88 protein-coding genes and 1 tRNA gene are annotated in these 95642 nt (G+C 65.7%); 26 read left to right on the forward strand and 63 right to left on the reverse strand.

Features of this window, described 5'->3' with window-relative positions:
* The 3 genes from BMX78_RS17090 to BMX78_RS17100 form a co-directional block, all read left to right on the forward strand.
* On the forward strand, positions 1 to 438 hold a 438-nt coding region (locus BMX78_RS17090), incomplete at its 5' end, for a lipoyl synthase (RefSeq protein ID WP_502686306.1).
* A 101-nt stretch (positions 439 to 539) separates the two neighbouring features.
* Positions 540 to 1292, forward strand: a complete 753-nt coding sequence (locus tag BMX78_RS17095; RefSeq protein ID WP_091421905.1) for a DUF4191 domain-containing protein — start codon at positions 540 to 542, stop codon at positions 1290 to 1292.
* A 78-nt stretch (positions 1293 to 1370) separates the two neighbouring features.
* Positions 1371 to 1808 carry a DUF3817 domain-containing protein gene (locus BMX78_RS17100; protein WP_502686307.1) on the forward strand — a complete coding sequence of 146 codons (438 nt, stop codon included), beginning with the start codon at positions 1371 to 1373 and terminating at the stop codon, positions 1806 to 1808.
* 12 nt (positions 1809 to 1820) lie between these two features.
* Here the strand turns inward: BMX78_RS17100 and BMX78_RS17105 are convergent, their stop codons facing one another.
* Positions 1821 to 2258, reverse strand: a complete 438-nt coding sequence (locus BMX78_RS17105) for an RDD family protein (RefSeq protein WP_091421906.1) — start codon at positions 2256 to 2258, stop codon at positions 1821 to 1823.
* 278 nt (positions 2259 to 2536) lie between these two features.
* Here BMX78_RS17105 and glnA (BMX78_RS17110) point away from each other — a divergent pair, with 278 nt between their 5' ends.
* Positions 2537 to 3961, forward strand: coding sequence for a type I glutamate--ammonia ligase (glnA, locus tag BMX78_RS17110; protein ID WP_050055503.1), 1425 nt, complete (start codon positions 2537 to 2539; stop codon positions 3959 to 3961).
* 152 nt (positions 3962 to 4113) lie between these two features.
* Here the strand turns inward: glnA (BMX78_RS17110) and BMX78_RS17115 are convergent, their stop codons facing one another.
* From BMX78_RS17115 to glnA (BMX78_RS17135), 5 genes are all read right to left on the reverse strand, one after another.
* A complete protein-coding gene (locus BMX78_RS17115; RefSeq protein ID WP_139205015.1) occupies positions 4114 to 4563 on the reverse strand; it encodes a hypothetical protein in 450 nt (149 codons plus the stop codon).
* A gap of 491 nt (positions 4564 to 5054) precedes the next feature.
* Positions 5055 to 5600 (reverse strand): GNAT family N-acetyltransferase, encoded by a 546-nt coding sequence (locus BMX78_RS17120; protein ID WP_170850861.1) that lies wholly within the window; start codon positions 5598 to 5600, stop codon positions 5055 to 5057.
* A complete protein-coding gene (locus BMX78_RS17125; RefSeq protein ID WP_091421912.1) occupies positions 5594 to 6034 on the reverse strand; it encodes a VOC family protein in 441 nt (146 codons plus the stop codon). The genes BMX78_RS17120 and BMX78_RS17125 overlap by 7 nt, the downstream gene beginning before the upstream one ends.
* 61 nt (positions 6035 to 6095) lie before the next feature.
* Complete coding sequence (locus tag BMX78_RS17130) at positions 6096 to 9107, reverse strand: bifunctional [glutamine synthetase] adenylyltransferase/[glutamine synthetase]-adenylyl-L-tyrosine phosphorylase (RefSeq protein ID WP_091421913.1); 3012 nt, start codon at positions 9105 to 9107, stop codon at positions 6096 to 6098.
* Positions 9108 to 9116: 9 nt separating this feature from the next.
* Positions 9117 to 10457, reverse strand: coding sequence for a type I glutamate--ammonia ligase (gene glnA / locus BMX78_RS17135; RefSeq protein WP_091421917.1), 1341 nt, complete (start codon positions 10455 to 10457; stop codon positions 9117 to 9119).
* Positions 10458 to 10724: 267 nt separating this feature from the next.
* On the opposite strand from glnA (BMX78_RS17135), the gene panB reads away from it, so the two are divergent.
* The gene (gene panB / locus BMX78_RS17140; RefSeq protein ID WP_091421919.1) at positions 10725 to 11621 is read left to right on the forward strand and encodes a 3-methyl-2-oxobutanoate hydroxymethyltransferase; all 897 of its coding nucleotides are present in this window, start codon (positions 10725 to 10727) and stop codon (positions 11619 to 11621) included.
* 165 nt (positions 11622 to 11786) lie between these two features.
* On the opposite strand, the gene BMX78_RS22840 is transcribed toward panB, so the two are convergent.
* The gene (locus tag BMX78_RS22840; RefSeq protein WP_139205017.1) at positions 11787 to 11954 is read right to left on the reverse strand and encodes an SPOR domain-containing protein; all 168 of its coding nucleotides are present in this window, start codon (positions 11952 to 11954) and stop codon (positions 11787 to 11789) included.
* Between the two features lie 121 nt (positions 11955 to 12075).
* On the opposite strand from BMX78_RS22840, the gene map reads away from it, so the two are divergent.
* Both map and ppgK read left to right on the forward strand, forming a co-directional pair.
* The gene (map, locus tag BMX78_RS17145) at positions 12076 to 12954 is read left to right on the forward strand and encodes a type I methionyl aminopeptidase (RefSeq protein WP_091421921.1); all 879 of its coding nucleotides are present in this window, start codon (positions 12076 to 12078) and stop codon (positions 12952 to 12954) included.
* A 150-nt stretch (positions 12955 to 13104) separates the two neighbouring features.
* A complete protein-coding gene (ppgK, locus tag BMX78_RS17150) occupies positions 13105 to 13908 on the forward strand; it encodes a polyphosphate--glucose phosphotransferase (RefSeq protein ID WP_091421923.1) in 804 nt (267 codons plus the stop codon).
* A gap of 130 nt (positions 13909 to 14038) precedes the next feature.
* Here the strand turns inward: ppgK and nrdR are convergent, their stop codons facing one another.
* The 3 genes from nrdR to BMX78_RS17165 all read right to left on the reverse strand — a co-directional run bounded on the left by nrdR (position 14039) and on the right by BMX78_RS17165 (position 16612).
* On the reverse strand, positions 14039 to 14545 hold the full coding sequence (nrdR, locus tag BMX78_RS17155; protein WP_091421926.1) for a transcriptional regulator NrdR: 507 nt from the start codon (positions 14543 to 14545) through the stop codon (positions 14039 to 14041).
* A 128-nt stretch (positions 14546 to 14673) separates the two neighbouring features.
* Positions 14674 to 16071 (reverse strand): histidinol dehydrogenase, encoded by a 1398-nt coding sequence (gene hisD, locus BMX78_RS17160; RefSeq protein WP_091421930.1) that lies wholly within the window; start codon positions 16069 to 16071, stop codon positions 14674 to 14676.
* Positions 16072 to 16075: 4 nt separating this feature from the next.
* Positions 16076 to 16612 (reverse strand): hypothetical protein, encoded by a 537-nt coding sequence (locus BMX78_RS17165; protein WP_091421933.1) that lies wholly within the window; start codon positions 16610 to 16612, stop codon positions 16076 to 16078.
* Between the two features lie 129 nt (positions 16613 to 16741).
* Between BMX78_RS17165 and BMX78_RS17170 the strand changes: the two genes are divergently transcribed.
* Complete coding sequence (locus BMX78_RS17170; protein WP_091421936.1) at positions 16742 to 17242, forward strand: flavin reductase family protein; 501 nt, start codon at positions 16742 to 16744, stop codon at positions 17240 to 17242.
* A gap of 75 nt (positions 17243 to 17317) precedes the next feature.
* Here BMX78_RS17170 and dnaE read toward each other — a convergent pair whose 3' ends face one another.
* From dnaE to dinB, 23 genes are all read right to left on the reverse strand, one after another.
* On the reverse strand, positions 17318 to 20875 hold the full coding sequence (gene dnaE, locus BMX78_RS17175; protein ID WP_091421939.1) for a DNA polymerase III subunit alpha: 3558 nt from the start codon (positions 20873 to 20875) through the stop codon (positions 17318 to 17320).
* A 35-nt stretch (positions 20876 to 20910) separates the two neighbouring features.
* Positions 20911 to 21837, reverse strand: coding sequence for an RluA family pseudouridine synthase (locus tag BMX78_RS17180; protein ID WP_091421941.1), 927 nt, complete (start codon positions 21835 to 21837; stop codon positions 20911 to 20913).
* Complete coding sequence (gene lspA, locus BMX78_RS17185; RefSeq protein ID WP_091421944.1) at positions 21830 to 22399, reverse strand: signal peptidase II; 570 nt, start codon at positions 22397 to 22399, stop codon at positions 21830 to 21832. Before lspA ends, BMX78_RS17180 begins: the two co-directional genes overlap by 8 nt.
* Before the next feature lie 91 nt (positions 22400 to 22490).
* Positions 22491 to 23180 (reverse strand): DivIVA domain-containing protein, encoded by a 690-nt coding sequence (locus BMX78_RS17190; protein WP_091421945.1) that lies wholly within the window; start codon positions 23178 to 23180, stop codon positions 22491 to 22493.
* A 177-nt stretch (positions 23181 to 23357) separates the two neighbouring features.
* Entirely contained in the window at positions 23358 to 23645 is a 288-nt protein-coding gene (locus BMX78_RS17195; RefSeq protein WP_091421948.1) for a YggT family protein, read from the reverse strand.
* A 122-nt stretch (positions 23646 to 23767) separates the two neighbouring features.
* A complete protein-coding gene (locus BMX78_RS17200; RefSeq protein ID WP_091421951.1) occupies positions 23768 to 24298 on the reverse strand; it encodes a cell division protein SepF in 531 nt (176 codons plus the stop codon).
* 89 nt (positions 24299 to 24387) lie between these two features.
* Positions 24388 to 25125 carry a YggS family pyridoxal phosphate-dependent enzyme gene (locus tag BMX78_RS17205; protein WP_091421953.1) on the reverse strand — a complete coding sequence of 246 codons (738 nt, stop codon included), beginning with the start codon at positions 25123 to 25125 and terminating at the stop codon, positions 24388 to 24390.
* A complete protein-coding gene (locus BMX78_RS17210) occupies positions 25118 to 25807 on the reverse strand; it encodes a purine nucleoside phosphorylase YfiH/LACC1 family protein (RefSeq protein ID WP_091421955.1) in 690 nt (229 codons plus the stop codon). Before BMX78_RS17210 ends, BMX78_RS17205 begins: the two co-directional genes overlap by 8 nt.
* 8 nt (positions 25808 to 25815) lie before the next feature.
* Entirely contained in the window at positions 25816 to 27054 is a 1239-nt protein-coding gene (ftsZ, locus tag BMX78_RS17215; RefSeq protein WP_091421958.1) for a cell division protein FtsZ, read from the reverse strand.
* Positions 27055 to 27238: 184 nt separating this feature from the next.
* Positions 27239 to 28258, reverse strand: coding sequence for a cell division protein FtsQ/DivIB (locus BMX78_RS17220; protein ID WP_091421960.1), 1020 nt, complete (start codon positions 28256 to 28258; stop codon positions 27239 to 27241).
* Positions 28251 to 29624: a UDP-N-acetylmuramate--L-alanine ligase gene (gene murC, locus BMX78_RS17225; protein ID WP_091421963.1), complete on the reverse strand. Its 1374-nt coding sequence runs from the start codon at positions 29622 to 29624 to the stop codon at positions 28251 to 28253. The genes BMX78_RS17220 and murC overlap by 8 nt, the downstream gene beginning before the upstream one ends.
* Positions 29621 to 30721 (reverse strand): undecaprenyldiphospho-muramoylpentapeptide beta-N-acetylglucosaminyltransferase, encoded by a 1101-nt coding sequence (gene murG, locus BMX78_RS17230; RefSeq protein WP_091421966.1) that lies wholly within the window; start codon positions 30719 to 30721, stop codon positions 29621 to 29623. The genes murC and murG overlap by 4 nt, the downstream gene beginning before the upstream one ends.
* A gap of 6 nt (positions 30722 to 30727) precedes the next feature.
* Positions 30728 to 32071: a putative lipid II flippase FtsW gene (ftsW, locus tag BMX78_RS17235; RefSeq protein WP_091421968.1), complete on the reverse strand. Its 1344-nt coding sequence runs from the start codon at positions 32069 to 32071 to the stop codon at positions 30728 to 30730.
* A 2-nt stretch (positions 32072 to 32073) separates the two neighbouring features.
* Positions 32074 to 33645 (reverse strand): UDP-N-acetylmuramoyl-L-alanine--D-glutamate ligase, encoded by a 1572-nt coding sequence (murD, locus tag BMX78_RS17240; protein ID WP_170850857.1) that lies wholly within the window; start codon positions 33643 to 33645, stop codon positions 32074 to 32076.
* A complete protein-coding gene (mraY, locus tag BMX78_RS17245; RefSeq protein ID WP_091421972.1) occupies positions 33627 to 34736 on the reverse strand; it encodes a phospho-N-acetylmuramoyl-pentapeptide-transferase in 1110 nt (369 codons plus the stop codon). Before mraY ends, murD begins: the two co-directional genes overlap by 19 nt.
* Positions 34733 to 36199, reverse strand: a complete 1467-nt coding sequence (locus tag BMX78_RS17250) for a UDP-N-acetylmuramoyl-tripeptide--D-alanyl-D-alanine ligase (RefSeq protein WP_091421974.1) — start codon at positions 36197 to 36199, stop codon at positions 34733 to 34735. The genes mraY and BMX78_RS17250 overlap by 4 nt, the downstream gene beginning before the upstream one ends.
* A 6-nt stretch (positions 36200 to 36205) precedes the next feature.
* On the reverse strand, positions 36206 to 37834 hold the full coding sequence (locus BMX78_RS17255) for a UDP-N-acetylmuramoyl-L-alanyl-D-glutamate--2,6-diaminopimelate ligase (RefSeq protein WP_286139098.1): 1629 nt from the start codon (positions 37832 to 37834) through the stop codon (positions 36206 to 36208).
* Positions 37835 to 37901: 67 nt separating this feature from the next.
* Positions 37902 to 39704: a peptidoglycan D,D-transpeptidase FtsI family protein gene (locus tag BMX78_RS17260; RefSeq protein WP_091421979.1), complete on the reverse strand. Its 1803-nt coding sequence runs from the start codon at positions 39702 to 39704 to the stop codon at positions 37902 to 37904.
* Between the two features lie 48 nt (positions 39705 to 39752).
* A complete protein-coding gene (gene ftsL / locus BMX78_RS17265) occupies positions 39753 to 40478 on the reverse strand; it encodes a cell division protein FtsL (protein WP_091421982.1) in 726 nt (241 codons plus the stop codon).
* Positions 40475 to 41467: a 16S rRNA (cytosine(1402)-N(4))-methyltransferase RsmH gene (gene rsmH / locus BMX78_RS17270; protein WP_091422085.1), complete on the reverse strand. Its 993-nt coding sequence runs from the start codon at positions 41465 to 41467 to the stop codon at positions 40475 to 40477. Before rsmH ends, ftsL begins: the two co-directional genes overlap by 4 nt.
* A 166-nt stretch (positions 41468 to 41633) precedes the next feature.
* Positions 41634 to 42062, reverse strand: a complete 429-nt coding sequence (gene mraZ / locus BMX78_RS17275) for a division/cell wall cluster transcriptional repressor MraZ (RefSeq protein ID WP_018763545.1) — start codon at positions 42060 to 42062, stop codon at positions 41634 to 41636.
* Positions 42063 to 42442: 380 nt separating this feature from the next.
* A complete protein-coding gene (locus BMX78_RS17280) occupies positions 42443 to 42817 on the reverse strand; it encodes an SCO2097 family morphological protein (protein ID WP_091422088.1) in 375 nt (124 codons plus the stop codon).
* A 311-nt stretch (positions 42818 to 43128) separates the two neighbouring features.
* Entirely contained in the window at positions 43129 to 44352 is a 1224-nt protein-coding gene (gene dinB / locus BMX78_RS17285) for a DNA polymerase IV (RefSeq protein WP_255470698.1), read from the reverse strand.
* 74 nt (positions 44353 to 44426) lie between these two features.
* Between dinB and BMX78_RS17290 the strand changes: the two genes are divergently transcribed.
* Together BMX78_RS17290 and BMX78_RS17295 are read left to right on the forward strand one after the other, a co-directional pair.
* Positions 44427 to 44954, forward strand: coding sequence for a hypothetical protein (locus BMX78_RS17290; RefSeq protein ID WP_091421985.1), 528 nt, complete (start codon positions 44427 to 44429; stop codon positions 44952 to 44954).
* Positions 44951 to 46045: a polyprenyl synthetase family protein gene (locus tag BMX78_RS17295; RefSeq protein ID WP_091421986.1), complete on the forward strand. Its 1095-nt coding sequence runs from the start codon at positions 44951 to 44953 to the stop codon at positions 46043 to 46045. Before BMX78_RS17290 ends, BMX78_RS17295 begins: the two co-directional genes overlap by 4 nt.
* Positions 46046 to 46067: 22 nt before the next feature.
* Here the strand turns inward: BMX78_RS17295 and BMX78_RS17300 are convergent, their stop codons facing one another.
* Positions 46068 to 46421: an Rv2175c family DNA-binding protein gene (locus BMX78_RS17300; protein ID WP_170850858.1), complete on the reverse strand. Its 354-nt coding sequence runs from the start codon at positions 46419 to 46421 to the stop codon at positions 46068 to 46070.
* A gap of 241 nt (positions 46422 to 46662) precedes the next feature.
* Between BMX78_RS17300 and BMX78_RS17305 the strand changes: the two genes are divergently transcribed.
* Together BMX78_RS17305 and pknB are read left to right on the forward strand one after the other, a co-directional pair.
* Complete coding sequence (locus BMX78_RS17305; protein WP_091421991.1) at positions 46663 to 48045, forward strand: lytic transglycosylase domain-containing protein; 1383 nt, start codon at positions 46663 to 46665, stop codon at positions 48043 to 48045.
* A 122-nt stretch (positions 48046 to 48167) separates the two neighbouring features.
* Positions 48168 to 50225: a Stk1 family PASTA domain-containing Ser/Thr kinase gene (pknB, locus tag BMX78_RS17310; RefSeq protein WP_091421994.1), complete on the forward strand. Its 2058-nt coding sequence runs from the start codon at positions 48168 to 48170 to the stop codon at positions 50223 to 50225.
* A gap of 33 nt (positions 50226 to 50258) precedes the next feature.
* Here pknB and BMX78_RS17315 read toward each other — a convergent pair whose 3' ends face one another.
* Together BMX78_RS17315 and BMX78_RS17320 are read right to left on the reverse strand one after the other, a co-directional pair.
* Entirely contained in the window at positions 50259 to 51650 is a 1392-nt protein-coding gene (locus BMX78_RS17315; RefSeq protein ID WP_170850859.1) for a class II 3-deoxy-7-phosphoheptulonate synthase, read from the reverse strand.
* Between the two features lie 131 nt (positions 51651 to 51781).
* The gene (locus tag BMX78_RS17320; protein WP_286139101.1) at positions 51782 to 52612 is read right to left on the reverse strand and encodes a lysophospholipid acyltransferase family protein; all 831 of its coding nucleotides are present in this window, start codon (positions 52610 to 52612) and stop codon (positions 51782 to 51784) included.
* 111 nt (positions 52613 to 52723) lie between these two features.
* On the opposite strand from BMX78_RS17320, the gene BMX78_RS17325 reads away from it, so the two are divergent.
* From BMX78_RS17325 to BMX78_RS17335, 3 genes are read left to right on the forward strand one after another with little or no spacing between them, the layout of a single operon-like run.
* A complete protein-coding gene (locus tag BMX78_RS17325; RefSeq protein ID WP_091422003.1) occupies positions 52724 to 53512 on the forward strand; it encodes an alpha/beta hydrolase in 789 nt (262 codons plus the stop codon).
* Positions 53509 to 54324 (forward strand): alpha/beta hydrolase, encoded by an 816-nt coding sequence (locus BMX78_RS17330; RefSeq protein WP_091422005.1) that lies wholly within the window; start codon positions 53509 to 53511, stop codon positions 54322 to 54324. The genes BMX78_RS17325 and BMX78_RS17330 overlap by 4 nt, the downstream gene beginning before the upstream one ends.
* Positions 54311 to 54874, forward strand: a complete 564-nt coding sequence (locus BMX78_RS17335) for a hypothetical protein (protein WP_091422008.1) — start codon at positions 54311 to 54313, stop codon at positions 54872 to 54874. The genes BMX78_RS17330 and BMX78_RS17335 overlap by 14 nt, the downstream gene beginning before the upstream one ends.
* 19 nt (positions 54875 to 54893) lie before the next feature.
* Here BMX78_RS17335 and BMX78_RS17340 read toward each other — a convergent pair whose 3' ends face one another.
* Complete coding sequence (locus BMX78_RS17340; protein ID WP_091422011.1) at positions 54894 to 55985, reverse strand: ROK family glucokinase; 1092 nt, start codon at positions 55983 to 55985, stop codon at positions 54894 to 54896.
* Positions 55986 to 56178: 193 nt separating this feature from the next.
* On the opposite strand from BMX78_RS17340, the gene BMX78_RS17345 reads away from it, so the two are divergent.
* On the forward strand, positions 56179 to 57987 hold the full coding sequence (locus BMX78_RS17345) for an AMP-dependent synthetase/ligase (RefSeq protein ID WP_091422014.1): 1809 nt from the start codon (positions 56179 to 56181) through the stop codon (positions 57985 to 57987).
* 79 nt (positions 57988 to 58066) lie between these two features.
* Here the strand turns inward: BMX78_RS17345 and BMX78_RS17350 are convergent, their stop codons facing one another.
* Positions 58067 to 61462: a pyruvate carboxylase gene (locus tag BMX78_RS17350; protein WP_091422016.1), complete on the reverse strand. Its 3396-nt coding sequence runs from the start codon at positions 61460 to 61462 to the stop codon at positions 58067 to 58069.
* Positions 61463 to 61764: 302 nt separating this feature from the next.
* On the opposite strand from BMX78_RS17350, the gene BMX78_RS17355 reads away from it, so the two are divergent.
* Positions 61765 to 62583: a ParA family protein gene (locus BMX78_RS17355; protein ID WP_091422019.1), complete on the forward strand. Its 819-nt coding sequence runs from the start codon at positions 61765 to 61767 to the stop codon at positions 62581 to 62583.
* Positions 62584 to 62643: 60 nt separating this feature from the next.
* On the opposite strand, the gene BMX78_RS17360 is transcribed toward BMX78_RS17355, so the two are convergent.
* The 5 genes from BMX78_RS17360 to gcvH all read right to left on the reverse strand — a co-directional run bounded on the left by BMX78_RS17360 (position 62644) and on the right by gcvH (position 65738).
* The gene (locus tag BMX78_RS17360) at positions 62644 to 63237 is read right to left on the reverse strand and encodes a MerR family transcriptional regulator (RefSeq protein WP_091422021.1); all 594 of its coding nucleotides are present in this window, start codon (positions 63235 to 63237) and stop codon (positions 62644 to 62646) included.
* A 236-nt stretch (positions 63238 to 63473) separates the two neighbouring features.
* Positions 63474 to 63977: a bifunctional nuclease family protein gene (locus BMX78_RS17365; RefSeq protein WP_050055549.1), complete on the reverse strand. Its 504-nt coding sequence runs from the start codon at positions 63975 to 63977 to the stop codon at positions 63474 to 63476.
* Positions 63977 to 64693, reverse strand: a complete 717-nt coding sequence (gene ftsR / locus BMX78_RS17370; protein ID WP_091422023.1) for a transcriptional regulator FtsR — start codon at positions 64691 to 64693, stop codon at positions 63977 to 63979. Before ftsR ends, BMX78_RS17365 begins: the two co-directional genes overlap by 1 nt.
* Before the next feature lie 23 nt (positions 64694 to 64716).
* Positions 64717 to 65193, reverse strand: a complete 477-nt coding sequence (locus tag BMX78_RS17375; protein ID WP_091422025.1) for an FHA domain-containing protein — start codon at positions 65191 to 65193, stop codon at positions 64717 to 64719.
* Between the two features lie 158 nt (positions 65194 to 65351).
* The gene (gene gcvH, locus BMX78_RS17380; protein ID WP_091422027.1) at positions 65352 to 65738 is read right to left on the reverse strand and encodes a glycine cleavage system protein GcvH; all 387 of its coding nucleotides are present in this window, start codon (positions 65736 to 65738) and stop codon (positions 65352 to 65354) included.
* 163 nt (positions 65739 to 65901) lie between these two features.
* On the opposite strand from gcvH, the gene BMX78_RS17385 reads away from it, so the two are divergent.
* Positions 65902 to 66771: an Fpg/Nei family DNA glycosylase gene (locus BMX78_RS17385; RefSeq protein ID WP_091422029.1), complete on the forward strand. Its 870-nt coding sequence runs from the start codon at positions 65902 to 65904 to the stop codon at positions 66769 to 66771.
* A gap of 167 nt (positions 66772 to 66938) precedes the next feature.
* Here BMX78_RS17385 and BMX78_RS17390 read toward each other — a convergent pair.
* The 10 genes from BMX78_RS17390 to BMX78_RS17435 all read right to left on the reverse strand — a co-directional run bounded on the left by BMX78_RS17390 (position 66939) and on the right by BMX78_RS17435 (position 76564).
* Positions 66939 to 67015, reverse strand: a tRNA-Pro gene (locus BMX78_RS17390).
* Positions 67016 to 67163: 148 nt separating this feature from the next.
* Positions 67164 to 68714: a ribosome biogenesis GTPase Der gene (der, locus tag BMX78_RS17395; RefSeq protein WP_091422031.1), complete on the reverse strand. Its 1551-nt coding sequence runs from the start codon at positions 68712 to 68714 to the stop codon at positions 67164 to 67166.
* 10 nt (positions 68715 to 68724) lie between these two features.
* Positions 68725 to 69405: a lysophospholipid acyltransferase family protein gene (locus tag BMX78_RS17400; protein ID WP_170850863.1), complete on the reverse strand. Its 681-nt coding sequence runs from the start codon at positions 69403 to 69405 to the stop codon at positions 68725 to 68727.
* Positions 69406 to 69463: 58 nt separating this feature from the next.
* On the reverse strand, positions 69464 to 70177 hold the full coding sequence (gene cmk, locus BMX78_RS17405) for a (d)CMP kinase (RefSeq protein WP_091422034.1): 714 nt from the start codon (positions 70175 to 70177) through the stop codon (positions 69464 to 69466).
* Positions 70177 to 71286, reverse strand: coding sequence for a prephenate dehydrogenase (locus BMX78_RS17410; protein WP_091422036.1), 1110 nt, complete (start codon positions 71284 to 71286; stop codon positions 70177 to 70179). The genes cmk and BMX78_RS17410 overlap by 1 nt, the downstream gene beginning before the upstream one ends.
* 2 nt (positions 71287 to 71288) lie before the next feature.
* A complete protein-coding gene (locus tag BMX78_RS17415; RefSeq protein ID WP_091422039.1) occupies positions 71289 to 72497 on the reverse strand; it encodes a pseudouridine synthase in 1209 nt (402 codons plus the stop codon).
* 113 nt (positions 72498 to 72610) lie between these two features.
* Positions 72611 to 73273, reverse strand: coding sequence for an SMC-Scp complex subunit ScpB (gene scpB, locus BMX78_RS17420; RefSeq protein WP_091422043.1), 663 nt, complete (start codon positions 73271 to 73273; stop codon positions 72611 to 72613).
* A complete protein-coding gene (locus tag BMX78_RS17425) occupies positions 73270 to 74082 on the reverse strand; it encodes a segregation and condensation protein A (protein ID WP_091422045.1) in 813 nt (270 codons plus the stop codon). The genes scpB and BMX78_RS17425 overlap by 4 nt, the downstream gene beginning before the upstream one ends.
* A 7-nt stretch (positions 74083 to 74089) precedes the next feature.
* Entirely contained in the window at positions 74090 to 74989 is a 900-nt protein-coding gene (locus tag BMX78_RS17430; RefSeq protein WP_091422093.1) for a ParA family protein, read from the reverse strand.
* A gap of 228 nt (positions 74990 to 75217) precedes the next feature.
* Positions 75218 to 76564 carry a cation:dicarboxylate symporter family transporter gene (locus BMX78_RS17435; RefSeq protein WP_091422047.1) on the reverse strand — a complete coding sequence of 449 codons (1347 nt, stop codon included), beginning with the start codon at positions 76562 to 76564 and terminating at the stop codon, positions 75218 to 75220.
* 171 nt (positions 76565 to 76735) lie between these two features.
* Between BMX78_RS17435 and BMX78_RS17440 the strand changes: the two genes are divergently transcribed.
* The 6 genes from BMX78_RS17440 (at position 76736) to BMX78_RS17465 (ending at position 83550) form a co-directional block, all read left to right on the forward strand.
* On the forward strand, positions 76736 to 78370 hold the full coding sequence (locus tag BMX78_RS17440) for a sensor histidine kinase (RefSeq protein WP_091422050.1): 1635 nt from the start codon (positions 76736 to 76738) through the stop codon (positions 78368 to 78370).
* On the forward strand, positions 78367 to 79080 hold the full coding sequence (locus tag BMX78_RS17445; RefSeq protein WP_091422053.1) for a response regulator: 714 nt from the start codon (positions 78367 to 78369) through the stop codon (positions 79078 to 79080). Before BMX78_RS17440 ends, BMX78_RS17445 begins: the two co-directional genes overlap by 4 nt.
* Before the next feature lie 197 nt (positions 79081 to 79277).
* Positions 79278 to 79919 carry a GntR family transcriptional regulator gene (locus BMX78_RS17450; RefSeq protein WP_091422056.1) on the forward strand — a complete coding sequence of 214 codons (642 nt, stop codon included), beginning with the start codon at positions 79278 to 79280 and terminating at the stop codon, positions 79917 to 79919.
* Positions 79920 to 79929: 10 nt separating this feature from the next.
* Entirely contained in the window at positions 79930 to 81450 is a 1521-nt protein-coding gene (locus tag BMX78_RS17455; protein WP_091422058.1) for an MmgE/PrpD family protein, read from the forward strand.
* Positions 81451 to 82353 (forward strand): methylisocitrate lyase, encoded by a 903-nt coding sequence (prpB, locus tag BMX78_RS17460; protein ID WP_091422061.1) that lies wholly within the window; start codon positions 81451 to 81453, stop codon positions 82351 to 82353. It begins immediately after the preceding gene.
* A 57-nt stretch (positions 82354 to 82410) separates the two neighbouring features.
* Positions 82411 to 83550: a bifunctional 2-methylcitrate synthase/citrate synthase gene (locus BMX78_RS17465; RefSeq protein ID WP_091422064.1), complete on the forward strand. Its 1140-nt coding sequence runs from the start codon at positions 82411 to 82413 to the stop codon at positions 83548 to 83550.
* A 118-nt stretch (positions 83551 to 83668) separates the two neighbouring features.
* Here the strand turns inward: BMX78_RS17465 and BMX78_RS17470 are convergent, their stop codons facing one another.
* Positions 83669 to 84151 carry an 8-oxo-dGTP diphosphatase gene (locus tag BMX78_RS17470; RefSeq protein WP_091422066.1) on the reverse strand — a complete coding sequence of 161 codons (483 nt, stop codon included), beginning with the start codon at positions 84149 to 84151 and terminating at the stop codon, positions 83669 to 83671.
* 76 nt (positions 84152 to 84227) lie between these two features.
* Between BMX78_RS17470 and BMX78_RS17475 the strand changes: the two genes are divergently transcribed.
* The gene (locus BMX78_RS17475) at positions 84228 to 84917 is read left to right on the forward strand and encodes a hypothetical protein (RefSeq protein WP_286139105.1); all 690 of its coding nucleotides are present in this window, start codon (positions 84228 to 84230) and stop codon (positions 84915 to 84917) included.
* Between the two features lie 47 nt (positions 84918 to 84964).
* On the opposite strand, the gene xerD is transcribed toward BMX78_RS17475, so the two are convergent.
* From xerD to BMX78_RS17520, 9 genes are all read right to left on the reverse strand, one after another.
* Positions 84965 to 85969, reverse strand: coding sequence for a site-specific tyrosine recombinase XerD (gene xerD, locus BMX78_RS17480; RefSeq protein WP_170850860.1), 1005 nt, complete (start codon positions 85967 to 85969; stop codon positions 84965 to 84967).
* Complete coding sequence (locus tag BMX78_RS17485; RefSeq protein WP_091422069.1) at positions 85969 to 86628, reverse strand: NUDIX domain-containing protein; 660 nt, start codon at positions 86626 to 86628, stop codon at positions 85969 to 85971. Before BMX78_RS17485 ends, xerD begins: the two co-directional genes overlap by 1 nt.
* A gap of 26 nt (positions 86629 to 86654) precedes the next feature.
* Entirely contained in the window at positions 86655 to 88424 is a 1770-nt protein-coding gene (gene pyrG / locus BMX78_RS17490; RefSeq protein ID WP_091422072.1) for a CTP synthase, read from the reverse strand.
* A 114-nt stretch (positions 88425 to 88538) separates the two neighbouring features.
* Entirely contained in the window at positions 88539 to 90278 is a 1740-nt protein-coding gene (gene recN, locus BMX78_RS17495) for a DNA repair protein RecN (protein WP_091422073.1), read from the reverse strand.
* A gap of 3 nt (positions 90279 to 90281) precedes the next feature.
* Positions 90282 to 91307 (reverse strand): NAD kinase, encoded by a 1026-nt coding sequence (locus BMX78_RS17500; RefSeq protein ID WP_091422076.1) that lies wholly within the window; start codon positions 91305 to 91307, stop codon positions 90282 to 90284.
* 13 nt (positions 91308 to 91320) lie between these two features.
* The gene (locus tag BMX78_RS17505; protein WP_091422079.1) at positions 91321 to 92136 is read right to left on the reverse strand and encodes a TlyA family RNA methyltransferase; all 816 of its coding nucleotides are present in this window, start codon (positions 92134 to 92136) and stop codon (positions 91321 to 91323) included.
* Entirely contained in the window at positions 92136 to 92420 is a 285-nt protein-coding gene (locus BMX78_RS17510; RefSeq protein WP_211482589.1) for a hypothetical protein, read from the reverse strand. The genes BMX78_RS17505 and BMX78_RS17510 overlap by 1 nt, the downstream gene beginning before the upstream one ends.
* A gap of 9 nt (positions 92421 to 92429) precedes the next feature.
* Entirely contained in the window at positions 92430 to 93419 is a 990-nt protein-coding gene (locus tag BMX78_RS17515; protein ID WP_091422081.1) for an HAD-IIA family hydrolase, read from the reverse strand.
* 5 nt (positions 93420 to 93424) lie between these two features.
* Positions 93425 to 94348 carry a tetratricopeptide repeat protein gene (locus tag BMX78_RS17520; protein ID WP_286139106.1) on the reverse strand — a complete coding sequence of 308 codons (924 nt, stop codon included), beginning with the start codon at positions 94346 to 94348 and terminating at the stop codon, positions 93425 to 93427.
* Here BMX78_RS17520 and BMX78_RS22845 point away from each other — a divergent pair.
* Entirely contained in the window at positions 94301 to 95542 is a 1242-nt protein-coding gene (locus tag BMX78_RS22845) for a hypothetical protein (protein ID WP_286139107.1), read from the forward strand. The genes BMX78_RS17520 and BMX78_RS22845 overlap by 48 nt on opposite strands.
* Positions 95543 to 95642: the final 100 nt, after the last annotated feature.

Below are 95642 nucleotides of genomic sequence, written 5' to 3' on the forward strand. Positions count from 1 at the left end.
TTCCGGTACGAGCGGTCCCTGGATGTGATCACGCAGGGCCGGAACCTGGGTATGGTGACCAAGTCCAACCTGATCCTGGGCATGGGCGAAACCCGCGAAGAGATCTCCGAAGCCCTGCGGGACCTGCATGAGGCCGGGTGCGACCTGATCACCATCACCCAGTACCTGCGCCCGTCCGAGCGGCACCTGCCGGTAGACCGGTGGGTCAAGCCCCAGGAGTTCGTGGACCTCCAGGACGAGGCCACCGAGATCGGCTTCCTCGGCGTGATGTCCGGCCCCCTGGTGCGCTCCTCCTACCGCGCCGGCCGGCTCTGGGCCACTGCCATGCGCAAGAAAGGCCGGGACATCCCCGCCGAACTCGCCCACATCGCCGAGGGCATCCAGGACTCCGGAACCACCCGCCAGGAAGCCAGCTCACTGCTCGCCGCGCATTCCTGACACCAACCATCCCAGACGCCAAAAGACAACACCCCGAAGGGCCGGCACCGGAGAACTCCGGTGCCGGCCCTTCGGCTTTGGTCACGTAGAATTGAGGCACTATGGCGAAATCCCCTGATTCCAGCAACCCCACTCCTGCGGGCTCGAGCGCAGTCAAGCGCGGCCTCTTCTCCCGCAAGCCGAAAGAAGCGAAGGTCAAGAAGCCCAGCCGGCTCAAGCAGATCGGCGAAGTTTTCAACATGACCCGCCGCCACGACCCCATGGTCCCGTGGCTGATGCTGCTGGTGTTCCTCGGTGTTGTGGCCGTCAGCTTCCTGGTGGGCTTCTGGCTGGAAAACTGGATTACCGGCCTCATCATCGGCATCCCGCTGGGCCTGCTCGGTGCCACGCTGATCCTGTCGCGCCGAGCCGAGCGCGCTGCCTTCGCCCAGATCGAAAACCAGCCGGGCGCCTCCGGCGCCGCACTGGGAACGCTCCGCCGCGGCTGGATCACCGAGGACCAGCCCGTTGCCGTCAATCCCCGCACGCAAGACGCCGTGTTCCGCGCCATTGGACGCCCCGGCGTCGTGCTGGTCAGTGAAGGGCCCAGCCACCGCGTGAAGCCGCTGCTGGACGCAGAACGCAAGCGCCTTGCCCGGATCCTGCCCAACGTCACCGTCCACGTCATTGAAAGCGGACGCGGCGAGGGCCAGGTGCCCATCAGCCAGGTGGCAAAGAAAATGGGCAAAATGAAGAACGAACTGACCAAGCTCGAAGTCAATGCGGTCTCCAAGCGGATCGCTTCGCTGGGCACCCGGCTCCCCATTCCCAAGGGCATCGACCCCTACAAGGCCCGCCCCAACCGCGGACGTTAGGCCAAAAGCCCCGGTACCGGCTACCTGCCGGTACCGGGGCTTTTTAGTGCACCAATACTGCCAGGAGGACAGGACAGCGTGAACCACAGCAATCTGAAAGAGGACCAGGCGGACGTCCAGGTCAACGAGGCCCACGTCAACGAGGAACAGGCAACCCAGGGCGACGCCGTACCGCCCGTCAAATCCTTGGCGCTGCGCGCCTTCCGGATCTTCGCCATCGCTGAAGCGTTCAGCTGGGCCGCGCTCCTGATCGGCATGTACTTCAAATGGATTGCCGGCACCACGGAAATCGGCGTGCAGGTGGCCGGCCCCATCCACGGAGCCCTGTTCGTTGGCTACGGGATCACGGCGCTGGCGCTCTGGCGGCTGCAGCGGTGGCCGTTCATAGTGGCGTTGTTTGCCGGGATCTCGGCTGTTTTCCCCTTCGCCACCCTCTGGTTCGAGCGCTGGGCAGGCAGGCGGGGACACCTTTCGGCGGGCGGGTCGAGACCCCTCAGGGAAACCAGCAGGGCCTGACGCCCGCGGATCCTAGCGGCGCAGCAGGAGCGTATTCATCGCCTTGTCATGGAGTCCGCGATGGTCGGGATCGAAAACCACGGCGGGGAACACCAGGCACAGCAGCAGAGACCTCACCAGGCCAGCGAGCGGCCCCGGCGCTCCGCCGCCGGCCCGCACCACGTGGATGCCCATGGCACGGTGCCCGATGCTGTAGCCAAGGGTGCCGACCAGGAGGATCTGCTCGACGGCGAAAATGGCCAGGTTTGCCCAGGCGTCGCCGCCAAAAGCGAAGTTGCTGATCAACAGCGCGATGCCCCAGTCGATCATGAGCGCAACGATCCGGCGGCCTGCCCGTGCGATGGAACCGGGACCGGACTCCGGCAGGCCAAGCCGCTCACCCGGATACCTGGATATGCCGGAGGTGTCGGGGCCAGTGAGCCAGGAACCGAGGTCTTTGCGATCTACCACCGTCCAAGCTTACGCGTGTTCACCCGCCCACAGTGTGGATGCGGTTAGACCACAGTGTGGACGGCCAGTAGCGTTGCCATATCAGGGCATTCTGTAACCTGCCCGAAACAATACGGACACGGACGGGAAATGCCCCATCCATAGGCTGTTAGCAGTTTCAAGCGAATCCCCCGGCAGGGTGCACATCAGCAGGGAAACCCAGTGGTCTCCCTGCCTTTGGATTGCGTTGGATCAGATGGCTGTCACGCCAGATATTTACATATGCGTTAGGAGCATAGATGTTCAAGACTGCGGACGAAGTCCTCAAGTTCATCAAGGACGAAGATATTAAGTTCGTCGATATCCGCTTCACCGATCTCCCGGGTGTCCAGCAGCACTTTAACGTCCCGGCCAAGAGCGTTGACGCCGACTTCTTCATCAACGGCCAGCTCTTCGACGGATCCTCCATCCGCGGCTTCCAGGGCATCGCCGAGTCCGACATGCAGCTGATCCCGGACGTCACCACCGCGTTCCTGGACACCTTCCGCATGGAAAAGACCCTCGCGCTGAACTTCTCCATCGTCAACCCCCGCACGGGCGATCCCTACCACCGCGACCCCCGCGGCGTGGCTGAGAAGGCCGAAGCCTACCTGGCCTCCACCGGCATCGCAGACACCGCATTCTTCGCTCCCGAAGCAGAGTTCTTCGTCTTCGACAACGTCCAGTACCAGTCCTCCCCGCAGGGCAGCTTCTACAAGATCGATTCCGAGGAAGCACACTGGAACACCGGCCGCGAGGAAGAGGGCGGAAACCTCGGCTACAAGACCCCCGTCAAGGGCGGTTACTTCCCGGTCTCCCCCACCGACAAGCAGGCCGACCTCCGAGACGCCATGTGCGTTGCCCTGGACGAAGCCGGCCTTGAGGTCGAGCGCAGCCACCACGAAGTTGGATCTGCCGGCCAGGCCGAGATCAACTACAAGTTCACCACCCTGACGCACGCTGCCGACGACCTGCAGAAGTTCAAGTACGTCATCAAGAACACCGCAGACGCCTGGGGCAAGTCCGTGACTTTCATGCCCAAGCCGGTCTTCGGTGACAACGGCTCCGGCATGCACTGCCACCAGTCGCTGTGGAACGGCGGCGAGCCGCTGTTCTACGACGAGAAGGGCTACGCCGGCCTGTCCGACACCGCCCGCTGGTACATCGGCGGCCTGCTCAAGCACGCCTCCGCCGTCCTGGCCTTCACCAACCCGACGGTGAACTCCTACCGCCGCCTGGTCAAGGGCTTCGAAGCCCCGGTCAACATGGTCTACTCGCAGGGCAACCGCTCCGCCGGTATCCGTATCCCCATCACGGGCACCAACCCCAAGGCCAAGCGCATCGAGTTCCGCGCTCCGGACCCCTCCTCCAACCCGTACCTGGCCTTCGCTGCCCAGCTGATGGCCGGCATCGACGGCATCCGCAACCGCATCGAGCCGCCGGCACCCATCGACAAGGACCTCTACGAGCTCCCCGCTGAGGAAGCCAAGGACATCCCCAAGGCTCCGGGCACGCTCGAGGAAGCCCTGGAAGCCCTGGCCGAGGACAACGAGTTCCTGCAGGCCGGCGGCGTCTTCACCCAGGACCTGATCGACACCTGGATCGAGTACAAGTACGAAAACGAAATCCGCCCGCTGTCGCTGCGCCCGAACCCCTACGAGTTCGAGCTCTACTACGGCGTCTAGCCAGGCTCTGCGGCTGACGCGGGCATAGCCCGCAAACAGTCCGCAAGGGATCTTTCATACAGGAAAGGCCGGCTTCAAGGTTTCCCTTGAGGCCGGCCTTACTGCTGTCCGGATCCGCCAGAGTTTCCGGCTCGCATGTCCCGGATGCAGCGTCAACGGACCGGCTGTGCTTCCTCTTCACTGCCCGTAACTGATGGTTGTACGGCCACCCTGCTGAAACCCGCGGGCAGGTCGGCGTCACTTGACGCGAGAATGACAGTAGTTCGCTCCGCTATGTCCACGTCACTGATGTCCGCGTTGTACAACTCATCAGCCTCACGCTTCAACCCGGCGCCTTGTGCCTCGTCCAGGCGTTTGCCATCCATGGACCACTTGTAGTCGTAACTGAACGTGGGTGCCCAGCTATGGAGAGCATCGGCGACACTGGTGAACGTGGCTTGCCGTCCTTCAGGACTGGAGGCGCTCACCATATACAGATTCACTGGTGCCGTGCCGGTGCGGTTGTCCACGTCCGCCACGAGGTATGAAACAGGCGCTGCTCCGACCTTGACCCGGTAGGCCTCGATTGCAGCTACAGCAGGGTCGGTCGCAGGTGCCGGCAACGTAAAAGTAATATGGGCGCCCGAGGCCGTAGTGAGCCCGTAGAGTCCTGCCGGCGTCGTGCCTGGTGGCGTGGCCGATGATTGAGCCGCGCTTGGGCCGGCCCCGCCAGCCGGCGGGCCGCCTTGCACAGGCGCCGGCGCTGAACACGCTGCGAGCAACAAAACAACGGCCGGCGCGGCGGTCCTGATCTGCTTCATGGCTTCCCAAACTGTGTTTGCAGCCCCCAGAGCTATCTGTATGTAGCCCCCAGCATAGGGGCCCGGGGAACACTGTGGAAGTGCCGGATCGCCCGGTATCCCGGGAACCGGGAGCAACTCCCCATAAGGTGGGGATCCGGCTCCAGACGTGCTGAGACCGGGAGCCGGATCCCCTGGCGAATGTCCCCCGAGACGAAGACTAAATGAAGCCTTCCCCCCAACAAGGTTTGAAGAACACCGCCAGTCCACATGATGTGCCAATCCGGCACCGAGTGCAACGCCGGGCGGTCCGGTTACGGCCGGCGGGCCGCAGCAAAGGCCCGGTACAGGGTTCGTTGGGGGCCTGAGGACCCGCCCAGGTACTGGCCGCGGTCCTCGAATCCGGCGCGGCGGTAGGCGGCCAGGCCCGCGGGATTGGCTTCGTTGACGGAGAGGACGACGCCGGCCTCCCGGCTCTGCTGCCGGCTGCTGAGTTTCTCCGCGGCCGCCGCAGCGGCGGCCGCCCCCTGCGGACCGTAGCCTTTGCCCTGCTGCCGCCGGTCGATGAGGAAACCGCGCAGCAGCCAGGCGGAATCGTCGTCGGGCCAGCCGGCAAGCCTGGCTGCCCCTGCCTGCAGAGTGAGCACCCCCACGGCCTGGCCATTGGCTTCAATCACGTACGGACGTCGTGACTCCTCAGCCAGGCCGGCCAGGGCCATCCGCAGCGGATCGCCAACAAATTTCCCCTGCCCGGGCAAAAGTTCGAGTCCGGCCACGGCTTCCAGTTGGATGGCCCGGGCGTCGTCGTCGATATCCCGGAGTGAAATCAGCCAGACGCCCCCACCCGTTCCGGTCAGGATTGTTGGCCCGCGGATTCGCCCGCGGTGGCCTCGGCGGGCGCTCCTGCGGGATCCATCCAGAAGACCTCCCAGAGGTGTCCGTCAGGGTCCTGGAAGCTGTGGTTGTACATAAAGCCGTAGTCGTGGAGATCCTCGGACACTGAACCGCCGTTGGCCAGCGCGGTGCGCACTGCCTCGTCCACGGCTTCCCGGCTGTCCACGGAATAGGCGATGATCGCTTCCGCTGAACCCGTGTTGTCCGCGACGTCCTTCCTGGTGAAGGTCTTGAAATAGTCCTGTACGAGCAGCATCACGTACGCGTTCTCGTTGACCACCATGCAGGTGGCGTTCTCGTCGGTGAAGTCCGGGTTGAAGGTGAAGCCGAGGGAACTGAAGAAGTCCACCGAGCGCTTGAGGTCCTGGACGGGCAGGTTGAGGAAGAGTTGGTTAGCCATGGGCTCAACGTAGCACCGGGCCCTGACAACTGTCAGCCGCGCACTATGGGCGGTTCAGGGGTTACTGGCCGTAGAAGACCCGTTCGAAGACGGCACGGGCCCGCCGGCTGACCCGCAGGTAGTCCTCCTCCAGGGCCGCGGCCTGGCCTGGTTCGTAACCGCACCAGCGTGCCACGGCTTCCAGGTCGCGCCGCGAAGACGGCAGCAGGTCCGAGGCCTTGCCGCTCCAGATGACGTTGGCGGACCTGATCCGGCTGGCCAAACGCCAGGCAGCCGCCAGGAGGTCGGCATCGTCGGCCGCCAGCAGGCCAAGCTGGGTTGCCTCCTGCAGTGCACCCACGGTTGAGGTGGTACGCAGCTGCGGGTGTTTGCCCGCATGCTGCAGCTGCAGCAACTGGACCAGCCATTCGACGTCGCTGAGCCCGCCGCGGCCCAGCTTGAGGTGCCGGGCAGGATCGGCCCCCCGGGGCAGGCGTTCGGACTCCACCCGTGCTTTGATCCGCCTGATTTCGCGTACGTCCTGCTCGGATACGGACTCCGGGTAGCGGATGGGATCGATGAGTTCGAGGAAGTCCGCAGCCAGGGAGTCGTCGCCGGCCATGGGCCTGGCACGCAGCAGTGCCTGGGCCTCCCAGATCAGGGACCAGCGGCGGTAGTACTCGGCGTAGGAATCCAGGGAGCGCACCATCGCACCGTTCTTGCCCTCGGGGCGCAGGTCCGCGTCCACCTGGAGGACCCGTTCGGCCATGATGGCCGGCTTCAATGGCTGGGTGAGGAGGCTGGAGACCTTGGACACGATCCGCGAGGCCTGCTCCTGCGCTTCTTCCTCCGAGAAGCCCGGCAAGGCCCGGTGGACGTACATCACGTCGGCGTCGGACCCGTAGCCGATCTCGCGCCCGCCCTGCCGGCCCATGGCAACCACCAGGACAGCGGTTTTCAGTGGCCCCTTGGCTGAGACGATTCCTTCGGCCACGCGCAGTGCGCCCAGCACCGCGGCCCGGTCGGCGTCCGCCAGGGCGGCTCCCACGCGATCCTGGTCCAGGAGACCGGCGGAGTCGGCGATGGCAACCCGCAGCGTCTCGCGCCGCCTGATCAGCCGGATCAGCCGCATGGCACTTTCCGGATCTGCATGGCGGGACATCTTGGAGGTGATCTCCTGCCACTGTGCCTCAAAGGTCACCGGCACCAGGTCCTTGTCATGGCCAAGCCAGGCCACCGATTCCGGGGACACTTCCAGCAGGTCGGCGATCAGCCGCGAGTTGGCCAGCACATGGCATAACCGCTCCGCGGCGGCCTTGGAGTCCCGGAGCATGCCCAGGTACCAGTGGGTGGTGCCCAGGGCTTCGCTGACCCGGCGGAAGGCGAGGAGGCCGCCGTCGGGATCCACGCCTTCGGCCAGCCAGTCCAGCAGGATGGGCAGCAGCTGCCGCTGCAGTGCGGCCCGGCGGCTCACGCCGGCCGTGAGGGCCTCGATGTGGCGCATGGCACCCTTCGGGTCCCGGTAACCAAGGGCGGCGAGCCGGCCCTCGGCGGCCTCGGGCGTCAGCTTGGCGTCCTCGCTGCTGAGCTTGGCGGCGGTGTTGAGCAGGGGCCGGTAGAAGATCCGTTCATGCAGCTCACGCACCGAGCGCTTGGTCTTCTGCCAGGCAGTGAGCAGGGCGTCCGGGTGCGGGCGTTCGTTGGAAAACGGGCCGAGCACCGCCTTGGCAAGTGCACGCAGTGCCGGTTCGCCCACCGGCATGAGGTGGGTCCTGCGCAGCTGGAAGAGCTGGATGCGGTGCTCCAGGAGCCGCAGGTACCGGTAGGCGTTGTCGAAGGCTGCTGCATCGGCTCGCCCAATGTAGCCGCCTGCGGATAGTGCGGCAATGGCGGACGTGGTGTCGCGCCGGCGGAGTGATTCATCGGATTTGCCGTGCACCAGCTGGAGCAGCTGGACGGTGAACTCAACGTCCCGCAGTCCGCCGCGGCCCAGTTTGATCTGCCGCTGTTCCTCCGCGGGCGGGATGTGTTCGGTGACGCGGCGGCGCATGGCCTGGACTGATTCGACAAAGCCGTCGCGGCTGGCCGAACTCCAGATCAGCGGCGTGATGGCCTCTTCGTACAGTTGGCCGAGGGCAGCGTCACCGGCGATGGTGCGTGCTTTGAGCAGTGCCTGGAACTCCCAACTCTCCGCCCACCGCGCATAGTACGTCTGGTGTGAGGCCAGGGTCCGGACCAGGGGCCCGGATTTACCCTCCGGCCGCAGGTTCGCGTCCACCTCCCAGAGCCCGGGTTCGCGGGCCACCGATGAGATGGCCCGGGAGATTCCGCTGGCAAGGGCCGTGCCGATGGTGGCAGTGGCAGCGTCGTCGAGGCTGCCCGGCTCCACCACGTAGATCACATCGACGTCGGAAATGTAGTTCAGCTCGCGGGCCCCGCATTTGCCCATGCCAATAACAGCCAGGCCGACGTCGGCCACGTCCGCGGCGCTGAACTGGCCGGCCGCTTCGGCACGCGAGACGGCAAGGGCGGCCTCAATGGCGGCGCCCGCGAGATCGGCGAGCTCCCCGCCCACCGACGGCATGAAGTCCAGCGGGTCCGCGGCGCACAGGTCCTTGACTGCCAGGTCCACAACGCCCCTGCGGTAGGCCGTCCGAAGGGCCGCATAGGCGTCGGTTCCGGTGGTTGCTGCCACCGGCCGCGCGGCCCGGGGATCGGCGCCCACGGACTGCAACAGGGTGGCGCGAAGCTCCTGCGGATCGGCCGGCTGGGGTTCAGGGCTGGGCCGCACTTCAAAGGCGGACAGGTGTTCAGGGTGGCGGATCAGGAACTCCCCCAGCGCCTCGGACGCTCCCAGGACGCGGTACAGCGGCTCGCTGGTCTCGGGGTCGGCGGCCGCAAGCTCCCGCAGGGCCGGATGCTTTTCGATCAGGCGGACCAGGGACTGCAGGGCTGTATCCGGGCTGGCAGCCATCTGGAGCCCGGCAAAGAGCCTGTCTTCGTCCAGTCCTTCGAGCTCGCGGGCAGCGAGGAACCGCTCGCCCTTTTCGAGATCGCTGAAGCCGGCGGAGATCAGGCGCCGTGCGAGGCTCACCACCGCTCCCTAGAGGATGCCCAGGTTGCGCTGCAGTTCGTAGGGCGTGACCTGGAGGCGGTAGTCCTGCCACTCGGCGCGCTTGTTGCGCAGGAAGTGTTCGAAGACCTGCTCGCCCAGGATCTGCGGCATCAGCTCCGAATCCTCCATGGACCTGATGGCGTCATGCAGGCTGGCGGGAAGGGGGTCATGGCCCATGGCGCGGCGTTCGGCCGAACTCAGCGACCAGACGTCGTCCTCGGCAGCGGCCGGCAGGTCGTAGCCCTCTTCGATGCCCTTGAGGCCTGCGCCCAGCAGGACGGCGTAGGCAAGGTAGGGGTTGGCTGCTGAATCGATGCCGCGGTATTCGATCCGGGCGGACTGGCCCTTGCCCGGCTTGTACAGCGGAACGCGGACCAGCGCGGAACGGTTGTTGTGTCCCCAGCTCAGGTAGCTCGGGGCCTCGCCGCCGCCCCAGAGGCGCTTGTAGGAGTTCACGAACTGGTTGGTGACGGCCGTGAATTCAGGGGCGTGCTTGAGGATGCCGGCAATGAACTGGCGGGCGGTCTTGGACAGCTGGAACTCCGCGCCGGCCTCGTAGAAGGCGTTGGTGTCGCCCTCGAACAGGGAGAAGTGCGTGTGCATGCCGGAGCCGGGGTGCGCGGTGAAGGGCTTGGGCATAAACGTGGCGTAGGTGCCCTGCTGGAGCGCCACTTCCTTGATCACGGTGCGGAACGTCATGATGTTGTCCGCGGTTTGCAGCGCATCGGCGTACCGGAGGTCGATTTCGTTTTGGCCCGGCCCGGCCTCGTGGTGGCTGAACTCGACGGAGATTCCCACGGATTCCAGCATGGTCACGGCGGTCCGGCGGAAATCCTGCGCTACGCCGCCCGGTACGTGGTCAAAGTAGCCGCCCTCATCGACGGGCACGGGAGCCCCGTCCGGTCCCGGCTCCTGCGATTTGAGGAGGTAGAACTCGATCTCGGGGTGGGTGTAGCAGGTGAACCCCATGTCCGCCGCTTTGGCCAGGGTGCGCTTGAGGACGTTGCGGGGATCGGCGGCGGAGGGCTCGCCGTCGGGGGTGAGGATGTCGCAGAACATGCGCGAGGTCTGCTCGGTTTCGCCGCGCCACGGCAGGATCTGGAAGGTGGAGGGGTCCGGCTGTGCCAGCATGTCGGATTCGAAAACGCGGGCGAGCCCTTCAATGGCTGAACCATCGAAGCCGAGGCCTTCCTCGAAGGCGCCCTCAACTTCGGCGGGCGCCAGGGCCACGGACTTGAGTGAACCCACGACGTCGGTGAACCACAGGCGCACGAAACGTACGTCGCGCTCTTCGATAGTGCGCAGGACAAACTCTTGCTGGCGGTCCATGATGGCCTCTTCTGTCGGTCAACGTCCATGCCCCGGTCCGCAGAGGAGGAAGCCGGAAAGCAGTTCACCAACACTGTACTAAGCAATTGGCGGCGATGCTGGAGACGGCGGGGCGCGTAACACAGCATTAACACACCGGAACCCCTGACGCGCACGGGCCACACCACCGGCGTTGCGGCCAGGGCCCCCCGCCCATATGACGCGAATCACCTGGTCGGTGCCCGCAACCGGTAGCTAGGACGGCAGGTGCGGCACTACGCTCATGCCATGGCCTCAAGCAACAGCTCCGATTCCAGCGCGCCCGCAGACGTTCCCGCCCCCTATGGCAGCGGACCTGCGCAGGGCGGCCCGGCTGCCTCCGCGCGGAAACCGGCAAAGGTCCGGATCCACCATCTCCAGCAGGCCAAGGATGCCGGCACGAAGTTTGCCATGCTGACCGCCTATGAGCAGTACACGGCAGAGATCTTCGATGCCGCCGGCATCGAGGTGCTCCTCGTGGGGGACTCGGCCTCAAACAATGTCTTCGGCAACGAAACCAGCCTTCCGGTGACTGTGGACGAACTGCTTCCCCTGTGCCGCGCTGTGGCGCGTTCGGCCAAGCGCGCGCTGGTGGTGGCCGACCTGCCGTTCGGCAGCTACGAGGTCTCGCCGGAGCAGGCTGTCGCCGCTGGTGTGCGGTTCCTGAAGGAGGGCCTCGCGCACGCGGTCAAGATCGAGGGCGGCAAGTATTACGCCCCTACTGTCCGGGCCATGGTGCAGGCCGGGATTCCCGTTATGGCCCACATCGGCTTCACGCCGCAAAGCGAGCACGCGCTGGGCGGGTACCGCGTGCAGGGCCGCGGCGACGACGCCCAGAGGTTGATTGACGACGCCGTCGCGCTGGCTGAGGCGGGCGCCTTCAGCGTGTTGATGGAAATGGTTCCCGCCGAGACTGCGGCGGCGGTGGACGCGGCCGTCACGGTTCCCACCGTTGGCATCGGCGCCGGTAAGGAAACCACCGGCCAGGTGCTCGTGTGGCAGGACATGGCCGGCCTCCGGGGCGGCAGGATGGCCAAATTCGTCAAGCAGTACGCGGACCTGCGCACCACGCTGCTTGACGCAGCCACTGCGTACGGCGAGGACGTACGGTCAGGCCAGTTTCCCGGCCCGGAACATTCTTTCTAAGCCCGGCGGCGCCGACTAACGGCACCGGGGCCGGCAGCCGGCAACCGTCCTGGCGCCTTGATGGCGTCTTGGGGGTACTGCGGAAGCGGACGTCAAGGTGAGGCCGCCCGCGGCCGAGGCAGTCCGCGGAGTAGTGCCGCCAAGACGCCCTGCCCGGCAAAGCCGTCAGTCGTCGTCGTCCTGCTTGTCCCACGCCTCATTGCGTGCGCGGACCTTTTCAAGTGCGTGCTCGGCCTCTTCCCTGGTTTTGTAGGGTCCGATCAGCTGGCTCCAGTCCGAAAGCCGGTCCTCCTCCACCTCGTGGGTCTTGATGTTGTACCAGTACTCGGTCATCGCTCTTCCCCGTTCCGCCGGCAGGAAGCTGCTTACGTGACGCGCGTAACTTAAATTCTTACGCGTCACGGACGCGGCTCCCGGTTGTTAGGCCTTCTGTGGTGCCTTATATGATCAATCTATGCCTTCCCTTGCCTCGACTGCACCCATCGGCACCCTCACCCCGGGAACCGTGGGCCCGCAGCGTCCAGTACCGGCGTCCATCCCCCGGCCGGAGTATGTCGGCAAGCCGGCGCCCGCCAAATTCACCGGCTCGGAGGTCAAGTCCGCAGAGACCATCGAGAAGATCCGGGTGGCCGCCAAAATCGCCGCACAGGCGATCGTCGAGGTGGGCAAGCACATCGAACCCGGCGTCACCACGGACCACCTGGACAAGGTGGGCCACGAGTTCCTCCTTGACCACCACGCCTATCCCTCCACCCTCGGGTACCGGGGATTCCCGAAGTCCCTGTGCTCGTCCGTGAACGAGGTCATCTGCCACGGGATTCCGGACAGCACAGTGGTCCAGGACGGCGACATCATCAATATCGATATCACCGCCTTTATCGGCGGCGTCCACGGGGACACCAACTACACCTTCCTGGTGGGCGATGTTGACGATGAGTCGCGTCTCCTGGTGGAACGGACGCAGGAATCCCTGAACCGGGCCATCAAGGCGGTTGCCCCCGGGCGGGAGATCAACGTGATCGGCCGCGCCATCCAGTCCTACGCCAAGCGTTTCGGCTACGGCGTGGTCCGGGATTTCACCGGGCACGGCGTTGGCGAAGCGTTCCACACCGGGCTGATCATCCCGCACTACGATGCCGCCCCCGCCTACAACACCGTCATCGAAGCCGGCATGGTGTTCACTATTGAACCGATGCTCACGCTGGGGACGGTGGAATGGGACATGTGGGCCGATGACTGGACAGTGGTGACCAAGGACCGCAAGCGCACCGCCCAGTTTGAGCACACCCTGCTGGTCACGGATACCGGCGCCGAGATCCTCACGCTCCCCTGACCAGCCGGCACCGGCGTCGGACGCGATAAAGTGCCGCCGCCGGTAACAGAACCGCCGCTGCTGACCAGCAGCCACCGCAGACTTAGCAACAACCGGGCCGGCTGCCCGCCGCCCCTCCCCTGCCCGCCCCTGCCACGAACGGAAAACCCATTGGCCAAGAAGGACGAGAAGTCGCACAAGAACGCCCCGCTGATCGGCATCGACATCGGAGGCACGGGAATCAAGGGCGGCATCGTCGACCTGAAAAAGGGCAAGCTCCTCGGTGACCGGTTCCGGGTACCCACCCCGCAGCCGGCTACCCCTGAGTCAGTAGCCGAGGCAGTGGCGCTGGTGGTCTCCGAGCTTTCCGCCCGTCCCGAGGCGCCCGCCGCCGGCTCCCCCGTGGGCGTAACGTTCCCCGGGATCATCCAGCACGGAGTGGTCCACTCCGCCGCCAACGTGGACAAAGCCTGGCTCAACACGGACATCGATGCCCTCCTGACCGAGCGCCTGGGCCGCCCCGTCGAGGTCATTAACGACGCCGACGCCGCCGGGCTCGCCGAAGCGCGCTACGGTGCCGGTGCCGGGGTTTCCGGTACCGTGCTGGTGATTACCCTGGGCACCGGCATCGGCTCTGCCTTTATCTTCAACGGCAAGCTGGTACCGAACGCCGAACTCGGCCACCTGGAGATCGACGGCCATGATGCCGAGACCAAGGCCTCCGCCGTTGCCCGGGAACGCGACGGGCTGTCCTGGGACGAATACAGCGTCCTGCTGCAGCGCTACTTCTCCCACGTCGAGTTCCTGTTCTCCCCCGAACTGTTCATTGTGGGCGGCGGCATCTCCAAGCGCGCCGACGAGTACCTTCCCAACCTCAAGCTCCGCACGCCCATCGTTCCGGCGGTCCTGCGCAATGAGGCCGGCATTGTGGGCGCCGCCATCGAAATCGCGTTGAAGCACAAGCTCGCCAAGTAGAAGGCGCCCGCCCGCTCCTGAATGCACGAATGCCCCTTCCGTTCGGAAGGGGCATTCGTGCATTCAAAGTGATGCCGGTGGTGGCTGCGGCTTCCCCTCCACTGCCACCACCGGAGATGGGCGTGAGCCGTTAGAGCGGGCTCTTTTCGGAGGTTTTGGCGCCCTTCGCGGCGATGCCGCCGGCGTCCTCCTCGGCTTCCTGGCGGAGCAGGGCAATGGCCGATTCAAAATCTTCGAGGGATTCAAAGGCCTGGTACACGCTGGCGAACCGCAGGTAGGCTACCTTGTCCAGCTTCTGCAGCGGCCCGAGGATCACGAGCCCCACCTCGTGGGCGTCGATTTCGGCGGCACCGGAGGAGCGGATCTGCTCTTCGACTTCCTGTGCCAGCAGCGCGAGGTCATCCTCGCTGACCGGCCGGCCCTGGCATGCCTTGCGGACGCCATTGATGACTTTGCTGCGGCTGAAGGGCTCCCCCACGCCGGACCGCTTGATCACCGACAGGCTGGTGGTTTCCACGGTGGTGAATCTGCGTCCGCATTCGGGGCACTGGCGGCGGCGGCGGATGGCCGAGCCGTCGTCGGCCATGCGGCTGTCCACCACGCGGGAATCGGGGTTGCGGCAGAACGGACAGTACATGGCGTCCCTTCCTTCGCTTGATATGAGGCACATGCAGGGGTATCGCAACACCCTGCAGCCGTATCAGTTTACGTCCGCCCGTACCCTAATAACAAGCCTGTAACTACTACATGTAGTAGTCACTACCACTACATGTCGGCGGATGAGGCCCCACGCTGCTCCGGGAACCGGGCCGTGACAGCTTCCCCGTGGGCGGGCAGGTCTTCAGCGCCGGACAGGCTCACAATGTGGCCGCTGACCTCGGCCAGCGCTTCACGGCTGTAGTTCACCACCTGGATTGCACGCAGGAAAGTGGTGACGTTCAGGCCGGACGAAAAGGCCGCAGTGCCGCTCGTAGGCAGCACGTGGTTGGATCCGGCGCAGTAATCCCCCAGGGACACCGGGCTGTAGTCGCCAACAAAGATGGCACCGGCATTACGGATCCTCCCGGCCACGGCAGCCGCATCCCGGGTCATGATCTCCAGGTGTTCGGCGGCGTATGCGTCACATGCTGCAATGCCCTGCTCGAGGTTGTCCACCAGGACAACGCCGGACTGGGGGCCGGAGAGGGCTTCGCGGACGCGGACCGAGTGCTTGGTGGCGGCGGCCTGCAGGTCCAGCTCTGCGCGGACAGCGGCGGCGAGGTCCTCCGAATCGGTGATCAGTACCGATGCTGCCTTGGGATCGTGCTCGGCCTGGCTGATGAGGTCGGCGGCAACCAGGGGCGGCTGCGCGCTGGAGTCTGCCAGGATGGCGATCTCCGTGGTCCCCGCCTCGGAATCGATGCCCACCACGCCCTTCACCAGCCGCTTGGCCGTTGCCACAAAGATGTTGCCCGGACCGGTTACCACGTCCACCGGTTCCAGCGCAGGGCCGGAATCAGCAGCGGGCACCCCGTAGGCGAACGCGGCAACAGCCTGCGCCCCGCCGATGGCGTACACCTCGGTGATGCCCAAAAGCGCTGCGGCGGCAAGGATGGTGGGGTGCGGAAGCCCGCCGAACTCCTTCTGCGGAGGCGACGCCAGCGCAATGGACTCCACCCCCGCGGCGAGGGCCGGGACCACGTTCATGATCACCGAGGACGGGTAGACCGCCAGGCCGCCGGGAACATAGAGTCCCACCCGCGCCACTGGCACCCAGTTCTGGCTCACCAGGGCGCCGTCGCCCAGCTGGACGTCAACGTTGCGCGGCCGCTGGCCCTCGGCAAAACGGCGTGCCCGGCTGATGGATTCCTCCAGCGCCCGGCGCACCACCGGATCCAGCTGCTCCAGGGCGGCTGAGAGGGCCGCCTGCGGAACCAGCGGATGGTCCTGTTCCACGCCGTCGAAGCGGAGGGCCAGCTCGGCCAGGGCTTCGAAGCCCCCCTTCCGAACGGCCGAAATGATGTCGAGGACCTTTTCTTCAGCGTCGGCCACTGTCTGGCCCTGGGCACGCGGCACGGCGGCGCGGAGTGCCGCAAGGGTCAGGTTCCGGCCCCGGAGATCAACGGTGCGGAAGCTCACGGTGGCAGCGGCAGGGACGGCGGGGAACTCCGAAGAAATGGTCACCGCATTATTTTACGGGCCCAACCGCAGCGTGCCGCGCCTCCTCCGGGCCGTCGTCGTCCTTCTTGCCCAGGAGGTGCATCAACTCCAGCACAAACACGGAGACGGCCGTGGCTGCCGGCCACAGCAGCAGCACCGGCAGCGCACGCAACGAGAAAGCGATACTGGCGTTGGCGGTGGCGTCGACGGCCGGGCCGAACAAGCGCGCGGACAACACCCCCGCCTGCCACGCCAGGACTGCACCGCACAGGGCACCGGCAAGCCCCAGGAGGAGGCTTGCCTGCGGATCCTGGCGCTTCTTGTCGGCCAGGAAGACGGCCAGCAGGCACCCTGCGAAGACCAGCAGCCCGGCCAGGGTCAGGTCCCTCGGCAGCCAGACCTGGGGGTGGGCGCCGTCGCCAAGGGCGGGGTCCCGGGTGATGAGGTTGAGGCCTCCCGGTGCCAGCAGCCACCAAAGGATCCCCGCCGGTATGCCGGCCACCGCCGGCAGCACCAGCATGGCCCAGGGCAGCCGCGGACGTGCCCGTCCGGTCCGTTGTGTCATGCAACAAACCTTAACAGTTGTTCCGGCCGCTTAACTCCCGGACGTAGGGCTTCAAGAGATTCCCCGCCTGCCCGGCAGGCCCATAGAGTTGAAGGAGAGCACCAAGCCATCCACCACCAGGAGTTCCACGTGACCGAATCTGAGGCGCCCTTCGAGCGGACGTTCAAGGAGATGTTCCGGCGCCACGCGGCCGGCGTCGCCATCATCACGGTCAACTACCAGGACCGCCCGTTCGGGTTCACCGCCACGTCCGTGGCTTCCCTGTCCGCTCAACCGCCACGCTTTACGTTCAACATGGCCCGCAGCTCCGGGTCCTGGCCTGCCGTGGCCAACACCACCTACATTGGCGTCCACATGCTCGGCCTCGAGAACCAGGCGCTGGCAGACCGCTTTGCCCGCGGCACCAACCGCTTTGAGGGCGACCACTGGGAAGCAGGGCCGCACGGCGTCCCCGTGCTGAAGGACGTGGCCGGCTGGCTGATCGGCGAGGTGCAGATGCGCCTCTCGTTCGAGAACAACGCCGTGGTGGTGGTCCAGGTGGTTGACGGCCAGGTGGGCGGCGAGGGTTCTCCCCTGCTGTACCACGGCGGGGCGTACGGGCAGCCCGTGCCGCTGGACTACGAGATCTAGCTTCCCTCCAGAGCGAAGGACGACGGCGGCACGCACCGCCCGCCGTCGTCCGCTGCTCTCAGGCGACCAGTGCTCTCAGGCGTCCAGGCAGGCCGGGCCCAGCAGGACCTTCAAGTCACCAAACAGGGACGGACTGGGGTTCACCCGGAGGTGGACCGGCAGGCCCATGATCTCCGTGCGGGTATCGCCCTGCAGGTGCAGGCGCACTTCCGAGTTGCCGCGGTGGGTCCGGAGAACGTCGCCAAGCTCCGTGACCACGGCCTCCGTGGCCTTGTGCGTGGGCATGGTGATCACCAGCGGTCCGCCCAGCCCTTCGCTGAGGTCCGGGACGGAAAGCTCCATGCAGTTCAAGGTGATCGCGCCGTCGTCGCGCTTTTGCAGGCGCCCCTTGACCACCACGATCAGGTCCTCGGCCAATACTGAGGCAATTGGTCCATAGACCTGGCCGAAGAACATCACTTCCATCGAGCCGCCAAGGTCCTCCACCTCCGCCCGCGCGTAGGCGTTTCCGCTGGCCTTGGCGATGCGCCGGCTCAGGGATGTGATCATGCCGGCGATGGTGATGATGGCACCATCCTGCGGCCCGTCTTCACCCAGGACTGACGTGATGCTCATTTCGGCATGCTGGCTGAGCACCCCCTCGAGGCCCTGCAGGGGGTGGTCCGAGACGTACAGGCCCAGCATGTCCCGCTCAAAGGAGAGTTTGTCCTTCTTCTCCCATTCAGGCAGGTCGGGGATTTCGATGCTCAGCGACGATTCCGACTCGGCTTCCTCAAAGCCGGCGAAGAGGTCGAACTGGCCGATCGCTTCGTTCCGCTTTAGCGTGATGACCGAGTCGATGGCTTCTTCGTGGATCATGGCCAGGGCGCGCCGGTGGTGGCCCAGCGAATCGAAGGCGCCGGACTTGATCAGCGACTCAATGGTGCGCTTGTTGCACACCACGGCCGGGACCTTCATCAGGTAGTCCTTGAAGGAGGTAAAGGCGCCCTCGCTCTCCCGGGCCGCCACCATGGCTTCCACCGCGTTGACGCCGACGTTGCGGATGGCGCCCATGCCGAAGCGGATGTCGTTGCCTACGGGGGTGAAGTTCAGGGCGGACTCATTGACGTCCGGCGGGAGCACGGTGATGCCCATGCGCCGGCATTCGTTCAGGTAAATCGCGGACTTGTCCTTGTCATCGCCCACGGACGTGAGCAGCGCCGCCATGTACTCAGGGGCGTAGTGGGCCTTGAGGTACGCGGTCCAGTAGGAGATCACGCCGTACGCGGCCGAGTGGGCCTTGTTGAAGGCGTAGTCGGAGAAGGGCAGCAGGATGTCCCACAGGGTCTTCACGGCCTCCATGGAGTAGCCGTTGTCCTGCATGCCCTGGGAGAAGCCGGCGAACTGCTTGTCCAGCTCGGATTTCTTCTTTTTGCCCATGGCCCGGCGGAGGATGTCTGCCTGGCCCAGCGAGTACCCGGCCAGCTTCTGCGCCACGGCCATCACCTGCTCCTGATACACGATCAGGCCGTAGGTTCCGCCGAGGATCTCCTTGAGGGGTTCCTCCAGTTCCGGGTGGATGGGGATGACTTCCTGGATCCCGTTTTTGCGCAGTGCGTAGTCCGTGTGGGCGTTGGCGCCCATGGGGCCCGGCCGGTAGAGCGCCAGGACGGCGGAGATGTCTTCGAAGTTGTCAGGCTTCATCAGCTTGAGCAGCGACCGCATGGGGCCGCCGTCGAGCTGGAAGACACCCAGGGTGTCGCCGCGTGCCAGCAGCTCGTAGGATGGCGCATCATCGAGCTCGAGGTTTTCCAGGTCGAGGTCGATGCCGCGGTTCATCTTGATGTTCTCGAGGGCGTCGGAAATGATCGTCAGGTTCCGCAGGCCCAGGAAGTCCATCTTGATCAGGCCCAGGCCCTCGGACGTCGGGTAGTCGAACTGGGTGATCACCTGGCCGTCCTGGAAACGGCGCATGATCGGAATGACGTCGATGATCGGGTCCGAGGACATGATCACACCGGCGGCGTGGACGCCCCACTGGCGTTTCAGCCCCTCGATGCCGAGTGCTGTCTCGAACACCTTGGCGGCTTCCGGATCGGTGCTGATCAGCTGCCGGAAGTCCCCGGCCTCGCCGTAGCGCTTCGCCTCCGGGTTCTGGATGTCCGCGAGGGGGATGTCCTTGGCCATCACTGCCGGCGGCAGCGCCTTGGTCAGCTGCTCGCCCATGCTGAAGGGGTAGCCCAGCACGCGCGAGGAGTCCTTGAGCGCCTGTTTGGTCTTGATGGTGCCGTACGTGACGATCATCGCAACGCGCTCGTCACCGTATTTCCGGGTCACGTAGTCGATGACCTCGGAGCGGCGGCGGTCATCGAAGTCGACGTCGAAGTCGGGCATTGAGACGCGGTCGGGGTTGAGGAAGCGCTCGAAGATCAGGCCGTGGCGCAGCGGGTCCAGGTCAGTGATGCGCATGGCGTACGCCACCATGGAACCGGCACCGGAACCACGGCCGGGACCCACGCGGATGCCGTTGTTCTTGGCCCAGTTGATGAAGTCGGCCACCACCAGGAAGTAGCCCGGGAAGCCCATCGAGGTGATGACGCCCAGTTCATAGTCGGCCTGTTTGCGGACCTCGTCCGGGATTCCGGCCGGATACCGGTACTGCAGCCCCTTATCCACTTCCTTCACCAGCCAGGAGGTCTCGTCCTCCCCCGGCGGGCACGGAAAGCGCGGCATGTAGTTGGCGTCCGTATTAAAGGACACTTCACAGCGCTCGGCGATGAGCAGGGTGTTGTCGCAGGCGTCCGGGTGGTCGCGGAAAAGCTCCCGCATCTCCTGCGGCGATTTCAGGTAGTAGCCGCTGCCGGAGAAGGCGAACCGGGAGCCGCCGTTATCGTAGGTGGGCTCCAGGAGGGTTGAGCCGGACTGGATGGCCAGGAGGGCCTCGTGTGCCTTGGCGTCGTGCTCGTGCGTGTAGTGGAGGTCGTTGGTGGCCACGAGGGGAAGGTTCAGTTCCTTGGCCAGCCGCAGCAGGTCACCGGTGACGCGCCGCTCGATGTCCAGGCCGTGGTCCATCAGCTCACAGAAGTAGTTGTCGGCACCGAAGATGTCGCGGAACTCCGCGGCGGCCTCCAGCGCTTCGCGGTACTGGCCCAGCCGCAGGCGGGTCTGCACTTCCCCGGACGGGCATCCCGTGGTGGCTATCAGGCCCTCGGAATAGGTGTTGAGCAGTTCCCGGTCCAGGCGGGGCCACTTGCCGAAGACGGAGTCCAGTGAAGCGATGGATGAGGCGCGGAAGAGGTTCCGCATCCCCACGTTGTTGTAGCTGAGCAGGGTCATGTGGGTATACGAGCCGCCGCCGGAGACGTCGTCCTTGCGCTGGGACTCCTCGCCCCAGCGCACGCGTCCCTTGTCTGTGCGGGCGGTACCCGGTGTTACATAGGCTTCGACGCCGATGATGGGCTTGATGCCCTTGTCCGTGGCCTTGCGCCAGAAATCGAAGGCGCCGAAGAGGTAACCGTGGTCTGTAGTGGCAAGTGCCGGCATGCCGAGGCGTTCGGTTTCATCGAACAGCTCACCCAGGCGGGCCGCTCCATCCAGCATGGAGTACTCGGTGTGGGTGTGCAGGTGGACGAACGAATCATTGCTGGAAGTCACCGCACTATTCTAAGCGCCGGCCGGGCAGGGGTCCGTCAGGCCCGCCCTGACTCCAGCACTTCCAGGGCAAACGCCAGGTCCTGCGGGTAGTCGCTGACAACACGCACCGACTCCCCCGTGACGGGATGCTCAAAGCCGAGTTCGCGGGCATGCAGCCACTGGCGGGTCAGCCCCAATGTGGCCGCGAGCCGGGGGTCGGCACCGTAGGTGAGGTCACCGGCGCAGGGGTGGCGCAGTGCGGAAAAGTGAACCCGGATCTGGTGGGTGCGGCCGGTTTCCAGGTGTACTTCCACCAGGCTTGCCTTGCCGAAGGCTTCCACCACTTCGTAGTGCGTGACGGACGGCCGCCCGTCCTCGATGACGGCGAACCGCCAGTCATGGCCGGGGTGCCTGCCGATGGGAGCGTCGATGGTGCCCACCAGCGGATCAGGCAGGCCCTGCACCACGGCGTGGTAGACCTTGTCCACGGTACGCTCCTTGAACGCCCGCTTCAGGGCTGTGTACGCGCGCTCGGACTTGGCCACCACCATGGCTCCCGATGTGCCGACGTCGAGCCGGTGGACAATGCCGGCACGCTCCGGCGCCCCTGACGTGGAGATGCGGTATCCGGCCCCGGCAAGGCCGCCCACAACGGTGGGCCCCACCCAGCCCGGGGAGGGATGGGCAGCTACGCCCACGGGTTTATCAACGACGACAAAATCGTCGTCGTCCAGCAGGATCTTCAGGCCTTCCACAACTTCCTCCACGACTTCCAGGGGGTCACGCCGTTCCGGCAGGCTCACCTGGAGGACGTCTCCGGCCACCAGTTTGGCCGATTTGCCCAATGCTTTGCCTTTGCTGAGGATATGGCCCTCGGCGATCAGGGTTGCCGCCAGGGAGCGCGAAATCCCCAGGAGCGCGGCGACCCCCGCATCAGCGCGGGTGCCGCCAAACTGTTCGGCGACGACAACGCGCTCAAGCATCGGCGGACTTTTCCTTGCCGGCCGTCAGCCGGGTTCCATCGATGGAGATGCCGCGCAGCGTGAGGATGCAGATGACCGCGACGGCGGACACCACCGCTGAGTCGGCGATATTGAAGATCGCGAAGTTCGGCAGTTGGATGAAGTCGACCACGTGGCCCATGCCGAAGGACGGTTCCCGGAAGAGCCTGTCGGTCAGATTGCCCAGCGCGCCGCCCAGCAGCAGGCCCAGCGCGAGGGACCACCAGATGGAGTCGAGCTTGCGGACCTGGAACAGGATGGCAATTGCCACCGCGGCCATGATGATGGAGAACACCCAGGTGACGTTTTCGCCGATGGAAAACGCCGCCCCCGAGTTCCGGATGAAGTACCAGTGCAGCACGGGCGGCAGTACCGGGATCCGCTCCCCTTCCACCATGGAGGAGGTGACCCAGAGCTTGGTCAGCTGGTCCAGGACATAGGCAAAAACTGCGAACCCCGCAAAGAGGGACAGCAGCACGGCGCGGCGGGGCCGTGGCGAGGGCGGTACAGGGCGTGCGGCGTCGGCGGCAAGTTCGTCAGTCATGGTGCTTTCATTCGTAAAACCGGTGTCAATGCCAAAAGCCGGTGGCCGAGGAATCCTCAGCCACCGGCTTTCAGAATACGTGCTTGACAGACTAGTTGGCTTCGCTGACTTCCGGCGTAGCCACTGAACCGCGGGCATCGAGGTCTCGCAGCTGGCCTTCGATGTAGGCCTTCAGGCGTGAACGGTAGTCACGCTCGAAGCCGCGCAGCTGCTCCACCTTGCGCTCGAGCACTGAACGCTGCTGCTCCAGGGCGCCGAGAATCTTGCGGGACTTCTCCTGTGCGTCGTTGACCAGGCTGCTGGCTTCGATCTGCGCCTCGGCGATGATCTTGTCCTTCTGCGCCTGGCCGTCTGCAACGTGGCGGTCGTGCATCTGCTGGGCCATGGCGAGCAGGCCGGCAGCCGATTCGGCCGAAGCCGTGGCGGCAGCCGGTGCGGCGGCAACAGGAGCGGCAGCTGCCGGGGCAGCCTGCTGGACGTCCTTCTTCTTGCGCTCTTCGGCGGCCTTGGCTTCTGCTTCGGCCTTCTCGCGGGCTTCGTCCTTGTCGGACTTGACGGGCGCGGGAACCTTCTCCACCACGGGTGCGGCAACGGTGCTGGCGGGAACGCTGGAACCGGCTTCGGCGAGCTTCTTGCGAAGTTCGTCGTTTTCCTGGTTCAGGCGGCGGAGTTCGACGACGATTTCGTCCAGGAAGTCATCAACCTCGTCCTGGTCGTAGCCTTCGCGGAACTTGGTCGGCTGAAAGCGCTTGTTGACAACGTCTTCTGGCGTCAAAGCCATCTGGTCACCTCACTGGTCTAAGTAGTCAGTAGGCCTTCCGGCCGTCAAAACTACGGTACCTAAAGTTGGTCTTGTTCCTCTAATTCAACACTGCGGTGTCAAACACGAGTTTTTCTTCACATGGCATTCGTGGTTCCCGGCGGGTTCCATCCCTGCCCTGCAGGTCTATCCGGTAAATCAAGCGAGGCTTCTGGTGATCCCCATGGCAATACTGACTCCAATGAACAGGACCAGGAAGCCCAGGTCCAGCGAGATGCCGCCCAGGCGCAGCGGCGGGATCAGCCGCCGCAGTCCGTTCAGCGGCGGATCGGTGATGGAGTACACGGCGTGCGCCGCCACCAGGGCGGCTCCCCGGGGACGCCATTCCCGGGCAAACATCTGGACCCAGTCAAACACCAGGCGAATGATCAGGGCGACAAAGAACAGCAGGAGTGCGAGATAGACAAGCCCGAAAATAATTCCCATGACTTACTTCATATCTCCATGTCCCTTGTGGATACCGCGGTGCACTGCGGATGTGTCTCGTCTATTTCAGCACAGATGCCAGGCAGGTGTGTCCCTGCCTGGCATCTGTGTCAGCCTGCTGCTCAGCTTTGGTTGAAGAAGCTGGCCGTAGTTTCACTGGCCTTTTTGTCGTCGCCGATGACCTCAACGTAGGACGGCGAGAGCAGGAAGACCTTATTGGTCACCCGCTCAATGCTTCCGCGGAGGCCAAAAACAAGGCCGGCAGAGAAGTCCACCAGGCGCTTGGCGTCAGCCTCGCCCATGTCCGTTACGTTCATGATCACGGGGATGCCATCACGGAAGCTTTCGCCGATGAGTTTGGCATCGTTGTAGGAACGCGGGTGGATAGTGGTGATCTGGCGGAGACCGGTGGCCTCCTCGCGGCTCGAGGCCGCGCGCTTGATGGGGGTCACTGGGGCGCGGTATTCCTCTTCGGGGGTGTAGGACGATTCGCGGCTGACCTCGCGGACGGGTGCAGGGGCACGGCGCTCCTCGCGGTCAACTTCCATCGTTTCGTCCTCATCCTTACGTGTGGTCTGTTGCTCGGACTCGTAGTGTTCATCGCCGTCGGCGAGCCCAAGATAGATCATTGTCTTGCGCAGAGCGCCGGCCATGGTCGACTCCTAATCGTGTCCGTAAGCGGGCCGCCCAATGGCTTGACAGCACTGGAGTCCCCCGCCCATCACTTCCAATAGCACCGACGCTACCCCACGGCGGGACGCGATCCGAGAATATCGGAGCCGATTCTCAGGTGTGTCGCTCCGAAAGCGATGGCCGCTTCCAGGTCCTGGCTCATGCCGGCGGAAATGGCTGTGGCGGCGGGATGCTCCGTGACCAGCCGGGCCGAGACACGGGCGAGTTTTTCGAAGGCGGCTTCCGGCGGGGCGCCCAGCGGCGCCACGGCCATGACCCCGGCCAATTCGAGGCCTGCGGAGACTGCTATCCGTTCAGCCAGCGGCAGCACGTCTTCAGGAACGGCGCCGCCGCGGTGTGCTCCGGCGTCGTCCTCCAGGCTGACCTGGATGAAACAGTCCAGCGGCGCCCGCCCTGAGGCGTCGCGCTCGGCCTGTGCAGCCCTGGCCAGCGCGTCCACGAGCTGGGGCCGGTCCACGGAGTGCACGGCGGCGGCGTACCGGAGCACCGATTTGGCCTTCTTGCTTTGCAGCTGGCCAACGAAGTGCCAGGTAAGGCCGCAGTCCGCCAGTTCAAGCGCCTTCGCCGACGCCTCCTGGTCGCGGTTCTCGCCGACGTCGGTGACACCCAGCGCCGCGAGCCGTCTGATGTCGTCGGCAGGGTGGAACTTCGTCACCACAATCAGGGTGGGAAGGTTTCCTTCCCGGCCTGCGGCGGCCGCTGCCGTCCCGATGCGCTGCCGTACGGCGGCCAGCCGCGTTCCGAGCTCCCGGGAACGGGGGTCGCCGCCAGCCGAGGCCTCAGTCATGGCACCAGATCAGGCCCGCGAAGCGGCCCGTGTTGCTGTTCCGGCGGTAGGAGAACTGGGATGGCGTCTCCAGGGTGCAGGGGCCGCTGTATTCAACACTGACGCCTGCCTGGTCCAGCTGGCTGCGGGCACCGGCCGGCAGGTCCAGGCCGAGAGTGCCCCAGGACGTGGTGGTACGTGCAGCGGGGACGACGGCGGAAACCTCGTCCTGCAGCCCGGCGGGCACCTCGTAGCAGTTGCCGCAGATCGAAGGTCCCAGCCATGCGCGGATGCCGACGGCACCAACGGACTTCATCCTGTCCACGGCCGCCGGAATCACCCCGTTGGCAATGCCGGGACGGCCGGCATGGACCGCGGCGAGGACTGGCCCGTCCGGCGACTCCCCGGCGAGCAGGACAGGAATGCAGTCCGCAACCATCACCGCCAGCGGGACACCGCGCGAAACCATGGCGTCAGCTTCCGGCGCGGCGGTGTCCTGGTCCATGACCGTCACCGTGTTGCCGTGCACCTGGTTCATGAACCGCAGCCCCTGGGGCGCTACGCCGATGGCCCGTTCCAGGTCCCCGCGCCGCCGGCCGACCTCGTCAGGATCATCACCGACATGCAGTGCCAGGTTTCCGGCGTCAGCGTTGGTAAAGGCGATGGAGACGCCGGGCCGGACTTGGGCGCGCCACTGGAACAAGCCGGCCCCTACTTCAGGAAGTCGGGGACATCCAGGTCATCCGAGTGGCTGCCGGTGAGGTCCGGCTCCACCACGGAGGGGAGGTCGACGTCGAAGCCTGAGTCAGCCGGAACAGCTGACGGCCGCTGCTGGCCCCAGTTGCTGAGTCCTGCTGCACCGACTCCCGCGTGGATGGGCTGGACGCTGGCCTGGTGGCTGCCTGCGGAAGGTGCCTGGGCCGGCGCCGGAGCAGTTGCGGGAACGGCCGGCCGCTGGGGAGCGGCCTGGACCTGGGACTGGTCCATCGAGGGCGAGGTGGCCTTGACGTCGTCGAACCCGGCGGCGATGACCGTGACTCGGGCTTCGTCGCCCAGGGCGTCGTCGATGACGGCGCCGAAGATGATGTTGGCCTCCGGGTGTGCCACCTCCTGGACCAGGCGTGCAGCTTCGTTGATCTCGAAGAGGCCAAGGTCCGACCCACCCTGGATGGACAGCAGCACGCCGTGCGCGCCGTCGATGGAGGCTTCCAGCAGCGGCGAGGCGATGGCGAGCTCGGCTGCCTTGACGGCGCGGTCTTCGCCACGGGCGGAGCCGATGCCCATCAGCGCCGAACCGGCGCCCTGCATGACGGACTTGACGTCGGCAAAGTCAAGGTTGATCAGGCCGGGGGTGGTGATGAGGTCGGTGATGCCCTGGACGCCGGAGAGCAGCACCTGGTCAGCGGAACGGAAAGCATCCAGGACGGAGACATTGCGGTCGCTGATGGACAGGAGGCGGTCGTTGGGGATCACGATCAGGGTGTCCACTTCGTCGCGCAGGGCGTCGATGCCGGCTTCGGCGGAACCGGCACGCCGGCGGCCTTCGAAGGTGAACGGGCGGGTGACCACACCGATGGTCAGGGCACCCAGGGAACGGGCGATGCGGGCGACGACCGGAGCGCCGCCGGTGCCGGTTCCGCCACCTTCGCCTGCGGTGACGAACACCATATCGGCACCACGCAGGACTTCCTCGATCTCGTCGGCGTGGTCCTCCGCAGCCTGCTTGCCCACCTCGGGGTTGGCACCCGCACCAAGGCCGCGGGTCAGCTCGCGCCCCACGTCAAGCTTGACGTCGGCATCGCTCATCAGCAGGGCCTGGGCGTCGGTGTTGATGGCGATGAATTCAACACCTCGGAGGCCGACCTCGATCATGCGGTTGACTGCGTTCACGCCACCGCCGCCGATGCCGACGACTTTGATGACGGCCAAGTAATTCTGCGGAGCTGCCACGTTACGTGTCCCTTGTTCGTGTCTTATTGCTAAATCTGATGAAGAGCTTAATGCCTGCAACCTTAACCTTCGAGTTGAAGGTTATAGTTATGTCAAGTAACTCATGTCTGTGACGGTATTTCCTCTGGTTCACACATTCAATAACCGGCTCCGCGTGTCGGATTAATACCGGAAAGAAAGCGTGTCAGCGGGTCACCGGGTGCCGGGGCACACTGACGTCGTACACCTTGACGGGGTGCTTTGGATCCACCGGAGCCTTGAGCAGGGCGGCCAGCACCCTGGCTTTGAGTTCCTTCTCGCCGGCGTTGCCCCAAACGATGGTCTGGCCGTCTACCAGCTTGAGTTCCACCGCGTCCACGGACTGGGCCGAGGCGTTGGAGAGCTTGGCCAGCACATCCGGCGGCAAGGCGCCCAGCACCTGGGCGGTAGCCCGGAAAAGGTCCTTCCCGATGGTACCTGCACCGCCGTCAATGACAGGCAGCGAGACCGACGCGGGGTCGTCCGTTGATGCCAGCTGGACGCCTTCCACGTCAACCAGCTGGTACTGCTCCCCCTGCTTGACCAGCGCCACAGGAACGCGTTCGCGGACGGCTACGGCAAGGCCCGACGGCGGACGCGCTTCTGCCGAGACGGACTTCACCTGGACCAGGGGTTCCAGGAGGCGCCCTACTTCCTCGTCGGTGACCTGCGGCAGCGGCTTGCCGTGGAGTGGTTCCAGCGCGGCTTCCACCTGGGCAGGGGTCAACAGGTGCGTCCCGGACACGGAGATGGTCCGTACAGCCAGGGCGGGGGTAAAAACTGCGGCGGCAATAAGCCCGGCCACCACGGCAACCAGGATGGCTGCCACTACGAGGATGTTCCTCTTCCGCCGCTTCCCCTTGGGCTCGGGAAAAGCCAGGACCTTCCCTGCCCGGTCGGAAGCCTGTACGTTCCCGCCCGCAGCGTCCCGGGCGGGCGCGCCCGTTGCCGGCCCGTCCTTTGTCAGTCGGTCCTTTACCCGTGCGCCGAAGCCTGCTTTGCCTGCTTTTCCGGCCTTTTGGGAGGGCTGCGGCGCGGGCTGAGGCGCGTGCTCCGGGACAGGCCGCGACGCCGAGATAACGTCCTGGCTGCCCGTCGCGTCGGGGTCTGCCTGGCCGGGCCGTTCGTCGGCCTTCCCAGGCCGTCGGCCGGCGGACGTATAGGTAGGACGGCGGGAACTAGGCACGCAGGGCCTCTACGATCTGCGGACCGTAAGCCGTCACGTCACCGGCACCTGCCGTGAGGATGATGTCGCCCTCAGCAGCGGCGCCGGTAAGGGCCGCCACGGCGTCGGCGGCTGGAACCAGCCGCCCGCCGTCGTCCAGGTAGTCCGCGATGAGCTGGCTGGTGACGCCCGGAATCGGATCCTCGCGTGCGGGGTAGATGTCCAGCACCCAGGCAGTATCGGCGAGGTTCAGGGCCTCGGCGAACTCCTTGGCGAATTCCCGGGTCCGTGAGAAAAGGTGGGGCTGGAAGAGCACATGGACCTTGTTGTCCCCCGCCACGGACCGGGCCGCGGCCAGGGCCGCGCGGACTTCGGTGGGATGGTGGGCGTAGTCGTCGAAGACGCGGACGCCGCGCGCCTGGCCTTTCAGCTCGAAGCGCCGTGCAGCCCCGGAGAACTGCGCCAGGGCGGCGGCTGCCACGGCCGGCTCCACTCCCAGCTCCAGTGCAACGGCAAAAGCGGCGGCCGCGTTCAGGGCGTTGTGCCGGCCCGGCACCTGCAGCTCAAGCGGGAACCGGCCGGACAGCGTGGACACGGCAACGTCGCCCGGGCCGCCGTCGTGCAGTTTCAGCTCGGCTTCCGCGCCGGTGCCGTAAAGGAGCACGCGGGTGTTGCCGCGCTCCCGCGTGCGCACCGCCAGGGCCAAGGCGCCGGGGTCGTCCGCACAGGCAACCAGGACGCCGTCGGCCGGGAGCAGGGCCGTGAACCGGTCAAAGGATTCGTAGACGGCCTCGGCCGTGCCGTAGTAGTCCAGGTGGTCCGGCTCCACGTTGGTGACCACGGCGATTTTCGGCCGGTAGTTCAGGAATGAACCGTCCGATTCGTCCGCCTCGGCCACAAAGATCCCGGACGTTCCGTGGGCGGCGTTGACACCGAGCGCCGGGACGTTGGCACCGATGGCGAATGAAGGATCAAGCCCGGCGCCCTGCAGCAGGACGGCCACCATGGAGGTGGTGGTGGACTTGCCGTGCGTTCCGGCTACGGTCACCACCGCGTCCTCCCCCATGGTCGCGGCGAGGGCCTGGGAGCGGTGCAGCACCGGCAGGCCTGCTGCCCTGGCTGCCACCAGCTCCGGATTGTCGGCGCGGATGGCGGAACCGGCCACCACGGTCTGGGCATCGGCCAGGTTGGCGGCGTCATAGCCGACGGCGATGCGCGCTCCGGCGGCCGCGAGGTCCGCCATCACGGGCAGGTCCTTGGCATCAGAGCCGCTGACGGGAACGCCGCGGGCCACCATGATCCGGGCGACGGCGGACATGCCCACTCCGCCGATCCCAACAAAGTGGACCCGGCCCAGTGAGGCCAGGGTGGGGATGCCGTGACTCATGTCGATACCGCTTCCAGGACAAGACCAGCCATGCGCTGATCGGCGTTTCGAATACCAAGCCGGTAGGAGTTTGCTGCCATGGTGGCAAGCCGTGACCCGTCGGTGACCAGCGGGATGAGTTCCCGGCCCACCCAATCGGGCGTGAAGTCGCGGTCAGCCACCAGCAGGGCTCCCCCGGCGGCCACGAGTCCGGCGGCATTCAGCGCCTGTTCGCCGTTGCCGATGGGCAGCGGAACCAGGACGGCCGGCACGCCGGCGGCGGCAACTTCACAGACGGTGGCGGCACCGGAGCGGGCCAGCAGGACGTCGGCCGCGGAGTAGGCGAGCTCCATGCCATCGATGTATTCCACCTGCCGGTAACCGTCGGCAGCCAGTGGCCTGCCGCTGTCGTCCAGGACCGACTTGCCGCGGCCGGTGACGTGCAGGGTCTGGATGCCGGCCTCGGCCAACTGCCCGAGGGCGCCGGAGATGGTCCTGTTGATGCTCTGCGCCCCCGAGGATCCGCCGGTGACGATCAGTGTGGGTTTAGCGGGGTCCAGTCCCAGTGTTTCCCGGGCTGAGGCGCGCGCCGCTCCCCGGTCCAGATGAGAGATTTCCCTACGCATGGGCATGCCGACGTGCACGGCGCCCCGCAGCGGGGTGGTGTCGAAGGCCACGGCAACGCGCTTGGTGAAGAGCGTCCCTACCCGGTTGGCAAGGCCGGGACGGATGTTGGCCTCGTGGATCACGATCGGAATGCCGCGCTTCCGTGCGGCCAGGTACATGGGAGTGCACACGTATCCCCCCACACCCACCAGGACATCGGCAGCCGCGTTGTCCAGGATGATGCCGGCCTGCCGGACGGCACCGGCAAGGCGGCCGGGCAGGCGTAGGAGGTCGGCGGAAGGCTTTCGGGGGAAGGGAACACGGTCAATCGTGGCCAGCTCAACGCCGGCGGCGGGAACCAGCCTGGTTTCCATTCCGGCGGGCGTGCCGACGGCGAGGATCGCGGCTCCGGGGGCGGCATCCCGGATGGCTGCCGCGATGGCCAGGAGTGGACTGATGTGGCCTGCGGTTCCGCCGCCCGCGAGGACGATGGATGGATTAGTGGAGGTCATCTGGTGTCAGGCACGCTTTCTTGCAGTCTTCTTGGCGGCGGCGGTGGCCCGCCCCGGTTTGGCCTTGAACTTCAGCATCCGTTTGGGCCGGATGGCCGGCGCCATCTGCTCCCGGGCCAGCGAGAGCACCACTCCGATGGCGCAGAGGGACATCAGCAGCGCCGACCCGCCGTAGGAGATGAAGGGCAGCGGCACTCCGATGACGGGCATCAGTCCGGTCACCACCGACATGTTGACCGTGGCCTGGCCCAGCAGCCACACCATGATGGTGCCGGCCAGCACGCGGTGGAACATGTCCTCCTGTGCCACCACCACGCGGTAGATGGCGGCTCCCAGGATGGCGAAAAGGATCAGGACGACGACGGTGCCAACCAGGCCGAGTTCCTCGCCGATGATGGCGAAGATGAAGTCGTTGTGGGCTTCGGGGATCCAGCTGTACTTTTGCCGGCTTTGCCCCAGTCCCACTCCGAACCAGCCTCCGGACGCGAGTCCATACAGGCCGTTTGTTGACTGGTAGTTGGCATCGATCCCGTCCGCGCAGGACTGTCCGGTCCACCAGGAGGTGATGCGGCACATGCGGTTTGAGCTGGTGACGGCCATAACGGCCGTACCGGCGGCGGCCACCAGGCCTGCGATGCCGAAGAGATACAGGGGCGCCCCGGCAAAGAACAGCGCGGCGGCCGTAATCATCATGATGATCATGGCGGTTCCGAGGTCGTTGCCCACCAGGACCAGGCCAACAATGATGATCGCCATGGGGACGGCAGGAATCGCCACGTGCTGCCAGCGGCTGATCAGGCGGCCTTTCCTGGCCAGGACGGTGGCCATCCACAGTGCGAGTGCCAGCTTGGACGCTTCGGACGGCTGGAAGGTGATGCCGCCGAGGTCGATCCAGTTTTTGTTGCCGTTGACCTCCGCGCCCACAACCTGGACCAGGCCCAGCAGGACCACTGCGGCGATGATCGCGAGCCAGGCGAGCCGTTTGAGCCACACCACGTTGATGCGGGACAGCACAAACATGGTGAAGATGCCGATCGCGGCAAACACACCCTGCTTCAGCGCATCACCGTAAGGCGACTTGCCGGCCGCAATGGACTCCACGCTGGAGGCGGAGAGCACCATCATGATCCCGATCGCTGTCAGTGCAAGGGTTGAGCCAAGAATGAGGTAGTACGTGGAACCGTTCTTGGAGGTTCCCGTGCCTTCCAGTGCCGACCAGAATTTCCGGTAGGCCGCCTTGATGCGGACAGGGACGGAAGCCGGGCGTTGCGCCGGTGCTGCCGAGGAGCCGGAGCCTGGCTTACCCGCCTGCCGTTTGTCTGGCTGCGGCCGGGTGGGCGTGCTGACCATTGTTACTCCTCGCCGGTCTGGGCCTGCCCTTCCACCAGCTCGCGGACAGCTTCGATGAAAGTGTCACCACGGTGAGCATAGGAAGAGAACTGATCCATGGAAGCAGCTGCCGGAGCCATCAGCACAGTATCGCCGGATTCAGCGACCTGTGCTGCTGACGCAACGGCATTGGCCATCACCGTTTCACCGGAGGGTCCGGCCTGGCCGGGGCCGGCTGTTGCGGCAGTCTGCACCTCTTCAGTTTCACCCGTGCCCGGGATGATCACCGGGACATCCGGCGCGTGTCGCTGGAGGGCATCGCGGAGGTCAGCGGTATCGCTTCCGATGAGCACCACGGCTTTGAGCCGTTGGGCATGCTCGCGGATGAGGTCATCGTAGGTGACCCCCTTGGACAGGCCGCCGGCAATCCAGATGACATTGCTGAAGGTGGCCAGCGAGGCGGAGGCCGCATGCGGGTTGGTGGCTTTGGAGTCGTTAACCCACAGCACGCCGTTGTGGCGGGCCACGGGCTGGATGCGGTGGTCACCCGGGATGTAGTCCTGGATTCCCTTGCGCACCGCCTGGGCGTCAACACCGTAGGCGCGTACCAGTCCTGCCGCAGCCAGGGCATTGGCCACCATGTGGCGGGGTGCGAAGGCACCGAGGTCGCCCATAGAGGCAAGTTCTGCCGCACTGTCCTTGCGCTCGGCGATGAACGCGCGGTCCACCAGGAGGCCTTCCACCACGCCGAGCATGCTGATGGCTGGAGTGACGGTGGTGAAACCGACGGCTCGGCAGCCTTCCACGACGTCGGCGTTTTCCACCATGCGCTCGGTTTCAATCTGCTCGGCGTTGTAGATGCAGGCCTTCTGGGTCTGCTCGTAGACCTTGGCCTTGTCCGCCAGGTAGGAATCGTAGGAGCCGTGCCAGTCCACGTGGTCCTCGGCCACGTTCAGGCACACACTGGCCACCGGGGACAGGGATTGCGCCCAGTGCAGCTGGAAGCTGGAGAGTTCGACGGCGAAGACGTCGTACTCCACAGGGTCGCGGAGGGCGTCGAGGATGGGCGTGCCCACATTGCCCACGGCGATGGCTTTCAGTCCGGCCGCCCGGAGCATGGATTCGGTGAGCCCCACCGTGGTGGTCTTGCCGTTCGTTCCGGTAATCGCGAGCCAGTCGGCCGTCTTGCGGCCCTCCCGGACGCGTACCCGCCAGGCGAGTTCCACATCGCCCCACACGGGGATGTGCGCCCGTGCAGCGGCGGCAAGGAGCGCCTGGTCCGGGCGCCAGCCCGGTGAGGTGACAATCAGCTCTGGCAGTTCGCCGTCGATCTTCGGGATGCGGCTCACCGCATCCTCGCCCAGCAGGACATCGGCTGCGCCAACGATCTTCAGGGTTTCAGCGTGGGCTTTGGCGGTGTCGGACGTGGCGGCGTCGACCACCACCACCCGGGCGCCGAGCTCGATGAGGGTATCGGCGGCGGCAAAACCGGAGACGCCGATTCCGGTCACTACAACGCGGAGGCCGGACCAGTCGGAGTCCCAGCTGGTGAGGTCCTTGAGGCGGGGGGAAACGGTCACAGCAGCACAACCCATTCAGCGTAGAAGATGCCCAGGCCCACGGCCACAAAAAGCCCGCCGAGGATCCAGAACCGGACCACCACCGTGACTTCGGCCCACCCCTTCAGTTCGAAGTGGTGCTGCAGCGGTGCCATTTTGAAGACACGTTTGCCGCCGGTGGCCTTGAAGTAGCCCACCTGGATGATGACGGACAGGGTGATCAGGACAAACAGGCCGCCTATGATGCCCAGCAGCAGCTCAGTCCGGGACAGGATGGCGAAGCCGGCGATTGCCCCGCCGATGGCCAGCGATCCGGTATCGCCCATAAAGATCTTTGCCGGTGACGTGTTCCACCACAGGAAGCCAACCAGCGCTGCGCTCATGATGGCCGCCAGCAGGGCAAGGTCCAGCGGGTCCCGGACCGAGTAGCAGCCGCTGCCCGCCTGCCGCGGCGATCCGCAGGCCTGGTTGCTTTGCCAGATGCCCATTAGCGTATATGCCCCAAAGACCATGACTGACGCACCCGCGGCGAGCCCGTCGAGGCCGTCGGTGAGGTTGACGCCGTTGGTCGCGGCCGTGACGATCAGGTTTGACCACACCACAAACAGGATGGCCCCCAGGACGGTCCCGCCGAAAGCAAGGTCCAGCCACGGCAGGTCACGGACCAGCGAAATCTTGGTGGAGGCCGGGGTGGCGCCGGCGCCGTTGGGAAAGTTCAGCGCGAGCACGGCGAAGATGATTCCGACCGCACCCTGCAGTATCAGCTTTGCCTTGGCATTGAGGCCGAGGCTGCGCTGGCGGGAGATCTTGATGAAGTCATCCAGGAACCCCACCAGACCCATCCCCACCATCAGGAACAGCAGGATGAGGGCGGATGCGGAAGGGCCGGAGGAGTCCGGGTTCACCATCATCATGATGAGGTGGGTGAGTCCGTAGCTCAGCAATACGGCTGCCACCACCACGGTCCCGCCCATGGTGGGCGTGCCGCGCTTGGTGTGGTGCGAGGTGGGTCCGTCATCCCGGATGAACTGGCCGTAGCCGCGGCGCACCAGCAACCGGATAAAGAGCGGTGTCCCCACCAGGGCGAACAAGAGGGCCAGGCCGGCGCCGATCAAAAGTGCAATCACAGCAGAGTGCTCCTTTCATCGGCGGATTGGGGGGTCAGTGGGGGTAATGCTATCCGATCGCCCAAATGGCGAAGTCCCACGCTGTTCGAGGATTTGAACAGCACCAGGTCGCCCGGTTCGAGCTCTGCGTTCAGCACGTCGTAGGCTTCATCAACGGTTTCCGCGAAGAGGCATTCATCGCCCCAGGAGCCCTCCTGGACGGCGGAGACATAGAGGGCACGGGCTTCCCGGCCCACCACCAGCAGGCGTGAAATGTTCAGCCTCACCACCTGGGTACCCACGGCAGTGTGTTCCCTGATGGAATCGTCTCCAAGTTCAAGCATGGCGCCCAGCACCGCCCAGGTGCGGCGGCCGCGGCCGAGATCTGCCAGGGTCCGCAGCGCAGCGCGCATGGATTCAGGATTGGCGTTGTAGGCGTCATTGATAATCGTGACGCCGTCTGCCCGCTCGGTGCGTTCCATCCGCCAGCGGCTCGCTGCGGTCTGGCTGCTGAGGGAGAACGCGATGTCCTGCCCCGGAACTCCGGCGGCCCAGGCTGCTCCGGCGGCGGCAAGCAGGTTGCCCATATGGTGCGCGCCGATGAGGCGGCTGCTGACGTGCAGGCCGCCCTCGCCGTCCGGAAGCTGGAGATCGAATTCGGGGTTGCCGTCCGCGTTGGTGTCAGGGTTCAGTGCCTGCACGGCCGCGCCGGCGCGGCCTTCCGCGGAAAACCCGAGTACCTTTGCCTCGGTGCGTGAGCGCATCGCCGCCACTCGGTCGTCGTCGAGATTGATAATGGCGGTGCCGTCAGCAGCAAGCGCCTCCACCAGCTCACCCTTGGCCAGGGCAATGTTCGCCACTCCCCCGAACTCGCCGGCATGGGCGGTTCCGACGGCCAGTACGACGCCGATATCAGGCCTGACCATGTCCGCGAGGTAGCGGATGTGACCGATTCCGGTGGCGCCCATCTCAATGACAAGGTAACGCGTATCGGTTCCGGCACGAAAAACGGTGAGCGGCACGCCCACCTCGCCGTTATAGGAGCCCTGCGGCGCAACAGTTTGTCCCTGCGTCGACAGGATTCCGGCGAGGAGGTCCTTGGTGGTGGTTTTCCCGGCCGAACCGGTGATTCCCACAACTGTCAGTTCGCTGCCCTGTTCGGCGCGGGCGGCTCGGATCCTGCGCACGGCCTCAGCAGCCAGGGCGCCCATGGCCAGCACGGCATCCGGAACGAGTACCGAGGGGTAGCCGTTCCCGTCTGCATCGGCGACAGGACGCTCCAGCAAAGCCAGATGGGCACCGGCCGAAAACGCCGCGGCCACAAAGTCGTGGCCGTCAGCATGCTCGCCGGGCTTTGCGACGTAGAGCGATCCAGGTGTGGCATCGCGTGAGTCCGTCACCACCGAAAGGGGCGTGATTCCGGGATCGGCGTCCAGGCGCCCGTTAGTGATTTCGGCGATCTCCGCCGCAGTAAAAGCAATCATCTCGGTCTAGGACTCTATCCGGTCGGCTTGGAGAACGTTGAATCCCCTGGCTGTCAAGGCGCTGCGCAGCTCTACCCTGTCGTCCAGGGCATGGTTGACGCCTTTGACTTCCTGCCACACCTCGTGGCCGCGGCCGGCCACCAGGATGGTGTCCTGCGGGCGGGCCAGGTCTACGGCACGGCGGATGGCTTCGGCACGCGGGAAAACTTCCAGGATGTCGCAGGGCAGGGAGTCTTTTTCCTGGGCTTCGCGGGCTCCGGCCAGGACATCGGCGCGGATGGCGGCCGGGTCTTCGTCGTGGGGATCGTCATCGGTGATGATAACGACGTCGGCAAGCCGGGCGGCGATGGCGCCCATGGCCGGGCGTTTGCCCTGGTCGCGCTGCCCGGTGGCGCCGAACACCACGATGAGGCGGGAGTCCGGCGATGGGGAGCGTACCGCTTCCAGGGCCCGGGCCAGTGCATCGGTGTTGTGGGCAAAGTCAACGATCGCGGCCGGTTCCGTTGATACCAGTTGCATCCGTCCGGGCACCGCAACAGTGAACGGGTCGGCCCCGTCCAGTGCCGCCTGCAAGGTTGCCGCGTCTACTCCTGCTGCCAGGACCATTACTGCCGCCAGCGCCGCGTTGGCCACGTTGAAGCTGCCGGGCAGGCCGGTGTGGATGCGGAGCTGAGCGCCGTCGGGACCACCCAGCGTGAAGTCCGTGCCGAGCCCACGCGGGGCGGTTCCCGTGACGGTCCAGTCCGCTGGCGCCCCGGTGGTGCTGAGGGTGGTGACCGGCACTCTGGTGCTGCCGGCAAGCTGCCGGCCCCATTCGTCGTCGACCGTTACTACCGCCGCCCGGGCGCGCTTAGGGGTGAACAACTCCGCTTTGGTAGCGAAGTAATCCTCCATGGTCAGGTGCAGGTCCAGGTGGTCCTGGGTGAGGTTGGTGAAGCCGGCAACATCGAACAGCACCCCGTCCACACGCTGGAAGGAGATGGCGTGGGAGGAGACCTCCATCGCGGCGGCTGCAAGCCCGCGTTCGCGCATCAGGGCGAGCAGTGCATGGACGTCGGTGGATTCCGGCGTGGTGAGGAGGCTGGGAATTGGGTCCCCGCCGGCATGGATCTCGATGGTGCCGATCAGCCCGGTGCTGCGGCCGAGGGCGCGCAGCAAGGAGTTGATGAAGTAAGTGGTGGTGGTCTTCCCGTTGGTGCCCGTGACGCCAAATAACTGTGGCTGGCCGGCAGCGGACTGGCTGCGGTAGATCAGGGCGGACAGCGGCCCCACCACGTTCCGTGGTGACTCCACAATCATCACGGGTACCGGCGTCTCGGCGGGCGCCAGCAGCCTGGCGCCGGCGTCGTCAGTCAGCACTGCAGCAGCTCCTGCTTCAACAGCCTGCGGCACGAAGTCTGCGCCATGGCGGGTGGCGCCCGGCAGGGCGACGTACAGGTCGCCCGGCTCCACGGTCCGTGAGTTCAAGGAAATTCCGGTGACTTCCACTTCAGCTGCCGGGCCAGGAACTGCAACATCGATGACTTCGCCGATGCTTGCCAGCCGTACCGGCTCCACCCGTGAGGGGCGGAAGCGGCCTTGGCCGGCCGGTCCCTCCGGGACGGCGCGGTTGTCGGGCGGGTTGATCTCAGACAAGGAATCTCCGATGGTGCTAGTCGTGCCCGGCATGGGTGGGCCGGTAGTGGTGCTCTAAGCGGGGCTGCTACTTGGCAAACTGGGGCAGCCTGGCCGGTTCACCCGTGGACGGCTGGACGTTGTAGGTCCGCAGTGCCTGGCTCATGACCGACCGGAAGACCGGCCCGTTGGTAATCCCGTAGATGCTGCCCTTGGGCCGCTGGAGTACCACCTCCACAATAAACCGCGGATCATCCATCGGTGCCATCCCCACCATGGAGGCGGTGTAGCCGCAGAAGCCCGACTTGCCGTCGTCGCACGGCGATTCCGAGGTGCCCGTCTTTGCACCCACCCGGTAGCCGTCGATCCCTGCGTCCTTGATCTGGCCTTCGGTGACGGCACTTTCCAGGATGTCCTGGACCTGCTGGGCCGTGTGCTCCGAGACCACCTGAGTGGACGGTGCGGCCGGTACCTTTTCCTCGGTACCGTCCGGGGAAACATAGGAATCGATCAGGCGGGGCTGGAGCATCACGCCGTTGTTGGCCACGGACTGGAACGCCCTCACAGTCTGCAGGGTGGACTGAGAAACGCCCTGCCCGAACAAGACGGTGTATTCCTGGCGCCCGTCCCACTGCTCCCAGGGTGTGAGGATGCCGGACGCGGGTGCGGGGAGTCCAATGTCGGGCGCCTCCCCGATGCCGAACTTCTTCAGCCAGTTATAGCGCTGTTCCTTGCTCAGTTCCTGGCCGGCCATGACGGTGCCGGTGTTCATGGAGTAGCCCAGGATGCCGGCGAGGGTGCGCTTTTCGGTGCCGTGGGAGAAGGAGTCGCTGAAGGTCTGGCCGTTGACCGTGTACGACGGCGGCAGGGTGTACTCGCTGAGGGGGTTGGCTTTGCCTTCCTCGATCAGCGCCGCTGCCGTGAGCATTTTTTCGACGGACCCTGGCTCGTAGGCGGCGGTGACCGCACGGACGCCGCGGTCCTTGGCAGCCACACGGCCCGGGTCATTGGGATCCGGGGCGTTGGTATCGGCCATAGCCACCAGGTTTCCGGTTTTGACGTCCATCACGATGATGACGCCCCACTCGGCGCTGAGCTTGTCAGTCTGGCTTTGGATGGCCTGCTGGGCGAAGTACTGCAGGTCCGAGTTGATGGTGAGTTTGACGTCCTTGCCGTCCTGCGGCGGCGTCAGCTCGTCCATGCCCACCGGGATGCGGAGTCCGTCTGCACCGATCTCGAAGAGGCGTTTGCCGTCCGTTCCCTTGAGCAGCCCGTCCTGGGTCTGTTCAATACCGGCCAGGCCGGTGGTGCCGTCCTGCAGGAAGCCGATGATGCCGCCGGCCACGGAGCCGTTGGGATAGACCCGTTTGCTGACGCCTTCCGTAACGATCCCAGGAATCTGGAGCTTGGAGATGCGGTCCTCGATGTCGGGCTTCACGTCCTTGGCCACGATGTAATAAGGCTGCTGTCCGGTGACGGCGTCACGGATGTCGTCCTTCTCCATGCCCAGCGCCGCTGCGAGCTCCGTCAGGCCCTGGTCGCGGCTGACGTCCACCAGCTTTTCCTTGCCGTCCACGGTTTCCAAGCGCTTGAAGTTCTCCGTTTTGGTGTTGACCCGCTGGTCCACCACCACGTTGTAACGGATCACGCTGTTGGCCAGCACAGTGCCCGTGGAGTCCAGGATGCTGCCCCGCTCTGCAGGCAGCACGGTCTGCTTCATCCGGCTGTTGAGCGCAGCTTCGGCCATTCCCCCCACGTCAAGCCCTTGGACGAGGAAGAGTTTTCCGCCCACCACCAGCAGGAGCGTGAGCATGATCCCCAGGCCAAGCCGGAGGCGTTTGGTGGCGTTGGGAACCTTGCTGCTTCTTGCCTTGCCGGTCCTCTGCGCCACCGTGATATTCCTTGCTGCTCGACCTTGTTGCCTGTCAGACCTGCCGTGTTACTGCCCGGGGACCTTCTGCTCCGGAGCGGGAACCGACCCACCGTGCAGTTCCACGGGGGGCACTGCCGCGGCTGCCGGCGCCTGGGCTGCTGCGTCCGGTGCAGCGCCGACCGGGGTGCCGGACGTGGCACCCGCTGCGCTGCCCGTTGTGCTGCCAGGGGAAGCAGCAGGCGGGGCCGCCGGGGTGTCTTCCACGGGCTTCCGGGCTTCGAGGGGCTCGTTCTTGCTGGGCGGGGGCACCACGGTGAGCTGGCCGGCGACTGCCGGCGCCGGGATCACGGCGCCGGCGGGGCCGTCCTTGACGGCCGGCGTTGCCTTGCCGGTCACCGACAGCGTGGACAGGTCGATCTGGCCCTTAACAGTGGATGGCACCATTCCCAGCTTTGTGGCCTGCGCGGCAAGGTTTTGCGGTGCTTCGAAGTTCTGGACCTGCTGGGTGAGGTCCTGGTTCTGTTTAGTCAGGGTGCTCTGCGTGGCGCGCAATTCCACCAACTGGTACTGGGCCGTGGAAACCGAGATGTTCAGCACCAGCACGGCGACCAGCGCCAGGGCGAGCATGCCGAAGCACAGCACCACAAAGGGCGCACGGCGTTTGCGGGGAACGGTCCGGACCACGGAGAGTGGCGTACGGCTCCGGCGGGGCGCTTCAGGTGAACCGGCAGGGAGGTGCTTGGCCGCCGTACCGGAGACGACGGGAAAGTTCTTCACGGCAGCGGTGCTCATTCAGCTCTCCTGGCTCGGATTCGTTCCACAGCGCGGAGCCTTGCTGAGGCAGCGCGGGGGTTTTCGGCGATTTCGACGGCGGTTGGCACCTCGGTGCCTTTGGTCAGGGTTTTCAGTTCGGGTTTGTGTTCCTCCAGCTCCACCGGGAAGCCAAGCGGAGCGGAGGATTTCGATCGGGCCTGGAAGACTCCCTTGACGATCTTGTCCTCCAGGGAGTGGTAGGACATCACCACGATGCGGCCCCCCAGTGCCGTGGCATCCACAGCGGCGGGCACCGCCCGTTCCAGCACTTCGAGTTCCTCGTTGACCTCAATCCGCAATGCCTGGAAGGTCCGCTTGGCCGGGTGTCCGCCGGACTTGGCAGCACCGGCCGGAACAACCGAGCGGATCTGCTCCACGAGCTCGCCGGTGGTGGTGAATGGTTTGGCGGCGCGGGCGGCTACGATTCTGTTGGCGATTCGGCCGGCGAACTTTTCCTCGCCCCACTTGCGGATAATCCGGACCAGTTCCTCTTCGCTGTAGGTATTCACCACGTCCGCTGCCGTCTGGCCGCGGCTGGTGTCCATCCGCATGTCCAGCGGAGCGTCGAAGGAGTAGGCGAAGCCGCGCTCACGCTCGTCGAGCTGGAGCGAGGAAACGCCGAGGTCCATCAGGATCCCATGCACTTCCGTGACGCCGAGGTCTGCCAGGACATCTTCGATCTCGTCATAGACGGCATGCACAAGATCGGTCCGTGCTGCAAAGGGATTCAGCCGTTCACCGGCCAGGGCAAGGGCTTCCTCATCGCGGTCGATCCCAATCAGGTGCAGGTCGGGGAAGCGCTGCAGCATGGCCTCGGAGTGGCCTCCCATGCCCAGGGTGGCATCAATGGCCACCGGAGTTTCACCGCGGCTCCTGGCTGCCTCGAATCCGGGGGCCAACAAATTGATGCACCGGTCCCGAAGGACCGGCACATGGCGTTCGGACGTGGGCTTCGGTTGATCGTTCATGCCTCGTCCTTTCTCGCCGTCGCTGTCACCTGGATGCTTCTTGACCCGGATCCCCATCCGCGCCTACCGTCCTGCCCGCCTGGCTCCGGGGAAGTTGAGCCAGGTTGGCCGGCTGATGGGCCGGCTGGAGATCCCAACCAAGAAGCTGTCCGCTGCCCCTGTCCGGTCACAAAATGCCCGGGATGGGGTCATCGGTTTCAGAGAAGGCCGTTTCCTTCTCTGCGAGGTATTCGTTCCAAGCCTGGGCGTCCCAGATCTCGGCGCGGGTTCCGGCACCGATCACGGCCAGTTCCCTCCCGAGTCCTGCGTACTCCCGGAGCGCCGGTGGAATGGTTACGCGCCCCTGCTTGTCAGGTACCTCGTCCGAGGCTCCAGAGAGAAAGACGCGGATGTAGTCCCGCGCTTGTTTTGAGGAGATTGGCGCCTCCCGCATTTGCTCGTGGACCCGGGCAAATTCCTTCTCGCTGAAGACGTAGATGCAACGTTCCTGACCCCTGGTAAGGACCAGTCCGCTGGCAAGTTCCTCCCGGAACTTCGCGGGGAGAATGATCCGGCCCTTTTCATCAAGACGCGGCGAATGTGTGCCCAGAAACACTGGCCCACCGCCTGTCCGATGTCAGGAACTGCACATCCCCTGTGTTGCAACCACCCTCTTATGTCCTCCACATTACTCCACTTTCCCCCACAGTCAACGCGAATTGCGGTTCCGGAGGGGCAATCTTTGGGACTGGAGGCCCGAAATGGCGCGGAATTCTGCCGGTGGTGGGAAGTGGAGGACTTTTGCTGAACCGTCGCCAAATTTTCACGCGCTTCCAGGCCGCCATTCAGGCCGCTTTTGCGGCGCGGCCGATATTGGCACTCAAAAGACCTGCCTTAAACGCAAAAGACCCGCCGGAGCGGGTCTATTTGCGGCTCTCCCCTATTTTGGGGGAGCAAAGTGGGGCCGGGTGGGTCCTGCCCCGCCGGCTGGACGGATCAGGGTTCTCCCCTGCGCCTCTCGTCCCAACGTTCCTCGAGGCTGCTCATAAAGGAACTGCGCTGCTTGCCTGCCTTGCCGCTGCCGGACTTCGAGCCCTTGGTGCCTGACGAGCTGCTGCGCATTGTGGCGAAATACACGCCACCGCCCATCACAATAAAGCCGAGGACACCTACGAAGATGTTCTGCAGGGTGACGCCGACGAGCAACAGGAAGACGCCGGCCAGCGCACACAGGACGCCGATCACGACGTGTCTTGTCGACCACGAACGTCCTGGGTCCGAACCCATGGAATTCGCGAATTTTGGATCATCCTCGTGAAGCTGCTTCTCCAGCTGCTCGAGCAGCTTCTGTTCGTGCTCCGACAGCGGCATCACGACCTCCTTTTGTAGGCCAACGTCCGGGCTGGTCCCAGCCATTACTTCAACTCCAATAACGTCTGGTATGCCCTGGTGGTTCCCGTACCCGCCGGCTGTGGCGGTAAACGAAAGCCAGGCATGCAGACCCGGAGCGGAAGCATGTCCAAGAGAGTCCGACAGTAAGTCCAGTCACTCAAAAACTTTGTATTTATAAGGATAGTTTGTTGAGGGCTGTTCTGAAAGACGGCAATGACTTCCGAAGGCGCACTGGGCACGCTGATTCGAGGCCTTAAACGGGGCCATAAGCCAGCCCTTTTTTGGAGCCTTTAGTCAGCGCCGCTTCCGGGCTCGAGCAGCCGGGCAGGGAGAACGGATTTGCTCCCGAATTTGCGGGTCACCTGGTCAAGAACGTGCTCGGCGGACCGCCAGTTGTCATCCCGCCGGTCGATGCTGAGCTGCAGCGAGGTGGTGGCTGCATCTTCGAGTTGTTCGGCCCGCACTCCCACCAGCCTCACGGTCATTGGCCGGTCCACGGATTCGAGGAGTTGCAGAGCAACTGCATAGATGAGCTGCGCGCTGTCCACGGGTGTTTGGACAGTCCTGCTGCGGGTGATGGTGGAGAAATCGGCGAAGCGCAGTTTCAGCGCGATAGTGCGGGCCACCATGCCCGCGCTCCGCAGGCGCCCTGCAGTCCGGTGGGCGAGGCGGAGCAGTTCGCGGTGGAGGAGGGCGTCGTCGGCTGTGTCCACCGCAAAGGTCTCCTCCGCGCCGATGCTCTTTTCCAGCCGGACCGGCGTGACGGGACGCGGGTCCTGTCCCCAGGCCAACCGGTACACGTGCTCTCCCGTGGCACCCAGCATCTTCCGGAGCGAGGCGACCGGGGTGGCGGCCACGTCCGCCACGGTCCGGATACCCATCCTGGCCAGGACCTCAGCCGTCTTGGCGCCGATGCCCCAGAGTGCGCCCACTGGCAGGCTGTGGAGGTAGGGCACCGTTTGGTCCGGGCCGATAAGGAGCAGCCCGTCCGGCTTGCAGCGGGTGGACGCAATTTTGGCCACGAACTTTGTCTCCGCAATCCCCACCGAGGCGGTGATGCCCAGCTCCGCTGCCACCCTGCTGCGGATCAGTTCGCCAATGGCCCGTGGCGGACCCAGCCGGCGTATGGCACCTGTTACATCAAGGAACGCCTCGTCCACGCTGAGCGGCTCCACCAGTTCGGTCACGGATTCGAAAATCGCCATCAGCTGCGCCGAGACTTCGTAGTACACCTTATGGCGTGGCTCGATGATCACTGCCTGCGGGCACATCCGCATGGCCACAGCCATGGGCATGGCTGATTTCACCCCAAAGGCCCTCGCCTCGTAGGAGGCCGACAGGACCACTGAGCGTTCGGCGGGGAAGCCCACGATAACCGGCTTCCCGCGCAGTTCCGGCCGCGTACGCAGTTCCACCGAGACGAAAAAGGCGTCCATATCCACATGCATGATGCACTTGGGCCTGCGGGCCCGGAGGCCTGCTGTGGCCGGCTCATTCGTCCCATCAGGTCCCACGGCTGCAATCCTATCGTTTTGTACTGACTAAACTGGAGGCTGAATCCGGCATCAACCCCAGGAGGAAAGTCCCTGTGACGGTCATTGGAAACCTCAAGCCAGCAGCCCTGGCCGCTTTCGCTGCCGCGGCAGCATTGGCCCTGGCTGCCTGCAGCCCAACACCGTCAGGAACTCCTGGTCCCACCGCCTCCGCGTCCTCGCCCGAAGCTGCCCCGCCAACCGCCACAGCCTCTGCCAGCCCCTCCGCCTCGCCCAACACCTCCGCCACCGTAGGCGCCGTCGTCGAGGGCTTCCCCCAGCAACTCCTGCCCCTCATGCCCGGCGCCACCGTGGTGTCCAGCAGCTTCGACAAGGCCTCGACGCCCGCCACCGCCGCCCTGGTTGCCACCATCACCTCGCCGACTGCCTCCGTTCTGGATTTCTACACGAAGGAGCTTGAGGCGCGCGGCTTCAAAGCTGTTCCGGGTGAAGCAGTGGGGGCTGTTGCCTCGAAGGACTTTGTCCGGGGCGACAACGAGACTGTTAATCTGTCGGCGGTCGAAGCGGCAGGCGTTGTGACCTTCACCATCGGCGCCAACGTGGCAGCTGAGTCAGCCAAGTGACGGCGGCGGAGCAGCTTAGGAACGAACAGGCCGCCTTTGTGGCGGCCGTAGCCGGCGAACTGACCGATTTCCTCACCTCCCGGCAGTCCGTGATGACCGCAATCTCCCCGGACATCGAACCCATCATGGGCTCCATCTCCAATCTGGTCACGGGCGGCAAGCGCCTCCGGGCGCTGATGTGCTACTGGGGCTGGCGGGGCGCAGGCGGCGAATCCAGCGCGCAGCAGGTAGTGACCGCAGGAGCGGCCCTGGAACTGTTCCAGGCGGCGGCGCTGATCCACGACGACATCATTGACCGCTCTGATACCCGACGGGGCGGCCCGAGCGTCCACCGCCGCTTCAGCCAGCTCCACGGCACCCATGGCTGGGCGCTGGACAGTGAACGTTTCGGGCAGGCGGCGGCAATCCTCACCGGCGACCTCTGCCTGTCCTTCAGTGAGGAAGCCTTCACGGACATAGGAGAACGTGCAGCGGCCGGCAGCCGGGCGCGGCTGATCTTCAACCTCATGCGCGCCGAGGTCATGGCAGGGCAATACCTGGACATCCTGGAAGAGGTTGCCGGCCCAGTCCGTGACCGGGCCGGTGCCGTCAGCCGCGCCCAGTCCATCATCCGGTTCAAGTCGGCCAAATACTCCACAGAACACCCCCTGGCGTTGGGTGGCGCACTCGCGGGTGCCTCGAACGAACTTCTCCGCGGCTATTCGGCGTTTGCCCTGCCCCTGGGCGAGGCCTTCCAGCTCCGCGACGACGTGCTGGGTGTTTTTGGCGATCCGCTCACCACCGGCAAGCCGGCCGGGGACGATCTGAGGGAAGGCAAGCGCACGGTACTGGTGGCGCTGGCCCTGGACCAGGCCTCGGCAGCCGAATCCGCCTTTATCGATGCCCGGCTGGGCAGCCCGGATCTCACGGATGAGGACATCCATGAGATCCGGCGGATTATCGAAGAGTCAGGTGCCTTGCAGGCCACCGAGGTCCTGATCACTGAATTTGGCGAAGCGGCATTCGACGCCCTTGAGACGCTTCCTTTGGACGACCTGCCAAAAACCGCGTTGCGAAGGCTTGCCGAAGCTACGGTCAGCCGGGCTTCCTGATTCCCGGTTCCAGGAGGGGAAATTACCAGGCCAGGGTTTGCGCCCTGCGCCGGATTTCAGTTTTGCGGCCTTCCCGCAATGCGTCGATAGGCCGTCCCCGCAAGGATTCATCAGGCGTAAAAAGCCAAATTATGAGGTCCTCGTCGGAGTAGCCCGCGTCTGCCAGTACAACAATGGTGCCTTTAAGGCTGTCCACCACTTGGCCGTCCTGAATGAATTCGGCCGGGACTGAACGGATTTTACGCTCACCCACCCGCAAAGCGGCCAATGCGCGGTCTTCGAGCAGGCTATGGACTTTGGTGATGGAAACGTCCAACAAGCGTGCGACGTCGGGCAAGGGCAACCATTCGCCCACGAGGTTTTCAACATTACTCACGGATCAAGGTTGCCACGATGCCGCCGTACCGCCTAGTCGGGACATAATGCGGACCCTCCTGACCTGCGGACACTCCGGAAATTCCGCTATGCGGGGAATGCCGGAATTCTTGTGCTAATCGGGAATCCGTGAGAGATTCACATACATCACATTCGTAACAGCATTAACAGCAGTAACAGTAGTATCGGAATATCAGCGGCACCCCCGCCCGCGCCCGCAGTTGAGAAGAGGATTCCTTCCCATGACGATGTCCCGCTCGCCAAAGCAGCCCCCGAAGCCGAGCCTGCCCTTGATTGCCGCCACAACAGCGGCGCTGCCAGCGGTCGTATTGTCGTCTCTAGCCCTCGCGCAGCCCGCGGCCGCCCAGCAGCCCGCCCGTCCTGTCCCGGCCACCCTCGCGGCAGCCATGAAGGCACAGGCGGCCCAGGCAACGGCAGCCGTCATTCCGGCGTCGTCTGTTTCCACCACCATCCCTGCCGCCTTCAAACCGGTACAGCCGGCGCCGCCTGCTGAATACTCCATTGCCCGGGGTGACACCATCAGTGCCATCGCCGGCAGGTTCGGACTGAACACGGGCGAAATCCTGAAGCTGAACAACCTCCAGCCCAACACGATCATTTACCCGGGACAGAAGATCAAGCTCACGGGCTCCGGTGATGCACCGGCAGCCCCTGCTGCCGCACCCTCCCCCGCCGCTGCCCCGGGCTCGGGGACGGGGGCCACCTACACGGTGAAACCCGGCGACACGCTGGGGGCCATCGCTGCGAGGCACAACGTGAGCCTCGCGGACGTTTTCGCGTGGAACAACCTCAATATGCGGTCCATCATCCACCCCGGGCAGAAAGTGAAAGTCGGCGCAGGTGATGCTGCCCCGGCTCCCGCACCGGCGGCACCGCCCGCGGCGCTGGCCAACGCCTCTGCCGCACCGGCCAGCCCGGCCGCTCCCGCAACAGGTTCCTACACCGTTAAGGCCGGGGATACCCTGTGGGCCATCGCGTCCCGCCATGGCGTCAAGCTTTCTGAGCTCCTCTCCGCCAACCAGTTGGGCATGTCCTCGGTAATCCACCCGGGCAACAAGCTGGCAATCCCGGGCGCTGGAGCCCAGCCGGCACCTCAGCCGGCGGCCGCCGTGACGCCGTTGGTGCCCAGTTCCTTCCTCGGGTTCAGCTACCCGGCGGCGGTGGTGAGCTCAGCCAACGAAAACAAGGCGCTCCTGAACGCTTCCCCTGTCCCTACCCGGGAGGAGATGCGGGGCATTGTCGCGGACACTGCCCGGGCGATGGGCGTCGAGCCCTCACTTGCGCTTGCCTTCGCCCACCAGGAATCAGGCTTCAACCAGCGCGCAGTCTCCCCTGCCAACGCGATCGGGACCATGCAGGTCATTCCCAGCTCAGGCCAATGGGCCTCGGACCTGGTGGGCCGCAAGCTGAACCTCCTGGATCCCCGTGACAACGCAACTGCCGGCGTGGCGATCATCCGCCAGCTCCTGGCCACCAGCAAGGACCAGGACACGGCCATCGCCGGCTACTACCAGGGCCAGTACTCGGTGAGCAAGTACGGCATGTACGACGACACCAAAGCGTACGTCGAAGCCATCAAGGCACACCAAAAGAACTTCGGCTGACGCCGCCACCCCGCGAAAGGGGGCGGCGAAGGGACTTAGGCACGGGTCCGGACCAGTATCGGTTCGGACCCGTTTCATTGCTGGATTACGATCGTAGGGTGACGGAACACGTGTCAGACCCGATGGTAGGAACCCTGGTGGACAACCGGTATGCCATCCAGTCCAGGCTGGCGCGCGGCGGGATGTCCACCGTTTACGTGGCAACAGATCAGCGGCTTGAGCGGGATGTGGCCCTGAAAGTACTGCACCCGCACCTGTCCGCCGATGAAAGCTTCCTGGGCAGGTTGGGCCGTGAAGCGAAGGCCGCGGCCAGGCTCTCACACCCGCACGTGGTAGGGGTGCTGGACCAGGGCACGGACCACCACACCGCTTACCTGGTGATGGAGTACATCAAGGGCCACACGCTGCGGGATGTGATCAACAGCAAGGGGGCACTTCCGCCCAGGCTGGCCCTGGCGCTGATCGACCCCGTAGTGGAAGGCCTCGGCGCCGCCCACGCCGCAGGATTCATCCACCGCGACGTCAAGCCCGAAAACGTCCTGATAGCGGACGACGGCAGGATCAAGATCGGCGACTTCGGGCTGGCACGCGCTGTCACCACGTCCACGTCGACGGGAGCCCTGCTCGGCACCGTCGCCTACCTTTCGCCGGAACTGGTCCTTGGCAAACCCGCAGACGCCCGGAGCGACGTCTACTCGGTGGGCATCATGCTTTATGAAATGCTGACCGGCCAGCAGCCGTTCACCGGCGAGGTCCCCATCCAGGTGGCATACCAGCATGTGAACGGGACTGTCGGTCCGCCGTCGGCCCTTGTCCCGGGCCTGGCAGCGGAAGTGGACGAACTGGTGCAGTGGTGCACGTCCAACGATCCCGAGAACCGGCCGATCGACGGCAACGCGCTGCTGCAGGAACTGCGGCATATCAGGACCAACCTCACCGACCGGGAACTGGACCTGCAACCGCCGGCGGCCGGTGCCGCGGCATCCCAAAACCACACAGAAGTCATAGCCCGCACCAACAATCCAACAAGCGTTATGCCTTTTGGTCGGCCCCCGGCGTCCCCTCACGGCCCTCCACACGCCCAGGCCGGCCCACGCGCCGGTCAGGAAGCAGGCGCGGCTGTCTCCGGCGCGCGGCACAACCTCACTCCCCCGGACTCAGACGAGCAGGTATGGGCTCCCGCGCCTGGCGCCCCCTTGAGTAAACGGGCACAGCGGAAGGCCGATAAGGAAGACGAAAGGGCCCGCGCGCGGGCTGCTGCTGTCCCGGCGCGGAGCCTGCGTGAAGGCAGCCCGCGGCGCCGCGGGATCCTGTGGGTTGTGGTGCTGGTCATAGCGGCGCTGCTGGCCACCGGCGCGGGCTGGTTCTTCGGCATGGGCCCGGGTTCCGCAGCCGCCATCCCCGCTGTAGCCAACAAAACGGTGGCCGAAGCCCAGGGGCTCCTCAGCAAAGCCGGGTTCCAGTCCATTACCAGCGACGTCTTCGACGATGACGTGCCCAATGGCCTGGTGGTGGGGACGGAACCGCCGGCCGGCTCGGAGATCCGGAAGTTCCAGCCGGTCTCGCTGTTTGTCTCCAAGGGACCGCAACTGTTCCCGCTTCCCAAGCTGACGGGGAGCACCCTTGAGGAAGCCAAGACCGGCCTGAGCACGGCGGAAATGGCTTTGGGAGAGGTCACGGAGCAGTTCAGCGAAACGGCAGCGGCCGGTGTTGTCCTCTCGCAGGACCCCGCTCCCGGAACGCCCGCCCGGCATGGCACGCCTGTCCGGCTCGTTGTATCCAAAGGCCCCGAGCCCATTCCGGTACCCAACGTTGTGGGCCGGGAGGAGGACAAAGCCGTGGACGCCATCGAAGCAGCCGGGCTGAAGGCTGACGTGGCCCGCGAGGAAGTCTTCGACAAGAACATCCCGAAGGGCGCGGTGGTGAGCCAGCAACCCGCCAACGGCACTCTTACCCGCGGAGGCACAGTGACACTGACCATCTCGAAGGGTCCGCGCATGGTGGACGTGCCAAGCTACATCGGCAAGCAGGCGGCGGAGGCCAGGAAGGCCCTTGAAGGCCTGGGTTTCCAGGTCAAGGTGAATAACATCCTGGGCGGCTTCTTCGGCACAGTCCGCGACCAGGATCCCGTGAACACCAAGGTGCCCGAAGGTTCAGTCATCACCCTGACGGTGGTGTAGGCGGCCCTGCCGCCCGCACCACCTTCACGGGCATCAGCGCTTGGCGAGGGCTCCGGCCACCAGGAAAGCCATCTCCAGCGACTGCATGTGGTTCAGCCGCGGATCGCACACTGACTCGTAGCGGTCCAGGAAAGCTTCCTGATCGATGGGGTCGGCCCCGCCAAGGCATTCTGCAACGTCATCGCCCGTCATTTCCACGTGCAGGCCGCCGGGAACGGTGCCCAGGGCGTGGTGCACCTCGAAGAAGCCGCGCACTTCGTCGATCACGTCGTCGAAGTTGCGGGTCTTGTAGCCGTTCGGGGACGTGACCGTGTTCCCGTGCATGGGGTCGGTCACCCAGAGCACCTGCGCGCCCGAGGCAGTGACCTTCTCGACGACGGCGGGCAGCTTCTCGCGGATGTTGCCGGCGCCCATGCGGGTAATAAAGGTCAGGCGGCCCGGTTCGCGGTCCGGGTCCAGCTTGTCGATCAGGCGAAGGGCATCATCCCCGGTAGTGGACGGGCCCAGCTTCACGCCGATGGGGTTCCGCACACGGGACAGGAAATCTACGTGGGCGTGGTCCAGTTCGCGGGTCCGCTCGCCGATCCAGAGGAAGTGGGCGGACGTGTCGTACGGGAAGCCCGTCCGGGAGTCGATCCGGGTGAGGGCACGCTCGTAGTCCAGCAGCAGTGCCTCGTGGCTGGCGAAAAATTCAACGCGCTTCAGCGCTTCGAAGTCAGCCCCGCAGGATGCCATGAACTTGATGGCCCTGTCGATGTCCCGTGCCAGGGATTCGTAGCGGGCGTGGGCCGGGTTCTCCGTAAAGCCCTTGTTCCACTGGTGCACCGAGCGCAGGTCCGCGAACCCGCCCTGGGTGAAGGCCCGGATGAGGTTCAGGGTGGAAGCAGAGGTATGGTACGCCCGCAGCATGCGCGCGGCGTCGTGGCCGCGGGACTCGGGGGTGAAGTCGTAGCCGTTGACGATGTCGCCGCGGTAGGCGGGGAGCGTCACGCCGTCGCGGGTTTCGTCGTTGGACGAGCGCGGCTTGGCAAACTGGCCGGCCATCCGGCCCATCTTGATGACGGGCATGGCCGCACCGTAGGTCAGGACCACGGCCATCTGGAGGATGGTTTTGACGCGGGCGCTGATCTTGTCCGCGGTGGCTGCTTCGAAGGTCTCCGCGCAGTCGCCGCCCTGGAGCAGGAACGCCTTACCCTGGGCAGCGGCTGCCAGCCGTTCGCGCAGGACGTCAACCTCACCGGCGAACACCAGCGGAGGAAGGACGGAGAGTTCCTTCACCGAGGCATCAAACACCTCCCGGTCCTGCCAGCTGGGCTGCTGGGAGATGGGAAGGTCCCGCCAGTTATCGAGTCCGGGATAGTTGGCCGCACCGCTCTGGGCGGTACTGGACAGCGAGAAGGCAGGTTTTGCAGATAGCTCAGTCACTATCTAAGACTAACGGCAGCGCAGGCCCGCCGGACACCGCACCCGTCACGCGTCCTGGACAGGCCGTCACAGACCCTGCCCTGGACTCCGCCGGTACTCTGCGGGGCGAACCACGGAGACGCGCGGTGCGCTCAGATGGCGGCGGCAGCACCGCCGTCGTCCTGCTGCTTGCCTTCCTCCGGCACCTGGCCCCCGGCCGCGCCTTTGCCGGGCACGCCCTGGCCTTGCCCGCCGGGCACCGGGGGCGCGGGTAGCTCTGCGGCCGCAACCGGGTCAGCGGGCTTGCCTGCCAGACGCAGCTTCACCACAGCGGCATACTCGTCCACGTATTCCTGCCCTGAGAGCCGCATCAGCTCGAACATGATCTGGTCCGTCACCTGCCTCTGGACAACGCGGTCATCGGCCTGGTCCCGGTACTTGGCGAAGTCCAGTGGTTCGCCGAAGATCATCCCGATCCTGCGGATGTTCGGGAGCCGCTTTCCGATCGGCTGCACCTTGTCCGTGCCGATCATGGCCACCGGAACCACAGGCACCCCGGCTTTGAGCGCCAGCCGGGCCACGCCCACCTTTCCCCGGTAGAGGCGCGCATCGGGACTGCGGGTGCCTTCGGGGTAGATGCCCAGCAGCCCGCCGTGCGAAAGCACCTCCATCCCGGCGGTCAGCGATGCCTCAGATGCGGCACCGCCGGACCGGTCCATGGGCAGCTGGTTGGTAAGCCGGAAGAACATAGCAGTCAGCCTGCCCTTGATCCCAGTGCCGGTGAAGTACTCGGACTTGGCCAGGAACACCACGGGCCGGCGGACCATCAGCGGCATAAAAATCGAATCGGAAAACGAGAGGTGGTTCGACGCAATAATTGCTGCGCCCTCGGCCGGAATGTTATCCAGTCCCTTAACCCAGGGACGGAAAAGCAGCTTCAGCACCGGACCGAGGAAGATCCTTTTCATCACCCAATAGAACACGTGCGAAACCCCTCCGGAAGGCAGCCTTCACGCCCGGCATCGGGCCTGGTCAGCAGTTCAATGAAACCCTACTCTAGTGAGATTTGCCCGGAACAGTGACACGATGGACTCATGAGCGAAAGCAGCATCCCGTCAGGTCCTGCCGCTTTCAGCTATCCGGGCCATGGAGCCAACGCCAGGATTGGCATCGCCATCTGCCATGGCTTCACCGGCAGCCCGCTAAGCGTCCTCCCGTGGGCGCAGCATCTGGCCTCCCAGGGCTATGCGGTGACCGTTCCCCTGCTGCCCGGCCACGGCACGGACTGGCGGCAGCTTGCCGGGACCCGGTGGAACGATTGGTACAGCAGCTTCGAAACCGCCTACCTCGACCTTGCCGAACGCACCGAAACCTGTTTTGTTGCCGGTCTGTCCATGGGCGGAGCCATCGCCCTGCTCACCGCCTCCCGGCACCCCGTGGCCGGAATTTCGGTGGTCAACCCCGGCCTGAGCTTCTACGACCGGCGGGTCCGCGTCATTGGCGTCCTCAAATATTTCCAGAAAACCACTGTGCCCATTCAGGAGGAGCAGGCAACGGCCGTTGTCACCGAGGACGGGGACTATTCACGCACGCCCCTCTCCGCTGTCCACGAATTGAAGAAACTGTTCGGTGCGGCCATCCGCGGCCTGACCCGCATCACAGCGCCGGTGCAGGTGTTCAAGTCCGATACGGACATGGTGGTGCCGCCCACCTCGCTGGCCGTGCTGCGGCACCGCCTCGGCTCCCGCCTCACTGAGGTAGTGGGCCTTGCCAGCAGCGGCCACGTAGCTACGCTGGATGTGGACGCGCCGGAGATCTTCACGAAATCCAGCGCCTTTTTCCAAACCCACGCCCGTCAAAGCACTTCAATGGAGACCCCATGACCTCCAGTCCGGACCATAGCCCTTTCAGCAGTCCGTTCAGCGGCGACGGTCCCAGGATCGGCGTGGTCCTCTCGCACGGGTTCACCGGAAGTCCCCATGGCCTGCGCTCCTGGGCGCACGCCTTCGCCGCCGCAGGTTTTGCCGTCCGGATGCCCCTGCTCCCCGGGCACGGCACCAGCTGGCAGGAACTGGCGCGGACCCGCTGGCAGCAGTGGCACGGCGTCCTCGACGACGCTTACCTGGAGCTGGACGCGGACTGCGACTACGTCTTCTCCGCCGGGCTAAGCATGGGCGGAGCACTCGCCCTGCGTATCGCCGCTACCCGCCCGGTGGCCGGAGTGCTTCTGGTGAACCCGGGGCTGGTGATCGACGATCCCCGGGCGCCGCTTGCCGGGATCCTCAAGCTGGTCATGAAAAGCACGCCGGCCATCGCGAACGACATCCTCAAGGAAGGCATGGACGAGGGAGCATATCCCCGCACCCCCGTAGCCGCCGCCCACGAGCTGAACAAGATGTTCAAGGACACCATGCGGATCCTGCCCAGGGTTACGGCGCCGGTGCGCGTCTACCGCTCCACCATCGACCACGTAGTGTCCGACACCAGCATCGTGGCACTCCGGCGCGGCCTCACCCACGCTCCCCTTGAGCTTATCCGGCTGGAAAACAGCTACCATGTGGCCACCATGGACAACGATGCGGAGCAGATTTTCCAGGGTTCCGTGGATTTTATCCGCAGCATGGTCCCCGCCGCCGATCCTGCATCCGCCGTGCCCGCCCCGTCCGCCCAGGAGGCCTCCCATGAACAGGCCTGATCCCGGATCACCGGACCAGGGCGCCAACCAGGATGACGCCGTCTGGCTTGACCTGGTGGCCCGGCTTGAAGGGAAGTCCACGGCCGAACCAGCCCAACCCGGCGAAACTGCAACAGGGCAGTCCCCCGGCACGCAGGCAGTGGCGGGAGGGGCACCGACCTTCCGGGACTTCGATCCCCTGGGCCTTGCCGGAGCCGCGCCCGCCGAACTGTCTGCCGCAGAACGCCAGGAAGCCTCCACCGGCAACCAGGATACCGGTGCCCCCGGCGGCAGTGCGGGCGGGCCGCGTGACTATGACGCGCTTGAGGACGGGGGCGAGTTCGTCCCCGAGGAGCCACCGAGCCTGGCCGGAACCGACCCGCTGACCATGCTGGCATGGCTTGCAGCGGTGGGCGCGCCCATAGCGCTGTTGTTGTCGGCCATGTTCTGGCGCTCCGCGCCGCTGCTGGCCATCGTGGGCATCGTTGCGGTGTTTGTCCTCGGAACCGTGTACCTGATCATGAAGCTTCCGCAGGAAAAAGACGACAACGACGACGGCGCCCGGGTTTAGCCCCGGTCGTTGCGTTACTTCAGCCGCGCAGCCTGCTGCTGACCCTGGAGAGGTCCGCCGCGCCGATGAGGCCGGCGTTCGGTCCCAGTGCCGCCAACTCGATTCCGGCGGCAGGCCGGAAGCCCCTGCCGGTCAGGTTCCGCGCGAATGCCTTCCGGGCAGGTTCCACGAGGAGGTCCCCGGCCGAACACAGGCCGCCGCCAATAACGAACAGACCGGGATCCAAGGCCGCCGCCAGGTTGGCAAGCCCCAGCCCCAGCCACTCGCCCACCTCATCCAGAAGTTCGCGCGAAGCGGCATCCCCGGCGAGGGCAAGTTCGGTGACGACGGCACCGGTAATCGTTTCAGAATGTCCGCCCACGGCTGCCAGGAGTTCCTGGGCTACCGGACCGTTCGCCCGCGCCAGGATCCGGGCCTCCCTGCCCAGCGCGTTTCCGGAGGCGTACTGTTCCCAGCACCCCCGGTTGCCGCACTCGCACCGGTGCCCGCCGGGCATGATGATCTGGTGGCCGAACTCGCCGGCCACACCAAACCTGCCCCGCTCCACCCGGCCGTCCATCACCATGGCGCCACCGATTCCGGTGCCCAGCGTGATGCACACCAGCCGGTCTTCACCCTGCCCGGCACCAAAGCGCCATTCCGCCCAGGCCGCGGCATCGGCGTCGTTCGCCAGCAGGACCGGACGGCGCAACAGTTTTTGGAGATTGTCGCGCAACGGCTCGTTCCGCCAGGCCAGGTGCGGACTGAAAAGCACAGTTCCGCCGTCGAGATCCATCCAGCCGGCCGCACCGATTCCCACGGACCAGATCCGGTGCCCGCGGCCCAGTTCTTCGACGAGCTCGACAATGACGCTTTCTACTGCCCGGGGATCCGTCCCGGGCGTTGAACGGCGTGCCTCGCTGAGGATCCTGCCCTCGGCGTCCACCACGCCGGCAGCCACCTTGGTTCCGCCAATGTCGATGCCGATGGCCAGGCCCCGCCGCCCCAGGCGCAGGTGCTCGCGGAAGCTCTCGCCGTGCCGCATCCTTGCCCCGCCGCGGGCCGGCCGCTGCCTCCAGGGAACGGGTCGTCGCAGGGGGCCGGCCTGTTCGCCGGGAGGCGGTGCATACATAGTCAACCATTCTAGGCCGGTGGCCTCGCGGGCAGGCGGGTGCCGGGCCAGCATGTTCCGGTCAGCAGGTTGGAGCCGGCGGCATTGACGACAAAGTTACCGACGAGTAACTTAGAATCCTGCATGGCCCGGCAGAGGCGTATTAGTCTTTAGGCATACCCTGCCCGGGTCTTCGGATATCAAAGGAGCTATAGTGCGCGAATTCAGTGTTCCGCCTCTTGTTGTTGTCCCACCGGAAACCAACATCACGGACCTGGTACTGCGGCAGGCCGCCAAGCCCAGCAACCCTTCACTGTTTTCGCGACTGGACTCCGCCGGATCCTGGCAGGACATTTCCGCCACGGACTTCCTCACCGACGTCACCGCCCTCGCCAAGGGCCTGATGGCCAGCGGCGTGGCCGCCGGAGACCGGGTGGGGATTATGTCCCGGACGCGGTACGAATGGGCGTTGGTAGACTTCGCCATCTGGTTTGCCGGCGCCGTTTCGGTACCTATCTATGAGACCTCCTCCCCCTCGCAGGTCGCCTGGAACCTCGGTGACTCCGGCGCGGTGGCAGCCTTCGGCGAGGCCGCCCACCACGAGGACGTGATCCGCCAGGCCGTCAATGCCGAGGGACTCACGTCCCTCCAGCACGTGTGGCAACTGGAAGGCCACGGCCTCGGCCCCCTCCGTGAGGCCGGCCGGGATGTCAGCGACGCGGATCTGGAAGCGCGCCGCGCCTCCGCCGGCCTGGCCGACGTCGCCACCATCATTTACACCTCGGGCACCACCGGCCGCCCCAAAGGCTGTGAACTCACGCACGGGAACTTCGTGGAACTCTCGGAGAACGCGCTGGCCATCATCGGCGAGATCGTCCACGAAAACGCCAAAACCATCATGTTCCTCCCGCTGGCGCACGTGTTCGCCCGTTTCATCTCCGTCCTGGCCATGGCAGCCGGAACCACCGTGGCCCATACCCCTGACATCAAGAACCTCCTCTCGGACCTGCAGAGCTATGAGCCCACGTTCATACTGGCCGTGCCGCGGGTGTTCGAAAAGGTGTACAACTCGGCGCTGACCAAGGCGGAGGACGGCGGCAAGGGAGCCATCTTCCACCGGGCCGCCGAGACTGCCATCGCCTTCTCCAAGGCACGCCAGAACGGGCGGGTGGGCCTGGGCCTGAAGCTGCGCCACGCCCTCTTCGACAAGCTGGTGTACGGCAAACTGCGGGCTGCTATGGGCGGCCACGTTGCCCACGCGGTATCCGGCGGCGGGCCGCTGGGCGAACGCCTGGGCCATTTCTTCCAGGGCATCGGCCTGCAGGTGCTTGAGGGCTATGGCCTCACCGAAACCACGGCCCCCATCTCCGTGAACACACCGTCGCTGATCAAGATCGGCTCCGTGGGCAAGCCGCTGCCAGGGAACGCCGTCAGGATTGCCGAGGACGGCGAGATCCTGGCCAAGGGCGTCTGCGTGATGCGCGGCTACTACAAGCGCGAGGACCTCACAGGAGAAACGTTCGACGGCGAGTGGTTCCGTACGGGCGACGTCGGCCGCCTCGACGAGGATGGTTTCGTCTGGATCACCGGGCGCAAGAAGGAGATCATCGTCACCGCAGGCGGCAAGAATGTGATCCCTGCGCTGCTCGAGGACCAGATCCGTGCCGACGCCCTGGTCTCCCAGGTCCTGGTGGTCGGTGACAACCGGCCCTTCATCGGGGCTTTGGTCACCCTGGACCAGGAGGCCCTGCCCGGCTGGCTCCAGCGCCACGGCCTCCCTGCCACCACATCCCTGGACGAGGCGGCCAACAACCCCGTGGTCAAGGCCGCGGTCCAGGATCTCATCACGGCCGCCAACACGTCGGTGTCGCAGGCCGAGGCCATCAAGTCGTTCCGTATTGTGCCGGCCGACTTCACCGAGGCCTCCGGCCACCTGACCCCCTCCATGAAGGTCAAGCGCGCCCAGGTCATGAAGGACTTCGAGACCGTCATCGAAGAGATGTACGCGGCACCACGGTCCTAGAAAACAACAACGCGGGGTCACTTCCCGCCCGTCCGACGCATCGGATTGGGCGGGAAGTGACCCCGCGTTGTTTGTTGTGCTACTCGACGACGAGCAGCAGGTCTCCACCCTGGACCTGCTCCACCGAGGAGATGGCGAGCCGGGAAACCTTGCCGGCCACCGGCGTCGTGATGGATGCCTCCATCTTCATTGCCTCAATGGTCGCCACGGTGTCACCGGCGTTGACCTCGTCCCCGGGCTTGACCGTGACGGTGACGGCACCGGCGAACGGCGCTGCCACGTGGCCGGGCTGGTTGGCGTCGGCCTTCTCGGCGGCCTTGACGTTGCTGACCACTGAACGGTCCCGGACCACCACGGGACGGGACTGGCCGTTCAGGGTGCACATAACCGTGCGCATGCCCTTTTCGTCAGGCTCGGACACGGCTTCGAGTGACGCGATCAGCCGGACGCCCTTCTCGAGCTGGATCTCGTGCTCCTTGCCCCGCTGCAGCCCGTACAGGTAGTCGCGGGTGTCCAGCACCGAGATGTTGCCGTACGTTTCCACGCTCTTCAGGTAGTCCTTCGTGGGTCCGTCGAAGAGCAGCCTGTTCAGCGTGTGCTGCCGGGTCTTCGAATCGGATTTCAGTGCAGCGCTGTCTTCGGCGCTGAGCTCCGCGTCCCGGACCTTCACGCTCCGGCCCTGGAGTGCCTTGGTGCGGAAAGGCTCGGGCCAACCGCCCGGAGGGTCGCCGAGTTCGCCGGACAGGAATCCGATGACCGAATCGGGGATGTCGTAGTTCTGCGGGTTCTCGTTGAAGTCTGCCGGGTCCGCGTTCAGGCCCACCAGGTGGAGGGCGAGGTCGCCAACAACCTTCGAAGACGGCGTCACCTTGACCAGGCGGCCCAGGATGCGGTCCGCCGCGGTGTACATATCCTCGATCGCTTCAAAGCGCTCCCCCAGGCCCAGTGCCATGGCCTGCTGGCGGAGGTTGGAGAGCTGCCCGCCCGGGATCTCGTGCTGGTACACACGGCCGGTGGGGCCCGGAAGGCCTGACTCGAACGGTGCGTAGACGCGCCGGACAGCTTCCCAGTACGGCTCCAGCGAGCTCACGGCCTCCAGGCTGAGGCCGGTGTCCCGCGGGGTGTGCGCCAGGGCTGCCACGAGGGCCGACGCTGACGGCTGGCTGGTGGTTCCTGCCAGTGACGCCGAGGCGACATCCACGGCGTCCACACCGGCATCCACGGCAGCCAGCAGGGTGGCCAGCTGGCCTCCTGCGGTGTCGTGGGTGTGCAGGTGGACCGGAAGGTCGAAGCGGTCCCGGAGCGCTGAGACCAGTTTCGCCGCGGCAGCAGGACGGAGCAGGCCGGCCATGTCCTTGATCGCCAGGATGTGGGCTCCGGCGTCAACGATCCTCTGCGCGAGCTCCAGGTAGTAGTCCAGCGTGTAGAGCTTCTCGTTGGGGTCCAGCATGTCGCCCGTGTAGCACAGCGCCACTTCAGCCACGGCAGTGCCGGTGGCCCGGACTGCACGGATGGCCGGTGCCATCTGGTTGACATCGTTCAAGGCATCGAAGATCCGGAAAATGTCGATACCGGTCGCAGCGGCCTCGTTAACGAAGGCTTCGGTGACCTCTTCGGGGTAAGGCGTGTAGCCCACGGTGTTGCGGCCGCGCAGCAGCATCTGCAGGCAGACGTTCGGAAGCGCCTGGCGCAGGGCAGCGAGCCGGTCCCAGGGGTCTTCGCCGAGGAACCGCAGGGCAACGTCATAGGTGGCACCGCCCCAGGCTTCAACGGACAGCAGCTGCGGCAGGAGCGCGGTCACCGCGGGGCCGGCCGCGACGAGGTCCCGGGTCCGGACGCGGGTGGCGAGCAGGGACTGGTGTGCGTCGCGGAACGTGGTGTCCGTGACGGCCACCGCGTTCTGCTCGCGCAGCGCCTTGGCGAAGCCTTCCGGTCCCAGTTCCAGGAGCTTCTGGCGTGAGCCCGGAGCAGCCTGCTGGTCCTTGACGGACGGGAGTTTGCTGGCGGGGTTCGAGTGGACGGTCAGCTCACCGTTGGGCTTGTTGACCGTGACGTCGGCCAGCCAGGTGAGGAGCTTGGTGCCGCGGTCTGCAGAGACACGGGCCTTCAGCAGCTCCGGGCGCTCGTCGATGAAGGACGTGGCCACATCACCGGCAATGAAGTCGGGATCGTCAAGCACCGCCTGCAGGAAGGAGATGTTGGTGGAGACGCCGCGGATCCGGAATTCCGCGAGGGCACGGCGTGCGCGGGCCACGGCAGCCGGGTAGTCCCGGCCGCGGCAGGTGAGCTTGACCAGCATGGAGTCGAAGTGCGGGCTGATTTCGGCACCCGAGTAGACGGTGCCGCCGTCGAGCCGTACGCCGGCGCCGCCGGCGGAGCGGTAGCCGGTGATCTTTCCGACGTCGGGGCGGAAGCCGTTGGCCGGGTCTTCGGTGGTGATGCGGCTCTGCAGCGCGGCGCCGCGCAGCCTGACGGTGTCCTGGGAGAGGCCAAGGTCAGCCAGGGTCTCGCCGGCGGCGATGCGCATCTGTGCCTGGACGAGGTCGACGTCGGTGACCTCTTCGGTGACGGTGTGCTCCACCTGGATGCGGGGGTTCATCTCGATGAAGACGTGCTGGCCCGCGCGCTCACCCACAGTGTCCACGAGGAATTCCACGGTGCCGGCGTTGACGTAGTTCAAGGCCTTGGCGAATTTGACGGCGTCCCGGTAGAGCGCCTGCCGGATGCCCTCGTCCAGGTTGGGTGCCGGGGCGATCTCGATGACTTTCTGGTGGCGCCGCTGGATGGAGCAGTCCCGTTCGAAGAGGTGCATCACGTTGCCCTCGGCGTCGGCCAGGATCTGTACTTCGATGTGGCGCGGGCGCAGTACTGCCTGTTCGAGGAACATGGTGGGGTCACCGAACGCGGCATCGGCCTCGCGCATGGCGGACTGCAGTGCCTCGGGCAGGGCCTCACGGGTGTCCACCCGGCGCATGCCCCGTCCGCCGCCGCCAGCCACGGCCTTGGCGAAGATGGGGAAGCCGATTTCATCGGCCGCGGCAAGCAGTTCGTCCAGGTCCTTCGACGGAGCGCTGGACTTGAGGACCGGAACGCCGGCGTCACGGGCAGCCTTCAGTGCCGCCACCTTGTTGCCTGCAAGTTCCAGCACTTCAGCCGGGGGGCCAACAAAAGTGATGCCGGCATCCTTGGCCGCTCGGGCCAGGTCCGGGTTTTCGGAGAGGAACCCGTAGCCGGGGTAGATGGCGTCCGCGCCGGATTCCTTCGCCACCCGCACTATTTCAGCAACGTCCAGGTAGGCACGGACGGGGTGGCCCTCTTCGCCAATCAGGTAGGCCTCGTCCGCCTTCTGGCGGTGGATCGAGTTCCTGTCCTCCTGGGGGAAAACGGCAACGGTCTTTGCGCCCAGCTCGTAGCCGGCGCGGAAGGCCCTGATCGCGATTTCGCCGCGGTTGGCCACCAGAACTTTGGAAAACATACTTCTCCTGCATCATTGCGGGTGGATCGGTGAGTGGTCACAGTGTCTAGGACCTACAAGGACAAACACAAATCTTTGTGGCCACCGTCACAGATTTCCCCGTCATGTCCTGAACCCTTTCGCCGGGCCGGGGGCAAACCGCCTCCAACAGCACAGTCCGTGCCATGCCGACGCCCCATAAAGCAGGATTCGCCGATGCATCCACATATGATGAGTAGGGCGGCAGGACCGTCCGGCTTCGGCGCTGCCGGAGCAAACATTACCCCCAACACGGCATCCGGCGTTAGGTTTTGGTCTCTCAAGTGCAAGTAGTCAGCATCAGCAGCCTCAAGGGTGGAGTCGGCAAGACTTCCGTGACCACAGGATTGGCGTCCGCCGCACTTGCCGCAGGTGTCCGCACACTGGTGGTGGACCTTGATCCCCATGCAGACGCGACCACCGCCTTGGGCGTCCAGCCGGGCGACCAGCTGGATATTGGCAGGATGCTCAAGAACCCCCGCCGCGCCAAGCTCGCAGAGAACGTTGCGGGCAGCAGCTGGGCGGGGCTGGCCCAGTCCAACGGTTCGGGCCCCGCAGTCCTGGACGTCGCCGTCGGCTCTGCCTACACGGGAATCTACGACCGCCCCGACCTCAGCCGCCGCGACCTTCGCCGGCTGTCGTCGGTGCTGGCCGGAGCCGAGGATTACCAGCTGGTCCTGATCGACTGCCCGCCGTCGCTCAACGGCCTCACACGCATGGCCTGGTCTGCCAGCGACAAGGTGGCCCTCGTGGCCGAGCCTGGGTTGTTCTCGGTGGCCGGCACTGAGCGGACCATGCGGGCCATCCAGCTTTTCCGGCAGGAGTTCGCGCCCAACCTTTCTCCGGCCGGCATCATCGCCAACCGCGTGCGGTCTGGCTCTTCGGAGCACAGCTACCGGCTGGCCGAGATGGAGTCGATGTTCGGTGAGCTCCTGTTGAGCCCCAGGATCCCCGAGCAGGCCAACTGGCAGCAAATCCAGGGCGCAGCGCACCCCGTACACCACTGGCCGGGAGACTCCGCCAAGTCCGCCGCCGCACTGTTTGACGAGCTGCTGGCAAACCTGATGACAGTAGGAAGCGGCCTGCGCAGCCGCGCCAGGTAAAAGCGAGTTAAACGGCAGAAGCCGCCCTCCAGGGGAGGGCGGCTTCTGCCGTTTAAACTGTCAACTGATCTTGCGGGCGGCCCGCCGCTTGCTCAATTCGTCGTCCGGAAAGGACTGTTCGGCCGCGTGCTCACTCGGGAGCGATGCCAGGCTGCCTTCCACTTCGCGCCAGACACGCCCAACCGCGATGCCGAACACGCCCTGGCCGCCCTGCACGAGGTCGATCACCTCGTCCGCCGAGGTGCACTCGTAGACGCTGGCGCCGTCGCTCATCAGGGTGATCTGGGCGAGGTCCTCCACACCACGCTCACGCAGGTGCTCTACGGCGGTGCGGATCTGCTGCAGTGAGACACCGGTATCGAGCAGTCGTTTGACCACCTTCAGCACCAGGATGTCGCGGAAGCCGTACAGGCGCTGGGACCCCGAGCCGGCGGCACCGCGGACAGCGGGTTCAACCAGCCCGGTGCGCGCCCAGTAGTCCAGCTGGCGGTAGGTGATGCCTGCAGCCTTGCAGGCGGTGGGGCCGCGGTATCCGGCGTCCTCGTCCAGAACGGGAAGGTCTTCGGTGAACAGGAGGCCCTGGGCACCGCTCGCGGGCATAGCAATACCAGCCGTGGGCTGCTTCAGCCCGCCTGCTTCGCCTTTGGGACTCACCTGGATCCTCCTTGTCATAAGCCCCCCGTGAACAACTGCAACGGCAGGAACAGGTACGAAGACCATGCCTGTAATTTCCGCGGGGCGCACCTTCCAGTGTGACTTGCGCGGCTGCCGTAAGCAATGGGAACTTGATACTTTGACGTTAGGCCTGCAGGGACCCAAGGTCAAAGACGTTGGCCGGTTGAAAGAGGCGTGTCGAAACTTTCATCCTCAACTTTAACCTTAATGTGACCTTAGCCGTCGAAATCCTCGGGTTCCACGTCGTCCAGGAACTCGCGGAAGCGGCGCAGTTCGCGTTCCTCGTCAACGGAGGGACCGGGTTCCGCGTCCTCCCCCTCATCGTGCTCCGTGATCCTGACGCCGGCTTCGTCCATGACGGAGTCTGCGCACCAGATGCGGCATTTGGCACGAAGGGCGATGGCGAGTGCGTCGGACGCCCGCGAGCTGACGGTGGTGCCGTTCTCGAACTGGAGCTGGCCGTAGAAGATGTTGTCCTCCACGGCAACGATGTTGACGCTGACCACGGAATGGCCGAGCGATTCAACAACGTCCACGAGGAGGTCGTGCGTCATGGGCCGGGGCGGAACCACGCCCTGCTGGGCCAGGGCGATGGCGCTTGCTTCCGGGGTGCCGATCCAGATGGGAACGTGGCGTTCGCCGTGCATCTCCCGCAGGAGGACCAGTGGCTGGTTGGAAGGCAGTTCGATCCGAACCCCTACGATCTCGACTTCAATCATCAGATGTCCATGCGTGAGATGTGGTCCTGCACCAAGGCCCGGTGCAGGGTGAGGCAAAGGTCGCTGATTTCGCGGGCCGCCTCCGCCGCGCGCGCCTGGGACGCGGCGTCCTTGCGCGAGGCAAGGGGCGCCACTGCACGTTCCACCAGCCCGAACTCCCGTTCGGCTGCTGCCTGGAAGGGACGGAGGTGGCGCGGCTCAAGCCCATGGCTTTCCAGCTGCACGCACGCCCGGGCCACCTGGAGGGCGTGCTCGTCGAATTGTCCGTTGGAGTGGCTGATCAGGCCGAAGCTCAGCAGGGCCTGCAGCAGCGGGACGCTGGCGCCGGACTCCGTCCGCAACTGTTCCTCGCTGAGCTTGCGTCCGCGGCTCTGCAGTTCCGCTGCCAGTTCATCGGACACAACCCGCGGCGAAACCACGACGCCGGGCGGCAGGTTTTCCGGGCGTTCTCCCCTGTCGATGGCGTCAAGGTAGTCCTTGATGACTTTCAGGGGCAGGTACTGGTCCCGCTGCAAAGCCAGGACAAAGCGCAGGCGCTCCACATCGCCGTCGGAATACTGGCGGTATCCGGCAGGAGTGCGCCGCGGGTTGATCAGCCCCTTCTCCTCAAGGAACCGGATTTTCGACGCGGTCATGCCCGGGAAGTCGCCGCTGAGCTGGGCGAGGACTTCGCCGATGTTCAGGACCTGCGGTCCCCGGCGTTCCGGTTGTGCCATTGCCACAGGCAGCGGTCCCCGGATCAGCCGCGGCCTGCAGCGCTGGCAGGGCTCAGGTAGAAGGTGAGGCGGAACTTGCCGATCTGGACCTCGCTGCCGGACTTGAGCTCCACACTGTCAACGCGGTCGTGGTTGACGTAGGTACCGTTCAGGCTGTTCTTGTCCACCACTTCGAAGCTCCGCGCAGTGCGCCGGAATTCCACATGGCGGCGGGAAACGGTGACGTCGTCGAGGAAGATGTCGGCATCAGGGTGGCGGCCGGCGGTGGTGACGTCAGAATCCAGCAGGAAACGGGCACCGGCATTCGGGCCGCTGTGCGCAACGAGGAGTGCGGACCCCGCCGGCAGTGCCTCGACGGAGCTGCGCTCATCTGATGACAGCTTGGGTGCGATGGTGGGTTCATCGGTCACCGGGGTGAGGTGGATCGAGGTGGTCTCCGACGCCCTAGCCGCACCATTGCCGTATTCCCCATCGGCAGGGTTGTGTGTGTGGCCAGCCATGGACTCCTCCTCATCGACTATGCGGCGCTCACGCCGGCATTGAACTTTTTACCCTCCGCACCTGCCCTGCAGGTCCGGAACCGGCTTCCGATCCGGCCGCTGACGTGCGAAGACGTTCCGACTTCACGTCCGGCCGAACCGGATGAACCGGTTAGGTTTCAGCCTACCTGTTGTTCGTACTCGGATGCACTGAGCAATGACTCGACGGCGTCCGGTTCGGCCAGTTTGACTTCAATGAGCCAGCCGTCGCCGTAGGGATCGGTGTTGATCAGGGCCGAATCGGTGTCCAGGGAATCGTTGCGGGCAACTATCTCGCCGCTGACCGGCGCGTAGATGTCGCTGACACTCTTGGTGGATTCAACCTCGCCCACTACTTCGTTCGCCGTAACCTTTGTGCCAACTTCGGGCATTTGGGCGTACACAACGTCCCCTAGTGCGTCCTGGGCGAAGTCGGTGATGCCCACCCGTACCACGCCGTCGGCGTTGGGGGCAGAGACCCACTCATGTTCGGCGGTGTAGGACAGGTCTTCGGGAATGTTGCTCATCAGGGGCCTTTCATCGGGTCGAACACCAATGTCAACGGGGCCCAAACAGGCCGCCGCTGAAAGTATAGGCACAAGTGCCGGGGCGTTCGCGGAGGATTCTGACAAGATGGGACCCATGACCGCACGCACTGTTTCCGGACCCGGGGAAGCCGCAGGGTAAGCGATGCCCGAACTTCCCGAGGTGGCCGGCCTGGCCGAATTTCTTGACGATCATCTGCAGGGAACGTCCGTGACCAAAGTGCAGATCGTTTCCTTCGCGGTACTCAAGACAGCTGATCCGCCGTTCAACGCCCTTGAGGGCAGGACCGTGACCGGGGTGCGCCGCTTTGGCAAATTCGTCAGCATCGACACCGGCGGAATCTCCCTGGTGTTCCATTTGGCCCGGGCCGGCTGGGTCCGGTTCACTGATTCCCCCACGGATGCGCAACTGCGGATGGGCAAGGGACACATCGCTGCCCGCTTCACTTTCAAGGGCTCCGATGGTGCGCGCGGCATCGACCTCACCGAGGCTGGAACGAAGAAGAGCCTGGCCGTCTACGTGGTGCGGGATCCGCAGGAGGTTCCGGGCATCGCCACGCTGGGACCGGATCCGTTTACCGAGGCGTTCGACGCCGACATGCTGGCGGAGATCCTCGCCGGCAGTTCGCAGCAGATCAAGGGGCTCCTGAGGAGCCAGAGCGTGATCGCCGGCATCGGCAACGCCTACAGTGACGAGATTCTGCACGCGGCGCGGATTTCACCCTTTGCCACCGCTAAGTCGCTGGACCGCGGGACGGTCCAGGTCCTCTACGACTCCATCCACAGCATCCTGGGCACTGCCCTGGCCGAGGCACGCGGCAAGCCGCCCAAGGACCTGAAGGACGTCAAGCGCAGCCACATGCGCGTCCATGCCCGGACCGGCCAGCCGTGTCCTGTCTGCGGGGATACCGTCAGGGAGGTGTCCTTCGCTGATACGGCGCTGCAGTACTGCCCCACCTGCCAGACGAAGGGCAAGATCCTGGCCGACCGCAGGACCTCGAAATTCCTTAAGTAGCGGCGGGCTCCCCGGAAGGCACCCGCTTCCGGACAAAACCACCGCGAACGCCCGGGTGTTGTGTCCGGAAGAGGGTGCGAAGCCAGGGGCGGCGGGCCAGGGGTTAGCGGCCAAAAACGGCAACAAAAAAGTGGAAGCACCGGATCTCTCCGGTGCTTCCACTTTTTTGGTCGGGCTGACAGGATTTGAACCTGCGACCCCTTGACCCCCAGTCAAGTGCGCTACCAAGCTGCGCTACAGCCCGTTAGTTCCGCCGTTCTCCGCTGCGCTTCATCCGCGGGCTGACCCGGGGATTTCCACCAGCAGTCCGGCCGAACCACCTAGAAGAGCTTACACGATCCCGGAGGGTGCCAGTGACACTTTCCACCGATTCCCAGCCAGGTGTGTCGCAATTAACGCTTCTTGCCCCGCTTTTCCCGCACGCGCATGCTGACCTCGATGGGCGTGCCCTCGAAGCCAAAGGTTTCCCGCAGCCGGCGGGTGATAAAGCGGCGGTAGCCGGGATCCAGGAAACCGGTGGTGAACAGCACGAACTTCGGCGGCCGGCTGGAGGCCTGGGTGCCGAAAAGGATGCGCGGCTGCTTGCCGCCACGGACCGGGTGCGGGTGGGCCGCCACGAGCTCGCCCAGGAAGGCGTTCAGGCGGCCAGTGGCGATGCGCTTGTCCCAGCTTTCCAGCGCCACGTCCAGGGCGGGAACCAGCCGGTCCTTGTGCCATCCGGTTTTCGCCGAGATATTGACCCGGGGAGCCCAGTTCACGTGGGCCAGGTCCTGTTCGATTTCACGCTCGAGGTAGCGCCGGCGTTCGTCGTCGAGCAGGTCCCATTTGTTGAACGCCAGCACCAGGGCGCGGCCCGATTCAATGGCGAGCTGCAGGATCCGCACGTCCTGTTCGCTGAGGACCTCGTCCACGGCGAGGAGCACGACGGCGACCTCCGCCTTTTCGAGCGCGGACTGTGTCCGCAGGGAGGCGTAGAAGTCCGCGCCCTGCGCCATGTGCTGGCGGCGGCGGATGCCTGCCGTGTCCACGAAGCGCCAGGTCCGGCCACCGAGCTCGATGAATTCGTCCACGGGGTCACGGGTGGTTCCGGCGGTGTTGTCCACCACCACGCGCTCGGTGCCGGCAAGCTTGTTCAGCAGCGAGGACTTGCCCACGTTGGGGCGGCCGATCAGGGCAATGCGGCGGGGGCCGCCGGAGCGTTCCAGGCCCTCAATGGTGGAGAACTCGGGCAGCACGTCCATCACATGGTCCAGGAGGTCGGCCACGCCGCGGCCGTGCAGGGCGGACACCGGGTAGGGCTCGCCGAAGCCGAGGCCCCAGAGGGCAGCGGAGTCCGCTTCCTGCGCAAAGTCGTCTACCTTGTTGGCCACCATGATGACGGGCTTCTTGCTGCGGCGCAGCATCTTCATGACGCCTTCGTCGGTGGCGGTGGCGCCCACGGCGGAGTCGACGACGAAAAGGACGGCGTCTGCGAGCTCCACGGCCATCTCGGCCTGCTCAGCCACCCGGGCGTGGATGCCGCGGGCGTCGTGCTCCCAGCCGCCGGTGTCCACGAGGGTGAAGTTGCGGCCGTTCCAGTGGGCGGAGTACATCACGCGGTCGCGGGTGACGCCGGGGGTGTCTTCAACTACTGCTTCGCGGCGGCCCAGGATGCGGTTCACCAGGGTGGACTTGCCCACGTTGGGCCGTCCAATGATGGCCAGGACGGGATCCAGCTTGACGGGGCCGTCGTAGTCCTCGTCGCCGAAGTCGCCGCTGAGGAGCGCGGCATCGTCCTCGTCGAGGTCGTAGTCCTCAAGGCCTGCCCGGAGGGACGCCGCACGAAGCTCGGCTTCGTCGTCGTCAATTGCCGCCAGCCGCTCGGCAACCTGGTCGGTGCCTGCCGGAGTGTATTCGTCGTCGCCGGCGCCTGGGTGGCTGGAGGTCTGGGTGGTGTCGCTCATTGCACTGTCCTTAGTGGTCATCTGCCGGCGTCCCGGCTACTGCTTGAAGTCTTTGTGAATTGCCGGCCGCCGGCAGTGGCTGCCCGGTGAGCTGGATGGAATCCTGCACATGCCCTGACAGTGCGGCGCGGATCTCCAGCGCCGCCCTGTCCATTGAAGCACGGCCGCTTTCGCCGGCCCGGCGGGTCAGCGTCAGCGCATTGCCGAAGCGGACGTGGAACCGCCTGCCCGGCCGTGGTACGGAATCGAGGTGTTCGTCGCCTGTGCGGGTACCGAGGATCGCGACCGGCACCACCGGGGCGCCGGAGTTCAGCGCCAGCCAGGCAACGCCGTTATTGATGTCTTCCGCGGCCCCGCTCCCACGCGTACCCTCAGGAAGTATCCCGACGCAACGGCCGGCGTCGAGCACTTTCCTGCAGCGCTGCAACGCGGCCCGGTCTCCCGAACGGTCCACCGGCAGCTGCCCGGAGGCGGTGAGGACCCGGCCCAGGAAGCCATTGAACATTTCCTGTTTCACCAGGATGTGCATGGGCCGCGGGGAGGCGCCGAACATGACCGGGCCGTCCAGGAAGCTGATGTGGTTGGCGGCAAAAATCACCGGCCCGCCGGTGGGGACGTTGTCCCGCCCTGTGACGGACGTCCGGTACACGAGGTGGTCCAGGATCCAGCCCACGGGCCTGCTCCATGTCATGGTCCAGCCGGCCGGAATCTCCGGCCCGCCGCCCATGCCCGGCTGGTTGTTGGCCGGGTCAGTCACGGTTCAGGACCTTGGTCACGATCACCAGGGCTGCGGCAACTGTCTGGTCGAAGTCGAGGTCCGAGGAGTCCAGGGTGACCACGCCCGAGGCTGCCTGCGTGAAGTTGACCACGGTGGAGTCCTTGGCGTCGCGGTGGGTCACCTGCGCGGCCAGCTGTTCGGCGTCCTGCGTTCCGCCAAGCTGGATGCCGCGGCGGCGAAGCCGGGCTTCCTCGCTGGCTGTGAGCAGCATCCGCACCTCTGCGCCGGGCGCGACGACGGTGGTGATGTCCCTGCCTTCCACCACCATGCGGCGGTGGTGCTTTTCAATCAGGGCCCGCTGCCGCCGGATGAGCTCCGTCCTGGCACCAAGGGTGGTGGCCACGGCGCTGACTGCCGAAGAGATGGCGGGTTCCCGGATGGCGTCGGTGACGTCCACGCCGTCAACCCGGACGTACTCCTCGTTCGGGCTGGTGCTCAGGTCCAGGACCAGGTCGCGGGAGGCCTGCTCCACGGAAGCGGCGTCGTCGAGGTCAATGCCGTGGGTGACGCAGTGCCAGGTGAGTGCACGGTACATCGCACCGGTATCGAGGTAGGCGAGGCGGAGCCTGCGGGCCACTTCCTTGCTGACGCTGGACTTGCCCGAGCCGGACGGCCCGTCGATGGCAACCACCAGCGGCCTGCCGACGCGGAGCGCCGGCAGGGTGTCAAGAAGTTCCTGTGTCATTACTGAAGTACCCGCCATCCGCGGTCGTTTAAAGCTTCGATCAGGTGGTCATGCTTGTTGGGCAACACTGACAATTCCACCATGCCCACGTTCTGTCCGGACGAATGGTCCAGCCGCAAGTCCTCAACGTTGACGCCGATCTCACCAATCTCGGTCAGGAGCTGCGCGATCTGTCCCGGCTTGTCGTCCACCAGGACGGTCAGCCAGGAGTACGCCTGCGGAGGCCCGCCGTGCTTGCCCGGAATCCGGGCCTGTCCGGCATTGCCTTCGCTGATCAGCTGCGCGAGGTCCAGGCGGGCACCTGGAGCCGCCGGCTGTTCCAGCGTTCCGATCAGCCGGTTGAGGTCCTCGCGCACGCCGTAAAGGATCTCGACCACCTTCGCCGCATTGCCGCCGAGGATCTGCACCCAGAGGGTGGGATCGCTGGCAGCAATGCGGGTAACGTCCCGCAGGCCGTTTCCCGCAAGGGAGAGCGCGTGCAGCGGCGTACCCTGAAGCCGGCTGGCCAAAAGCGAGGACATCACCTGGGGCAGGTGCGAGACCAGCGCGACGGCTTCATCGTGCTCGTCGGCCGTGAACTGGGAGACGACTGCTCCGAGGTCGGCGGCCAGCGAGCGGGCCACCTGGAGCGCGGCACCTGAAGTCTCTTCAGACGGGCACACCACCCACGGCATCGAGGTGAAGAGCTCCCCGCGGGCGGCTACCGGGCCGGATTTCTCCCGTCCGGCCATGGGATGGGTGCCCACGTAGCGCGACAGGTCCACGCCGCGGCTGCGCAGGGCCGAGAGGATTCCCGCCTTGACGCTGGCAATATCCACCACCACGGATCCGGGGTAATCAGCCAGCGCCTTCGCCACAACATCAGCCGTGACATCCGGCGGGGCGGCAACCACCACCAGCTGCGGCGTCTGACCTGCCAACGCAGCCAGAGGCTGCCCCGCCCCGATGTCCACCGCAACCGCCTCGTTGGTGGGCGAGGGATCGGAGAGGTACACCGGGACCCCGCGGCCGCGAAGGCCCAGACCGATGCTCGTCCCCAGCAGCCCTGTGCCCAGGACCACCACCGGACCGTCCAGGTGCCCGCGGCCCTGGCTCTGGAAAGCGGACATGGTCAGAGTCCTACGGATGCCAGCAGGTGGCCGACTTCCTGCTTGCCAAGGTTGCGGATGCTGCCCTGGCGCTGGTCGCCCAGGCCGATGGGTCCCACCTTGACGCGGACCAGCCGCAGGACCGGGAATCCGACGGCGTCGAACAGGCGGCGGACGATCCGGTTCTTGCCGGAGTGCAGCACTACCTCGATCAGCACGTGCCCGGGGGTGGAGTCCACGAGCTTGAAGGAGTCGACGTTCGCAAAACCGTCCTCCAGTTCCACACCCTGCTTAAGCTGGCTACCGATCCCCTGCGGGAACGGGCCGCGGACCTGGACCAGGTACGTCTTGGGAACCTCGTAGGACGGGTGGGTCAGGCGGTTGGCCAGCTCGCCGTCGTTCGTCAGCAGGAGCAGCCCCTCGGTGGCGACGTCCAGCCGGCCCACGTGGAAGAGCCGTTCGCCGTGCTGGTTCCGGAGGAAGTCACTGATGCAGGGCCGGCCCTCGGGGTCCTCCATGGTGGAGACGACGCCCTTGGGCTTGTTGAACACCATGTAGACCATGTTTTCGTCCAGCTGGATCCGGATGCCGTCCACGTGGATGACGGCGGTTTTCGGATCGACGCGGACACCGAGTTCGGTGACCACCTGGCCGTCCACTTCCACCCGGCCTTCCGCAATCATCTCTTCGCAGACGCGCCGCGAGGCCACACCGGCGGACGCCATCACTTTTTGCAGGCGCACGCCGTCGGCATCGTGGAGTTCGGACTGGGGAACGTCGCCGCGCGGGCCTTTCTTGCGTGACGGCTTGCGGATCGGCCCGAGGTTCTGGCCGAAGCGTTCGCTGCCGAAGGCGCGTGAGGCGGCTGCCCCGGGGGCGCCGGTCCGTGGCTTCTGCTTGGGTGCGCCGGGCGTTCCGGGCGCCTTCTTGGCTCCGGGCTTGCGCGCGGCCGGCTTCCGGGAAGAAGGCTTGGCAGCCCTTGGTTCCGGGGCTCCCCCGCCTGTCCGGGCGTCCGGCGCCTGATCCGGATCGATGAAGCGCTCCTCGCGCGGCTTGGGTGCGCGGTGCGGGCGGTCGCTGCCGAATCCGGTGCCGCGCTTGGCTGAACCGCCGCGGAAGCCGCCGGCTGAAGCGCCGCCTTGGGAGCTGTTGCGTCCCGGTGTGTTGTTGTGTCCGGAGCTGTTGCGTCCCGAACTGTTACGTGGTGAACCCTGGCGTCCCGCCTGTGTCATGACCCGTCCTTCGATATGTTGACCGGCAAGGTGTCCACAGACAACCCTAACCAGCCGTGCAGAAATAATCTGCCCTTGTAAATACTCGTGCTGCAGCCAGGGATGGTCCCTGCCTACGTTATTTCGGCGTCGTAAAACTCCGCGATCCCGTCCAGCCCCGGGAGGTGCGGGGACAGCTGCGGCAGCTCGGCAACTGAACTGATTCCCATCCGTTCCAGGAAGTACGACGTAGTCCGGTAGAGGATGGCGCCGGACTCGGGATCCGTTCCCGTGTCCTCGATCAGCCCGCGCTGGGCGAGTGTCCGTACGACGGAGTCGACATTAACTCCCCTGATTGCGGACACCCTGGCCCTGGAGACCGGCTGGCGGTAGGCGATCACTGCGAGCGTTTCCAGGGCGGCCTGGGTGAGCCTGGCCGTCTGCCCCTCCAGCACGTATTTGCCCACGATGTGGGCGAATTCAGCACGGGAGTAGATCCGCCAGCCACCGGCGACTTTCCGCAATTCAAAACCCCGGGGGCTGGAGCCGAAACCAGCTGGGCTGGCTGAATCCATATCCGGGGCGTTAACAGTATAGCCGCTATACTCCCGCTGGAGTTCAGCCAGCAGGGCGCTCACCGCATCAACGGTCAGCTCCAGTCCCGCGGCCAGCTCCTCTTCTGTGGCGGGCTCGTCGATGACCATCAGCACGGCCTCGAGGGCCGCTTTGGCGCCGCCGGGAAGGCTGTTGACGTCCGGCTCCCCCTGGGCTGCGCCATTGGTTGGTTGTTGGGTCACAATTGCTCCTCAAATTCCTCGCTCAGGTTTTCCGCGGACCAGTCGCCGCTCCCGGCCGTCCAGTGCACGGCAAGGTCTCCCAAGGGCGACAGCTGGTCGAAGGACACCGCCTTGTCCCTGAACAGTTCCAGGAGGGCAAGGAACCTGGCCACCACCACCAGGGTGGAGTCGGCGTCGGCAATCAGGGCCGGGAACGTCAGTGGCGACTCGAGCTGCAGGCGCAGCCCGACGATTTCAGCCTGCTCCTTGACGCTGACGGTACCGCCGTGAAGGTGGGCCAGCCCCACTTCCGTGGGCGGTGGAGCCTTCGGCCGCATGGCCGCCTCCGCCAAACGGGCGAACTGCCCGGGCGTGTGTTTCCAGACCAGTTCGGGGAGCATCGCGGCGAAGTGTCCTTCCAGCGCCACCTGCCGGGGAAAGCGCTGGGCTTCCTGGTGGAGGGTTTCGCCAAGGATGCCGGCCACCTGCTTGAAGGCTTTGTACTGCAGCAGGCGGGCGAAGAGCAGATCCCTGGCTTCCAGCAGCGCAATGTCTTCGTCGTTGTCCACCTCGCCGGCAGGCAGGAGCCGGGCAGCTTTGAGGTCCAGGAGCGTCGCCGCGATCACCAGGAATTCGCTGGCCTCGTCGAGGGCCCACTCTTCGCCCAGCTTCTGCAGGTTCCGGATGTACTTGATGAACTCGTCGGTCACGGTGGCGATGGCCACCTCGGTGATGTCCAGCTGGTGTTTGGCAATCAGACCCAGGAGGAGGTCGAACGGACCCGTGAAGTTGGCCAGCCGCACCTCAAAGCCGGGCTTGGTTTCGGCCACGGCGTGGCTAGGGTGCGCCGCCGCGCGAAATCAGTTCCTTGGCCAGCCTGCGGTAGGCGTCGGCCCCCACATGGGTGGCGGCGTAGATCGTGATGGGTTCGGCGGCCACGGTGGCATCGGCGAACTTGATGGAGCGTTTGATGACGGTTTCGAAGACCTTGTCCCCGAAGGCTTCCACCAGGCGGGCGATCACTTCGCGGCTGTGCAGCGTGCGGGCGTCGTACATGGTGGCCAGCACGCCGTCCACCTGCAGGCGGGGGTTGAGCCGGTCCTGGACTTTGTCGATGGTTTCCACCAGCAGCGCCACGGCACGGAGGGCAAAAAACTCGCAGATCAGCGGGATGATGACGCCATGCGCTGCCGTGAGGGCGTTGACGGTGAGGAGTCCGAGCGACGGCTGGCAGTCGATGAGGACGACGTCGTAGTCGTCTTCGACCTTCTTGAGGGCACGGTCCAGCACCTGCTCGCGTGCCACCTCGTTGACCAGCTGCACTTCGGCTGCCGAGAGGTCGATGTTTGCCGGCAGCAGGTCGACGTTCTCCACGCCGGTCCGGTGGATGGCGTCCCGGATGTTTACTTTGCGGTCCATCAGGACGTTGTAGACCGTGAGGTCCAGTTCGTGCGGGTTCACGCCAAGGCCGGCGGACAGGGCGCCCTGGGGATCGAAGTCCACCAGGAGCACACGACGGCCGTATTCAGCCAGCGCTGCCGCGAGGTTGATGGTGGAGGTGGTCTTGCCGACGCCGCCTTTTTGGTTAACCATGGCGATGACGCGGGCCGGACCGTGGGAGGACAGCGGCGCGGGTTCCGGGAACTCGCGGTATGGGCGCCCGGTGGGCCCCATCACCGCGTCTTCCAGGTCGAATTCCGTGCCCTCCAGAGTTGCTGAACCCTGTTCGCTGCTCACGTATCTATCCACACTTTCGATGACGGTGATTTCCTGCCGCTGGATGGCCAGCAACGCTCCTGCTTCTTCCCAAGGTTACAGCGCCCGACACGGTATTCGAGGCAACTTGACTTTCCGCGGATGTTGAGCCTTTACCCTCTAGCTGAGGTAGAAGGTTGCTGCCCGGGCACGCAGAAAACCGCCCCCACAGGAGTGCTGCGGGGGCGGTTTTGCGACAGCTGCGGAGGGCTAGGCCTTCGCGGCCTCCCGTGCACCTTCTTCCTTCGGTGCCATCTCGCCATGGTGGTGGGCCATCATGGTTGCCTCGTCAAACGGCTCTTGGCCTGAGAGGACCCGGCCGACCTGGCCGCCGTCGATCTCCTTGACCCAGGTGCCGATCAGGATGGTTGCCACGGCGTTGCCGGTGAAGTTGGTCAGGGCGCGGGCCTCGGACATGAACCGGTCGATGCCCACAATCATGCCCACGCCGCCGAGCAGTTCGGGCTTGTGTGCCTGCAGGCCGGCAGCGAGTGTTGCCAGGCCGGCACCGGTGACGCCGGCAGCACCCTTGGAGGCGATGATCATAAAGATCAGGAGGGAGATCTGGGCGCCCAGGTCCAGCGGGGTGCCCATGGCATTGGCAACGAAGAGGGATGCCATGGTCAGGTAGATGGCCGTGCCGTCAAGGTTGAAGGAGTAGCCGGTGGGGACCGTCACGCCGACGACGGGCTTGGAGACGCCGAGGTGTTCCATCTTCGCGATCAGGCGGGGCAGTGCCGCCTCAGAGGAGGACGTGGAGAAGATGAGCAGGTATTCGCGGGCCAGGTACTTCATGAGCTTGAAGATGTTGACGCCGGATACCACCTGGAGCAGGCCGCCGAGGATGACCACGATGAACAGGGCGCAGGTGATGTAGAAGGCAAGCATCAGGGTGAACATGCTGATGATGGCCTGGAATCCGGTGGCGCCGACCACCGCGGCGATGGCACCGAAGGCACCTACCGGGGCGAGCCACATGATCATGATGAGGATGCGGAACACGAGGGCCTGGCCGTGGCCGATGGCCTTCAGGATCGGTGCGCCCTGCGGTCCCATCTTCTGCAGTGCAAAACCGACGAGGATGGCAGCAAGGAGGGTGGGCAGGACGGGTATGTCACTGGGGATGATGCCGAGCAGGAAGTCCACGGTGCTGTCCGTGGCGGCCTTCTTGTTGGGATCGTAAGGGGTCAGCTTGAGGCCCTCACCGGGGTGGATGATGTTGCCCACCACCAGGCCGATGGCCAGGGCGAAGGTGGACATGATGACGAAGTAGAGCAGGGCCAGGCCGCCTACCTTGCCCACCGTGGCGGCCTTTGCGATGGAACCGATGCCCAGGACGATGGTGCAGAAGATGATGGGGGCGATCATCATCTTGATGAGCTTGATGAATCCGTCGCCGAGCGGCTTGAGGGATTTGCCCACCTCAGGGAACAGCAGGCCGACGACGGCGCCCAGGATCACGGCGACGATGACGGCGATATAGAGGTAATGCGATTTGTCCAGGCCCTTGCGCGGCGTCTTCACGCTGTCAAGCGACTCTCCTCGTTGAGAAGCCATGATGTGTCTCCTTTGGATAATCTGGTAGACGCTGCGGCACAGTCTCTGGGCCCACGTCCTCCGGTGTGATATCCATCATTGGGCAGGTGGTGACCCAGCTCACCGTTGCGTTCATATTGGTCGTGACGCAGTTCGGCCGGGGCGAAGTTAATCGGTTGGGGAAAGGTACGAATGATCCACCGCTGGAGTATCGCCCGCCGGCTCTTCGTGGCGAACCTGCTGATTGTGGTGTCGTTCATCGCGATCGTTGGCACCGCCACGTTTATCGATGCCCGGGACCGCACGTATGAGGAAGCCGGGCGCCGGATGACCGGTGTTGCTGCGGCGGTCGCCGCCAACCCCCTGGTCCTCCAGGCCGCGGACACCGCCAACCCCTCGGCTCTGCTGCAGCCCTACGCCCTCAACGTGATGGCCGGATCGGGTGCCGACTTCGTGACGATTATGGCCCCGGACCGGACGCGGTGGACGCATCCCCGGAACGAGGAACTCGGCCGGCCCTACATCGGGTCCATCGACGCCGCACTGCGTGGCGAGACATTCACCGAAGTTACCGCCGGAACGCTGGGGCCCTCGGTGCGCACCATAGCGCCGGTGAAGGATGCGGCCGGGAACGTGAAAGCACTGGTGGCCGCGGGCGTCACGGTCCGGAGCGTGGATGTTGCCCTGTCCGGCCGGCTGCCCGCCCTGGTGGCCATCGGACTGGCCCTGCTGGTGGGCGGCTCGCTGGCCTCGTGGCTGCTGGGCCGGTACCTCCGTCGGGTCACGCGGGGCTGGGGACCTGAACAGTTGGCCCAGCTGTTCGCCTACTACGAGTCGGTGCTGCATTCGGTGCGGGAGGGACTGATCCTGATCGACACCAAGGGCCACGTGGTGATGTATAACGACCAGGCGGCCGAACTGCTGGGCCTGGACAGTCCCGGCAGCAAGGACCCCACCCGGCCGCCGTCACTGTCCGAGCTGCCCCTTGATGAAGGGCTCCGGACACTGTTCGCGTCGGGCCGCAGCGCCAAGGACGAGACTGTCCTGACCGGCTCACGCATCCTGGTGGTGAACCAGGGACCGGCAAAGGGGCCCGAGGTGTCCGCCAGCCGCGGCAAGACCCCTGTCTACGGGACTGTGGCCACCCTGCGGGACAGGACGGAAATTGAAGCCCTCGGCAGCGAGCTGGAAACCATGCGCACGCTCTCTGACGCACTCCGCGCGCAGACCCACGAACACGCAAACCGGCTGCACACCATGGTTTCGCTGCTGGAGCTGGGGCGCACCCAGGAGGCCCTGTCCTTCGCAACGAAGGACCTCGAACTCAGCCAGCAGCTCACAGATGACATGGTCAGTTCGGTGGACGAGCCGGTGCTTGGTGCCCTGGTGATGGGCAAAGTGGCCGAGGCGCACGAACGGGGCGTACAGCTGGACGTGTCCGCGCTTGGCTCGGCGAGCGTGGCGGGGATTGCCGTGCAGGACCTGGTAACCATTCTTGGCAACCTGCTGGACAATGCCATGGATGCAGCGGCCGACGGACCGGCCCCCCGGCAGGTGGAACTGACGGTGGAGGCCGATGAGGAAGGCCTGGACATCACCGTGCACGATTCAGGCCCCGCCATCGAGCCTGCTGCCGCAGACAATCTGCTACGGCATGGCTTCAGCACCAAGCCCGCCGGCCAGGGCGGACGGGGCATCGGCCTGGCGCTGGTCCGCCAGGCTGTGCACCGCCTGGGGGGTACCCTGACAATCAATGGCCGGCGTGGTGCCAAGTTCGAAGTTTTCCTCCCCGCCGCGGCGCCGGCAAAGAAGGAGCACAAAGCGTGAGCAACATCCGGGTCCTCGTGGTGGAGGATGAGGCTATCGCGGCCGCCGCACACGCGGCCTACGTGGGGCGGCTGGCGGGCTTCGAGCTGGCCGGCACTGCCCCGGACGGACATTCCGCCCTGCGGCTGCTCAACGAGTTCGTCGCGGCCGGCAACCCGGTGGAGCTTGTCCTGCTGGACATGAACCTTCCTGACCTCCACGGCCTGGACATCGCCCGCCGCATGCGGGCGTCCGGGATCCTCGCCGACATCATCGCCATCACCGCCGTCCGCGAACTGGCCATCGTGCGAAGCGCCGTGGCCATTGGCGTTGTCCAGTATTTGATCAAGCCGTTCACCTACGCCACCTTCGCGGACAAGCTGGAGAGCTACCGCCAGTTCCGGCAGCAGCTGGCAGGCCCGCCTGGGGGTTCCGGAAAGGCAGGAGCTTCCCAGACGGACGTGGACCAGGCGTTCGCCAGCCTGCGGGCGCCCTCCGAACTGCCCTTGCCGAAGGGGCTTTCGGTGTCAACCCTGGCGTCCGTCCAGGAGTTTATGAAGGAGCAGCAGGGTGCCGTATCCGCCACGGAAGTCATGGACGCCCTGGGCATGTCCCGCGTCACCGCCCGCCGCTACCTGGAGTACCTTGCGGACGCCGGAACGGTGTCCAGGACTGCCCGTTACGGCACTCCGGGCCGGCCGGAAAACGAATACCGGTGGGCAGCACGATGATTGCGCCTGCCGCGGTGCGGTGATTGGGTCTGGCCGCGCCCGCTGATTGAGCCTGTCAGCGACCGGTGATTGAGCCTGTCGAAATCCCACCTTCGGAGCATGTATACAGCCAGGGCTTTTTTCATCTAAATATTCGCCTAACGCTGCTTTTTTAGCTTTCCTTGTATACACTGACGGTATCAACGAAGGGACAACCAGTGCGAGCCAGCGACCGCGCCTACACCGCACTCCGCGATGACATCGTCCAGTGGCGGCTCCAGCCGGGCACTTTGCTGGCCGAGGTGGAACAGGCGGAGCGGCTCGGCGTCTCACGCACTCCACTCCGGGAGGCGCTGGGCCGCCTGGCGGCAGAAGGGCTGACGACGGCGGCAGGCGGCCGCGGCGTCGTCGTCACCGACATCTCGCTGGAGGATATCGACGAACTGTTCGAACTGCGCGAGACGCTCGAAGGCAAGGCTGCGGCGCTGGCGGCGCAACGGGGCGATGCCGGTACCTTCCGGACACTTGAGGCGGATTTCCGGGCGGCGCCTTCGCTGATCAGCAACAGCGCACCCGCTTTGGAGGACTACTACCTGCTCGTGGAACGGCTGGACTCGGCCCTTGACACCGCCATCTCCAATTCCTACCTTGCCCAGGCGATGCGGAGCCTCCGGGTCCACCTGGTCCGCATCCGCCGCATGGCTGCCGACGATGCCGCCCGGCTGACCGCTGCAGCAGCCGAACATGCCGCCATCGCCGAGGCCATCGCCATCGGCAACCCGGGACTGGCGCAGGCGGCCACCACCCTGCATCTGCACCGCAGCCTGTCCCACATCAAAGCAACCCACACACCCCGCTAGAAGGAGCCCCATGGTCAAGGAACACCACGTCCGCGTCTACAAGAGCGAAGAGAACCTGCCCCGCGAGGACCAGCTGGCCCACAAGATCGCCACGGTTGCCGCCGACCCGGTGGAGGTCACCGGCGACGTGACGGAGATGGTGATCAACCGGATCATCGACAACGCTTCGGTTGCCATTGCCTCGCTGAACCGGGCGCCGATCGTGGCGGCCCGCGCCCAGGCACTGGCCCATGGTCCGAGCACGGGCGGGAAGGGTGCCAAGGTCTTCGGCATCGGCGAACGGGTCTCCCCCGAATGGGCGGCCTGGGCCAACGGGGTGGCAGTGCGGGAACTGGACTACCACGACACCTTCCTCGCTGCGGACTACTCCCACCCGGGCGACAACATCCCGCCGATCCTGGCCGTGGCCCAGCATGTGGGTTCCAGTGGCCGGGATCTGATCCGGGGAATTGCCACCGGGTATGAGATTCAGGTGAACCTGGTCAAGGCGATCTGCCTGCACAAGCACAAGATCGATCACGTCGCCCACCTCGGCCCGTCCGCCGCGGCCGGCATCGGCACCCTCCTGGGCCTCGACGTCGAGACGATCTTCCAGTCCGTGGGCCAGGCGCTGCACACCACCACCGCCACGCGCCAGTCCCGCAAGGGCGAGATCTCCACCTGGAAGGCCCACGCCCCCGCCTTTGCCGGGAAGATGGCCGTGGAAGCCGCCGACCGGGCTATGCGCGGGCAGACCTCGCCCGTGCCGATCTATGAAGGCGAGGACGGGGTGATCGCCTGGATGCTGGACGGCCCGGAGGCGTCCTACCAGGTCCCGCTCCCCACTCCCGGGGAGGCCAAGCGCGCCATTCTGGACACCTACACGAAGGAACACTCCGCCGAGTACCAGGCCCAGGCCTGGATCGACCTCGCCCGCAAACTCCACCGCGAACACCCCGAGGCCACCGACCCGGCCAACGTGAAATCCGTGCTGATCAAAACCAGCCACCACACCCACTACGTCATCGGCTCCGGCGCCAACGACCCCCAGAAATACGACCCCACCGCATCGCGGGAAACGCTGGACCACTCCATCCCCTACATCTTCACCGTCGCGTTGCAGGACGGGGCCTGGCACCACGTGGACTCCTACTCCCCCGAACGCGCCGCCCGGCCGGATACGGTGGACCTGTGGCAAAAGGTGTCCACCGAGGAAGACCCGGAATGGACCCGCCGCTACCACTCCCTGGACATTTCGGAGAAGGCCTTCGGCGGGTCCGTGGAGATCACACTTACCGACGGCACCGTCATCAAGGACGAGATCGCCGTCGCCGACGCGCACCCGCTCGGCGCCCGCCCATTCGGCCGGGAGCAGTACATCCACAAGTTCCGCACCCTGGCCGCCGGCCTCGTGGAGGAGGCCGAAATTGAACGGTTCCTTGCCGCCGTCGAACGCCTCGCCGAACTCGGCCCCGGTGAGCTGGACCAGCTGAACATCACCGCCGCCCCCGGGGTCATCGACCTGGACGCCGCACCCAAGGGACTGTTCTAGATGCTCTACTCCAAAGTCACCCCCGAACAGAAGCGCATCCGGTTCCGCGAGCTCCTCGCCTCCGGGACCATCGCCCAGTTCCCCGGGGCGTTCAACCCGCTCTCGGCCCGGCTGATCGAGGAGAAAGGTTTCGCCGGGGTCTACATCTCCGGGGCGGTCCTGGCCAACGACCTCGGCCTGCCGGACATCGGACTGACCACCCTCACGGAGGTGGCCACCAGGGCCGGGCAGATCGCCCGCATGACGGACCTCCCCGCGATCGTGGACGCCGACACCGGCTTCGGCGAACCCATGAACGTCGCCCGCACCGTCCAGGAAATCGAAAACGCCGGCCTGGCCGGCCTGCACATCGAGGACCAGTTCAACCCCAAACGCTGCGGCCACCTCGACGGCAAAAACGTCGTGGACCTCGACACCGCCACCAAACGCATCCGCGCCGCCGCAGACGCCCGCCGCGACCCCAACTTCCTCATCATGGCCCGCACCGACATCCGCGCCGTGGAAGGACTCCAAGCAGCACAGGACCGGGCACGTGCACTCGTGGACGCCGGGGCAGACGCCATCTTCCCCGAAGCCATGGCCACATTGGAAGAATTCAAGGCGATCCGCGACGCCGTGGACGTGCCCATCCTGGCCAACATGACCGAATTCGGCAAAAGCGACCTCTTCACCACCGAACAGCTCCAGGGCGTCGGAGTGAACATGGTGATATATCCGGTGACCCTTCTCCGTAGTGCCATGGGCGCTGCCGAGCGTACGCTGGAATCGATTAGGGCTGAGGGCACGCAGGAGGCGCAGGTCGGCAGCATGCTGACCCGCGCACGCCTCTACGATCTCGTTGACTACGAAGGCTACAACCGCTTCGACAGCGGAGTGTTCAATTTCCGGGTCCCCGGGGAGTAGGAAAGCTGCACCGGGTACCGCTGGTGCAACAGGCGACAGGAACGAAGGAGTTTCAGCATGGCTGAAGTGGACATCAAAAAGGGCCTGGACGGCGTCGTGGTGGATTACACGTCCGTCTCGAAGGTCAACCCGGACACCAACTCCCTGCTGTACAGGGGCTATCCTGTCCAGGAGCTCGCGGCCAGGTGCAGCTTCGAGGAGGTGGCCTACCTGCTCTGGAACGGCGAGCTGCCCAGCCAGGAGCAACTGACGGAGTTTACTGCACGCGAGCGGGCCGGGCGGGCCCTGGATCCGGTGGTCAAGCAGGTGATCGATGCGCTGCCGGAGACGTCCCACCCCATGGATGTGTGCCGGACGGCGGCGTCGGTGATGGGCGCGCGGCACGCCCTGGCCGAGGATGCGTCCCGCGAAGCCAACATGACCAAAGCCATCGACCTGTTTGCTGCCATGCCGGCCGTCGTGGCGTACGACCAGCGGCGCCGGCACGGGCAGGGCGTCGTCGAGCCTCGTGAGGACCTTGGCTATTCGGCGAACTTCCTGTGGATGACGTTCGGCGAGGAACAGGTGCCGGAGGTGGTGGAGGCGTTCAACGTGTCAATGATCCTCTATGCCGAGCACTCCTTTAACGCCTCCACGTTCACCGCCCGCGTCATCACTTCCACCCTCTCGGATCTCCATTCGGCGGTCACCGGTGCCATTGGTGCCTTGAAAGGGCCGCTGCACGGCGGTGCGAACGAAGCCGTGATGCACACGTTCGACGAGATCGGCATCCGCCCGCAGGAGTCCCTTGAGGAAGCGGCGGCCCGGGCCAAGGCCTGGATGGAAAACGCGCTGGCGCAGAAGAAGAAAGTGATGGGGTTCGGCCACCGGGTCTACAAGCACGGCGACTCGCGGGTGCCCACCATGAAGGCCGCCCTGGACAAGATGATCGCCCACTACGGCCGCCCCGAACTCCTGGGCCTCTACAACGGCCTGGAGCAGGCCATGGAAGAGGCCAAAGCCATCAAGCCCAACCTCGACTACCCCGCCGGCCCCACTTACCACCTCATGGGATTCGACACAGCAACGTTTACTCCCCTGTTTGTGGCCAGCCGCATTACCGGGTGGACAGCACACATCATGGAGCAGTTGGACGCCAACTCCCTGATCCGCCCGCTGAGCGAGTACGTCGGCCCGGAGGAGCGGCACCTTCCGTAGGGCGGGCTTTCACTGGAAGTACGACGGCGGCGCGGGTCACCTTGAGGTGACCAGCCCGCCGTCGGCACTTAACGGTCGGGAGACGGCGGCTTGGGGCAGGAGGGTCAGGGCAGGAGGCTTAAGGCAGGAGGCTTTCCGAGGACGCAACACCTTCGTTGTCGCTGTCCATGGTGACCACGATGTTGACCCTGCCGCCTTCCAGGACCACGGGCAGCCAGTGATCGGCGTCCTGCCACATCCGGTCCACAGGGAGGGTATCCACGGGGAACCACCCGGGGAGGATCTCGTCGCTTTCCGCCGGTTCACCCTGCCAGGTCCGGGCAGTGAAGAGGCGCGTGTGCATGTCCCAGGCGGGACGGGCGGGGAAGACGAACTGCACCACGCCCGCGTCTGCGAGGTCTTCCTGCCGCACCACCACGCCGGTTTCCTCCAGGACCTCGCGGACCACGGCTTCGGCGTCAGTCTCGCCGGGTTCCACGTGCCCCCCGATGCCCACCACCTTGCCAAGGCCAAACCCGGTCCGTTTGAGTCCCAGCAGCACCTCCGGGCCCGAATCCCCGTCGCGGAGCAGGAAACAGAGAGTAACCCGTGCTGCAGTCATGCGCTCAAGCCTATGGGGTCCCGGAGTTGTCCGCGAGGAAGCGCCAGGGGGCGTCGGAATATGCCAAGCTCTACCTGTGACTCCCGAAACTGCCCACGGGATACGGCCGGCCCGCATCTCGGCCGTTGACGCCCGCCTGCCGGAGTGGCTGGTGCGCAATCCCTTGTACTGGGGCTGGGCGTGGGCCTGTTTCTGGACACTGCTGATCGTGGTGGACGAATTCGTGGACCTGGCCGGCTGGACTTGGTATCTGCTGGTGGCCGCGGGGGCACTGCCCTCGCTGCTCAGCACCCTCGCCGTGCTCCACGTGACTCCCCGTCAGCAGGTGAAACCCGCCCGGGAATCGGTGCTGGGCCTGTTCTTCGTGCGTTTCCTGGCGCTGGTTGCCGCATTTATGGTGTGGGCCATCTCGGTAGTGCTCAGTGCGTCCATCTCCACCACCATCCAGGCCCTGGCGGGTGATTCAGAGCGCGAAGTGACCGCCCTGGGTTTCAACCTGATGGCAGCCCTGGTCCCGCTGGTAGTGGCCGTTCTATGGCTGGCGTTTGTTGGCCGCTGCGCCTGGTTCCTGCGGCGGCTGCGCGGCTGGCGGCAGGTCCCCATGTTTTCGCGGGTACCGAAATCGTTCCTCCGTGGCCGCCCACGCCTGCGCCGGGTTGTGATTGGTTTGGCGCATCCGGGTCTGATGTTGCTGGCAGGCATGGGCACCTCCCTGTTGGCTTTCCTGCTGGGCCCGGTGGAACTGACCATCGAAGCGCTGCTCTAGGTGCTTGAAGCGCTGTACAACAAGGACATCGCGGTCCCTGAGCTGCGTCAGCCCAGCGCCCGGGGGTGTGCCGCCGCGTAGATTTCCCGCAGTGTGTCTGCGGTGACCAGTGTGTACACCTGGGTGGTGGTTACTGAGGCGTGGCCCAGCAGTTCCTGGACCACCCGGACGTCCGCGCCGCCTTCGAGCAGGTGCGTGGCGAAGGAGTGCCGGAGTGTGTGCGGTGAGACGTCCTTGGTGATGTTGGCCTTCTCGGCGGCGGCCTTCAGGATGGTCCACGCACTCTGCCGGCTGATCCGGCCACCGCGCGCGTTCAGGAACAACGCCGGTGTGCCCTTGCCTTTGGCCGCCAGCAGGGGGCGGCCGCGGACGAGGTAGGCGTCCAGGGCCCTGGCTCCGTAGGACCCCAGCGGCACCAGCCGCTCCTTGGATCCCTTGCCGAAGAGCCGCACGATGGCCGGTCCGCTTTCCGCCTCTTGGAGGGAGATGTCATCCAGGTCCAGGCCAACGGCTTCGCTGATCCGGGCACCGGTGGAGTAGAGGAACTCCAGCAGGGCGCGGTCCCGCAGGCCTGTGGCGGTATCGGTGCCGGCCGCTTCCAGGATCCGGGTGACTTCGTCCACGCTGATGGCCTTCGGGAGCCGCTTCCCGGGCATTGGCGGGTGGACGTCGCTGGCGGGGTCGGTGGGTGTGAATCCTTCCAGGGCCCAGAACTTGTGCAGGCCCCGCACGGCCACCACGGTCCTGGCCGCGGACCGCACGCCCAGGGCGGTACCGCCGTCGGACCCGTCCGATAAAGCACGCACATATCCGGTGACGTGATGGCGCGTAATGTCCTCCGGCCGGCCGCAGCCTGCGGCGGCAAGGTACCTCGAGTAGCGGGCCAGGTCCCTGCGGTACGCCGCGAGGGTATTGGCGGCCAAACCCCGCTCCACGCCCATGTGCTGGAGGTAGTCGGTGATGGCGCGGTTAATGGCGGTGGGGGCCGCTGCCGGCCGGGTCTCCGCCTCCCCAGCCGGGAGGGCTGTTTCAGCCGAAGGACCAGGGGCCATCAGCGCTGGCTGGGGTGCTCGGGCCAGGGCGCGTCCGCCGGCCGGAGTCCGGAAAATCCGTCAGCGCGAGCAGCCGCGGCGGCAAGGATTCCGACGACGGCGGACGGGTTGTGCAGGCGGCCGGCCAGCACGGACTCCACAGCGTCGTCCAGGTTGATCCAGTGGAACTCGATCTCGGCTTCCTCGTCCGTCCGCTCGTGGCGCTCGTGGTGCGGAACCTCGTTGAGGTCACGGGCCAGGTAGATTCGAATGGCCTCGCTGGAGGAACCGGGTGAATTGAAGACGTCGGCCAGGACGTTCCAGGTGCCGGCGGCGAGGTCCGCCTCTTCGGCGAGTTCGCGGGCCGCGCCCACCTGGAATTCCTCGCCCTCCACGTCCAGCAGCCCGGCCGGGATCTCCCACAGATCCATGCCCACGGGGTGCCGGTACTGCTTGAGGAGGAGGATCTCGCCGTCGCTGTTCATGGGCAGGATGGCAACGGCGCCGGGGTGGTCAATGTAGTCCCTGGTGAGTGCCTCGCCGCTGTCCTGCAGCTGGAAGGTGTCGCTGACTACATCCCAGATCCTGCCTTCGTACACCTTCTCGGTAGACAAAAGACGGCGCGGGCTCGGTGCATCCGAAACCTTTACTACGTGGGTGGCTTCGTGTGTACCGGGCATCGCGCCGTCCTTTACGTCGTGCTGAACTACTTAGCGGCTACCGTACCGGACGGCGCGGCCTCGGCAGCGCCGGCACCCGGGGCGGCGGCCGTGTCGGCGCCCTCCTGGTGGTCCAGTGCTGCCTTCACCAGGCCGGCAAACAGCGGGTGCGGCCGGGTGGGGCGGGAGCTCAGTTCGGGGTGCGCCTGGGTGGCCACGTAGTACGGGTGGACCTCGGCGGGCAGCTCAACGAACTCCACAAGCTTGCCGTCCGGAGACGTGCCCGAGAAGACGAGCCCTTCGGCCGCAATCTGGTCGCGGTACTTGTTGTTCACCTCGTAGCGGTGGCGGTGGCGTTCGCTGACTATGGTCTTGCCGTAGGTTTCGGCGATGACCGAACCGGCGTCGAGCTTGGCTTCGTACAGGCCCAGGCGCATGGTGCCGCCCAGGTCGCCACGGCCCTCGACAAACTCCAGCTGCTCTTCCATGGTGGCGATGACGGGGTACTTGGAATCCGGCTCGAATTCGCTGGAGGACGCGCCTTCCATCCCCACCACGTTGCGGGCGTACTCGATGACCATGCACTGCAGCCCCAGGCAGAGGCCCAGGACCGGCAGCTTGGTTTCGCGGGCGAACTTCAGCGCGCCCAGCTTGCCCTCGAGCCCGCGGATGCCGAAGCCGCCCGGGACGCAGATGGCGTTGACGCCGTCGAGTGCCTTAATCGCGCCCTCGAGGGTTTCGCATTCGTCCGAGGGGACCCAGCGGATCTTGACCTTGGTGTCATTGGCGAACCCGCCGGCGCGCAGTGCCTCAGTGACCGAGAGGTAGGCGTCCGGCAGGTCGATGTACTTGCCAACGAGCGCTATTTCCACGTGGTGCTTGGGGTTGTGGACGGCTTCGAGGAGCTTGTCCCAGCTGGTCCAGTCCACATCCTTGAAGGGGAGGTCCAGGGCGCGCACGATGTAGGAGTCCAGGCCCTGGGTGTGCAGGGTCTTGGGGATGTCGTAGATGCTGGGAGCATCGGCGGCATTGACCACGGCGTCGATGTCGACGTCGCACATCCGGCCGATCTTTTCGCGCATCGCCTCGGGCACTTCGCGGTCCGAGCGGATGACGATCGCTTCGGGCTGGATGCCGATGGAGCGCAGTGCGGCGACCGAGTGCTGCGTGGGCTTGGTCTTCAGCTCCTGGGACGGCCCGATGTACGGAACCAGCGAGACGTGCAGGAAGAAGACGTTGGTCCGGCCGATGTCCTGGCGGACCTGGCGGGCCGATTCGAGGAACGGCTGGGATTCGATGTCGCCAACAGTGCCGCCGATTTCGGTGATGATGACGTCCGGGGCGTTCTTGCCTTCGGCGGGCAGGCGCATGCGGCGCTTGATCTCATCGGTGATGTGCGGGATGACCTGCACGGTGTCGCCGAGGTATTCGCCGCGGCGTTCCTTCGCGATAACCGTGGAGTACACCTGGCCGGTGGTCACGTTGGCCGAGCCTTCGAGGTTTTCGTCGAGGAAGCGCTCGTAGTGTCCGATGTCCAGGTCCGTCTCGGCGCCGTCGTCCGTGACGAAGACTTCGCCGTGCTGGAAGGGGTTCATCGTGCCCGGATCCACATTGAGGTAGGGATCGAGCTTCTGCATAGTTACAGACAGGCCGCGTGCCCGCAGCAGATGACCGAGGCTCGATGCCGTCAGTCCCTTACCGAGCGAGGACGCCACACCACCGGTTACGAAGATGTGTTTGGTCGTCTTGGACGAGCCCGGGAACCGGGAATTTACACGGGAATTTGATCGCTGCACCACGGAATTCGAGCCTATCATCAAATGAGCCTTCCACGGGTCCGGGTAACTGTTTCCCCAAATGATCAAGTCTGCTGGTCCGGCCGTCCGGGAGGCAAGGGGCAGCCCGTTGTCCGGATGCCTCAGCGGGCCGTGTCAGGCCCGCTGTGGCAGCAGTTTCGCGTCGTCCAGCAGCTCCTGCGCGTGCGCCTGCGCGGACTCGGAGTCCTCCTGGCCGGCCAGCATGCGGGCCAGTTCGCGGACGCGCTCAGGGCCGTCGAGGAGGCGGACATCACTCGAGGTGAACCCGGTGGCTGTTTTGCCGTCGGCGCCCCTGACTGACGTTTTGGTGACGGTGATGTGCTGGTCGGCGAAGGCTGCAACCTGGGGCAAGTGCGTGACCACCAGCACCTGCACGTGCCGGGCCAGCATGGCCAGGCGGCGGCCAATCTCGACGGCGGCACGGCCGCCAACCCCCGCATCCACTTCGTCAAAGACAAAGGTGGGAACGGGATCCACGGCGGCCAGCACCACTTCGATGGCCAGCATGACCCGTGAGAGTTCACCGCCGGACGCCCCTTTGCCCAGCGGCCGGGCCGGGGCGCCAGAGTGCGGCTGGAGCAGGAAGCTGATCTCGTCCGCGCCGTGCGGTCCCAGCTGGCCTGTGGGCTCGAGGTTGATCACCAGGGTGGCGTCGGCCATGGCCAGTGCCTTCAGCTCGGCACTGACGCGGGCCGAAAGGTCCTTGGCGGCCTTGGTCCTGATCTTGCTGATGGCAGACGCCTTCTTCTGCAGGTCCGCCTCCGCCTTTGCCACCTCCGCGTCCAGCGTTTCGATCCGGGTTGAATCGTCCTGCAGTTCATCGAAGCGCACCCGGGCATTCTCCGCCCACTCAAGCACTTCGTCGATGGACGGGGCGTACTTGCGGATCAGCTTGGCAAGGACGGCCCGCCGCTCCTCGATTTCGGCCAGGCGTTCCGGCCCCTCCGTGTCCAGGCTGGCCTGGTAGCTGGCGAGGTCGGTAGCGATATCGTTCAGGAGGAAGCCCACTTCGGCCAGCCGGGCTGCCGCGGAACCGAGTTCGGCGTCATGCTCTGCCACATGCTCCAGCGTCCGCTTGGCGGCGTCCACCAGCGTGGTGGCGTCACCTGCTTCACCGAAGTCTTCCGCAATCAGCGCCTGGTGGGCCGTGCTCGCCGCAATCCGCAGCTCCTCCACATTGGCCAGCTTTACCGCCTCCGCCTTCAGGAGCTCGTCCTCCCCCGGCTGCGGATCCACCTCGTCGATTTCCGCGAGGGCAGCCTCCAGGGATTCTGCTTCCCGGAGCCGGTCCCGGGCAGCGCTGCGCAGGGTGTCCAGCTCGGCCTGGCTCGCCTTCCAGTGGTTGTACAGCTCCTGGTAGGCGAACAGCGGACCCGCCAGGGCGTCGCCTGCGAACTTGTCCAGCGCACCCCGCTGTGCCAGGGCACCCTTGAGCCGGATCTGGTCCGACTGGCCGTGCACCACCACCAAGGTTTCGCCGATCTCGGCGAGGACACCTACAGGGGCGGCCCGGCCGCCCAGGAACGCACGGCTGCGTCCGTCCGCACCCAGGCGGCGGGCAAGGATCAGCTCCGCGCCGCCGTCGAACTCTTCAGCCTCCGCACCTGCCTCCAGGGCACGCTGAATGGCTGGATGGCCGGCGTCGAGCTTCAGCACTGCCTCGGCAGTTGCACTCTTGGCGCCGCTCCGGACGGCACCGGCATCAGAGCGGGCGCCCAGGAGAAGGCCGACGGCGGTGACCACCATGGTTTTGCCGGCGCCGGTCTCGCCGGTCACCACGCTCAGCCCGGGGCCCAGCGGCAATGTTGCGTCGGTGATGACGCCCAGATCGCGGATTCTCAGTTCTTCAAGCATGGTTCACTTTGCGGTTGAGGGATCGGGATCGATGTCCGGCTGCCCGCTGCCCGGCACCTGCAGCGGCGGCATTGGACGGGGCGTCCGGACGATGGGAATGGGGCCGGTATGGATTGCGTCAGCCTTGGGGACAGGGCCGCGCCAGCCGTGGATGGGCAGTTCGAACTTGCGCACCAGCCGGGCCGAGAAGGGTGTCTGATGGGTACGGGCCAACCTGACGGGGGTGGCTGATTTGGTAACCTCCACGCGGGCGCCAGGGGGCAGGTCCACCGAGCGCCGCCCGTCACACCAGAGGACTCCCTGGGCATCTGTCCGGCCCAGGACTTCCACGGCAAGGCGTGAGCGCGGGGAGACTACCAGCGGCTTGGCGAAGAGCGCATGGGCGCTGATGGGGACGATGACCAGGGCCTCCACCTCCGGCCAGACCACCGGTCCGCCGGCGGAAAACGCGTAGGCGGTGGAGCCGGTGGGGGTGGCCAGCACGATGCCGTCGCAGCCGAAGGTGGTCAGCGGGCGCTGGTCCACCTCGGTGACCACCTCGAGCATGCGTTCCCGGTTGGCCTTTTCGATCGCTGCCTCGTTCAGCGCCCAGGTGTGCCAGATCTTCTGTCCCCGGACCCAGACCTGGACGTCGATGGTCATGCGCTCTTCCACCGTGTACTCGCGGCTGGCGATCCATTCAACGGTCTGGGCGAGGTCTGCCCGTTCGCTCTCGGCAAGGAAGCCCACATGGCCCAGGTTCACGCCCAGCAGGGGCACGTCCACTTCACGGACCAGCTCTGCCGCGCGGAGGATGGTGCCGTCACCGCCCAGGACCATCACCAGTTCGACGTCGGGCAATTGGACGTGGTCATGGAGCACTTCCACGGGCTGGGCCAGGTGACCAAAGAAGCGTTCCATGTCCGCCAGTTCGGAGTCCTGCATCACCGGGACAATGCCGGAGGCGTGCAGCAAGGCGCAGGCCTCCCAGGCGGCCTTCAGTGATTCCTCGCGGCCGGTGTGGGCGAGGACCAATACGCGCCTGCTCATCAGGTTCCGCTCTCTAGTGGTTGTGCCAGATAGTTCCGAGCAAGGCAGCGGTGGCTGCGTCTCGCTCTTCGATCTTAGGCAACTCTTGGCTCATCCTGCGCTTTATCCACAGGAAGTATTCGACGTTTCCGTCCTGGCCGGGCAGCGGGCTCTGCGCGAGGCCGCGCAGGTCGAGGCCGGCGTCGAGGGCTGCCCGGGCCACTTTCTCCACCGCCATCCGCCGCTCCCGTTCGGAGGTCACCACCCCGGTACGTCCGAGCCGGTCCTTGCCGATCTCGAACTGGGGCTTCACCATCAGCACCAAGTCACCGCCGGGTTCCGTGCATCCCGCCAGTGGCTGGACTACCAGGGTCAGCGAAATAAAGGAAAGGTCAGCCACTGTGAGCGCCGCAGGGCCGCCGATATCCCCGGGCGACATATAGCGCACGTTAAGTCCCTCGTGGACTTCCACGCGGGGATCGTCCCGCAGCTGGGGAACCAGCTGGCCGTGCCCGACGTCGACCGCCACCACGTGCGCGGCCCCTCGCCGCAGCAGGACATCAGTGAAGCCCCCGGTGGAGGCTCCGGCGTCAAGGCACCTCTTCCCGGCGGCCTGCACCTCGGGAAATGCTTCCAGGGCGCCGGCCAGTTTGTGCCCGGCCCGGCTCACATAGGTGTCCTGCTCGTCGTGCTGGACCACCAGGTCCTTGTCCTCGGCGACCTGGAGTGACGCCTTGCCCAGCACCTGGCCGGCGGAGCTGACTTTGCCTTCGGCGATCAGCGATGCCGCGTGGGTGCGGGACCTGGCCAGGCCGCGGGCCACCAGGGCCTGGTCGAGCCGCAGCGGCATCAGGCGCCACCGTCCGAGGGGTGGCTGTTGGCCGGGTCCGGGGTTGTGGGCTTCAAGCTGGCGGGGTCCGTACTTGTGGGCTCCGTATCCAGGGCGGTCCGCAGCTGGTCATGGAGATCGTTGTAGACCGCTTCGTGCCCCGCTACAGGAGTCCCGGGCAATCCGTCCAGGGGTGCCAGGGCCTGCTTGACGAGCGGGTCCGTCACGTCGGCTTGGCTGCCCAGCGGCCAGTCCGGGGAGGGCTGGGCTGCTGCGGATTCGTCAGTGGGGCTCAGCTCAGTCATCCAACCAGTCTAGTGATCCAGCCAGGCCAGTTTCGGTTCCTGTGCGGTGGTGGCGTCCGGAGTGGCCGCCCACCAGGCTGCGCAGGCCGCCCGCCAGGAATCCAGGCTGTCCTGGCTGCCAATGATGCCCACCGCTCCGTTGGCCACGCGTGCGGTGGCTTCACCGCACGTGTAGGTGCCGTCGTCGTGCGTCACCTCGGGGTAGGGGCTGTAGAGCTCCGTCAGGTCATTGATGATGTAGTTGGGCCGTTCGGCAGCGCGGGCAGCAAGGATTGTTTTCCGGGTGTCGACGCCGGTCAGGACAGCCACGGTGGCGAAGCCGGCATTGTTGCCGCCCAGGATGTCGGTGTCCAGCCGGTCCCCCACCACCAGCGGGCGCTCTGCTCCAAGCCGCTTGGCGGCGGAGTGGAACAGCGGGGCTTCGGGTTTTCCTGCCACGCGGGGCGTCTGGCCCGTGGCGGCGGTAACTGCGGCCACCAGCGTTCCGTTGCCGGGCGCGATGCCGCGGGCCTGCGGGATGGACATGTCCGTGTTGGTGGCAACCCACACTGTTCCAGCTGCCACGACGTAGGAGGCCTCAGCGAGTTCCTTCCAGCCGATGGCCGGATTGAAGCCCTGGACTACCGCCACTGGATTCTCGTCCTGGCTGTACACCGGCTCCAGGCCCACGAGTTCGATTTCCTGGGCCAGTGCCGGGCTGCCGGTGATAAGCACCCGGGAACCCGGGGGCAGCTCCGAGGCGAGCATCTCCGCGGCCGCCTGTGAGGAGCTGACCACCTGGTCATCAGCCGCCGGTGCGCCGAGCTCACGGAGGTGGGCCGCCACCTGCGCAGGGGTGCGCGATGCGTTGTTGGTTACGTATCCCAGGCCAACGCCGAGGCCATCCAGCTGGAGGAGTGATTCCACAGCACCGGGGATGGCGTGCGGGCCCGCATACACCACTCCGTCCAGGTCCGCCAGGAGTGCATCGAACCGGGAAATCAGGGTTGCTTCAGTCATCCGTCTTAGTCTTCCCGGCGATCCTGGTGGTCCTCCGGAGCGTTGCCGTCCGGCAGGTCCTCTCCGTCATTGCCCAGCTCGTCGTGGACCGGCTCCCCGTGGCCCAGCTCGTCGGGTTCCACCGAGTCCTGGTCTGATTCGGCGTCGTCTGAAACGAAGAAATCCGCTTCCTGGTCATCGATGCTGGTATCCACGGCTTCTTCAGCGGCAGGCGTTTCTGCTTCCCCGGTGATGGCTGCGCCGTTGGTGGCGGGGGCATCAGCGCCGGTGGATGGCGTTGTGGCTGCACCGGAAGCGCCGGCGGCGCCGGACGCGCTGGACGCGCGGTCCAAAAGGCGTCGCCGCTCGGCTTCCTCGCGGGCTTCCTCTTCCTCGTCCCAGCCAAGGTCGATGATGTCGGGTTCCTCGTCAACGCCCAGGCCCAGCGCGTTTTCAGCCACTACGGCCTGCTTCTGCCACTTCTCGGCCTCGGTGGTCCGGCCCACGGCAGCGAGTGCATCGGCGTAGGCGCGGAAGAGGCGGGGGCTGTAGGAGAAGGCACGGTTGATGTCCAGTTGCGGGATCTCCAGCTCGGCCACTGCGGCGTCCAGCTGGCCAAGATCAGTTCGTGCACCCGCGGCCACAATGGCAAGCTCGACCTTGCCGGGAGCGTCCAGGTCCTGGGCTTCGTCGGACCGGACCACATCGAGCGCACGGTCGGGGCGGCCAAGCCCACGTTCGCAGTCGGCCATGACGGGCAAGTGCACGTTGGAGCCGCTGATCCGGCGGTATGTCCGGAATTCACGAAGTGCCTCGCCGTAGTGGCCCGCTGCGTAGGCCGTGAGGCCCACCGCCTCGCGGACAGCGGCCAGCCTGCCACCGCGCCGGCTGGCGGCCAGGGCGTGCTGGAAGGCCAGCTCCGGCTCGTCGTCGATCAGCCGGCCGGCCATCACCAGGTGGCGGGCGACCCATTCGGCGCTGTTGGCCTCAAGCGTTTTGATCTGGTGCTGGGTGGCGCGGTCAAGTTCCTTGCCCGTGACATCGTCGTCGATCTGGGGGGACCGTTCCCGGTCAGGGCGGTTGGCGCTGCGGAGGTCGCGCACGTTGGGTACGCGGGCGGGGCGTTCTTCCTGCCGGTCGCGGCCGAAAGGGCGGGGGCCGGCGTCGCGGCTCTCTCCGCGACTGGGACCGCGGTCAAAGCTGCGCGGTGCGCGGCGTTCTTCCTGACGGTCACCGCGGTTGGGACGGTCACTCCGGTCGCCAAACGGCTTGCGGTTCTCTCCTCCACTGAAACCGCGGCGTTCACCTTCACCATCGCGGCGCGGACGATCGCCAAACGAACGGTTCTCCCGATCGCCGTTAGGCTTCCGGTCACGGTCACCAAAGGGCTTGCGGTCACGGTCACCGAACGGCTTTCGCTCGCCACCACTGAAACCACGGCGGTCGCCCTCGCCCTCACGCCGCGGACGATCCCCAAACGAACGGTTCTCCCGATCGCCATAAGGCTTACGATCGCCGTCACCGAACGGCTTACGCTCACCCCCACCACTGAAACCACGGCGGTCACCCTCGCCCTCACGGCGCGGACGATCCCCAAAAGGCTTCTTGTCGCGGTCGCCGAAGGGCTTGCGCTCACCGCCACCAAAGCCTCGGCGGTCACCTTCACCATCGCGGCGCGGACGATCACCAAAAGGCTTCTTGTCGCGGTCGCCGAAAGGCTTTCGCTCTCCCCCGCCGGCTGCACGGTTGGAGGAATCGTTGTTGTCCCGACCGGGCCGGGAGCGGAATCCGCGGGGTTCCCCGCCGGAGTTGTTGTGTCCGCGGAACCCGCCGCGGTCATTCCCGCCGCGGTTGCCGCCGTTGTGCTCAGCCATGTGGATTCCTCCTGTTGTGAGCCGACCACTGGCGCAACTGCAGCCGCTCGTATCCGTGTTTCGTTTTCCTACGCAACCCGAAATCAAGCGCTTCGAAGTCCGTACATCTTCATCAATTCTAGTGGAGTTGCTTCCCGGGGCAGGACAGGGCAGCAGCCAGGCAACAGCATCGTGGCCATCTTCACACTTCCCAGGACGCTCGTTACCTTTTTCGTAGCCCTTTCCTGTTGCAGGATGTGGGTGTGCTGGCCTGCTGGTCCCTGGGCATGATTCGGACGCTCTGTTGATGATGATCCTGAGAGTGTTGTCACCTGGGGCTGGTAGGTGCCGGGGAGACCGCTGATAGGGGCAGGACAGTGTGGGAACGTCG

The sequence above is a fragment of the Arthrobacter sp. OV608 genome (genome assembly GCA_900110595.1).
GTDB lineage: Bacteria > Actinomycetota > Actinomycetes > Actinomycetales > Micrococcaceae > Arthrobacter.

What these genes read in the sequence shown, in the direction of transcription:
- pknB (WP_091421994.1), top strand. Translation starts at nt 48,168, where the DNA reads ATGGTAGGAACCCTGGTGGACAACCGGTATGCCATCCAGTCCAGGCTG.
- cmk (WP_091422034.1), bottom strand. Translation starts at nt 70,177, where the DNA reads ATGACACAGGAACTTCTTGACACCCTGCCGGCGCTCCGCGTCGGCAGG.
- glnA (WP_091421917.1), bottom strand. Translation starts at nt 10,457, where the DNA reads ATGGACCGCCAGCAAGAGTTTGTCCTGCGCACTATCGAAGAGCGCGAC.
- BMX78_RS17335 (WP_091422008.1), top strand. Translation starts at nt 54,311, where the DNA reads ATGAACAGGCCTGATCCCGGATCACCGGACCAGGGCGCCAACCAGGAT.
- BMX78_RS17385 (WP_091422029.1), top strand. Translation starts at nt 65,902, where the DNA reads ATGCCCGAACTTCCCGAGGTGGCCGGCCTGGCCGAATTTCTTGACGAT.
- BMX78_RS22840 (WP_139205017.1), bottom strand. Translation starts at nt 11,954, where the DNA reads ATGACCGAGTACTGGTACAACATCAAGACCCACGAGGTGGAGGAGGAC.
- ftsL (WP_091421982.1), bottom strand. Translation starts at nt 40,478, where the DNA reads ATGAGCACCGCTGCCGTGAAGAACTTTCCCGTCGTCTCCGGTACGGCG.
- BMX78_RS17415 (WP_091422039.1), bottom strand. Translation starts at nt 72,497, where the DNA reads ATGACACAGGCGGGACGCCAGGGTTCACCACGTAACAGTTCGGGACGC.
- BMX78_RS17340 (WP_091422011.1), bottom strand. Translation starts at nt 55,985, where the DNA reads ATGTATGCACCGCCTCCCGGCGAACAGGCCGGCCCCCTGCGACGACCC.
- BMX78_RS17440 (WP_091422050.1), top strand. Translation starts at nt 76,736, where the DNA reads ATGATCCACCGCTGGAGTATCGCCCGCCGGCTCTTCGTGGCGAACCTG.
- BMX78_RS17205 (WP_091421953.1), bottom strand. Translation starts at nt 25,125, where the DNA reads ATGACTGAGGCCTCGGCTGGCGGCGACCCCCGTTCCCGGGAGCTCGGA.
- BMX78_RS17515 (WP_091422081.1), bottom strand. Translation starts at nt 93,419, where the DNA reads ATGACTGAAGCAACCCTGATTTCCCGGTTCGATGCACTCCTGGCGGAC.
- BMX78_RS17125 (WP_091421912.1), bottom strand. Translation starts at nt 6,034, where the DNA reads ATGGCTAACCAACTCTTCCTCAACCTGCCCGTCCAGGACCTCAAGCGC.
- BMX78_RS17250 (WP_091421974.1), bottom strand. Translation starts at nt 36,199, where the DNA reads ATGATTGCTTTTACTGCGGCGGAGATCGCCGAAATCACTAACGGGCGC.
- panB (WP_091421919.1), top strand. Translation starts at nt 10,725, where the DNA reads ATGGCCTCAAGCAACAGCTCCGATTCCAGCGCGCCCGCAGACGTTCCC.
- BMX78_RS17350 (WP_091422016.1), bottom strand. Translation starts at nt 61,462, where the DNA reads ATGTTTTCCAAAGTTCTGGTGGCCAACCGCGGCGAAATCGCGATCAGG.
- prpB (WP_091422061.1), top strand. Translation starts at nt 81,451, where the DNA reads ATGCTCTACTCCAAAGTCACCCCCGAACAGAAGCGCATCCGGTTCCGC.
- BMX78_RS17365 (WP_050055549.1), bottom strand. Translation starts at nt 63,977, where the DNA reads ATGATTGAAGTCGAGATCGTAGGGGTTCGGATCGAACTGCCTTCCAAC.
- BMX78_RS17400 (WP_170850863.1), bottom strand. Translation starts at nt 69,405, where the DNA reads ATGACATGGAGCAGGCCCGTGGGCTGGATCCTGGACCACCTCGTGTAC.
- BMX78_RS17465 (WP_091422064.1), top strand. Translation starts at nt 82,411, where the DNA reads ATGGCTGAAGTGGACATCAAAAAGGGCCTGGACGGCGTCGTGGTGGAT.
- BMX78_RS17200 (WP_091421951.1), bottom strand. Translation starts at nt 24,298, where the DNA reads ATGGCCGGCGCTCTGCGCAAGACAATGATCTATCTTGGGCTCGCCGAC.
- murC (WP_091421963.1), bottom strand. Translation starts at nt 29,624, where the DNA reads ATGAGTCACGGCATCCCCACCCTGGCCTCACTGGGCCGGGTCCACTTT.
- BMX78_RS17520 (WP_286139106.1), bottom strand. Translation starts at nt 94,348, where the DNA reads ATGGCCGGCCGGCTGATCGACGACGAGCCGGAGCTGGCCTTCCAGCAC.
- BMX78_RS17375 (WP_091422025.1), bottom strand. Translation starts at nt 65,193, where the DNA reads ATGGCTGGCCACACACACAACCCTGCCGATGGGGAATACGGCAATGGT.
- nrdR (WP_091421926.1), bottom strand. Translation starts at nt 14,545, where the DNA reads ATGTACTGTCCGTTCTGCCGCAACCCCGATTCCCGCGTGGTGGACAGC.
- lspA (WP_091421944.1), bottom strand. Translation starts at nt 22,399, where the DNA reads ATGACTGACGAACTTGCCGCCGACGCCGCACGCCCTGTACCGCCCTCG.
- BMX78_RS17500 (WP_091422076.1), bottom strand. Translation starts at nt 91,307, where the DNA reads ATGAGCAGGCGCGTATTGGTCCTCGCCCACACCGGCCGCGAGGAATCA.
- BMX78_RS17280 (WP_091422088.1), bottom strand. Translation starts at nt 42,817, where the DNA reads ATGCCGCTGTCGGAGCACGAACAGAAGCTGCTCGAGCAGCTGGAGAAG.
- glnA (WP_050055503.1), top strand. Translation starts at nt 2,537, where the DNA reads ATGTTCAAGACTGCGGACGAAGTCCTCAAGTTCATCAAGGACGAAGAT.
- gcvH (WP_091422027.1), bottom strand. Translation starts at nt 65,738, where the DNA reads ATGAGCAACATTCCCGAAGACCTGTCCTACACCGCCGAACATGAGTGG.
- BMX78_RS17510 (WP_211482589.1), bottom strand. Translation starts at nt 92,420, where the DNA reads ATGACTGAGCTGAGCCCCACTGACGAATCCGCAGCAGCCCAGCCCTCC.
- BMX78_RS17190 (WP_091421945.1), bottom strand. Translation starts at nt 23,180, where the DNA reads ATGGCTTTGACGCCAGAAGACGTTGTCAACAAGCGCTTTCAGCCGACC.
- der (WP_091422031.1), bottom strand. Translation starts at nt 68,714, where the DNA reads ATGAGCGACACCACCCAGACCTCCAGCCACCCAGGCGCCGGCGACGAC.
- recN (WP_091422073.1), bottom strand. Translation starts at nt 90,278, where the DNA reads ATGCTTGAAGAACTGAGAATCCGCGATCTGGGCGTCATCACCGACGCA.
- murG (WP_091421966.1), bottom strand. Translation starts at nt 30,721, where the DNA reads ATGACCTCCACTAATCCATCCATCGTCCTCGCGGGCGGCGGAACCGCA.
- xerD (WP_170850860.1), bottom strand. Translation starts at nt 85,969, where the DNA reads ATGGCCCCTGGTCCTTCGGCTGAAACAGCCCTCCCGGCTGGGGAGGCG.
- BMX78_RS17305 (WP_091421991.1), top strand. Translation starts at nt 46,663, where the DNA reads ATGACGATGTCCCGCTCGCCAAAGCAGCCCCCGAAGCCGAGCCTGCCC.
- BMX78_RS17095 (WP_091421905.1), top strand. Translation starts at nt 540, where the DNA reads ATGGCGAAATCCCCTGATTCCAGCAACCCCACTCCTGCGGGCTCGAGC.
- BMX78_RS17180 (WP_091421941.1), bottom strand. Translation starts at nt 21,837, where the DNA reads ATGCTTGAGCGCGTTGTCGTCGCCGAACAGTTTGGCGGCACCCGCGCT.
- BMX78_RS17330 (WP_091422005.1), top strand. Translation starts at nt 53,509, where the DNA reads ATGACCTCCAGTCCGGACCATAGCCCTTTCAGCAGTCCGTTCAGCGGC.
- pyrG (WP_091422072.1), bottom strand. Translation starts at nt 88,424, where the DNA reads ATGATAGGCTCGAATTCCGTGGTGCAGCGATCAAATTCCCGTGTAAAT.
- BMX78_RS17195 (WP_091421948.1), bottom strand. Translation starts at nt 23,645, where the DNA reads ATGGGAATTATTTTCGGGCTTGTCTATCTCGCACTCCTGCTGTTCTTT.
- BMX78_RS17485 (WP_091422069.1), bottom strand. Translation starts at nt 86,628, where the DNA reads ATGCCCGGTACACACGAAGCCACCCACGTAGTAAAGGTTTCGGATGCA.
- ftsR (WP_091422023.1), bottom strand. Translation starts at nt 64,693, where the DNA reads ATGGCACAACCGGAACGCCGGGGACCGCAGGTCCTGAACATCGGCGAA.
- BMX78_RS17455 (WP_091422058.1), top strand. Translation starts at nt 79,930, where the DNA reads ATGGTCAAGGAACACCACGTCCGCGTCTACAAGAGCGAAGAGAACCTG.
- BMX78_RS17435 (WP_091422047.1), bottom strand. Translation starts at nt 76,564, where the DNA reads ATGGCTTCTCAACGAGGAGAGTCGCTTGACAGCGTGAAGACGCCGCGC.
- BMX78_RS17505 (WP_091422079.1), bottom strand. Translation starts at nt 92,136, where the DNA reads ATGCCGCTGCGGCTCGACCAGGCCCTGGTGGCCCGCGGCCTGGCCAGG.
- rsmH (WP_091422085.1), bottom strand. Translation starts at nt 41,467, where the DNA reads ATGAACGATCAACCGAAGCCCACGTCCGAACGCCATGTGCCGGTCCTT.
- BMX78_RS17325 (WP_091422003.1), top strand. Translation starts at nt 52,724, where the DNA reads ATGAGCGAAAGCAGCATCCCGTCAGGTCCTGCCGCTTTCAGCTATCCG.
- map (WP_091421921.1), top strand. Translation starts at nt 12,076, where the DNA reads ATGCCTTCCCTTGCCTCGACTGCACCCATCGGCACCCTCACCCCGGGA.
- BMX78_RS17165 (WP_091421933.1), bottom strand. Translation starts at nt 16,612, where the DNA reads ATGACACAACGGACCGGACGGGCACGTCCGCGGCTGCCCTGGGCCATG.
- ftsW (WP_091421968.1), bottom strand. Translation starts at nt 32,071, where the DNA reads ATGGTCAGCACGCCCACCCGGCCGCAGCCAGACAAACGGCAGGCGGGT.
- BMX78_RS17470 (WP_091422066.1), bottom strand. Translation starts at nt 84,151, where the DNA reads ATGACTGCAGCACGGGTTACTCTCTGTTTCCTGCTCCGCGACGGGGAT.
- BMX78_RS17410 (WP_091422036.1), bottom strand. Translation starts at nt 71,286, where the DNA reads ATGTCCGCTTTCCAGAGCCAGGGCCGCGGGCACCTGGACGGTCCGGTG.
- murD (WP_170850857.1), bottom strand. Translation starts at nt 33,645, where the DNA reads ATGGGTTGTGCTGCTGTGACCGTTTCCCCCCGCCTCAAGGACCTCACC.